We start from the raw sequence: 115,343 nt of genomic DNA on the forward strand, positions 1-115,343 counted from the left end.
GTCATTTTCTTTCACAAACAGAATCTCTCCTTTTACATTACTCTCGAAAAGTGTGGTCTCTACTTTTGAGTAATTCTTGTCGGTCAAGTCTTTATTTTGCTCAAATGAACCCCAATTGGGGGTAAGTGCTAAAAAATAACCGTTTTTGTTAACTTTTCTCTTCTCTAACTTTCCTTTTTCAACTTGGTTAAAAAGTTCTTTGGCTTCACTCAAATTCACTGTTTCATAGATCCCTTCATCAAGTGTAATTTCTGTTATTAGCCCCTCTTCACGCTAACAGGCACTTGTTACCGACAGTAACAAACCCGCAATTCCTAATAGTTTTAACTGTTTTTTCAACGACAAAAAAGTTTGAATTTCGGTAAATTTACTAAATATTTAAAAAAAACCAAATTTTCACCCAAAAAAAACTTTAAAACGGAAGTAATAACACACCAAACTCAAAACACAAGTCATAAAACACAAAACCTCCTAAAACGTTATTTTCAGGAGGTTTAACTATTAATATTTTAGAATTCTACAACTCTAAAGCTGCTTTTATGTTACCATTCATTAGGATTTCAACTGGATTTTCAAGAGCTTCTTTCACGGCTACTAAGAACCCTACCGATTCGCGTCCGTCAATGATTCGGTGATCATACGAAAGAGCTACATACATCACAGGAGCTACAACGATTTGTCCGTTTTTAACAACGGCTCTGTCCACCACGTTGTGCATTCCTAAAATTCCCGACTGAGGTGGATTGATTATTGGAGTAGATAACATTGATCCGAAAACGCCTCCGTTAGTAATCGTAAACGTCCCTCCAGTCATCTCATCTACAGTTATTTGCCCGTCACGAGCTCGTAATGCTAAGCGTTTTACTTCAGCCTCTACTCCTCGGAATGACAAGTTTTCAGCATTACGGATAACAGGCACCATCAGTCCTTTAGGTCCTGAAACGGCAATGGAAATATCACAGAAATCATACGTAACTTTCTCTTGTCCGTCAATCATTGAGTTTACATCAGGGAACATTTTCAACGCACGAACTACTGCCAAGGTGAAGAAAGACATAAACCCTAAATTCACATTATGCTTATCTTTAAAAGCATCTTTGTATTGGCTTCTAAGTTCGTAGATAGCCGTCATGTCCACTTCATTAAAGGTAGTAAGCATCGCAGTTTCATTTTTAGCACTCACCAAACGCTCGGCTACCTTACGGCGAAGCATCGACATTTTAGCTCTTGTTTCGGTTCGTAAACCTCCTGTAGGAGTTCCCATAGATGGTTTTGAAGCCTTAAGAGCATCTTCCTTAGTGATGCGTCCGTCTTTGCCTGTACCTTTCACAGATGAGGCAGGTATTTCTCTTTCTTGCAATATTTTACGAGCTGCTGGACTTGGTGCGTTAGTAGCGTATGTCGTTTTTTCAGCTACGGAAGCAGCCACTGGTTTAATTTCTTCTTTCTTTGGCTCCTCCTTTTTAGTTTCTGCTTTAGCAACTCCTTCGGTAGGCTTAGTAGCAGAGGTATCAATCAAACAGACTACCTGCCCTACTTTGACAGCGTCCCCTTCCTCTGCCTGAAGCGTAATAATACCACTGGCTTCGGCAGGAAGTTCAAGAGTAGCCTTATCCGAATCAACTTCAGCAATAGCTTGATCTTTAGATACATAATCTCCCGTTTTCACTAACCAACGTGCAATTTCAACTTCCGTTATGGACTCCCCCGGCGAGGGAACTTTCATCTCTAACATAGTATCTTAGTTTTAAGTATGTGTATATTAATTATTATTAAATAAATTCTTTATTTTTCCAAACAAACTGCTTGTTTCTGATTTTTGATAGATAATGTCTTGCATATCCGATTTTGAAAGTTCAACAATCATATAATGCCCGTCCAATTTCTCGATTTTTTCTTCTGGAAGTCGTTCCAAAAAGGTTTTAAAATCCATATCACCCATGACTTTATAACTATTAGGGTCGTCCTCATCACCTTCAATCGTTACTAATGAAATACGCCATCGACTGATATCCTCTTGGTTGAGTGAGATTTTGGTAATATCAATAAAGGGTGGATATTCATAGGGTAAAATGGTTGGTAAATCTTCCGTTAAAGCATACACACCAATAATACCTTCATTTTTATCTAAACTACTTTCATAGAATCGTTGTTTAGCAAAATAGGCATCCACATACTGATGAGCCTCCACCATTTCGCTGAAATACGTGGCCTTATCATCAGCAGACAGTAATCTGTCTATCATTTCTTCATTCAAGCACATTGGATAATTGACTCCAAAAATATATTGCCCCTCTCTTCCTTCATAGCATTGAATACCAAACTCAATGTCTCGTAAATAATCATACGTTATACTATCGGCTTGGTATGTAGTATCCTCTTCATCAACCACTTGCACTCCTAAATATCTTGCCAAATTTACTATAAATTCAAACGCACCTTGCCAATCAGCTTTGGTACTCGGAGTAAAAACCCGCACCTGATAACTATTTAATTCGGCTTGATAACAAACTTCAAATCCTCGTCCACTCACAAACTCTTCTCCCATCAACATACTTCCGTAATGATCAATAGGTGAGTTCATTACATCTAAAAAATGCTCCTCTTCATCATGAACATCGTACTGAATAAAAGTAGGTGGCTGGAGCGACAAAATCTCATTCGGACTCATCACTCGGGGTGCTTCTGTGTTTTTAATGTAAAAACTCCTACTCATGATTAACTATTTTTTATCCTCAATTCCTGATATCTTTCTGCACGATTGTAAAATTGTTTTTTTGATCTTTACCGATTTGGACGTAAGTTCAACTTAAAGTTTTTTGTAATCTTCCTGCAAGGTTAAGTACACAGGGAACAATTATTAACATTAAAATCGTACCTAAAAACATCCAAAATAGCATTTCCGCAACGGAAAAATCACTATACTCAAAAACGACATAAAAAGCGTAAAAACAATAAGGCAACGACAAAAACGATGTAATAATAGCAGGAATATACTTCCTATAAACTATCCATTGTCCTATATGAATGAACAAATGTACAAAAAAAGCTGAAAATACTACAAACCACCATTGATAAATACCCAAATACAACGAAATAAAACTCATCAAGGATACCAAAACAAAAATGACACACACTGCAAAGGCAAACGTAGAGGTTGATAGTAGAAACATTCCTCCTTTGTCGAATCTTTTTTCTATTCTAGGAAAACGTTTTGCCAACTCTTCCCTATTGTTTTTCAACCACGATTCAAAACCTATGATTTCTTCAAAATCATGTAGCATAAACACGACAGGAAATATCGCTACTATTTTATCTAAATCACTCATTTTGAAACAGAACCCTATCAAACTAACAAATTATAGGCTCTTGAAAATCTCGTTCTACACGAAATTTCACATAATGTTGCTGAAAAATTGCTTTCAACCTTTCGATACTTTCTGGTGTAATACCTGTCAAATCCAACCTACGTACTACGTCATCGTGGCGTGTAACTCTCAGCTCTTTTTCCAAAAATTCAACCGATTTAATATCTTCAAAAGAAAACGTTCGTGAGAAAACCAGCGTATTCAACTTTAAGGTAATTCCTCTTTTGTTCCACTCAACAGAATTTCTATAAAGAAAGGGAGTCAGATAATATAAGGAGAATCCCAAATATGCTGATACTCGTATGTACGGTCTCAGTATTGAATCTTCTAAAAAAAACATTTCAAGAAGAAGCATCACCATTGCGATACCTGAAAATACAAATAACCAAAAGCGAAAACTTCTCACATTACCAAAGTTAAAGAACTTTATTTCTTTCATAGTTCGAGTATTTTTAAACGAACATTTGAATATACGGTGGCATACAGTTTCCCAAATTTTGTAGGGATATGTGACATCCCTACAAAATATTAAAAATTCTTTTTCGCATCCGCTTTTCTGTCGAAAACCATTGCTATAGCTTCGGCATGGCGTTTTCTATCACGGGTATGGCTTCCCGATGCAGGAGCTGAATACACCGTATTCGACGCCAAACGCCATTGAATGAAATCAAAGAACATCAACATGTAACCGTAAGCTCCCATATTTTTAGGTTCTTCCTGAGCCCAAACGTAATCATCTGCATTTTTATATTTGCTCAAAATAGCTTTAATTTGCTCTACTGGTAGCGGGAACAATTGTTCTATACGGATTAATGCAACATCGTTTCTGCCCAACTTCTCACGCTCAGCATACAAGTCATAGTAGAAACGTCCTGAACAGAACACCACTGATTTTACGTTATTTACATCAGCTATTGGGTCGTCAATAACCTCTTGGAAATGTCCATTAGCTAAATCTTCAGCCTTTGAAACTACCTGTGGGTGACGTAACAAACTCTTAGGCGTAAACACCACCAACGGTTTTCTAAAATTCGTCTTCATCTGACGGCGTAACAAGTGGTAGAAATTCGCAGGGGTTGTACAGTTGGCTACATACATATTTTTGTCAGAACACAACTGCAAGTAACGTTCAATACGTGCAGAAGAATGCTCAGAACCTTGTCCTTCATACCCGTGAGGCAGTAACATAACCACACCATCTTGATTTTTCCATTTGTCCTCCGTACAACTAATGTATTGGTCAAGCATAATCTGAGCCCCATTGGAGAAATCTCCAAATTGAGCTTCCCAAATGGTTAAGGTGTTTGGACTTGCCAACGCATAGCCATACTCGAACCCTAAAACACCGTATTCGGACAACAAAGAGTTATAAATATGTAACGAACCTTTATTGAATTTATCGTGTTTTTTAAGTTCGTTGAGTAAAGTTATTTCTTCTTCCGTATCTTCCGTTTTGACTACAGCATGACGGTGCGAGAATGTTCCACGCTCCACATCTTGCCCCGTTAGACGAACGTCAAATCCTTCCGAAAGTAGAGTCGCGAATGCCAAATGCTCAGCTGTTCCCCAATCTATATTATCATTTGTATACGCTTCTTTTCTATCGGAAATAATTTTTGTGATTTTATTGATAAATTTCTTATCAGCAGGAAGTTCTGTTATAATTTTCGCTAACTCATCCAAATCTTTTCGGTCAAAAGAAGTATCGAATTTCTCTAACATTTTTTGGCGAGAAGCTATTTCAAATCCTTTCCATTCATCTTGCATAAAAGGTTTTATAACAGTCAGATTTTCCTTACGAGAATTTTCTAAATGCATGTCTAACACTGACTTATAGTCCATTTCAATTTGGGTTACAAAGTCATTGGTAATAACGCCCTCTTCAATAAGTTGTTTTGCATAAATATTTCTAGGATTGTCGTGTTTGCCGATAATTTTGTACAACTTAGGTTGGGTAAAACGAGGTTCATCTCCCTCATTATGACCATATTTACGGTATCCCAACAGGTCGATATACACATCACTACCAAATTGCATACGGAAATCCAACGCAAAGAGAAAAGCATGTACTACTGCCTCAGCGTCATCTGAATTTACGTGTAATACGGGTGAAGAAGAAACCTTCGCTATATCAGTACAATACGTCGTAGAACGAGAGTCTGTATAGTTGGTAGTAAACCCTACTTGGTTGTTAACCACTATATGTACTGTTCCTCCTGTTTTAAATCCGTCCAATTGGCACATTTGCATAATTTCATAAACAATCCCTTGTCCTGAAATCGCTGCATCTCCATGGATAGCGATTGGCAACACTTTACTGCGGTCTCCTGCTGTAAGTCTATCTTGTTTAGAACGTGCAATACCCTGAATAACAGCTCCTACAGTTTCCAAATGTGAAGGGTTATGAGCTAAATTTACGTTAATTTTTTTACCCGATTTGGTAACCAATTCCGAAGAAATCCCTAAGTGATATTTCACATCACCATCGAAATTATCTTCCATTTCATAGTCTTTTCCGTCAAATTCAGAGAAAATATCTTGCGGATTTTTATTGAAAATATTCGCCAACACATTCAAACGCCCACGGTGAGCCATTCCTAAAACCAGATGCTCCACTCCTTGCTCTGCAGCACTCTGAATCAGAAAATCCAATCCTGAAATTAGAGCATCGTTTCCTTCAAGAGAGAAACGTTTTTGCCCTACATATTTCGTATGTAAAAAGTTTTCAAAAGAAGTAGCTTCATTGAGTTTTTTCAAGATCTGTATTTTCTCTTCTTTTGAAAATTGGGTTTTATTGTTGTTACTGAATAGTCGAGTTTCAATCCATTTACGGATCTCAGGCTCACGGATGTAGGTGTACTCCACTCCAATGGAACGGCAATAAATATCGTTTAAAGCACTGATAATATTACGCAGAGAAGTAGGTTGCAGTCCAATCTCTTTAGCCGAATCAAAAGTAGTATCTAAGTCCGCATTTGACAGACCATAGTTTTCTATGTTCAAATTCGGAACATATGCCTCACGTTCGCGAATCGGATTTATCTTAGTGAACAAATGCCCATAGGTGCGATACGCATTGATAAGGTTCAGCACTTTGAACTCTTTTTGCAACTTTTCAGAAGCTACACTATTGCCTGTATCCACGCTTTGAGCCATCACCTGTACGGTTTGGTCATAGCTACCTCCATAGTTTTCCTGTGCAAAATCAAATCCCTGGAAAAAAGCTCTCCAACTGGGCTCTACTGCGTCCGGATTTTCAAGATATTTTTCGTATAATTCTCCAAAATAAGCCGTACTTGCGGCATTCAAAAAAGAATATTTGTCCATATAAAAAACGTTATTCGTAATAATGAAGTACAAAGATATAACTTACTTTCAAATTTCCGATTTTTTTTGATGACTTTTCAACAGATATTTTTTATGTTTTTTTTAGCAATTATTCAAAATTCTATATATCAACATGTTACAAAGACAGCGGTTCTTTATAAAAATTTCATTTTTTTGCTTTTTCAATTTCGTTTCATTTTGATTTTTTATAAGTAGACTAAAATTGATAAATTATTCGCAACAAGGCAAAACGTGGTAAAAGAATGTTTTTTTTCAGAGCCAAACAAATAAATATTTTGCAGTTTTTCAATATTTTTTTACCTTTACCGAATTATTTTGAAAAAACTATAAAAAATTGGCACGATCGATAGATATATTCAACAGAAGAAGACTGATAACTTCCTATTTTTCAGTAACTATAAGCATAACTTTAGTACTTTTTCTACTGGGATTATTGGGTTTTTTGTTATTAAGCACACAACGTTTAGCAAACTATTTTAGGGAACAAGTTTCTGTAACCATTTTTTTGAGTGATGATGCGAAAATGGCGGATATTGAGCAGTTACAACGTACTCTATCGGTAGCGGAATATGTAAAATCGCTTCAATTTATCTCGAAAGAAGAAGCCGCAGAAAGTTTTAGCGAAGAAATTGGTGAAGATTTCGTCACGTTCATTGGCGACAATCCTTTGCATAATTCGATTGACTTGAGTTTAAAAGCAGCTTTTGCTGAACCTGAAAAAATGAAGGAATTGGAGAAAGAACTGAGCCAACACTCTTTTGTTTCAGAAGTAGTATACGATAAATCGCTCATCACATTGATTCACGAAAACGTAAACCGCATAGGTCTTATTTTACTAATATTCAGCGGTTTGTTTACTTTTGTAGCAGTGCTTTTAATCAATTCATCCATCCGTTTATCAATATATTCAAAGCGGTTTATTATCAAAACTATGCAGTTAGTGGGAGCAACACGAGGTTTCATACGCCGACCGTTCATATGGACAAACGTTCGTTTGGGCATTTTGAGTGCTTTATTCGCCATGGGACTACTCTATGGGTGCTTACGATATATATACATTAAATTCCCTGAATTTCACATACTTGCCAACACAAATGACATGGTAATTGTCTTTACAAGTATATTTGCCATAGGAGTGTTAATCAGTTGGATAAGCACCTACTTTGCAGCACAACGCTTCTTGAACCTAAATACTAACGATTTGTACTATTAAAATATAAAAAATATGGAGGAAGAAAGAAAACATCATTCAGAACTTATTTTCGGGAGAAAAAACTATATCGTAATGGCTATTGGATTAGCAATCATTGCTTTAGGATTTATTTTAATGAGTGGAGGAGGTAGTAGCGACCCTAATGTGTTCGATGCTTCTATTTTTGATTCACAACGCATTCATGTAGCACCAACTTTGGTTTTAATCGGCTTTGCGGTTGAAATTTATGCTATTTTGTTAAATCCCAACAAGAAAAAGAATTAATGAGTGTCATCGAAGCCATAATCATCGCTATTATTGAAGGTTTAACGGAATATTTACCGATTTCATCAACCGCTCATATGGGTTTCACAGCCTCTCTTTTGGGAATGAACAGCGATGATGAATTTTTAAAAATGTTTCAAGTCTCTATACAATTTGGAGCTATTCTTTCGATTGTTGTGTTGTATTGGAAGAAATTTTTTGATTTTTCCAACCTTAATTTCTACATTAAACTTGGAAGTGCTGTAGTTCCAGCTTTGGTATTAGGATATCTTTTTGACGAGAAAATCGAAAGTGTTTTAGGAAATCAGCAAGTGATTTCAGCTGTATTAATTCTGGGAGGAATTGTGTTGATTTTTGTTGATCGATGGTTTAAAAATCCTGTGATTTTCGATGAAAAAGATATTTCTTTCAAAAAAGCCATCACCATAGGATTTTGGCAATGTTTGGCGATGATGCCAGGCACTTCACGGTCAGCGGCTTCCATCATTGGAGGCATGACCCAAAGGCTAAGTAGGAAAGCTGCAGCAGAATTTTCGTTTTTCTTGGCTGTACCCACGATGTTAGCCGTAACGGTCTATTCAGTATTTTTGAAAACTTGGGGCAAAAATACCGCAACCCCACAAAAAGGCTATGAAATGATATTGGCTACTGCTGAAAATACACAAGTTTTCCTATTGGGTAACCTCATCGCTTTTGTGGTTGCTTTAATCGCTGTAAAAACATTTATATCGGTTTTGACAAAATATGGGTTTAAATTTTGGGGATATTACCGCATTATCATCGGGATTGTTCTTTTTATTTATTTCACATATTATGGAAAATAATCCAATAACCTAATTTAAAGGTTATTAGAATAGCTTTCTCAATTAAAAAAGATTCTATTTTGTAACACAAAGAACACACATAGTTTTTGTCTTCAACAAAAAGTATGCACTGCCTAATCTAAAAAGAATTTAGAGTTTCGATAGATGTGTTTTTAATCGCAATTTGTAAATCAAATGACATTACTGAAATATATTTATTTTTTGGCAAAATCAACCAATCAGCATGGAGTGCATTCGCCTTTTGTTTACGATTTTATTACAAAATGCTTGTATTCAAGAAAAAAAATAGATGAAAAAGAATCCTATTCTGCAACAATAGAAGGAATTAATCCGAAACAATACAACTTACTACTGAAAAGTATGCGTTATTTCGGAGTAAAAACTGTCTTTGTGGATTCGGAAAATCTAAAAAATGCTATTTTAGGAGCAGGAATAGATGTTTCCGTAGACGTAAAACTAAAGGATAACCAAAAATACGATATTATTTTTTTACAAAATATATCACAACCTTCGAATATCACTTCACTATTGACGTATATGCACAACAATAGCGTTTTGATAATCAACAATTTGTACAAAAATACTCCTACATTGGCATGGCAAGAGTTTACATCGCATCCTCAGGTCACCGCTTGTATCAATATCTTTACACAAGGATACATTTTTATACGTAATGAACAAGGTAAGGAGTTTTTTTACATTAGAGTTTGAAAAATTATGGCAAGAGATGAACAATTAAAATCGCGTTGGGAACATATCTGTAGAGAATTATCCAAAACCTTTGGCAATGGAGAGGTTTTAGATGTCGATGATATCATATATCTTATTGGTTTACAAGAATTTGGGAATTTTCATCGCAAATTTAAAAAGGATGATAAAATCAACTTGATGCACATCGCTATCTGTAAGCTATTAGAACCATACGGCTACTACCGTTTTGATTTTGTTGACCCTGATGGTTGGCCTCACTATACATTGGTGGAAGAGTTACCTCCTTTAAAAGCTGGTGAACAGTCTATTCTTATGAAAGAAGCTATCGTACATTACTTTGAGAAAAATGAATTTTTCGATTAGTCAATATGGTTTTCTACAGTCTTATTTTTTTCAAAACCATCTAAAATTTGCTTATATTCCTCAAAGCGATGTTCTCGCACAGGTCTCACAAATGGCTCTGTGCGAAAATAGAGAAGTAGGCAGGGGCTAATATTTTTGTATTTTTCAACAAATTCATATTTAATTAATTCGCCGTTATTGATGCGTTGTTTAATTTTGTTGTGATAAGGATACATAAATTAGCGAATAAATACAGGTTCGTTGATGTTGGTAGTATGCTGTTGGCTAAAACGGTAGCCTTCATAGTCAAACCCTTTGAGTTCATCAAGAGTTTGTATATTATTCTTAATCAAATAACGAACCATTAGTCCACGTGCTTTCTTAGCGAAAAAGCTAATCATCTTTAACTCGTCGTTTTTCCAATCTTTGAAAATAGGAGTGATAAGTTGATTTTTAATTTGCTTATAATCAACTACTTTAAAATATTCATTACTTGCCAAATTAACAAATAATTCGTTAGAATCAAGTTCCTCATTCAAAAATACTGTCACAGATTCTTTCCAATAATCATATAAATTTTTAGCTCTCCCGATGCTTATTTTAGTTCCCATCTCCAAACGATAGGGCTGAATTAAATCCAGTGGTTTTAAAATGCCATACTGTCCGGAGAGAATACGCAAAGAGAACTGTAATCGCTCAACTTCTTTGCTATCAAGAGAATACACATCCAATCCATCATAAACATCTCCATCAAAAACATATACCGCCTGACGGGCATTTTCCAAAGAAAAAGGCAAGGAAAAAGCCTGATTACGCTCCCAATTTAAATTTGCTAACTTATCCGATATATGCATCAAATCAGCCAATTGTTTAGGTGATAATTCCTTCAAGGTGGCATTTACAGTAGCTATTTTCTCAGGAAAAACAGGTTGAGTGTGTTCCTTAGTTGGTATGTTTCTTTCAAAATTCAGAGATTTTGCTGGAGAAATAACGATTTTCATTGTACAGTATTAATATTTAAACACTCCATATTCACTATGGATAGTCAATTTTTTGCTATCCGATTTTTCTACACGCCCTACAATTTTGGCAGGTACTCCAAAACTTTCTGATATGGCAATCAAATCATTCGCAATTTCTTTTGGTACGTAGAGTTCCATACGGTGTCCACAGTTAAACACTTGATACATTTCCTTCCAATCAGTTTTTGATTCTTGTTGAATAAGTTTAAACAAGGGCGGAATTTCAAACAAATTATCTTTGATAATGTGTAAGTTATCTACAAAATGCAATATTTTAGTCTGAGCTCCTCCACTACAATGAACCATTCCGTGAATTTGTGAAACGTCATATTTTTCGAGTATTTTTTTTATGATAGGAGCATATGTTCTTGTTGGAGAAAGCACCAATTTTCCAGCATTGATAGGTGCGTCGTCCACAGTATCAGTAAGTTTTTTAGATCCTGAATACACTAAATCAGCTGGTACAGAAGCATCAAAACTTTCAGGATAATTAGTCGCTAAATACTTTGCAAATACATCGTGACGTGCCGAGGTTAGTCCGTTGCTTCCCATACCTCCATTGTACTCCTTTTCGTAAGATGCTTGTCCGAACGAGGCCAAACCAACGATAACATCTCCTTCTTTAATATTTGCATTATCAATCACTTGGCTTCGTTTCATACGAGCCACAACCGTTGAATCAACAATTACAGTACGTACCAAATCCCCTACATCGGCAGTTTCTCCTCCGGTTGAATGTATGGTAACTCCGTGAGCTTTCAATTCTTCAATAAGCTCCTCCGTTCCATTGATAATAGCAGAAATAACTTCTCCTGAAATTAGATTTTTATTACGCCCAATGGTTGAGGAAAGCATAATATCATTTACGGCTCCTACGCAAAGTAGGTCATCAATGTTCATTATCAGAGCATCTTGGGCAATGCCTTTCCATACGGAAAGATCACCTGTTTCTTTCCAGTAAAGATATGCCAACGATGATTTTGTCCCTGCTCCATCGGCATGCATCACCAAACAATAATCAGGATCATGAGTTAAAAAGTCAGGTACTATTTTGCAAAAAGCCTTTGGAAACAAGCCTTTATCAATGTTTTTTATAGCATTATGCACGTCACCTTTTGATGCAGAAACTCCTCGTTGAGCGTATCGTTTACTTACTTCCATACTGAAAAATTAATCTAAATTTGTAGAGTGCAAAACTACATTTTTTTTTTGCATAAACCAAGTATTTTGTACGGATTACTCTCCTTAGTTTACCTCCTTTAAAAACTCAGTAAATACGATCGAAGCCTCTTAGCAATCATCGTTAAGTAAAATGTTAGAAAAGACCACTATCCGAAGTATGCACGAAATCGAAAAATGAAAAGAAAATAATTTCTGAAAAACATCGTACAAATCAAAAAATATTCAATAATTTTGCGGACAAATTTCGTAATCGCTTTTAATAAAATGACTGCTAAAAGTAAAACTATCAAGTATCTAAAATCTTTCTACGTCAAAGATTATTTGATTATCGTCTTAGGCCTTACAATTTTCACGTTGGGAATCACAGGTTTCATACTCCCAAACAAAATCGTAACGGGTGGTTTATCAGGAGTTTCGGCTATGATTAAGTACGCAACGGGTATCGAAATGTGGATAACTAACTTGGTCATCAATACGGTTCTACTGGCAATTGCTTTCAAGGCCGTTAGTAAACAATATGTTTTAAGAACACTTATTGCCGTGGGGATTCTTTCCTTGATGCTTAGTTTTGGAGAGACCTACTTACAACCTTATTTTACAGCACATCCGCCAGTAGGCGAACCTTTTCTTTCGGCCATTGTAGGAGGTTTATTCTGTGGAACAGGGTTGGGATTATGCTTTTCAGTTAATGGAAGTACTGGAGGTACAGACATTATCGGAGCTTTGGTTACGAAATACTTCAATATTCGATTAGCGAGAATACTGCTAATAGTGGATATTTCAATTGTAATTTCATCCTATTTCATTCTGGGAGGCGATAGCAAAGCATTAGAGAGAACCATCTACGGATTGATTCTACTACCACTGATGTGGCAAATGGTAGAAATGGTGATCAACGGAGCCAGACAGTCAGTTCAACTATTCATATTTTCAAAACATTACGAAGAAATAGCTAACCACATTAACTCCGAAATCAAACGCGGATGTACGATAGTAGATGGTATTGGATGGTATTCCAAAACACCGATGAAGGTTATCATCGTGATTGCCCGACGCACCGAATCTACTTCGATTTTCCGTTTGGTAGGAAGTATCGACCCTGAGGCTTTCATTACAAAATCAAACGTTATGGGAGTTTATGGAAAAGGATTCGACAAATTGAAATAAAAATAGTTAGAAAGAGTATCTACTAAATATTAGATTTTCTAATTCACTGATTTATAAATAATTACCTATTATAAATTTTGAATAAAATCCTGATTTTCTCAGTAGGTGTTTAAATGTAATTACTCCTAATAGTAACGTTGAATACAAATAAAAGCAAAACAGACCTTTCCGCAGGTCTGTTTTGTTTTAGATTTTGGTAAAAAGAAAATACCTTTGAACTGAGGTTCAATATTTACGCCCGATTCATCAATTTAGCGACATATTTTCCGATGACATCGAACTCTAAGTTTACAATACTACCGATTTGAAGTTCTTTGAAAGTTGTGTGCTGTAATGTAAAGGGGATAATTGACACACTAAACTGATTTTCAATAGAATTTACAACAGTAAGACTTACGCCATCAACGGTGATTGATCCCTTTTCTATAGTAACATTTCCATTTTCGGACGAATAAGAAAAAGTGAAACGAGTGCTTCCATTTTCATCTTTAATACCAATACATTTGCCCGTTTGGTCAACGTGACCTTGCACAATATGTCCATCCAATCGAGCGTTGAGTAACATCCCACGTTCCAAATTCACCATGTCGCCTACTCGTAATTGACCTATGTTGGTTTTATTTAAAGTCTCCTGAATTGCTGTCACCTTATAGGTATCTCCTTGAATATCAACTACTGTTAAACATACGCCATTATGCGATACGCTCTGATCAATTTTTAATTCAGAGGTAAAGCGACTCTTTACATAGAGATGTAGGTTTGACTGTTCTTGCTCTATGTGGGTGATGGTTCCTAAATCTTCAATAATTCCTGTAAACATAACATTCTCATTTTAAAGACTCTACATATTGTTCAAAATCATTTGTAATTCGATTACAGATTTCTCAATACGCTTTACAATTTTGGAATCGGTAATGTCGCGCCTGAGTTCTGGTTGTTGAAACCAAGTGGTGTCAATTCCTGCCCGACAATGACTAATCTCCAACTGTCTGTTAATCTCAACAATAAAAAAATATTCTGAAGGAAAATAAGCATCTTTCACATCAAAAAACACGATAGATTTAGGCAAATAGAAGTCGCCATATTCGTGAGTTTGATGGATGCGGTCGTTATTCCAAACAACTGCATATTTGAATCCTTTTTCATTGCGTTTCCAAGGCAAAATGGATGTCTTTTGTGGCAATTCAAAAATGTGCATTCCGTCATCAGGAATGAACGTAGTTTTTGATAGTATGTAATCAAAAAGGGGTAATGTAATTTTTTCGTTTTTGAAAGGTTTACCATTGATTTTCCTATCTCTGTAATATACCCTTGGCATGATAAAATTCGATGTTTTAATGATTGGGCAAAGATAGGTAATATCTTTCGATTTTTGGAACGCTTTTCTTTTTTGTTAATATCTTTTTTTTGCATACCTTTGAGGCGGAAAATACAGTCCAAAAATCCTTTTTAACACAATTAATCGCAGCTAATTACCATTAAATGAGCTTAAATTTGAATCGAATTGCGTTTATAAATTGTAAGTAATCCGCCTTAAAATAGTTAAAACAGGATATTGAAAAAACACACACCTTTTATATGAAAAAAATCATCATTTTCGCTTCAGGTTCAGGAAGCAATGCTGAACAAATCACAGCTTATTTCAATGAAAAAAACACAGCAAAAGTGAGTTTAATACTATCTAACAACTTGAATGCTGGAGTATTGAATCGTGCTAAACGGTTAAAAATCCCTTCTTTGGTATTTGACCGTCAAGCATTTTACCATACGAATGTGGTGTTGGACATTTTGAAAAATGAAGCCCCTGACATCATTGTTCTGGCTGGTTTTTTATGGAAATTCCCTGAACATATCATCTCAGAATTTCCCGATAAAGTCGTAAACATACACCCGTCCTTATTACCGAAATACGGAGGCAAAGGAATGTACGGAAACTTTGTGCATCAGGCAGTTATCGACCATAAAGAAACGGAAAGTGGCATCACGATTCACTATGTAAATGAACATTATGACGAGGGAGCTATCATCTTTCAGGCAAAAACGGAAGTCCATACAGATGATACGGCAGAAACTTTGGCTCAAAAAATACATCTATTGGAATATGAATATTTTCCAAAAATCGTTGAGCAGTTATTGAAGTAAGGTTGTATTATAAAAAGTATGATGGTAGTTTTGATTGTCAGGCTGAGCGTAGTCGAAGCCTCGTAATTACAGGGCTTCGACTACGCTCAGCCTGACAGAAATATCCACTTTATTAAAAGTATCATACTTTTTACAACACTTCCTGAAGTAAAATAAAAACTCTGTGAGTTTCACGATGTATCAAAATCATAGGGTTTTGGTAAATTCAAAAGTAAGATAACGTAAAAAAATATAAACAATATAAAACAAATTATGAGTAATACAATCCCTTGGCAGGAACGTCCTGCTGGTTCTACTGACGTAATGTGGCGTTACAGTGAAAATCCAATTATCAATCGCTATGACATTCCAACATCGAACAGTATTTTTAACAGTGCCGTAGTTCCGTTCAAGGACGGATTTGCGGGTGTGTTTCGTTGTGATAACAAAGCTGTGCAAATGAACATTTTTGCAGGTTTCAGTAAAGACGGCATTCACTGGAAAATCAATCACGAACCTATTGAAATGAAAGCAGGAAACACAGATTTTCTACACTCCGAATACAAATACGACCCACGAGTAACTTTCATTGAAGATCGGTATTGGGTAACATGGTGCAATGGACATCACGGTCCAACAATTGGAATCGCCTACACTTTTGATTTCCAAGAATTTTTCATGTGTGAAAACGCTTTTTTACCATTTAACCGAAATGGTGTGCTGTTCCCTGAGAAAATCAATGGTAAGTACGCCATGCTGAGCCGTCCGAGCGACAATGGACACACTCCTTTTGGAGATATTTACATTAGCTACAGTCCTGATATGAAGTATTGGGGAGAACATCGTTGTGTGATGAAAGTATCTCCTTTTGTGGACAGTGCGTGGCAATGCACCAAAATTGGGGCAGGAGCTGTCCCTATTAAAACTTCTGAAGGTTGGTTGATGTTCTACCATGGAGTTATTAACACTTGCAATGGATTTCGCTACTCTATGGGGGCTGCGTTACTAGATTTGGAAAATCCGAGTGTGGTGAAATACAGAACAAAACCCTATTTATTGGCTCCTGCAACACTTTATGAAACTACAGGCGATGTGCCAAACGTGGTATTTCCTTGTGCCGCTTTGCATTCTCTTGAAGAAGATAAAGTTGCTGTGTACTACGGTGCAGCCGATACTGTGGTGGGAGTAGCTTTTGGTCGTATTTCCGAGATTATCAAATTTACGAAAGAAAATAGTCTATAGCAAAGAAATCGAAATATTTAATATTCAAAAAGAAGCTATCCGAAAAATTAAATTTTAGCGATTTACCAAAAAAAATAATACACTAAAAATCAATAGTTTATTTTTAAAATTTCGCTAAAAACAGACTTTTTCAGATAGCTTCTTCTTTTTTTATTTAGTTAATATTTGTTAACATTGTTTTTTTTTAATTTTTATTTCTACATTTGTGATGTACCACAATTATTCCCAAATATTTTCAAAAATAACAAAACTATACGTCCGAAAACTTAGCTGAATTACGAAATGTATTTTTCTCTACGTTTTCAGCAATCAAGTAAAAAAGGAATCGTCTATTCATCGTTTTTGTAAGATATTTTCACAAGGAAACTATAAATTACTAGAAAATGGACAATATATAGACATATTTTGAGCCTGATATAAATTCTTTAACACAAATAGCACTATTATGAAACATCTTTTTTACAGTTTATTTTTAATTTTGACAGTGTCGTGTAGCAAAAGTGACACAAGTGACTACGCTACAGAGTCCTCTGAAAGGGGAATTATTGGGAAATGGCGTTTGGTAGAAGTACATTCCAGTGATGGTACGCCTCAAGTGAATAAAGTTGATGTTAGTTCCGAAAATTACGTTGTAGTTTTCGATGCAAACGGAAATGTGGAATCTGTTGATTTTCCTTGCGTAGGGAAATATAACTTTGATTCTAATGCTTCAGGAAATTTAGGCAATAACCTTGTAGTAACATTCGATAAATGCAAATCAAACAAGAGTTTTTCGTATTCTATCAATGGATTGGCAAATGCGCGAATTTCGGATTATAATTACTTAATCCTAAACGTTGCAAACTGTGATGAACCTTGCACAAGAGTTTACAGAAGATTGAAATAATCCGATTTTGAAATCGATTTCACTGAGATAAAAATTCTCGAATTGATTGAGCCTCATACAGGATTTGCCTCATTGAACAAATTCGAAACATTAGTAATTATCACAGTAAATTCAAATATTATTTGGTATTAAATAGGATTTAAAAACAGAAAAGGCTGTCCGATAGTTTTAGGACAGCCTTTTGTTTTATTTTTACTTGTTGTTTACTTTGCAATACCGCTAATTTCGATATCAAAAATCAAATCACTATTGGGAGGAATGACACCTGGAGCTCCTGCTTCGCCATACGCCAAAGCCGAAGGAATAAACACACGTACTTTGTCTCCTACGTTCATCGTAAGCATAGCTTCTCTGAAACCTGGAATCAATCCAGCTGAGGTGTTGTAAGGCACCGGAAAAGGCTCATAACCTTTACCTCTTTCACGAGCAGGGTCATATTTTTGATATGCTTCTTCCACTGATTTAATATTGGAATCGAATAAAGTTCCATCAGTTAAATAACCTGCATAGCTAACCAAAACTTGTTCTGTGTTTTTAGGCTTTACCCCTTCTCCTTTTTTCAAACTAAAAACCTGAATACCTGAAGGATATTTCTTAGCTTCTGATTTTTGCTGAGCGATTTCAGTCAAGAATTGTGTTTTTAAAGCCTGTAAAGCTGCTTCTTTTTCTTTAGCTCTTTTTTCTAATGAAGAAAAATATTCCTCAATTGTGGCCTTTGCATCAAATTTTTTAGCATCTTTCCCATTGCGAATGAAAGTTATTTTATTGATTTTAACATCTTCTTTAGGTCTATCAGCCTGATGCGTTGGAACACTTGCGATAGTGTCTATCACCTCAAAACCTTGAACAGTTTCTCCAAAGACAGTGTGACGGCCGTCCAAATGTGGAGTTGGTACTTCGGTAATAAAAAACTGACTTCCATTAGTAGCTGGACCTGCATTTGCCATGGAAAGAATACCTTTTTTATCATGTTTTAAATGCTCAACAAACTCATCTTCAAAACGATATCCTGGGTCTCCCATACCTGTCCCTGTTGGATCTCCTCCTTGTAACATGAAATTTTTGATAACACGATGGAAAATCGTTCCGTTATAGTAAGGTTTATTTTTGTATTCCGCTTTTACAAAGCTGTTTGTTCCTTCTGCTAAACTCACGAAATTTGCTACCGTAACAGGAGTTTGGTCATAATGTAGTTTTATAACAATATCTCCCTTACTTGTTTGAATATTAGCAAATAACCCATCACCCAATTTGGAATTTTTCTGTGATTTACAACTGAAAAATGCCAAACTTGTAAAAAACAAAGTAATTAATTTCATTGTTTGCATATAATATAATTTTAAATTAATGTTCTGTATTTTTTGGAACTATTGTTTGATTTTGCTCCATTTTTTCTTTAGCCTTTTCGATTTTGAACACCTGAATTTTGGCTATAACAGGCTGATTACTTTCTATTTTATTTTTATCTCCTCGATAGCCATACGCGGTCTCAGAAGGGAAGAAAAACACTCCACTCTCTCCCTCTTTCAAAATCTTTAGAGCGGAACGTAACCCGAAAAAAAGCTCCTCTTTCTCAACATGATACGTGTATTCACCATCCTCTTTTTCTTGATAAATTTCGTTTCCTTCAAGATCTGAGATACTGTAATCGTAGGTTACAACATCACCAAATGATGCTGTATAGTCAGATTCTGGATTTTGATTGGTATAATAAAATTTAAAGCCGTGTTGTGAATCAACATAGGTGTTTAGCGTATCTTTTTTGATTATAGAATCAATGATAGCCTCTTCCGCTTGGAGCAACAATTTGTTTTTCTTTGCCGATTCTTTCAAAAAAGTGTTGGTCGTTTTCACGGATATGGGTCTTCGAGCTTGTTTTTCGCCACAAGACACTAAAAATACAACACATATTAAGGATACATAAATGTTACGCATAAATCTGGATTATTAATAACGCTTTTTGATAATTTCAGGCAACACTTCCTTGAAGAAAGCCACTGCTTCTTCAATACTTCCATTGTATTTTCCACCCGCGGCGTTCACATGCCCCCCTCCTTTGAAATATTTTCGAGCAAAAACATTCACATCATATTGGTTTTTCGAGCGAAATGACATCTTTACATAATCTTTTTCTTGAATGAATATTACCGCTAATTTGGTGTCTTTAATGGTTAATCCATAGTTTACGAATCCTTCGGTATCTCCTTTCTGAGCATCGTTTTGTGCTAACTCTTCAGCTGATAAAGTAATGTAAGCAGTGTCATAGTCTTTCAAATAAACCATATTTTTCAATGCTATGCTCAACAATTGCAATTTATTGTAAGAATTAGTGTCGAATACATTGTTATTTATCTGGCTATTATCGGCTCCTTTTTCAATAAGAAATGATGCTTTTTTGAACGTACTACTTGTTGTGGAGGCATATTTGAAATTACCTGTATCAGTCATCATTCCTGTGTAAAGACAGGTCGCAATGGTTTTATTGATAAGGTTTTGATCTCCCATAGCATCAATAAATGAATAGACCATTGAGCAAGTGGAACTTGCCTTAGGGTTGGAAAAAGCAATCTGTGCATAACCATCAGGCTCTTCATGATGGTCAATCATGACAAAGGTAGCTTTGGACGTTTCTAAAAGAGGAGTTAATGTATCCGCTCGTTTCAAAGAATTAAAATCTAATGTGAAAATGAGCTGTGATTTTTTGATTTGCTCCCTAGCTTTTTCGGGTTGATTATCATATATAAGAATAGTTTCCGCATCAGGTAACCATTTCAAATTACTCGGAAAATCATTTGGAGAAACAACTGTCACATCACAATTCTTTAATTTTAAATAGTGATACAACGCCAAACAACTTCCTATAGCATCTCCATCAGGATTTTTATGAGGGATGATACTTATTTTAGATTGCTTTTTAAGCAATAGTTTTGTGGACTCTATATCATGTATATTCATAGGGGACGAATGTACGACAATATTTTTAATTTTCGATATAGTTTATATTTTTTATAACGTTTATTTTGAAAGTAATAGGAGTGTGTTTTGTGTAATCAATGGGTAATTTAAGAGATGGAAAATACTATTTTCTTCTCTGAATTAACATTATAGCCAAATTAGAAACTAACACTTTATTTCCTTACGACCGAAAATGAGGTTTTCTAATGACTTATGGATTTTGTAAAATCTGGAATCTCAACAGGGATATTACCATTTTGTACCGAAAGTTCTGAAAGTTCCGTTATGCACGACCATAAGGCTCCATCGTAAACATTTTGATCCAACGGGAGCCCATTCTTGAGGCAATATACCAAACGATAGTCCATGATGATGTCCATTGGTTTTTGATCAGGAAGCAACTCTCTCAAATATGCTGTTTGCTTCACAAACGGATGTTCATTTTCTTGCATGTATAGCTCCATTTCATGGGTTGACAGCTGTGGCGTAGCTCTTTTATCAAAATATATTTGTGGCGTAGGATATTTCTGTACAAAACCATCAGTGCCACTTAGCAAAAAAATTCGTGAATAAGGACGTGGACTAGTAGCATCGTGTTGCAAAAGAATCGTTTTTCCTAAAGCTGTTTTTATGAGCGTCAAGTTCATGTCGCCTGTATACTGAACTTGTGCTTGTGGAGAATCCTTACCAAAGGTATTTTCAGCGTATCGTTGCATTCCAATAGCCAGTGAAGACATGGACACTAAACGCGTTAAATTATCTCCTCGCAAGATGTTCATCGCTTGGCAAATTGGTGCTATTCCATGTGTTGGATATGGATTTCCATTGTGAGTTTGGCTGTACTTCATTCGCCATTCCCCTCGAAGAGTATCGCGATCATTTTGTTGAAAATTCAAACGACGTAAATCGTGAATATACGCCCCTTCGCCGTGAACAATTTCCCCCAGTAGTCCTTTTTGAATCATCTGTAAGGTCATCAATTCAAAATTGTCATAACAAGTATTTTCAAGCATCATGCAATGTCGCTGAGTGGCTTCGGCTGTTTTTACAATTTTCCAACAATCGTCCACAGTCATGGCTAGAGGAACTTCAATGGCTACGTGTTTGCCTTGTTGCATGGCATAAACAGCCATTTCAGTATGCATCTCCCAAGGAGTAGAAATATACACCAAGTCAAGATTCGGTAGCTGACAAAGTTTTTTCCAATCTTCTTTTCCTGATAAAAAAACAGGAGCAACAGATTGTTTTTCAGTGATTTTTTTTGCTTTTTCGATATATTCGGGATAAATATCGCATATTGCCGAAATATGCACATCCAAGCACATATAACGTTTCAACGCCTCTACACCTCGAATGCCTACACCTATGAATCCGATTGAAAGATTTTCAATAGGAGCTACAGCTAAATTAAAAACACTTTTTGTCATTATTCCCCTTTTTTATATTATTATCGCTCATCCGCCATATCCACCTCTACACGTAAGTTATTGATGATAAACTCCTGTCTGTCAGGGGTATTTTTTCCCATATAAAAATCTAAAAGCTGATCAGTGTGGATGGTTTTATCCATCATTACAGGATCTAAACGAATATCCTCTCCTATGAAATGCTTAAATTCATCTGGAGAAATCTCTCCCAATCCTTTAAAGCGAGTAATTTCAGGTTTTCCTTTGATCTTTTTGATAGCGTTTTGCTTTTCTTCCTCGCTGTAGCAATATATCTTCTGTTGTTTATCTCTAACACGAAACAAAGGGGTTTGCAAAATATACACATGTCCTTCTTTGATAAGTTCGGGAAAAAATTGCAAGAAAAACGTTATTAAAAGCAAACGAATATGCATTCCATCCACATCAGCATCAGTGGCGATGACAATGTTATTATATCGTAAATCGTCGATTGAGTCTTCAATGTTCAAGGCCGCTTGCAGTAGGTTAAACTCTTCATTTTCATACACAATACGTTTGGTCATCCCATAAGTGTTCAACGGTTTTCCTTTCAAGCTAAACACGGCTTGTGTTTCCACATCCCTTGACTTGGTAATTGAGCCCGACGCTGAGTCTCCCTCCGTTATAAATAATGTTGTTTCTAAATTTCGTGAATTCTTTGAATCGGTCAAATGCACACGACAGTCCCGCAATTTTTTGTTGTGCAAACTTGCTTTTTTAGCATATTCCCGTGCCGTTTTTCGAATACCCGCCAACTCTTTGCGTTCACGCTCGGCTTGTTCGATTTTTTTCTTGATTTCTTCGGCTACTTCCAAATTTTTATGCAAAAAATCATCTAAATGCTTGCCTATAAAATCATTGATATATGCTCGAACTGAAGGCATTCCTTCACCCATTTCAGTTGAACCAAGCTTCGTTTTTGTCTGACTTTCAAACACAGGCTCCATAACTTTAATTGAAATGGCTGCAATTACGGACTTACGGATATCTGCTGCTTCATATGATTTGTTATAATAATCACGAAGCGTTTTCACGAAAGCCTCTCGAAATGCTGTTAAATGGGTTCCTCCTTGTGTTGTGTTTTGACCATTGACAAACGAATAATACTCCTCACTATACTGAGTGCGACTGTGAGTTATAGCAACCTCAATATCATCTCCTTTCAGATGGATAATTGGGTATAGAAAGTCCTCTTCATTATTATTATCATTCAATAAATCCTTGAGTCCATTTTCTGAATAAAACTTCTCTCCATTGAAGTGAATCGTCAGTCCTGGATTTAGATATACATAATTTTTGAGCATACGCGTAATATACTCATTCCTAAACTTATAGTTTTTAAAAATACTTTCATCGGGAATAAAAATCACGTTGGTTCCTCGCCGTTTGTTTGATTCCTCCACAGGGGACTCTTCAAGCAATATTCCTTTCTCAAAAATTGCAGATTTTGATTGGTTATCACGTACCGATTCCACTTTGAAATAAGTTGAAAGGGCGTTTACTGCCTTGGTTCCGACCCCATTCAACCCTACGGATTTTTTGAACGCTCGGGAATCATACTTTCCTCCCGTGTTCATTTTTGAAACTACATCCACTACTTTCCCCAACGGAATCCCACGGCCATAATCACGTACATCCACACGGTTATCGCTGATTTTCACTTCTATAGTTTTACCAGCTCCCATGACAAATTCGTCAATACAGTTATCTAAAACCTCTTTTAAGAGAATGTAGATTCCGTCATCGGAAGAGGAACCATCGCCTAATTTTCCGATATACATACCCGGACGCATACGGATATGCTCCCGCCAATCCAACGATTTAATATTGTCTTCCGTATATTGTATATTCTCCATAAGTGACAAAGTATTTCAAAAACTGTGTGCGAAGATACTAAAATTTACATTTGTTCGAAAATTTGAAAATTATTTTTTTTCAAATCTGACACCTCCTTACCCCTACTCCATTCCAAAACTGTGGATAATTTTTTGAATACCCTAACTATTTTTGATTGCTTATTTTGTAACTTTGTAGGCTAAAAACATTCAGACACTATGTACTTAATTTTCGATACGGAAACTACAGGTTTACCTAAACGTTGGGACGCTCCCTTTACAGATACCGACAACTGGCCACGTGCTGTGCAAATTGCATGGCAATTACACGACCGAATGGGAAATCTGGTGGAACATCAAGATTTTTTGATTGCTCCTGATGATTTTAACATTCCGTACGATGCTGAAATAGTTCACGGAATTTCCACAGAACTCGCTCAAAGTAAAGGAGTTCCAATTCAGGTTGTTTTTGAAAAATTCAACGATGCTCTGAAAAAATCTCAGTATGTAGTAGGGCAAAACATAGGCTTTGATATCAACATTATGGGGGCGGAATTTCTACGTTATGGGGTAGAAAGCCCATTGACCACAATGCCTATTTTGGATACGTGTACTGAAATTACTGCCGAACTATGCAAGATCCCTGGAGGACGAGGAGGGCGATTTAAATTACCTACCCTAACAGAATTACACGAATTTTTATTCGGAATCCCCTTTGCTGAAGCCCATAACGCGACGGCCGACGTGGAAGCCACCACACGCTGTTTCTTTGAGTTGATTCGCATCGAGCAAGGATTTTCAAAAGAGTTTATTACGCCAGAGTATGTTTCCGATTTTCAAAAACACAATCCTACTGAAATTCAACCTATTGGGCTTAAACACATCAATTTAAAAGAGGCCTCCGACAAAATCCGTCAATCTCAAAAAACTGAAGGTGGACTTACTGAGCAACAGATAGAAGCCAACATAGCTCTACTCGAAGATGCTCCTTTTGCCCATTTGCACAACCATACGCAATTCTCTGTTTTACAATCTACTACATCCATCTCTGATTTAGTAAAAAAAACCGCTCAAGAGAAAATGCCCGCCGTGGCTTTGACCGATAGCGGAAATATGATGGCTGCTTTTCATTTTGTAAAAGAAGTGGCAGGATATAACAAATCGGCAGAAGCTAAAAACAAACAGGCCATCGAAAATGGCGAACAACCCACTGAAATTACTATAAAACCAATTGTAGGTTGCGAATTTAATGTATGTGAAGACCATTTGGACAAATCACACCAAGATAATGGATATCAAATAGTTATACTCGCAAAAAACAAAAAAGGCTACCATAACTTAGCAAAAATGGCTTCCATAGCCTACACTCAAGGATATTACTATGTACCTCGAATTGATAAGAAAATCGTAGAACAATATAAGAGCGATTTGATGGTACTTTCGGGAGGAATGAACGGAGAGATCTCGTCCAAAGTACTGAATATCGGTCAAAAACAAGCTGAAGATGCTCTTTTGTGGTGGAAAGAACAATTTGGGGAAGATTTTTACATCGAAATCATGCGACATGGTCAGGAAGATGAAAATCGCGTAAACATAACGCTTATCGAACTCGCTAAAAAGCACCATGTAAAGCTCATTGCAACTAATAACACCTTCTATATCAACCAAAAAGATGCAAACGCACACGATATTTTGCTATGTGTAAAAGATAATGAAAAACAGGCAACTCCTATCGGTCGTGGGCGTGGTTATCGGTTTGGGATGCCTAATGAGGAGTATTATTACAAATCGACGGAGGAGATGAAAGCTTTATTTAAAGATTTACCCGAAGCGATTTTAAATATTTCCGAAGTTATCAGCAAGGTGGAACCCTACGGTTTGGGACGAGATGTTCTACTACCTAAATTCGATATTCCTGTTGAATTTACAGTGGAGGACGACCCCGATGGAAAGAAGGGAGAGAACAACTATTTGCGACATCTTACATACGTGGGTGCAGAAAAAAAATACAAACAAGGCATCACCGACGAAATTCGAGAACGCCTTGATTTTGAATTATCTATTATAGAAAAAACCGGATATCCAGGATATTTTCTTATTGTACAGGACTTCATTGCTGCTGCTCGGAATATGGGAGTATCGGTAGGGCCAGGACGTGGCTCGGCAGCAGGTTCTGCTGTAGCTTACTGCTTAGGAATTACCAACATGGATCCAATTGAATACGACCTCCTCTTTGAGCGTTTTCTGAATCCTGACCGTGTGAGTATGCCTGATATTGATATTGATTTTGAAGATTCGGGTCGCCAACTTGTAATTGACTATGTAATAAATAAATACGGGGCAAACCAAGTAGCTCGAATCATCACCTACGGAACGATGGCCGCTAAATCATCTATCAAAGATACGGCTCGTGTTTTAGCTGTTCCCATTGAAGAATCAAACCGATTGGCTGGTTTAGTACCCGATAAAATGCCTTCGCTCAAAAAGATTTTCAATGCCGATGATAAAACCTTGAAAGAAAAAATACGCTCCGAAGACTTCCCTAAGGTCAACGAACTTAAACAGTTGTTAGAAGGCGATGATTTGAGTAGCCAAACCATCCAACAGGCAAGAGTTTTAGAAGGTTCGGTACGTAATACGGGGGTTCATGCTTGTGGAGTTATCATCACCCCAGATGATATTACTAATTTTGTACCAATTTCATTAGCAAAAGATTCGGATTTATTCGTTACCCAATTCGATAACTCGGTAGTAGAGAGTGCAGGACTTCTGAAAATGGACTTTTTGGGGCTTAGTACACTCACCCTTATCAAAGATACAGTGGAAATCATTAAATTACGTCAAGGAATTGACCTTGATCCTGAGGAGTTTCCACTGGACGATAAAAAAACTTATGAACTTTTCCAACGAGGTGAAACCGTCGGTATTTTTCAATACGAGTCCCTTGGAATGCAAAAATACATGAAGGAGTTGAAGCCTACTGTTTTCGCTGATCTCATTGCGATGAATGCTCTCTATCGACCTGGCCCGTTGGAGTATATCCCGAGTTTCATTCGCCGAAAACATGGTACGGAACCTATTGTGTATGACCTTGAAGCTATGGAGGAATACCTTAAAGAAACGTACGGAATCACAGTGTATCAAGAGCAGGTAATGCTCCTTTCTCAGAAATTAGCAGGATTTACCAAAGGTGATGCAGACACTCTGCGTAAGGCAATGGGTAAAAAACAGAAGGACGTACTGGACAAGATGAAACCTAAATTCATCAGTCAGGCTGCCGAAAGAGGACATGACCCCGAAAAGTTAGAAAAAATTTGGAGAGATTGGGAAGCCTTTGCAAGTTACGCCTTTAACAAATCACATTCCACATGTTACGCTTGGATTGGCTATCAAACAGCTTTTTTGAAAGCTAACTACCCCGCAGAATTTATGGCGGCCGTACTATCCAATAACATGAATGATATCAAGCAAGTTACTTTCTTTTTAGAAGAATGCAAACGAATGGGAATCAAAGTTTTAAGCCCTGATGTAAACGAATCTTTCTATAAATTTACGGTAAACAAAAACGGAGATATTCGCTTTGGGTTAGGAGCTATTAAAGGAGTAGGAAGAAATGCCGTAGACACCATAGTGGAACATCGTAAAGAAGGAATGTACACATCTATTTTTGATGTAGCAAAACGCGTTGATTATAAAAATATCAATAAAAAAGCCTTTGAGAATATTGCACTTGCAGGAGGTTTTGATTCATTTACGAAAGTACATCGAGCTCAATACTTTCACGCCGAAGCTGATGGAATTCCTTTTTTGGAAAAAGCAATCCGTTTTGGAAGTAAGTACCAAGAAAGTAAGAATTCTGCTCAGATGAGTCTATTCGGAGGCAGTAGCGAAGTAGATGTCCCTGAACCCATAGTTCCCAACTGCGAAACATGGGGTAATTTGGAGCAACTACGCCGTGAAAAGGAAGTTATCGGGATTTATATTTCGGGGCACCCTTTGGATGAATTTAAACACGTTATTCGGCAATATTGCAACTTATCACTAAATCAACTATCTGATTTAAAACCTTTTGTAAACAGAGAAGTAAATGTTGCTGGAATGATTACGGACGTGAAACACAACACTGCTAAAAACGGAAAAGGTTGGGCTTCATTCATCATGGAAGACTATGATGGTGCGTATGAATTTCGTTTATTCAACGAAGATTATTTAAAATTCCGTAACTATTTGATCCCGTCGACATTTCTGTTTTGCAAATTCAAAGTAGAAGAAGGCTGGGTTAAAAAAGATACCAACGAACGGGGTGAACCACGCATAAAATTCATGGAAATGATTATGATGCAAGATGTTCTACAAAAGATGACAAAAAAAGTAGCTTTCGAATTTGGCGTAAATGATATTTCGGAACATACAGTTCATTTTTTTAAAGAGAATATAGCAAAATTTTCAGGAAACTGCCCTGTCATCTACAGGATAAAATCTGCCGAAGAAAAAATATCCATTAGCATGGACAATCCAAATCAAGGTGTACATATTTCGAACGATTTTTTAGATGCCTTAGACAAGGAAAAAATACGCTATCTACTAAACGAACGAGAACCTAAAAAACTCATCGACACCAAAGAAGATTCTAAAACGGTAGAAACTGAAGAGGAGGAAGAGATTCATGAATCATTAGTTGATGATAATGATTAAAGCGATAAAAAACATAACGAAACTTGTAAGAAAACAACCCTCAGTAGAATACCAGAAAGTAAAATGATTGTACTTATTAAGCATTATATAATTCTAATATGGGAAAAAAAATAACACACTAAATCCGTAAAACAAAGTAAAAAAGCTGGTATGGTGTCTCGTCCTGAAAAAAAATGATACAGGATTGAACAAATAAAAGGTTGTATCGTAATCCTTTAACTCACTCTGGTTTTACACACCCTTGCTATAATGCAAATACAGACATCAAAAAAACTTACTTGGGCTCCTAAGGCAGATGAACGCGAACGTATTGATTTGATTTATTACAAAGGAAAAGGAATTAAAGTATTAGAAGCCAAACTTTTTGGAACGGATAGTTCTGTTTGTCGGTCAAAGCCTATTAAAGATGATTTTCAGGATACAATTATAAAACCTTTGGGGATATATCCCAGCGACCATAAAGGAGTTTGGATGAAGTTCAAAATCACCCCTTCAAAAAAATCAAGAAGATAAAAAAAGTCATTATACTGTTTAGTAACAAAGGATTAAATCTTTAAAAGTTGAGGCAAACACACAAAATTTAAAATAATTTTCTGTGCTCAGCATATCTACAAAGACTAATAGTAGTTTGTCATAAATTCAATACCTCAATTAGCATATTTATTTCAGCTAATTGAGGTACCTACTAACTATGAAAACTAAACCTATCTTCTTGACTATATTTTATCAAATCCTGTGTATTTTCTTAACACTTCTGGGATAACTATACCATCTTCAGTTTGGTAATTTTCTAAAATTCCAGCCAATACTCGTGGCAAGGCCAAAGAACTTCCATTGAGGGTATGAGCCAATTTATTTTTGCCATCAGTATCTTTATACCGCAATTTTAATCGGTTGGATTGGAAGGTTTCAAAATTAGATACAGAACTGATTTCCAACCATTTTTGTTGTGCTGTGGAATACACCTCAAAATCATACGTCAATGCTGATGTGAAGCCCAAATCACCACCACAAAGACGTAAAATACGATATGGCAACTTCAATTCATTTAAAATTGATTTAACGTGTTCCACCATCATATCCAAGGCTTTATAGGAATTATCAGGGTGTTCTACACGCACAATTTCCACTTTATCGAACTGATGTAAACGATTCAATCCACGAACATGAGCTCCATAACTTCCTGCCTCGCGGCGGAAACAAGGCGTATAAGCTGTACAACATATAGGCAACTCATTTTCAGATACTAACACATCTCTGAAAAAATTTGTGACAGGCACTTCTGCCGTAGGGATAAGATACAAATCATCTAAACCAACGTGATACATCTGTCCTTCTTTATCAGGCAACTGCCCTGTACCGTATCCCGATGCTTCGTTCACCACATGAGGTACTTGAAACTCTTGGTAACCTGCTTCAGTATTCTTATCTAAGAAATAGGTAATCAACGCACGTTGCAGTTTTGCTCCCTTACCCTTATAGACTGGAAAACCAGCTCCAGTAATTTTCACACCCAATTCAAAGTCTATAATATCGTACTTTTTTGCTAATTCCCAATGTGGCAAAGCTTTATCTCCTAAGTTAGGTACTTCTCCCGCTTGAAAAACTACTTCATTATCAGTATCTGACACTCCAAAGGGCACCAGCTCATTTGGTATATTCGGAATGCGGTACAACAATACATTAAGATTTTCAGAAATTTCATTCAAAGCGTCCGATAAAGTTTTAGATTTATCTTTAAGTTCACCTGTTTTGGCTTTTAGTTCATTCGCTTTTTGGGTGTCTCCTGATTTGAATAAAATTCCGATTTCTTTTGAAATATTATTTGATTCTGCTAATACCTTATCTAATTCGGCTTGGGTTGCACGTCTTTTCTCATCTAAATTGATGATGTCATCAACTAAATGTAAGTCTTTGAAATTTCGCTTTTTAAGTCCGTTTAAAACAACGTCTTTGTTCTCCCTAACAAACGTAAGTTGTAACATATTTCGTATACTTTATATTTTAGATTATTGAACTCACAAAAATACAATAATATTTCACAAAGACAAAGAATAACCTCATTTTTCTAAAAAAATTAAGTCTTATGATTTATTAATCGAAAATCATTTCTAAATTTGCGTATTAAAATATTTGAAATGGAAAACAAAGAATTACAATTCAAAACAAATCTTAATTGCGGAGGATGTGTATCAAAAGTACAGAATGAGTTAGATAACGCTTTAGGGAAAGACCAATGGAGCGTTGATACTGATAATCCTGATAAAATTCTACGTGTGAACAGCGATGTTTCTGCTGAAAAGATTATTGAAATCGTAAAAAGTAAAGGATTTAACATTGAATTTTTGGAGTCATAATCCAAAAAAACATTGTTTTTTCACTGACAGACTTTTTTAGAGCGTTGATGTTTCCTGTTTCGGAAAACATCCAACGCTCTTTCATTAGTCTCCTAAGCATAAATATATCACAGGAGTAATATCATCCTCGTAACCTTCAATTTCAAAACCTTCAAAGAAGATATTGTCGCCAAGTTCTTTGTTTTGCAAACAGTTGTGGATATTCCAAAGCAGTTCCAATGCACCAAAAGAATTATTATCTCCTGATTGAAGTTCTGCAATGATTTCCGCTTGATAAAAACCGTTTTGCTCGTTGTACTGATTAAAAATATTGTCAATCGGCTCAACGAATTCCTCAAATGGTAATAAATCTTTCTCGCTTCTAACCCATGCCTCGTAAATAACTTTCACTTTAGATGTTTTGAACAGGGTTGTAAAGGGGTTAAAATAATCTAAATCTTGTTCGATGTACTCGTTATAAGCCCGAACATCATCCCAAAATTGCATCAGCCCCACGTAATTGATTTTATTGAATGCCCATGCTACGCCATCCAAGGCAGCATGATTTTCAGATGGGACAAAATTTTCGCATACGTTCAATCGATTTACATCTACCACTGGAGGATAAGGAATTGCTTTCGCTTCGAATCGTTCAATGAGAGCTTCTGCCATATTTTGCAATTTATAAAGCATCTCTTCCTCATAGAGCGGTACTAAAGTGAAGAATTGAACTTGGCGTCCAGTAGGAAGTGTTACTAAGGCATTACTACGGTCTTTAGTTTCGCTTCCTATGAGCATCAAACAAGTGAACGGAGTATCAGGCAAAGGTTCTCCTGTTGGAATAGTATGCCACCAATCTAAAAAAGTTTGTTGTTCAATAGGTAGCTGTGCTAAGGTTTTGAGCCATCTGATCGGCCAAAAATCTTTTTCATCATTTCCGTAAACATTCCAATCGGGAGGAAGGTTAATCATTAATTCGGCATTAGTACTCCCTTCATGATCTTGGGGAACGAGCATATCAAAGGCTCCCATTCCTCCTGTTATTAGGGTGTAGTAATTCCGTTCAGGCGTAGGCTTGATGATGTAAATATCACAGCGAATGTCAGATGAAATAAGTTCAGGGAATACATCATCAATTTGACCTATGTTTTCAGAAATATAATTCTTTAAAGTATCTAACTCATCTTCAGTGTAATAAACAGCAGAAAAGTCATCTGTGGTAGTAAACATTAGGGAATTGAATTTCTCATCATAGACAACAAATCCTTCTTCAATATTTTTAGTAGTGGTATAGAGCCACGACCAAATGTTGGGACTAACAGAATCTACGTAATAACTTTGGAGCTTATCCGAAAGGGAAACACTGATCAGCTGCCCAAAGTCTTCTTCATTGATGCTATCAAAATCAAAACACAAATATTCTTCGTTTCCTTGCTCATTATGTTGCATCAAAAACGGAATCCAACGTTGGCTAAACAATTGATTTTTGATAATGTCGTCATCAAAAAAATCATCGGACGAAAATGTTAAATCTTGCCAATTTTTCCCATAGTTGTTTACAACAAATGAGAGCCATCGCTTTTGTAGTTCTTCTACTTCTTGAATGGAAATAAAACGTTGTGCATTATTAAGGAAAAAAACATTGTTATCCGTTTGTCCATCAAAAGTTTTATAAAAATAACGTACGTCCTCAGGCAAATTAATGCCCATTCTTTGCTCAAAAGCATCCAATGTTGTATCTGAAGCTCCTTTGCCAAGTACAGAAACTAAAGCAGGTGCTTTTTCTTGAATAAGTGCTATGAACTTTTCGAACAGAAATTCAAATTTCAAAGCTCCTTGTGGAGCAACTTCAGTGGGTTTCAATCCTTTTTGTTCAGCAATTTTGAGAAATTCCAGTAAATCTTTTCCATTACCCTCAGAGGCATGTGAAAGATGTTCTTTCGCTTTCTCTATATTATCTAAAAAGAAATAGGCATAGCCAATGCGATAGTGCCATATTTGGGAAGGTATATCGTCTTTGACGTAGTTAAAGACACTCACAGCCTTTTGCAAGTAAGCACGATTCTCTTCAGAGGGCATCAGCCAATAAAAATTATTGTACGCACGGCCTAATTCACTTAAAACTTGCGATGTTTTTTGTTGTACAGGAAGGTTTTCAATAAATTCAATAATGGCGGATACTTTGTTGTCTTTATCCCACTTTTCTATCTTTGCTAAGATTTGTTTTTCAGTCATAAAAGTTATTTTACCAGAAAAATATATTCTAAGCGACAAAAGTAAATCAAAAAGATAGAACCCGAAAATATTTCAAATAAAACTATTGTGGTATTTTATAAAAGTAGTATCTTTGGCTCTTATAATATGATTTGATATAACCATGGAATATAATTTTGACGAAATCAACGACCGCAGTAAGAGCGATGCTCTCAAATTAGAAGCACTTCAACCACGTTGGGGAAGAACGGATTTATTAGCAATGTGGATTGCTGATATGGATTTTAAAACACCTCCTTTTATAGTGAACGCTTTGAAAAAACGGATGGAATGCGAAATTTTTGGATATACGGCTAAACCACAACAATGGTATGACGCTATTATCAATTGGCAACAAAAACGTTTTGGTTGGAATATCAGTCAAGAGATGATTTCTTTCACCCCGGGGGTTGTACCTGCCCTAGCAATGGTTGTACAGGCTTTTACGGAAAAAGGTGACAAAGTCTTGATTCAACAGCCTGTGTACTATCCATTTTCATTGGTAGTGGAGAACAACAGCAGAGTTTTGGTAAACAGTCCTTTGGAACTGATTGACGGTCAATACCAGATCAATTTTGATAGATTGGAAAAAGATATCAAAGGATGTAAGGTATTTCTATTCTGTCATCCTCACAATCCAGGAGGTCGAGTTTGGCGACGTGATGAGCTGGAACGTGTAGCAGACATTTGCCATAGAAACAATGTGGTACTGGTATCCGATGAAATTCATGCTGATTTAACTTTACCTCCGCATAAACATATCCCATTAGGTAGCGTAAGTGATCAAGCTCGTCAAATGAGTATTACGTTCGCATCACCCAGCAAGGCTTTCAATATGGCAGGATTTACAACCTCCTATGCCGTAATTCAAAATCCTGAATTGCGAGAGAAATTCCAAAGCTATGTAGAAGGAAACATGCTCGGCGACGGAAACGTATTTGCTTATCAAACGGTAATCGCTGCTTACACAGAAGGAGAGGAATGGTTAAACAAGCTATTGAAATATATTCAGAAAAACATTGACTTTGTAGTGGACTATGTGGAAAAGAACATTCCAAAAGTGAAATGTATCGTTCCAGAGGCTTCCTATCTGGTGTTTTTAGACTTCCGAGGGTTGGAAATCTGTCAAGAGAGTTTAGTTCATCTGTGTGTTGATGGAGCTAAATTGGCATTAAACGACGGAGCTATGTACGGCAAAGAAGGTGAAGGATTCATGCGTATTAATTTAGCTTGTCCTCAAAGCATTATTGCTCAAGCACTTCATCAGTTGAAAGATGCTATTGAAAAACAAGAAGAATGTGTTTAAAAAGTAGATCCACAATAATGTTCCACCTGATGTAAATTCCCTTGAGGGTGGAACGCTTTTTCTTGCTATCGTATGAAAATTTTGCACAATTTTCCTATTAGGAATAAGGTTAAGTTAATGGTAATTAAATTAATCCTTAGCTAAATTTTTACCCAGACTCCTTTTTTGAGAAAAGAAAAAATTTGTGTGAAGCCTAATGATTAATGTTTATAGAATGATAAAAAGTAAGATTTACACCTTTGTTCTGTTTTGTTTGTTGCCCTTGTGTAGTTACGCACAGGAAGATGAGGATGACGGAATGATTCAAAGTCCTTCCAAAGTGGATAAAAAAAATAGAGACTATGGAGTGAAATATTTGGAAGACCAATTTTATTTGGGACTAACATACAATATTCTAAGCTCAAAAGCATCAAGAGTAGTCCAACACGGTCTTTCCCATGGCATTCATACGGGTATCATGCGTGACATCCCGCTAAACGAACGTCGCAACGTAGGAATCGCCGTAGGGATGGGGTATGCCTATGATCTGGTATATAGTAACATTGTCGTTTTCAGCGAAAATGGTGTGCGAACCTATCAAATTCCCGACGGGATCAAGTCCTTGAATTTGAACAAAAATAACTTTTCATTACACACATTAGAGATTCCTCTGGAGTTCCGATGGCGAACCTCAACAGCGGAAGATCATAAGTTCTGGCGAATTTACACAGGAATGAAATTTGGTTATGTCCTAAAATCCAAAAGTTTTTACGAGCATAACGAGTTGAGTACTTCCTTCTCTAATCTCGAATTAAAAGGAAAATTTCACACAAAACTCTACGCTGCATTAGGCTACAACGCCGTAAACTTTTACGTGCAATACAGCTTGACTCCCCTGTTCAAAAATGTCAACACCATTGAAGGGACTTCCTTGAAAGCTAATATCCTTCAATTAGGAGTGATGTTCTATATTTTGTAAAAAGGTAAATTTAGAAAAGAATTTCACCTTTTAAAATTCAGTAAGAAAGTCTTAAATTAAGAAAATACACCTAATATGAAAATAATAGCCATGATACCAGCTCGTTACGGAGCAACACGTTTTCCAGGTAAACTCATGAAAGACTTGGGAGGAAAACCTGTAATTGTTCAAACTTTTGAAGCTGTACGTGCCACACAACTCTTTGAAGATGTGTACGTGGTAACCGACGATGACCGCATTGAACAGGCTATTATTGAAGTTGGTGGCAAAGTCATTCGTAGTAAAAGAGAATATCAGAGCGGAAGTGACCGATTAGCTGAGGCTTGTGAGTCTATGAATGTAGATGTAGTGGTAAACATTCAAGGAGACGAACCATTTACAGCTAAAAAAAACTTAGAGATGCTCATTGAGATTTTTAAAAAAGACACTGACAATCAAGTTGATGTAGCTACTTTAATGGAAGAGTTATATGATTTTGAAGATATAAAAAATCCAAACAACGTGAAGGTAGTTACAAACAACTCGGGAGATGCTCTCTATTTTTCGAGAGCTTGTATTCCTTTTCCTCGCGATGAAAAATCGTTAGGTAACTATTTTAAACATATTGGAATTTACGCATATCGCAAACCTGCATTGATACAATTTTCTCAATTGGAAGAATCAATGTTAGAAACTACAGAAAAATTAGAACAGCTCCGTTATTTAGAAAATGGATTTAAAATTCGTGTAGCCAAAACAGATATCCCTACCATTGGCATCGATACAGAAAGCGACTTGGAAAAAGCTCGAAAAATTTGGAATAGTTTATAAAAACAGAGAAGAAATATTAAATGAAGAAAGGTTACTTAACAGAATGTCAAGTAACCTTTTTTCAAGAAATTAACTATGGAATTTAATTGGGCATCATTCGTACGTAACGGATGTATCCCTTGCCTTCAACCTTGCTTTTCAAACTCTGCGAAGTAAGTTCAAACTCTACATCAGTAGCGTAATATTTTTGGTCTTCCACCGCAGTTTCAAAACGGATTTTGTAGCCTTTATCAATTTTATCATCCTCTATTTCAATCACTTTCACAGCTCGTTGTCCTCCACTAATAGTTTCTCCCGTGATAGCATCGATGGTCTCTCGTTTTCCATAGAACTTCCACCACTCCGGTAAATCACTATACCACTCTGGATCATCACCCAACACCTGCAAAGTCTTTTCATATTTACCCTCGGGATTCAACAAAGAAACCACAATATAAGCCCCTTCTCCATCGTAATTCGTAAGTTGAATCATACATTTATATTTAGAACTTGGTTGCTGTTTTGTGAATGAAAAAGTCACTAATACAAGTGCTAAAATCCCAATTAACTGTTTGATTTTCATAGTAAATTATTTTAAAAAATTAATATTCAATCCATTTAAGGCCTCATTTTCTTGTGCCAAATCATAAGCCGATTCACCAAAATCTGTGGTTACGGTTTTATCAGCCCCTTTTTCAAGTAAAAAGTTAATTATGTCCAAATTTTTAGCCGTCATAATAGCTTGATGCAATGGAGTAAGCCCTTCTTCATTTTTAGTATCAACGCTCACACTTGCTGAACTCGCCTTTTGTAACAAATCTAAATTCCCTTTCTGAACAGCTAAATGATAGATCGTATTACCATTAGCCTGAAGTTGAGCCATGTCCAATCCTTTTTCAAGCAAAATATCCCATTTTTTATTAAAATCTTCTTGGTTACGTGGACTATAGCCATCCACCAAATAGTAAACTAAGGAATTTCCTTTATCATCTTTCACATTCACATCAGCTCCCTTACCAATTAAAAAATCAACTACTTCAGCTGAATTTCGGTGAACAGCTAACGTCAAAGCTGACTGTTTATGATTGTTAACGGCATTGATATTTTGCGTTTTATCCGCCAAGAGGGTAACAATGGGGAGTACATTCGAAGAGGAAGCATTCATCAACGGACTTTGACCAGAAGCGTTTGTTTGATTCACATCATTTCCTTTTTCGATAAAATATGACAATACCCCTACATCTCTATGTCTGAACGAAAGTATGAATAGAGGTGTTAAACCTTCTTTATCTTTTTGATTTGGATTAATACCTAAACTTTCAACATACTTGAAAAAAGATATATCGTTTGATTTACCTCGTCCTCCTTCAGCAGCTGCAAAAGCTATGTTTTGTCCCTTTTTATTAACAGCCTTTACATCTATTTTCTTCTTAATCAGCTGATTGATAATATCTTGATTACCATAACGAGCCGCATAAAAAATAGAATTATCACCTTTATTATCAACATCTTTCAATGACAAACCTTTTTTGATAAAATAATCAACCTCTTTCAAATCTTTAAGGTGTGGAATCAGCAAGAGCAAAGCTGTGGCCCCATTTTCGTTTCTATCCTTAACATTGGCTCCATATTTTATAAGCATCTCGTAAAATTCAATGGATTTGTTTCCTCTGACAGCTGAAAACAAAAGTGGTGAATACAGATGAGAATCACGAACATCCGTTTTAGCTCCTTTGTCAAGCAAATATTTAGCTACATCCAAACGATTTTGGAATGCTGCCCAAAAAATGTAAGTACGCTTGTCATGAGTTAGTTTATCAACTTCATTGCCTTTGAGCGAAAGTAAATAAACGATAGTCTCAAACGAGGCTCCGTTATTTATAGCCAATGAAGTCGCATCATAAGCTCTTTCATTTAGAGCTACAGGGTCATTACCTTCAGCAATTTTTTGCTTTACCTGTTCCACTGAGGGCTTTGATTTCCAAAAATCCGCACTAAAAAAAACATTATTCTGTGCTGATATACAAGTTGTTATAAACACAAATAAAGATACAAGTTTTTTCTTCATATTAATTCTAATTAAAAACAATTGTGCAAATATAGCTATTTAGATTTAATTTAGATAACATAAAGTCACTTTTTTTAAAATATTTTCTGAATATCCAAATTGTTGGTATTTGCAAATTACCAACACAATTCATATCTTTGGCAAAACTTTTAAAATCTATGATAGCAGAAGCATCTTTAATGGGGTTTTTGAGAACCCTTCTGATTGTTTTACTTGTAATTTTAGGACTTCGGATTCTTATTAGGATTCTAATGCCTTTTGTGTTGCGTTATTTTTTTAAGAAAGTAGAAAAAAAGATATATAACCAATTTCAACAAACTCAAAATCAATATCAAAGGCAAACCGACAGTCGTCAAACCATTATGAATGACGATGCTCGGTCAAAAGAATCAACTTCGAGAAAGAAAAAAGTAGGAGAATATATTGATTTTGAAGAAATTAAATAATTTAGTTTCGAATCAGAAACATTGCGTCAACACAAAATTTTTGCGTATCAATTCTTCATCCATTCCTTTGTAGTATTCCTTTCGATTAAAATCCATTAAATAAATATATTTTATGTAACGACTCAATTGACGATAAACCAATGATTTATGGTTAAAATCTCCGATTACATACAACGGAATACGCTCGGAATCAATTCCTAATTGTTCGATACAGTAAAGCGTGTAAAATAAAAAATCTTCTGTGGTTTCGTAATAAAATCGATTGAAGTGATAAAGTTTTTTATCTTTAAATACTACAAAATAAAAGGAACTTTGTTCCGTATAGGCATACATAATTTGATAGGAATGCGAAGCATAATGCTTAAGCAACATACGCAAAAGAGAAGATGAAAAGTGGTTGTAGTCCACCATTCCATAGTGTTCAATTAAGATATTATTAATCAGAACATCAGGAACATAGACATTTACGATATCAATAGGAATAATTTTATCAACTTCGATAAATTTTTCTTTTAGCCCAGAGGTGTCAATGCTATATTTCAAATAATTAACAGCTTCTTTTTCGTCAGAAAAAAGAGCTTGTGGAATAAGGGTGTAAGCTGGTGTGTTATGTAACACTTTGATATTGTTAAAATCCTGCCTTAAATCTTCTTCGGATTGTAAAATAGTATAGACTTGTTTTTCAATTTCCTGATTACTTTTATTGAAATTTACAGAAAAATTGTAAATTGACTCAACGTAGTTCAACACAGGATTGAAAACACAAAAAGAAAGTCCATCCAAGTTAATTTGAATGGACAATTCTTTAAAATAAGGTTCTAATATATTATTTTCTTGCAGTTTTTGCATCGTATGAAGTTGGCCAGTTACCATTAATTGTGATATCGTCTAATGAACCTACTTTGATTAAATCACCCTTAACTTCTTCTACTGAATTTCTTGCTATTTCAACTTGAACATCATTATCATCTTGATCCCATAGAACTACTTTCTTAGGCACATACGCCTCAAAAACAGAGGCTTGAACCCCATTTCTATCCAACATAGCTGTATTCATTACGAATTGTTCTTCTTTGCTTTTAGCGTGTGGTACATAACGTAAATTCTTATAGCGATCAGAATTTTTGAACAAGGAATCTTTCACAGCTACATAACCTAAGGTATCAACAACAACACCTTGTTTCAACATGTCAATTTTATAGACTTTGTCGTATTCAACCCAACTTGTGTCACGCTGTGAAGTGATGGTGAATTTAGCTGTTTCGATAAATGAAGTCAATTCATCAAAATTAGCTGCATACTTTCCTTTAACAACTCGATGAGCTTCCTGTGCATCACGAATGTCTTTGAGTTTGCGGATTACTTCTGTGTAACGCTCTGTTTTAATTTTTTTAAACTGAATAGGACCTGTAACTGATTTGTAAATCATGAAGCAGAAAAATAGACCTACTGCCCAAAGTGCGATTTGTAAAACTTTTTTCATTTTTTAAAATATTATTTTATTCAAATTTCTTGACTGGTTAATGCAAAGCTACAATTTTTTTTTGTTATAAAAAGTTTTTTCGCAAAAAAAATTATATTTTTGAGGTCTATTTTTGACATGTATGGATAAAACAACTTTTTACAACGCCCTTTTAGAGGCTTTTAACCACTCCCCTACCCCTCTACAAAATATTGCTTTACAACAACTTAGTATTTTTTTACTTGACACAAAAACAAACAATAAACTTTTTTTACTAAAAGGTTTTGCGGGTACGGGAAAAACATCCATCACCAATAGTCTGATTCAAAATCTTCCAAAAATTAAACACAGAGCTGTGCTGTTAGCTCCCACAGGACGAGCAGCTAAAGTCATGTCTCATTTCGCAAAACAACAAGCATATACAATTCACAAACATATTTATTACCCCAAAAATCAAAACGGTAGTTTTTCTTATAATTTAAAACCTAATAAGTTCAAAAACACTTTATTCATTGTAGATGAGGCTTCAATGATTGCTGATAATGATGGGCAGTTTTTTGAGCGAAACTCTTTATTAGATGATCTGATGCTATACGTTTATTCGGGGGAAGGTTGTCGATTATTACTGATGGGAGATACAGCTCAGTTGCCTCCCGTAAATTCTCTGTATAGCCCTGCTTTAGATATCCGAAATTTAGAATCTCGCTACCAAAAGGATGTCTCGCATATTGAACTTACAGAAGTAGTCCGACAAGAAAAAAAGTCAGGAATTTTATACAACGCTACTAAGCTAAGAGAGTCGCTAAATCAAACTTTTTATAGCAATTTTGAGTTTCAAACCAAAGGTTTTAAGGACATCATCCGATTAAGAGAAAGTTCTGAAATTCAAGAAGCTATAGAAGACGCTTATAATGACTACGGAACAGAACATACCTCCATCATCGTGCGATCAAATAAACGTGCGGTACTGTACAATAAACAAATTCGAAAGGTAATTTTAGACAACGAGGATGAACTTACGGCAGGTGATTTACTGATGGTTGTCAAAAACAACTACTTTTGGTTAAAAGATTCATCGGAAGTCAGTTTTATTGCCAATGGTGACACTTTGGAAATACTTCGGATTTATGCCTTCCGTGAATATTACGGTTTTCGATTTGCTGAAGTCTCTGTACAACTGATTGATTATCCGAACCAACCTCCATTTGATACTGTCTTACTCTTAAACACTTTGGAATCGGAACAAGCCTCCCTTTCGCACCAAGATAGCCAACGCCTTTACGAGGAAGTACTATTAGACTATGAAGAGGAAACTTCTTCCTACAAAAAGTATCAAAAAGTGAAAGAAAACCCATATTTTAACGCCTTACAGGTGAAATTCTCATATGCAATTACCTGCCACAAAAGCCAAGGTGGACAGTGGGATATCATTTTTATCGAAAAACCATATCTACCTAATGGTGCCGATGAGGAATACTATCGTTGGTTGTACACAGCATTGACACGTTCCACTAAAAAAGTATATTTACTGAATTTTAAAGATGAGGATTTCAAATCATAACTAATTAACCGCATTTTGAATTATTTAAAGTCAAAAAAAAACGATTTTTTTGTCCTTAAAAATTCTCTATTTGAAAAAAAATATCGTTCTTTGCCTTAAATTACGCTGAAAGCAATAAAATTACATAGACTTATGAAAAAAATTACAAGTATTATTAAATTTTTAGTAGTACCTATGATTATGTTCATTGGGTGCGACAAACCTGAAACTCCGCAACAAGCAGAGGAAATTGACGAAAACGGAATCGTTTTATCTAACGATTTCTACATCAAAGCTAAAGTTGATGGAGAGTGGGTGGTTGTTAAAGGTGACCGATGCACCTACACAATTAACAAGGATGGTAGTATACAAATCGAATCCTATCGTTCGGGAAATGATGCTACTGATAAAACGTTCTCTTTTTCGATAAGTTCAACTACTTTAGGAAATCATAAATTTAGTGATGAAAAAAATGGAGGAACTGGTCTTTACATCGTAAACAAACAACAGTATCTTACCATAGATAACGGAAATGTTGAAATTACAAAATTAGACTCTTCCAAAAACATCATTGAAGGACGCTTTCAGATGAATGTGAAAAAAAATGGAATCGGGGATATGAAAAAAATCACGGAAGGCGTTTTTCGCTGTAAACAAAAATAATCTATACATAATTTTAGTATTATTTTTAAACTTATTTAATATCATAATTTTATTTTAAAATACATATACTTGTACTTATGGTAAAAAAAATATTTTTGACTTTATGTTTGTTAGCAACTATAAACATCCAAGCACAAATTAACAAACAGAAAGACAATCGATTAGAATGGTTTGAAAAAGCCAAATTAGGGATATTCATTCATTGGGGATACTACGGAGTGAATGGAATTACGGAGTCGTGGTCTATGTATCACAAACGGATTTCACACGCTGATTATTTAGCTCAAGGAAAGGAATTTACTGCTTCAAATTATAATCCTGATGCATGGTTAGACCTTTTTGAAAAAGTAGGTGCTAAATATGTAGTATTAACAACGAAACATCATGATGGTGTAGCTCTATGGGATACGAAATACAGCACATTGAGTACCATAAAACACGCTGCTGCCAAAAAGGATTTGCTCACACCTTTCGTGAAAGCCGTTCGTAAAAAGAACATGAAATTAGGACTTTACTATTCGTTATGCGATTGGTCACATCCTGATTATAAACCTGTTACTTTTGAGCGTATCAAAACTACAAATAAATTTTATCCACAAAAGGGACAACAAAAATTATCTCCATGGGAACGTTTTGTCAAATTCAACTTCGATCAATTAGAGGAACTAAACGCATACAAACCTGATCTTTATTGGTTTGATGGCGATTGGGAACATAAAGCTGAAGAATGGAAATCAGCTGAAATCAAACAAAGTTTATTGAAATCAAATCCACAAGTAATTGTCAATTCACGACTCAATGAATATGGAGACTACAAAACTCCTGAACAAGGAGTCCCTATCGTTCGTCCTGAAGGAGCGTGGGAATTTTGCATGACAATGAACGACAATTGGGGTTATTTCCCATCGGATACAAACTACAAACCGATTTCACAAATCGTACGTACATTTGTTGAAGTAATTTCCACAGGAGGAAATCTTCTATTGAACATCGGACCAAAACCAGATGGAAGCATCGCTCCCGAACAAGTTGAACGTTTGGAAGCTCTTGGCAAATGGATTCAAAAGCACAAAACTGCAGTATACGACTCCGAAGCAGGACTACCCTACGGGCATTTCTTTGGACCTACCATGCTTAGTCATGACCATAAAAAAATATACTTATGCTTGTTCGATGCACCTAAAAACTACATTCAGTTAAAAGGAATTCAAACTAAAATAAAATCTATTAAGGTTTTAGGAAGTGGAGAAAATCTTTCTTTTGAACGCAACGGAGGAGCTGCCTGGAACAATATCCCAGGAATATTACGAATTTCCGTACCTTCCGAAAATTCTCTTGATCCTTACGTAACTGTTTTAGAAGTAGAATTAGAGGATAAACTCGTTCTCTATCGGGGGCATGGAAACGCAGTGGAACTGAATATGTAGTAAAATATTCACAAACAATCTAACTTATTTTAAAAGTAAAAGAGGCTATTCCCAATATGTGGAATGGCCTTCTTGGTATCTATTTGATTTTTCAGCACATACATTTTCTTCTCTGCTTAACTAAATTTACGGAATCCATAGCAACTGACAAGTTTTTTTGTATATTTGCCCTTCACATATAAATGAATATTTACACTGATGAAAAACATACGCAATTTTTGCATTATCGCACACATCGACCACGGAAAAAGTACCCTTGCTGACCGACTTTTGGACTTTACCAAAACCGTTACCGAACGCGAAAAACAAGACCAACTCCTTGATAATATGGACTTAGAGCGTGAACGAGGGATTACCATCAAATCTCACGCTATCCAAATGGAATACGAATACAAGGGCGAAACTTATATTCTGAATCTTATCGACACCCCTGGTCACGTGGATTTCTCGTATGAAGTGTCGCGTTCTATCGCTGCGTGTGAGGGAGCTTTGCTGATTGTTGATGCTGCACAAAGTATTCAGGCTCAGACTATTTCCAACCTGTATCTGGCTCTGGAAAATGACTTGGAAATTATCCCTATCTTAAATAAAATAGACCTTCCTTCGGCAAATCCTGAGGAAGTGAAAGACGATATTGTTGATTTGCTTGGCTGTGACCCTGATGATATTATCCCTGCTTCTGGGAAAACAGGTTTGGGCGTGGAGCAAATCCTCGAAGCTATCATCGAACGCATTCCTGCCCCAAAAGGTGACCCCGAGGCTCCGTTACAAGCCCTGATTTTTGACTCGGTGTACAATCCGTTTCGTGGTGTGGAAACATATTTCCGTGTGATGAATGGAGAAATCCGTAAAGGTCAGAAAATCAAATTTATGTCTACCGGAAAAACGTATGATGCTGACGAAGTAGGGACGCTTAAACTCAATCAAGTAGCCAAGCAATCTGTAAAAACGGGCGATGTGGGTTACCTCATCACTGGAATAAAAGATGCTCGTGAGGTAAAGGTGGGTGATACGATTACTTCGGCAGTAAATGGCTGTTCTGAAATCATTGATGGATTTGAAGACGTAAAACCGATGGTATTTGCAGGAATTTATCCTGTTGATACTGAGGATTATGAAGAACTTCGAGCTTCGATGGAAAAACTGCAACTTAACGATGCTTCGCTCGTTTTCACTCCTGAAAGTTCGGCGGCATTGGGTTTTGGTTTCCGTTGTGGTTTCCTCGGAATGTTGCACTTGGAAATCATTCAGGAGCGATTGGAACGCGAGTTCGATATGACGGTAATTACTACCGTTCCGAACGTTAGTTATCTGGCGTACACTAAGAAAGACCCTGAAACGCCTATCGTAGTAAATAATCCGTCTGACCTTCCCGACCCATCGAAATTGGACCGAGTGGAAGAGCCTTACATCAAAGCATCGGTAATTACCAAAGCGGATTTTGTGGGGCAAGTGATGTCGCTTTGTATCGAAAAACGTGGGCAAATTACCAATCAGACGTACCTTACCCCCGAACGTGTGGAACTAAATTTTGATATGCCACTGGCGGAAATCGTGTTTGATTTTTACGACCGATTAAAAACAGTATCAAAAGGTTATGCTTCATTCGATTATTCACCTATCGGAATGAGAGCTTCTAATTTGGTAAAAGTCGATGTGCTGATTAACGCCAATTCGGTAGACGCCTTATCAGCTTTGATTCACGCCGATAATGCGTATAACATCGGGAAGAAAATGTGTGAAAAGCTCCGCGAACTGATTCCGCGTCAGCAGTTTGATATTCCGATTCAGGCAGCAATTGGGGCGAAAATCATCGCTCGTGAAACTATCAAAGCCCTCCGTAAAGACGTTACTGCCAAATGTTACGGTGGAGACATCTCGCGGAAACGTAAACTCCTTGAAAAACAGAAAAAAGGTAAAAAACGTATGCGCCAAATCGGAAACGTAGAAGTGCCACAAAGTGCCTTTATGGCAGTGTTGAAGCTGAATGATTAGCGGTGAGCCACCGCGGGCGAAAAAATATAGTTGAATGAGAAATTGGTTAAAAAATTCTATCGATTGGTTTTTTGATAAATCTAATTTTGCATTAGCCTTTTTAGGAGGTGCTTTTTCAATTATAGATATATCCGGACTTGATAATTGGACAATTGGAGAATCAAATTTCCCAATGGGAAAAATTCTTTATTGGTGTTCTTGTATTTTATTTATAATATCTTGTCTATTTTCTTTTTTCTATGGAAAAGAAATTAATCAATTGGAAAAAGAATTGATAATTAAGGGTAATAAGATAAACGATTTAGAAAATAAACTTACAGAAGAGGTTAGTAATTCCAATGACCTTTTTAATTCATATTTAAGATTATTAGTAAAGAATTTATCTTTTGAACATACGGAGAGAATAAGTGTCTATAAAGTTTATGATGATAAGTTTAAACTAATAGGAAGAACATCTGTTAATCCTATCTTAATGGAAAAAGGAAGAAATGAGTATCCCATAAAGGAAGGATTTATAGGAATAGGATGGCAACAAGGGGAATATTTTATAAAAGATTTACCCGATCCCAGTCTAAAAAAAGGAGAAAATTATTACAATGCTATAAAAAAGGTTTGCAATATAGATAAAGAAATCGTTGATAATATGAAAATGAAATCTCGCAATTTTTTTATTTATAGGATTAATGGATATGAAGGAAAACCAAAGGCTGTTTTAGTTTTTGAGAGTACCCTTCCAAATAAATTTGAAAAAGAATTTATCATTGAAAGGTTGGCAGGAGTCAAACAACCCTTGATAATGTTTATAGAAAAAAATAATGGGGTAATTTCAATTGAAAATAATATAGGGATATGAGTAATTTAGAGAAATTAGTTAGATATATTCTACTAAACTATCCTAATGTTTTAGAATTATCAAAGCCAAGATTAGTAAAATTAATCTACATTATAGATTGGCGATACACTATAGAGAATGGAAAACAATATACAAATATAAAGTGGATATACAATCACTATGGTCCTTATGTTAATGACGTTATTAACTTAATGAAGAGTAATCCTAATATATTCAAAGTAGAAACTTATCCTAATCCTTTCGGCGGAGGTAATACAGATAAATTTAGTTTAGTTGATAAAACAAAGATTGAATTAGATGAAAATATAAAAAGTATAGCAGATAGATTTATAGATTATACATATAAATTAACTTGGAGTGATTTTATAAATTTGGTTTATTCATCGTACCCTATAATAAACAATTTAAAATATTCCGAACTTAATTTAGAAAGTTTAGCAATAGAGTTTAATAAAAGAAATGGTTAAATGTATAATATTAAATAATCCAGTAACCCATTAATACCATATATTATGCCAGTAAAGTACAATGTCGTGGGACGCAAAAACCCACAAAAGCCCGAAGAGGCTCCGAAGTTTTATGCCAGTGCCAAAGCCGATGGCGAAATTACCCTAAAGGCAATCGCTAAAGAAATAGCAACGGGTTCGACTACCGTTTCGGATACCGACGTATTGGCAACGCTTAACGAACTTACAAAAGTGCTTATAAAACACCTCTCTAATGGAGAAATCGTCAAATTTGGTGATTTTGGAAGTTTCCAAATAACCATCACCAGCGAGGGCGTTGATGATGAAAAGAAATTTACCGCAGCCAACATCAAAGGAAACAAAATCCAGTTCCGCCCAGGTACTGACCTTAAAGAAATGCTTGCTACCGTAAAATACGAAAAGTACAAAAAATAAATCGCAATCCGTGAGAAACTTAAACAGGTACGCTTCCGCTGAAAAACGGGAGCGTACCTGTTGTTTGATAGGTACGTACCCATTGAACGACGGGTACGTATGTGTTAAATAACAAATGCGCATACACTAAGCTGAACGCATTAATCTCACGAACCTATAATATAGTTTTATTAATCTGTAGACCTTAAAACCTCTGTAATATTTGGCGGAAAATAACGGGAACTTTTCATCACTTTGCCATCTTCTCGGTAGATAGGTTTTCCGTCAGCGTCAAGTTTACTCATATTACTTCGGTGGATTTCACTAAAAATCTCGTCTATTTTGTATTGCATTCCGTGTTCGATGATGGTTCCACAAAGAATATAGAGCATATCCCCTAAAGCATCAGCTACTTCGACCATATCATTATTTCTGGCAGCTTCCAAATACTCTTGGTTTTCCTCTGCCATTAATTTAAATCGCAAGTTGATAGTTTCGGGGGTTAGCTCAGTGGTGGGTTGTTGTTTTACTCCCAATCCGAAGGCCGTATGAAACTCGGTTACGGCTTTTAATTTACTTTTCATATCCTTTTTTAGGCAACAAAAGTACATTTATTTTACTATTTTGAGCTACTTCATACCAAAAATATAAACACTTACTCCCTAAATTTTAATGGCGAGACATGGTACTTCCGTTTGAAAGCTGTGGAAAAATGTGACACATAATCATAGCCACAGGCTTCTGCAATCTCTGAAATACTCTTGTTCGTATCCAAAAGAAGTTGCTTAGCTAACTGCATCTTATGATCGAAAAGATATCCGAAAACGGTAGTACCAAATATCTCTTTAAATCCATATTTCAATTTATTTTCATTCAGACCTACACGACGAGAAAGCTCTGATAGGCTCAATGGAGCATGGAAATTATGCATTAAAAGATGACGCACTTCGTGTATTTTATCAATATCGGATTGGGTCTTGCAATGTTTTTTGGTTTTTATGTGCTGTCCCAAAAGTTGTTGCTGTAGAATAAAAAGCTCCAATATTTTGATTTCAGCATAAGTTTCACAAACATTTCCCATCAAATGACTTTGTTCTAACTGCTGAAGTATTGTATTCATCTGAGAAGTAAGCGGAAGTCCGTTTCTATCTGAAAGAATAAAATTTTTATCTCGTTGATACTGATTTAGAATGCTTTCAAATACTTCGGGATAAGTATTGGCAAGATGCAAAAAACGGTCGCTCGAAACGAAAAAACCAGAGAAAACAGTATGATCATTTTCCCTAAAGAGGTCATGCCCCTCCTCTTCCATATCGATAAATAAAACATTGAACATGCCTTGTTTCATGGTCAAATCAATTTTTTTCATTTTCATTTGCACACCGCTGTTGGACTGATTTAGAGCATAAAACCGAACAGATGGAACGGAAGCATTTCCATAAATTTGTGTAGATTCAGAAAAATGAGAATGCCATTTATAGATTGATATTTCCTTCATATTTTTTACATGAAGTTGTATGTTTCCTACTTCATTTTTCAATGAAAGATTAAAATTACCTTCATCTCTTCTTGATAAAACAACATCTTCTTCAACGATTTTATTAAAATCCATTTTTCTCATGGTAATTTCCTCCGTTAGATTAAAAAAAATATCCGTTAGATTAAACTGACAGGCAAAAATACAAACTAATTTTGCAGTCACAAATTTATTTAGAATAAAATTAAATAATCATATGTCAAAGCAATTTTTATCTGTTTTCATTTTTTTTATTTCTATTTTCATTACCTACTCACAAACTCAATTGGGCAATTTATCAGGTTTTGTATTCGACGAATCTACCAAAAAACCACTTCCTGCTACTGAGGTTTACTTCAGAGAATTTCAAAAAGGAGTGATTTCGGATAGTAAAGGATTTTTCCGGATAGAAAAAATTCCGCATGGAACGCATACCCTTATAGTATCTTACCTTGGTTATGAAACTCAAACAATAAAAATTTCCATTGAAGGAGATAAAACCATAAACGTAAGCCTGAAACCAGAGGTAGAATCTCTCAGTGAAGTGGTAGTAAAGGCTCAGAAAAATGAAGAACGTATCTTACGAAACAGTGCCATGACCGTTTCGGTGATTAATTCAAAACAATTTGAAGGTACAACAAGTTCTCTCAACGATGTATTAAACAAAACTGTAGGAGTTACCATTCGCAACACAGGAGGCGTAGGAAGTGCTTCTCGCATTTCAGTTCGAGGATTAGAGGGCAAACGTATCGGTGTTTTCTTGGACGATTCGCCCATAGGATTATTCTCTGATTATGTGTCGCTCTACGATGTGCCTATTGACCTCATTGAACGTGTTGAGATTTACAAAGGCATTGTTCCCGCTCGACTCGGAGGCTCCGCAATGGGAGGTGCTGTAAATATGATTACAAAGGAATATCCACCTTTATACTATGATGTAAGCTACGAAATAGCGTCATTTAATACACACAAAATTCAAATGATGGGTAAGAGTAATCTTAAAGATGCCGGAATAGAGTTCGGAGCATCAGCAAATTACACATATTCGGACAATGATTATGAAATGGATTTGCCCCATCACCGTGGACTTCGAGTAAAACGTGACCACGATCGACATCGCAAAATGCTCATTGGAGGAGGTTTCAAAGCAACCAAATGGTGGTTCGACGAAATATCAATAGAAGCGGTTACCATCCAAACTGACCAACAAATACAGGGTATTGAAACTAACATCAAACACGCTTTCAGCAAGACTAACATGTTCGCCTTCATCAATGGATTTGAAAAAGATAACTTCCTCATCGCAGGATTGGATTTTGATATGGATACAGCCATCAGTAGTGCAGAATTCAACCTGAATGACACTTCAATGATGAGGTACAACTGGGATGGAATGTCCTATCCTTCCAGCGGAGAAATAGGATTGTATGCTTCGGACTCTTATCGGAAAAACTTCGCATTAAACAATCGATTAAATCTCAATTACATAATCAGTGAAAATCAAAATATAAACTTCAACTCACAATTAAATCACATCAAAAATTCACCTTTTGACCCTGTAAAGGAGCAAATCATAGGATATAGAACCGATTTTGACAATAAAATGATTAGCTGGGTTGCAGGAATTTCTTATGATTTAAGCAGTCATAACAAAAAGTGGCTCAATTCTTTAACAGGAAAATATTACTATTATAAGAGCGATGCCAAACAGGCAGGTTTGTTAGGGCTTGGAGGCGTAAAAGACATTAACATTTCCGAAGGAAATTGGGGAATAAATAATGCCATACGATACAATTTTACAGATAATTTCATGATTAAAAGTTCCGTAGCCCATGACGTCCGCTTACCTTCGGACAATGAACTCTTGGGCGATGGATTTTTAACAGCTCCTGCCAGTAACCTATTGCCTGAGCGTGGAACAAATGCTAATATAGGATTACTATTTCACAAAAACACCTTAACAGACAAACGATTGGAAATAGAACTAACAGGTTTTTATTCTTATTTAACCAATATGATTCGATATACAGGAGGTCTGCTACAGTCTTTTTATGAGAATTTTGGTGAGATGCGTTCTTTTGGAGTAGAGTTTGATGCCAAAGCGGATATTTTCCCTTCTCTGTACGGATATGTGAATCTTACGTATCAAGATCTTCGAGACATGCGCGATTACGAACCAAATTCGTCCATTCCAAATGTAACTAAGGGTAAGCGAATGCCCAACATTCCTTATTTTTTGAATAATATGGGATTAGAATACCACAAGGAAAATCTCTTTGGCGGACAAAATCAAAACACCCGATTGATGTTAGATAGCTCTTTTATAGAAGGATATTGGTATGATTTTGAGGTAAGTAAGCATCAAGAACGTCGCGTACCTCGTAGTTTAACATTCAATTTTGGTATTGAACACGGATTCAGAAACGGAAAAATATTGCTTTCATTCCGAATGAATAATTTAACAAACGAAAAAGTAATTTCAGAGTTTAATCGTCCGCTTCCAGGGCGTAATTTTGGTCTTAAGTTGCGATATCGAATGTAGAATTTACAAAATATTGATATGAAAAAGTCGTGTTATAAAACTAAAATCAATGTACCATCTGATCAGAAATATAATTGGTAGTGTTATAAAAAGTATGATGGTAGTTCTGATTGTCAGGCTGAGCGTAGTCGAAGCCTCGTAATTACAGGGCTTCGACTACGCTCAGCCTGACAGAAATATCCACTTTATTAAAGATATCATACTTTTTACAACACTTCCATATAATTAATTAACCTATAAAAATGAAATACAATGAAAAAAAATGCAATGTTAGTTGCTTGTTTAGCAACATTTTTCGCAGTAAGTTGCGATAAAGAGAATGAAACCCCTGATATTATATCTGGCAAAGGAGAAATTTTGATAGAAGCTACGGTAGTAAATACTGACCAATCAGGAAGTGGCTACATTCAATTGTTGGACGATATTTCTCCAAAAACGGTAAACAATAAAAACGCCTTTCCAGTTGGTCCCAGCATTCCTCCATTCGTACATAAAAATTGGATATTTACCTTTCCAAACTTTTTTGGATCGGACGTTTCCGAATTGACAAAATTTGTTCGTGAAGATGGTGTTTTGAAAAAATCTGCAACCATGCCTTTACCTGGAAACTCACAAGCAACACACCTAACTGTCGTAAATGATACCAAGGCTTATTTAGGACTTACAGGCTTAGGTAAAATATTTATTTTCAACCCTACAACGATGGTAAAAACAGGTGAAATAGACCTAAACACCTATGGTGACCCGAATCCCGAGCCTTCGGGAATGATTGTTCGCGACAATTTACTCTTTGTAACCTTAGGACAATGGACAGCGGGTACTTGGTTTCCACAGGAGAAAGCTGTTGAAGTACTGATAATCAACACCCAAACAGATGCCATAGAAAAACATATCAAGGAAACAGCCTCAGGATTGTCCTTCCCGACCAATCCAGGTGACAGAATCTTGATGGACGAACATAAAAATATTTACCTCGTTTGTATTGGAGCTTTTGGTCAAGTAGATGGATTTGGAGGAGGATTTTTAAGAATCAAAGCCGGAGAAACTGATATTGACCCTACTTTCTCAATGAAATTTGATGACATTACAGTTGCTGATGCTCCTGGGAAAATTTCCTATTTCCTTCCCGCTCGATATATTAAAAACAACATAACCTACGGATATGTGGCTATTAAAGAATATACCCCAGACCAACAAATGAGTCCTTTAGCAGTTATGTATGCTCCTGTAAAAGTAGATTTAAGTAGCAAACAAGTAACTCTCATCAAAGGAATACCTGTTGCCAATGGTTATTCTACAGGAATGGGAATTTATAAAAACAATACATTTTTATTCGGTTCTATTAACCAAACCTCTAAGGGGTTTTACACTTACGACCTCTCTACGGGTAAAGTAAGTACTGAACCTATCATCAAAGTAGAAGGATTTCCTAAGTTTTTCTATTGGTTTGGAGAATAAATATCTTGCCCATGTACAAATAAAGTCTGTAAGGCTTAAGAATTTATACGTTTAGAATCATCGACAATTTCATAATTTTTTCACAGACATGAATATTTTCTATAAAACGTGTGGGAATTACAACATCGAAAAGCAACACTCTGACACCTTAAATATCCTTTTTCAGAAATGCAAACCGTTTCCGACTGTTTAAATAATTGAGATTGTCTTGATTATGGTAAGCTTCTCGCTCAAAAATGATGTTGTGGTATGCCTTTTGCCAATTTCGGTATTTGATATATTTAAAAAGAAAATCAAGTATGTACCACAGATAAAAGAAGACTACCAATAGTTCTTTTTGTTGTTGGAGGTGTATTTTTTCGTGATTCAAAAACTGTGGATCGTTTAAACACTCCTTTTTGGATACGAATACAAAAGAAAACAGAGTTATCCCTGAGTATCCTTTGGGAACAAGAAGACGATTAACAATGAATTTCATAGGCTTTATATAAAGAAGGCTATCGCAAAACCGATAGCCTTTTTGTATTTTTTACTCATTGTGTAAAAATTTCTTTTTTGCAGTGAGTTCCTCTTGAGTTTCCTTATTATCTTCATCTGGAACACAACAATCCACGGGACAAACTGCCGCACACTGTGGTTCTTCATGAAAACCAATACATTCGGTACATTTATCCACTACGATAAAATAGAAATCATCGCTCACGGGTTGTTGTACTTCATCCGCATCGACCTGCTTTCCGTTTGGCAAAACCACCCCTCCACTGAGTGCAGTTCCGTCACTGTAACGCCAATCATCAGCTCCTTCATAAATGGCATTATTGGGACATTCAGGCTCACAAGCTCCACAATTTATGCAATCCTCTGTAATCTTAATGGCCATAGATTTACCTATTAAATTCAAAAACTAGGGGCAAAGATACATATTTTCTATATCTCTCACGCTCATTTTTTGAAATTTAGAATGGTTTCAAATTGATTAAATATCTCGATTCATATCCCAATTTTCGAGATATTCGCCTACACGTTGCACAAACATACCTCCCAAAGCTCCATTGACAACCCGATGGTCATAGCTATGCGAAAGCATCATTTTATAACGAATACCTATCACATCTCCCTCGGGCGTTTCAATAACTGCAGGTGTTTTCCGAATAGCTCCAATTGCCAAAATTCCGACTTGAGGTTGGTTGATAATCGGTGTTCCGAAAACATTACCAAACGACCCGATATTGGTCACGGTATAGGTTCCGTCTTTGATTTCATCTGGCTTTAACTGATTGGCTCTTGCACGTTTTGCTAAATCATTGACTACTTTAGTCATTCCTCGTAAATTCAACTGATCAGCGTTTTTGATTACTGGAACAATGAGGTTTCCATCAGGCAATGCAGTAGCCATACCAATATTAATATTTTTTTTCTTAATAATGGTCGTCCCTTCTAATGAAATGTTCATCATCGGATAGTCTTTCAAAGCTTTAGCAACAGCCTCCATAAAGATAGGGGTAAACGTAAATTTCTCTCCTTCTTGGGCTTCAAATGCTTTTTTGACTTTATTACGCCAATTCCAGATACGCGTAACATCCACCTCTGTAAAACTCTGAACATGAGGTGAAGTTTGTTTACTATGTACCATATGCTCGGCGATGAGTTTGCCCATACGCGACATCTCAATGCGTTCGTCTCCTTTTTGGAAAGATGTCGCCTTTACCTCTGCTACCTTGTTTTGAGGCAACTCAGCAGACCTATTTACTGTTTGTTTCTCCCGATTTTCTAAGTAGGACAGCATATCGTTTTTAGTTACCCGATTATCTGCTCCTGTGCCTTTGATTTGATCAAGCTCTTGCAGTGAAATTCCTTCCTTTTGAGCGATACTTTTCACCAAAGGAGAATAAAATCTATCTGATTTTAAACCACTTACAACAACATCTGTTTTAGCCACATTCTGCTGTAATTGTTCAATTTCTTTTTCTATAACTTTAGCAGTGGTCTCAACCGTAGGTGTAGCAACAGCTTCTGCTGAAGCCTCCGTTTCGATGATTGCCATAACCTCACCAATTTTCACGACTTGGTCAACTTCAAAACGCAATTCAACGACTACTCCCGACACTTCCGAAGGCACTTCGGAATCGACTTTATCTGTAGCAACTTCCACAATTCCTTCATCGACCTCGACTGTATCTCCTACTTTTTTTAACCAATTCGTTACAATTGCCTCTGCAACACTCTCCCCCATTTGAGGTAGTTTTAATTCGTATTTAGCCATTTCTTGTTCTTTATTTAAAATTTAAAGATTCTTTTTTAATTTGTCGTTCAAAATATTTTTCACAAGTACCTCGACTTTCGAAAAAAAACAATCATAAAACCAAGGAGTTTAAAGAAGTAGCAAAGCCCAAATCCTATCTATTCACCTTCAAGAAATAACTTTTTCAAAAATAAATCGACTGACTCTCTACAATCCTTAATTTTTATCCTTTCAGAGCTAATTCGAACGGAATTCGTTGAGTTATACTTCGTCCCAAAGTAACCTCATCGGCATACTCCAACTCTCCCCCAACGGAAATTCCACGAGCTATAGTGGATATCACCACATCGTACTGTTCAATTTGTTTATAAATATAAAAATTTGTGGTATCACCTTCCATAGTGTTACTCAGTGCAAAAATAAGTTCTTTAATCTTACCCGACGCTACCTTTTCGACTAATGACTGAATGTGTAAACTTGACGGAGCTATGCCATCAATAGGAGAAATTTTCCCTCCCAAAACATGATATTGCCCAAAAAATTGCCCCGTATTTTCAATCGCAATCACATCTCTAAAATCTTCTACTACACATACAATACCGTTTTCCCTGCTCGAATTGTTACATATGTCACAGATTTCTACATCAGAAATATTATGGCATTTTTTACAGTACTGAATCTGTGTTCGCAAATTAATCAAAGCCGAAGCCAACATAACAGACTGTTCCTCAGGCTGTTTTAACAAATGTAAGGCCAATCTCAAAGCCGTTCGCTTTCCTATTGCAGGAAGTTGCGATATTTCATACACCGCATTTTCCAAAATTTTTGACGAAAATTCCATAGTGCAAAGATATGAAAAAAGTTTTGAGCTTTGTCTTTTCAAAAATATTTCTTACAAAAAAACATGCTATGTCATTTCTATGTAGTATCTTTGCACGTTCAAAAGTTTTATAGTGATATAAAGCCTTTGTAATACATTACGGTTTCGAACGCTTTCTGGTTCTAAAACATAAAATACATCATTAAATAAATAGAGAATTTATGGAAAAAAAATATTCCAGTAACAACACTAACTCACAACGTAGCAATAATTCTTACAAAAAGAGAGAATATTCAAACAACTCATTCCAAAAGAAAGAATATGGAAACTCGGAACGCTCTTCTGACAAACCTTACTACACTAAAAAGGAGTATGGATCATCGGAGCGTACTTACAACAAAAAAGAATACAATTCAGACCGAACTAAAACAAACAGCGGTTTCAAAAAATCGTACAATCCAAACTTCAAAGACACCTCCAACGAAGGTGGATACAAAAAATCCTACAATCCAAATTTCAAAAGAAACAACAGTTATAAGAAACCGTTTATCAAAAAAAATTACAACACCGAGATTGAACAACAGGACAACACTCCAGAAACTGGGGAGATACGCCTGAATAAATATATCGCCAATGCAGGAATCTGTTCTCGCCGAAATGCTGATATCTACATTGCTGCGGGAAATGTGGAGGTAAACGGACAGGTAATGACTACATTAGGATATCGTGTACAACCTACCGATGTAGTAAAATTCGACGGAAAAGTGATTTCTTCGGAAAAGAAAGAATACATTTTATTAAACAAACCAAAAGGATTTATCACCACTACAAGTGACGAAAAAGGTCGTAAAACTGTGATGGATTTAGTTGCCAATGCTACTACGGCTCGTATTCTGCCTGTTGGACGTTTGGACAGACCTACCACAGGACTTTTATTACTAACTAATGACGGTGATTTAGCAAAAAAATTAACCCATCCAACACATGGTGTACGAAAAATATATCACGTGGTTCTTGACCGTAAGTTAGACTACAAAGATTTTATAAAAATTGAAGAGGGAATTGAACTTGAGGATGGGTTTATTCAAGTAGATGAAATCAGCTATGTGAACGACAAACCTAAAAATGAAATAGGTGTTAAAATTCACAGCGGAAGAAACCGTATTGTCCGTCGTATTTTCGAACATCTGGGGTATGAAATTGAAAAATTAGACCGCGTTGTGTTCGCTGGACTTACTAAAAAAGACCTTCCTCGGGGACATTGGCGAAAATTGACTCAACAGGAAATTATTAATTTAAGAAATATAAAGTAAACATACTTATAAAAAAAATAAAACCCTCAATTTTTTATCATACCACTTTTGAAGTAATCATCAGATACTTAAACTTAAAAGACATTCAGTTTACAGTTTTGAGATATCTGGCATTCATAAAAATTTGAGGGTTCTCTCTATCTACGAAATCCACTAATTATCACCAAAGTCAGGTTTGCGTTTTTCAAAGAAAGCGAGTAAATTTTCCATTGAAGATTTATTGCTTGGTTTTATTTGATTGATAATCCATTCTCCTATATTAATTGAGGTAATCGGTAGGATTCTGAACCTGTTGGAAAGTTTTCAGAATAGAAAAACTACTTAATTTTGAATTAAATGTTTTAAAACAATATCTAAATATCTTTCATTAGAGGTCATTTCACTTTTTCTACTATTCCAACTTTTAAGTTTTTCTATGATGATCTCTTTTTCTTTTGTTTTTTCTTCTCTCATAATATAATCTACCGAAGAAAGTAATTCCAAAGCATAATCAGAATAAAATCCTTCCAGAAAATGCATGGTGTCATTAGCAATCTGCTTCAATTCTTCATTACCTTCAATGAATTTTTCCACTTCTTGAAATCCATCTCCAAGCAAATTGAGTGGTTCAAAAGGTTTTTTATTCATATCGCTATATCCCATGATATAGCTTCCGTTCAAGGCATTCAAAACAAAACGAACTTTTCCTGAATAAGGTCCATAAAAATAAGGAGTAAATTTCAATTTCAAATACTTTTCAGCTCCAAACTTTTGAAGGAAATAGCATACTTTCTCACTTGAAAATTCAGATACAAATTCTCCTTCTCGTACCAAATCGTGTAGTACATATAGTAGTAAAGCTCTACCTTGTGTCAGTTTCACCCTCTCATTTTTCAGTTGCTCTTTGATTTGGACAGAAGGTTCGTAGATGTAGATTTCCGTATCCAGATGAGAAAGTTTTCGTTCTATTATTTGCTTTACTTTATCCCAGTCCAATCCTCCATTTCCTGCCCCCAATGGCGGAATGGCAATACTCTTGATGTTCCTTTCCTTAATGATTTTTACCAAATCATCAAGTCCCCATTCTATATATTCATATTCAGAGGGCTTTTTCCAAGTGGTTTTGGTGGGAAAGTTGATGATAACTTTCTTACCAGAAGTAAGATTCTCATCTTCGGTTACAAACATTTTCCCCACTACCACACTTTTTTCTTTACAGGCTTTTTGATATTGCTTAAAGTTATTCGGGAAAGCATTTTTAAATTGGAGTGCAATACCTTTTCCCATTACCCCAACGGTATTCACCGTATTAATGAGTGCCTGTGCATCACTCTCTAATATGTTTCCTTCTAAATAAGTAATCATAGCTTTAATAATAATATTTATGAATAACTTTAATTTTTACCTCCTCTATACCAAAACTAATCAACTTTTGTTTAGCCACTTCATTATAACAACCAAAGCCGATAATAAAATCAGAAGCTATATCCGCTTTTACTAAAAATTCAGCCTCTTTTTTTCTTTTGATATCTAAATTTTCATCTCCACCCCAATCCCTTGCTTTGATGGCCTTCCAATCCAAAATAGTTTCAATTTTATTTAAAGCTGTTTTATCATACAAAACAGAAAATTTATCTGCAGCGTGTCCATCTGAAAAATATACTTCTGAATATTGGTCAGCCAATTTGTTCGGAATACAAACCAAATATACTATTTCTTCGGGATTTCTTTTAACAACATTATGAAATCCCCTTTGAATAATGTACAGCATAGGCATCCTCAACCAAAAGTAAAAAGGAATAAAATCTCCTAAACATATACGCTTTGCATCTCCATAGTCTAAAGTTCCATTAGTAACTTGAATAGTTTTACTCGCTCGAGTATCAATCAATGAATTATCTCCAATCGAAACATAGTTTACATTAGCATTAGGTGAATTTTTGTGCGTTATTCCATTTTGTAAAATATGAGGAATATTGTCTATATGTGTCATCCTAAATACTTTGATTTCAGATAAATTCATAGTTACTATTTTTAGTAAAATTATCAAATTATTTAACTAATCCACTGATTCTCCCCGAAGTCAGGTTTTCTTTTCTCTAAAAATGCGTTGCGTCCTTCTTTGGCTTCGTCGGTCATATAGGCAAGGCGGGTAGCTTCTCCTGCGAAAACTTGCTGACCAACCATTCCGTCATCGGTAAGGTTCATCGCAAATTTCAACATACGGATAGAAGTTGGCGATTTGGCAAGGATTTCTTGAGCCCAGTCATACGCTTCTTGTTCCAAACGAGCGTGAGGCACTACTTTATTGACCATTCCCATTTCAAACGCCTCTTGTGCGGAGTAATTTCGCCCTAAAAAGAAAATCTCACGAGCTTTTTTCTGTCCTACCATTTTTGCCAAATATGCCGAACCATAACCGCCGTCAAAGCTGGTAACATCGGCATCGGTTTGTTTGAAAATGGCGTGTTCTTTACTCGCTAAGGTAAGGTCGCACACTACGTGAAGCGAGTGTCCGCCACCTACTGCCCATCCGTTTACCGCCGCGATGACCACTTTGGGCATAAATCGGATAAGTCGCTGTACTTCCAATATATTGAGTCGGTGTCTGCCGTCTTCACCCACATAACCTTGATGTCCACGAGCCTTTTGGTCGCCACCGCTACAAAATGCGTGTCCGCCATCTTTTGGGCTAGGTCCCTCCCCCGTGAGGATTACCACGCCTACACTCGCATCTTCGTACACGTGATAGAAAGCATCGTAAAGCTCAGAAGTGGTTTTTGGGCGGAAAGCGTTACGTACTTCTGGTCGGTTAAAGGCGATTCTTGCCACGCCGTTACATTTTTTATAAGTAATATCTTCGTATTCTTTTACAGTTTGCCAATTCATATGTTATAATTAATAATTTACAATTAATTAAATGAACAATTTTATATAGTATAACTCTTAAAATTGTTCATTATTAGTTAATTCCCTTTTTTATAATCTGCTAAAAATTGAGCTAAACCACTATCAGTTAATGGATGTTTTAGTAGTCCCACAATTGCGGATAGCGGAGCTGTAATCACATCCGCACCTATTTTGGCACATTGCATAATATGCATCGTATGACGAACAGAAGCAGCTAAAATTTCAGTCTCAAATCCGTAATTATCATATATAAGTCGGATATCTTCAATCAGAGTAAGTCCATCGCTGGAAATATCGTCTAACCGCCCGATAAAAGGAGATACATACGTAGCTCCTGCTTTGGCTGCCAACAAAGCTTGTCCTGCCGAGAATACTAACGTACAATTAGTTTTAACTCCTCTGTCTGAAAAATATTTGATAGCTTTGATACCATCTTTAATCATTGGTATTTTCACCACTATTTGTGGATGCAACTCTGCCAAGGCCGTCCCCTCTTTGACAATACCCTCATAATCAGTAGCAATTACCTCTGCAGAAACATCTCCATCGACAATGTCACAAATATTTATATAATGCTTTAAAATGTTGTTTGTGCCTGTGATACCTTCCTTTGCCATTAATGAAGGATTGGTCGTTACTCCATCTAAAACTCCTAAATCTTGAGCTTCACGGATTTGATCTAAATTTGCTGTGTCAATAAAAAATTTCATAATATTGCTTATTTGAGTTCAAAGTTTAAGGTTACCTATTCCCTACAATTCATAATGTTTCATCAACATTCGCTCGTAGGTTTTACTTGGTAAAACACGTTTAAGTACAATGGAAAACTTTTGTAAGAAGTTACCTTGTTTATAATGTACGTTAGGGTGCTTGGTTTTTATAATTTTATATATTTTTTCTGCCATTTCAATGGGATTTCCTCCCGAATCTACATGCTTATTCATCAAATCTAAAGATTTTTGATATTTTTCTCTATAAGCAGAACCTTCTTTCACAGGCGCATGATAACGTCGAGAAGCAATATCAGTAGCGTAGTCTCCTGGTGCGATAGTTGTCACTTGGATTCCAAAATTTTTTAATTCCATTCGTAAACTTTCTGACATCAGCATTAAAGCTCCTTTACTTGCTGAATAGGCTCCCCGAAAGGGCAATCCCATATACCCTGCTATGGAAGTAACGTTGATAATCAATCCACTTTTTCGACTTCGCATTGTAGGAAGTACTTTTTGAATCAAGTAAATGGCTCCAAAAAAATTCGTAGCGAACACATTTTCAAGCTCTTCGGAAGGTAATTCTTCCACGGCTCCTGAAATTCCTACACCTGCATTATTGATCAGTATATCAACTTTACCTACTTCAGAGAGAATGCTTTGGATTGCCTTATCGACACTTTCTTTACAGCGTACATCCATAGGCAAAAGCCGAAAAGGTAGAGATTTACCTTCTACATTCCGAGCTGTTCCATAGACAGTAAATCCTTTTTCTTTAAGGAGTAACGCCGTTTCTTTGCCTATTCCCGAAGTTGCTCCGGTGATTAAAACTATTTTTCCGTTTTTCATTACTATTGTCTAATAGCCCTTACCTCTACTCTTCGAGGAGTGCGATTCGTTTCACCCTTTTTAATATGGCTGCTTTCGTTGGTTATATTCGATTTATCTCGCAGTATATCAAGAATATAATAATTTGAATATTCTCCTTTTTGAACATAATAATTTCCTTCAGCGTCTATCAGAACAAAACTCCCACAAGGATATTGTAACGGAAAGAATAAATCACGTAATGTTTTATTTTTATCCTCCAGCCAAGTGATTTTCTTTCCATAATCTTTGATTCCATCTCGTTCGTTGTAGACAAAAAACTGACTTACATCTTTCTTCTTTTGTATTTTTTTCAAATAATCTTTAATCAAAGCATAGTAGCTCGAATCTTCAGGAGAATCGTTACAAGGATCCTTCCCGTGATGATAATTTACTACAATAATGTTTTTCTCGGGAACGGATTGACCCGAAAATCCAGACAATTCGGTACGAATTACTGCTAACTGTTCAAGAGTTATTTTTCCTCTTTTAACTCGTTGAACCTGCACGTGCATTACTACTGAATCCAATTCATAAGTTAGGATATAGTGATTATTCGATTTTCTGTAGTCATTGAATTTCTTAGCTGAAATATATTCTAAATCATCGTTCAAATAAACATGCTTTTGCTGTGAAAATACAGGCAATGAAAACAAACACATTACGAAAATCAACCATTGTCTATTCATATCAATTTTTCTTATTATTCACTCCTGCAAATATAAAAATTAAATCCTTATTTTGTTTTTTTATTGCGGAAAAATCAGTTTCAACTGGACATACCTCGGCATATTTTTTTCTTTTTTTTCAGGTATGTTGTTTAAATTTGCCAACGATATTCCTAACAGACGAACTGAATCCTCTAAAGGTTGTTTATAGAGTAATTCTTTAGCATGATAAGATATATCCTCCTCTTTATCAACATAATGCAACAAGGTTTTACTACGGGTATTAATTGAAAAATTACCATACTTGATTTTTAGTGTTAGGGTTTTCCCCGCTATCTTTTTACGTTGTAACCGCTGACTTAATTCTTTAGCGATCACTGTTAGTTTTTCTTCCATAAACACCTCACTGGTAATGTTTTTCTCAAAGGTATGTTCAACGCCTAATGACTTTGGCAATCGATATGATTTAACTTCACTCAGGTGGATACCTCGTGCTAATTCATAGAAGTAAGTTCCTCTATTACCAAAATGAAGTTCTAAGAACTCTAAAGATTTTTCTCTCAAATCTTTACCCGTGAAAATTCCATTCAGATACATTTTTTCAGCTGTGACCTTTCCTATACCATGAAATTTTTTAATGTCCAAAACATCTAAAAAACCTTGCACTTCTTCCAAAGGTACCGTTTTTTGTCCATTAGGCTTGTTAAAATCACTGGCTATTTTGGCTACAAATTTATTGACGGAGACACCTGCTGAAGCGGTAAGTCCCGTGGTTTCGAAAATACGCTGACGAATTTCTTGAGCCAAAAAAGTTGCTGAAGGATTATTTTTTTTATTGTGAGTTACATCTAAGTAAGCCTCATCCAAGGATAGGGGTTCTACCAAATCGGTATATTCATAAAAAATAGAGCGAATTTGCATTGAAATTTCACGATAGCGCTCAAAACGTGGTGGCACAAAAATGAGCTGTGGACATAGTTTCTTTGCCTGAACTCCACTGATAGCACTTCGCACCCCGTATCTTCGTGCTTCATAACTGGCAGCTGCTACAACTCCTCGTTCCTTTTCGCCACCTACGGCTATGGGTTTCCCTCGCAACTGTGGAAAATCGAGCTGTTCCACCGAAGCATAAAAAGCGTCCATATCCACATGGATGATTTTTCGCAAAGGTATGTCTGTCAGAGATTCCATTTTATTTACCAAGCATTTCGGTATGCAAAAATATAAAACTTACCAAGTTCAAGCTATTTTTTCATTCTTTCGATTGTCGAATACTTTTGTTTTTAGATAAGCCTTTATGCCCGTTATAAAAATATTTGAGTTTATTAGTTATTTTGATATTCTACTTTTCCCTTAGGTTTAAAAAGAACCTTGGATTTCAAAATCGTTACATCTTCCAAACTTCAAACGTAAAAACGATACTGATACTTGGTTAGTTACGGGTGTGATTGTAGTAATTCATGTATTTTTTGTATATTACCCAGATTATAGCACGAGCCTTGATTTTTTTTTCCTGCATTTGTCCGTTAAATGTCGTATAGTCACTTTCAATCCACTCTTCTTCTTCCCTTAACACCGTAAAACGAAAATATTCTGTCTTTTTTTGATTTTTCCAGTACATTCACAAGAAAGACCCACTAAATTATACAAAGAAATTTTACAAAATCAAAAAAGCACGAATAGATAAAACGGTTGAATAAACAACATCTAGAGTAAATTATTTTTCTGAAAAATTCTCTATGATTTTATCCACAATCACCTGTGCCAATTTGGTCTTACTTTCAGCAGTCCAACCTGCAATATGAGGTGTAAGTATTACATTGTCAGCTTCTAATAAATATCTAAACGAAGCAGGGAGTTCATCAGTAAAGAAATCCTCAAAGGACGTTTTCTCGTACTCTAATACGTCTAGCCCCGCTCCTTTGATTTTGCCTGACTTTAAGGCTTCAACCAAATCATCAGTTACAACGCTTTTCCCTCGTGCAGTGTTCAATAACCAGAATGGTTTTTTGAACCTGTGGATGAAATCAGTATTCATCATTTTTGTTGTTAATGGGGTTTGCGGTGTGTGTAAACTCACCACATCCGATTGTTCAAAAAACTCATCCAAGGACACTTGTCGTGCGTTTTCATCGCCTACATTGGGTTTTATGTCATAACAAATCACTTGACAATCAAACCCTTTCAATTTTCGAGCAAACGATTTCCCCATATTCCCGTAACCAATAATGCCTACGGTTTTATAATCTAATTCCGACCCTCGATTTTCTTCACGTAGCCACACACCTCGCTCAATTTCACGATTGGATTTTTTAAACTTATTTAACAGCGCTAATAACATTCCGAGAGTGTGTTCGCCTACCGCATTACGATTTCCTTCAGGAGAGGATATTATCATAACTCCCTTTTGCTCAGCGTATTCACAATCAATATTTTCAAGACCTGCTCCCACTCTGGCAATAAATTTTAAGCGAGTTGCCTTATCCAAAAACAACTTATCAATTGCGAACCGACTGCGAAGGATGACACCATCATATTGGTCGATTTTGCTTTCGATTTGGGATTTTGAACTTTTATAATCTTCGTGATTTTCAAATCCATGAGCAGTAAGTTGCTCTATTATTAACGGATGATTCGTGTCAATATGGAGTATTCTCATTCTTTTTCTGTAAATAATCGTATTTTTTCTTCTTCCTTTTGTCTCATTTGCTGACTTTCCGATTCGGATTTGTCCTTATAGCCACATAAATGCAATATGCCGTGAGCCATGACTCGTAATAGCTCTTCCTTAAAAGAAACCTCAAAATCATTAGCATTATCACACACTCGTTCCACAGAGATATAAATATCTCCAGCAATTTGAAAATCTTCAGTATAGTCAAAAGTAATAATATCCGTTAAGGTATCGTGGTTAAGATATTGTACATTGATTTTATGTAACTGCTCATCGTTACAAAAAATGTAGTTTATATCGCCAATTTTATGATTTTCAGTATTACAAATCATCTTTACCCACGATTTTAGATCGTTTTTCTTGTACGGAAGCTTAAATTTTGTTTCGGAAAAAAAAGAAATCATATTTTTTTATTTAAATAAGCATTAGGCTACTATTTCCATAATTTCAGTAAACATTCGATATTTACCAGTAAAAAACAAAAAACAGCATAAATTGTTTTCTGACTTGGAAAATATTACTATTTCTACCTCATTACACATAAAAAAGAAGTATACTAAATATAAATAGAAGAATAATTTACCTTTTTTAAGTGTAAGTGGTTGAAAAATTAATCAAAATATTTCACCTGACCATGGGAATTCATCACTTGCAGTCACTTTAAACCATGTAGTCTCGATACCAAAATTACTCTAATGATTTTATTACCCTACAAAGCCTGACAAAAATGATTTTGACAATAGTTTTTTTATATATAACAACATTTAGGAGGCAAAGATAGTGTTTATTTAGAATAAAATAAATACCTTTGGCGGAATTATTTTTGTTATCTAATACAATCATTTTTGAACTCAATCGCAAAAAACATATTATGAAATCAATTGAACAAATACGCAGTGATTTTCCTATCCTGAACCGACTTGTAAATAACAAACCCTTGATATATTTCGACAATGGAGCCACCTCGCAAACTCCTAATCAAGTAATTAATACCATTGTAAATTACTACACTCAACTTAACGCCAATATCCACCGCGGGGTGCATACTCTCAGCCAGGAATCTACCGATGCCTACGAACAAGCTCGTGAAAAGTTGCGAAAACATTTCAATGCCAAAAAATCATGTGAAATCATTTTTACTTCGGGAACAACAGAGTCCATTAACTTGGTTGCCAACGGATACACTTCTCTTTTGAAATCAGGAGATGAAATCATAGTATCGGCATCAGAACATCATAGCAATATCGTGCCATGGCAGTTTGTTTGCGAACGCACCGGTGCTACACTGAAAGTTATTCCGATGAACGAACAGGGGATTTGGAATATGGAATCCTTTGATAACTTATTGACTTCCAGTACAAAACTTGTATGTGTACAACATGTTTCGAATGCTTTAGGAAATATACATCCCATTGCTGAAATCATTGAAAAGGCTCATCAAAGAGGAGCTAAGGTTTTGGTTGATGGTGCTCAATCCGCGCCTCATATCCAGCCTGATGTTCAATCACTTGATGTTGATTTTTATGCTGTTTCTGCTCATAAAATGTACGGGCCAACAGGGGTGGGTATACTTTATGGAAAAGAAGAATTGTTAAATACTATCCCTCCCTATCAAGGTGGAGGCGAAATGATAAAAGAAGTCCGTTTCGAAGGTTCAACATACGCTGATTTGCCCTATAAATTTGAAGCTGGAACGCCTAACATCTGTGGGGGTATTGCATTTGGAGCTGCAATTGATTACATACATGAATTAGGTATCGAAAATATAGCCAAACACGAACAAGCTCTGCTAAGATACGCTGTTGAAAAACTAAAAGAACTTGAAGATATTCAACTTTATGGGAATCCTGACTTGAGTAAACGAACTGCAGTTATATCGTTCAATTTCAAAGGAATACATCCGTATGATGTAGGAAGCATACTGGATAAATTGGGTATTGCAGTTCGCACAGGACACCATTGCACTCAGCCTATTATGGATTTCTTTTGCATTCCAGGAACAATTAGAGCCAGTTTTGCGGTTTACAATACCTTTGAAGAAATTGATACTTTTGTCGAGGCTTTAAAAAAAGCTCATATGATGCTAAGTTAAAGTATCAAATCTCTTCTGTTTCGGATATAATTGTGCAAAAGACCTAGTCGATTGAATTCTGATAATCAGATTTTTATAAAAACGCCAAAAAAAAATGAAGTAAAGTATAGATTTCGATTTAGCTACAGAATTCGCTGAAAAATCAACACATCTTTAAATGTTCCGTTAGAAAAAATCCAATCTTTTTTTATGCCATGAGAAACAAAACCAAGTTTTTCAAAAAGATGTATGCTTGGAATGTTGTCCACAGGGATATATGCAATTAATTGATGTAAATGAAGATTTACTTTACTGTAATTCAATAATTTAGCAAGAGCATATTCTCCTTTACCTTGGCGTTGGTATTTTTCTAAAATGGCGATTCCAACACAAGCTCGTTTGTTCTTAGGATCAAAATCATAGAGGTCAACACATCCAAAAGGCTCTCTATCAGAGGAAGAAATGACGTAACGAAACTGTTTCGCTTCATAAATGTCCTGTGTTGCATTTTGAATGTATTCTTTCAGAAGATACCGAGAAAAAGGCAATTGTGTTTGACTAACTTCCCATAAACTTTCTTGATTTTCAAGTTCATACAAAAAGTCAATATCTTCTGGTTCTAACGCCCGTAACAAACACAACTCGTCTGAAATACAATTCATCTTTTATGTATAAATTTAAACACTTTTTTCTCTTTTACGCTTGACGAAGCTTAACTTTAATTACATTTCTACTTTACCTTCAAAAACAAAAGTAGCCTGTCCAATCAGAAATACGTTTGTATATACTCCGTTTTCAACATCAAACGAAACTCTTAAATCTCCCCCAAGGGTTTGCAGGTGTATGTCTCTCTCCTTTGTTTTTTCTTGGTGATACATGGCAATTGCAACAGCCGTAGCACCCGTACCACAAGAGTAAGTCTCGTCTTCAACCCCCCGCTCGTAGGTGCGTACAGCAAATTTTTCATTTCCTAAAGGAGTTACAAAGTTGACATTAGCTCCACCTTTATCCTTGTACAATTGTCCATAGCGAATGGACGCTCCTTCTGATTTCACATCTATATTATTAACATTTTCAGCTAATTGAACGTGATGTGGCGAACCTGTATCTAAAAAAGTATATGAGTCTTCCTTTCGAATAACATCAACGTCTTTCATCTGCAATTTCACTTGATTTTCATTATTGATTTCGGCATAATGTTCCCCATCAATAGCAATAAAAATAGTTTTATTATCGATGATTTTCAATAATTTAGCAAATGCGACAATACATCGTCCTCCGTTGCCACACATCGTACTTTCTTTTCCATCTGAGTTGTAGTAAATCATGCGAAAATCGTATTTTTCATCATTTTCTAGCAGAATTAGTCCGTCTGCACCAATACCAAAGTGCCGATGACACAATGAGGCAACTAATGAAGTATTTTCCTTGGGAAAATCTGAATTACGATTATCAATCATCACAAAGTCATTGCCTGTACCTTGAAATTTATAAAAATGTATTATCATTTAATTTTTTAGCAAGAATATGATTTTTAAGAGAAATAATATAGAATTTGCAATACAAAGAAAGCAAATGGAGAGGCAAAAATAAGACTATCCAAACGGTCTAAAAGTCCGCCGTGTCCTGGAAGAATTCGACCGCTGTCTTTCACTTTAGCAACCCGTTTGAAACTTGATTCAACCAAATCACCAACAGTTCCAGTAGTAACTAACACAATAGCCAGCACAATCCAACTCCAAATCTCTTTATTACTGTAAATTGAAATTACATAGGCGGTTAGGATAGCTCCGATGAGTCCTCCTACGAATCCTTCAACTGTTTTTTTGGGAGATATCTTTTCAAACAACTTATGTTTCCCAAAGTTTTTCCCCGTTAAATAAGCAAAACTGTCACTTGCCCAAATGATACACAAAATACCAATCATTGTCAATTGAGCCTCACCGACGGAATATGATTTTATGCACTCGTGCTTGTATATTAATGGAATAAAAACACATCCTGCACCAATATACAACATACTAATAATCAACTTATGAGAGTAAGGAGCGTAGCATAGAGGAGTTTTTCCATAGAAGAGCATAATAGTCAAGTACACATTGGCTATAATAGTAAATAGCAACAGTATATAAATTGAGAAAACACTTACCTGCAAATGAATGAATAGCCACCAAAAAAATAAGAATATCAGATAGACGTGCAATCCTTGAAGTCGAATAAGTTTTTTAAATTCGTACATACATACTAATCCAAAAGACAAAAACAAGAAGTCAAAAGCCCCCTCATCTAACATGATTGCCGATAACAAAAAGAGTATGTAGATAATTCCTGTAGCAGTTCTTTTAAATAGTTCGTTCACAATGAGTTCCTTTTAAATTGGTAAATCTTCTAACAAGATGAGGTAGGTTTTCTTATAGCTTCCTCCATAATTCATTACATCATTTGCTGTTCTGTTTTCGTCAAAACTACGCAAAGTGACCAACCCTGTTGGTTTTTGTTTCGGATATTTCAAATTGATACCACGCATTCCCTCATCAATGCTTTTCACCATTTGGCTGGTTTTAGCCAAGACGATAAATATTTCAGGAAGTTCACTTGTTCTTCGCTGTCTCAACTGATTGGAAGAGAGCATTATACCTCCCATCGATGTGATTAAATATTCACAGGTTGTCAGATAGACATTCGCTGTTTCAACATCATCTGTGAAAAGTGATTGATGCTCTTCAAAAAAATCTACGAGTGACTCGTTTGGCGTACTGATTTTCACATATACACCTATTTCCATTAAAATATTTCTGAAAAAATGCTGTATTTCTAATTCTGAAGTGCAATAAATGAATTTACCCCCATTTTGGGTAAAGTTGATTGCAAATTGCTCATCTGCAGGTAGGTTATCTCCCGACAGTACATTAGTAGCTACAATCTTTTCCTCACCCAAATTCGGTTCACTACTGCGTTTACCAAATATTTTCTTTAAAAAATTCATCTAAACTTATTGTATTTCAGATGTTTATTATTATTACCCAAAACTCTACCGTCGTTATTTATTAAAAAACACGACACTTAATTTCTGTATGATAGAGTTAATAAAAATCTTTCTTTATTCTTTATACATAGAATGGGGTAAAGTTACAAAAAAAACTTGATTGTTTTCAAAATAACAATCAAGTTTTTATCATTTTTTTACGAATTAAATAATTTATGTTGTCAAAAGATTTGAGTCATCTACCTTCGTCTCTGTTTTTTCAGTTAATTCCTCTTCCTTTTCATAGGCTCTTTTTCCGAAAATATCTTCCAAATCTTCCTTGAAAATGACTTCTCTTTCGAGTAATAAGTTGGCCAAACTAGTTAGCTTATCTTTATTTTCTGAAAGAATTTGAATAGCTCTTTCATATTGATTTTCAATAATTTTTGAAATCTCTTCATCAATTACATGAGCCGTTTTTTCGCTGTATGGTTTGGTAAAACCGTATTCCGATTGCCCTGATGAATCATAATAGGTCAGATTTCCTACCTTATCGTTCAATCCATAGATGGTTACCATAGCTCGAGCTTGTTTGGTTACCTTTTCCAAATCACTCAGCGCTCCTGTTGAAATTTTGTCGAAAATTATCTTTTCGGCGGCACGTCCTCCCAAAGCTGCACACATTTCGTCTAAAATCTGTTCGGTTCTGATAATTTGTCGCTCTTCAGGTAAATACCAAGCGGCTCCTAACGACTGCCCTCGGGGAACGATAGTTACTTTAACTAAAGGAGCAGCATATTTCAACAACCAACTAACCGTAGCATGTCCTGCCTCGTGGAAAGCGATGGTTCTACGTTCTTCATCGGTAATCATTTTACTTTTTTTCTCTAGACCACCAACAATTCTATCAACAGCATCTAAGAAATCTTGTTTTCCCACAGCTGTTTTACCTTTACGAGCCGCAATCAAAGCTGCTTCGTTGCATACATTTGCAATGTCGGCACCTGAAAATCCTGGGGTTTGCTTAGCTAAAAAGTCTATCTCTAAGGTTTCAGCCTTCTTAATTGGACGTAGATGCACTTCAAAAATCTGCTTTCGCTCGTTTAAATTTGGTAAATCAACATAGATTTGTCGGTCAAAACGCCCTGCTCGCATCAATGCTTTATCTAAGATATCAGCTCGGTTCGTTGCTGCTAACACGATTACATTGGTATGCGTTCCAAAGCCATCCATCTCCGTTAGTAATTGATTTAGAGTGTTTTCTCTTTCATCATTTGCTCCTGTAAAATTGTTTTTCCCTCTGGCACGTCCAATAGCGTCAATTTCGTCAATAAAAATAATTGCAGGTGATTTTTCTTTGGCTTGTTTGAACAGGTCACGTACTCGTGAGGCTCCCACTCCTACAAACATCTCAACGAAATCAGACCCTGAAAGTGAAAAGAACGGCACTTGGGCTTCACCCGCTACGGCTTTTGCTAAAAGGGTCTTTCCCGTACCCGGAGGCCCTACCAATAAAGCACCCTTTGGAATTTTTCCTCCCAAAGAGGTGTATTTATCTGGATTTTTAAGGAAATCAACTATTTCTTGAACCTCTTCTTTAGCACCTTCCAAACCTGCTACATCTTGGAATGTTACGCGAACTTCTCTTTTTTCATCAAAAAGACGAGCCTTTGATTTTCCGATACTGAACAATTGTCCACCTCCACCGCCTCCGGCCATTCGTCGCATAAAAAAAATCCACAACCCTACGATAAGAATAAATGGTAATAGTGTAACTAAAAAATCAGAAAAAACGTTCTGTTGTGTTTTATTTTCACGAGTGGTTGTTAAATTGTTTTCTTGAACAATCTGGTCAAAACGGTTTTCAAAATTGCTCAAATCACCCAATTCAAAACGATATTGCGGACTTTCATTCTTTGCACTCGTTGTTTGTGATAGCATATTTCCTCTCGGACGTACATCCTTATGTTCTTCTTTTTTCAATGCTTCATCGGTCAAATAAACATTAGCTTCTTTACGATTGACGATGGTTATCTTTAAAACATCTCCGTTACGCAAAAAGTCTTCAAATTTCGCCTGTGGAATTTCTTTGGGTTGCATCCAAAAACTACCTCCCGAATAGAAATTGAATCCTAATAAAATCACTATAAGTAAGGCGTATACCCAATAGGCTGAAAATTTAGGTTTGTTTGTTTTGTTCTCTGCCATATTAATAGTTAGTTTCTATATTTAAAAATTTAGCATCTCCCCACAATCCTTCAATATCGTAATGCTCACGGATTCTTTTTTGGAAGATATGTACCACAACATCTACATAGTCAATCAATATCCATTCTGCATTCATCTCTCCTTCCACATGCCATGGTTTTACATGTCCCTCAGCTTGACTTACAACTCGTTGTACTGCTCCCGAAATAGCACTCACTTGGGTGTTTGAGGAACCGTTACATAAAACGAAATAATCGCAAACAGAGTTCTCTATTTCGCGTAAATCCATAATAGTAATGTCCGTTCCTTTTACTTTTTCAATACCTTCGATAATATTACTAATTAGTTGATTAGATGTAATCTCTTTATTCTGTGTCATTTATTTTTAATAATTTCTATTACTATGAAACGGCAAATATACTGTTTTTTCGGAGATAATCACTTAAAAAAAATATAAAATTTGAATTTCTGAAAAAACACAAAAGAAATTGTTACTTATCCTTAGCTATCAGATTAAGAATGGATAAACAAGAGTTTTTTTTGAAAATTGAATTTCAATAGCACTTAAATTTTGATTGAGTTATTACGGAATCACATGTTTACACAAGTAGAATTTAGCAAATACACATGTTAAAGTTTTGTTATTTTTTTAAACAGTTCAGGTGATATTTTTGACCGTTCGTGCAAAAAAAATACCGTTCACGTTTGAATTTTGACCGTTCGCGTAAATTTTAACATTTCTATTTTTATGCAATATTTGCTGTTTTAAAAGAAAAATTATTCCTTTGTAGTGTGAAAATAAAGATAAAATTAACTAAAACGAAGTAATAAAACTAACGTTTAGGTAATTGTAGTAAGTTTTGGATTAAGTATAAAATTAATAATGAATTATATATGAAAAATAAATTAAAATTTAGCTTTATTTTGTTAACAGCAATTTTAATAGTTGTAAGCTGTAAAAAGGATGATTCAAACACTTCTGAATTCTATGTAAAAGCACAAGTAGGAGGTGTGGAACACGAAGCTTCAGGTGAATATTGTTTTTTTATTGATACAGGCTTCGGAGTTACGATAACAGGAGGTGACAAATATGCTTTCATGATTCCTTCGATGGAAGTGGGTACATATAAATTTTCTGATAACATAGTATCTTTCGGAACTGTTTATATTGATGGAGTTTATGGAGGATATACGGATTCAACCGATGGAAGTTTAATTATCACAAAATACGACAAGGACGCAAAAGTGATTGAAGGAACTTTTCAGTTTGTTGGAACGAACGGAGATATTACAAAGAAAGTTACTAACGGTTCATTTCGTTGTAAACAACAAGATGTGTCAAAGTTAAAACCGTAGTTTTAAGCTAAAAAACAATAAGTCAAATACTTGAATTTTAAAAATGTTATAAATAAGTTGTTTAATTAAAAAAAAGAAGAAAATGAAAAAAGTTGCTTTAATTGTAGCCCTTGTTTTAGGGTTTGGAATGGTTGCTCAAGCACAAACTAAAATTGGTATCCACGGAGGGTTTGATGTAGAGGGAAAAAATCCCATAATCGGTGTGAATGCTGAGATTGGGATTATGGACAAACTCACGGTAGCTCCTGATGTAGGGTATCTTATGTTAGATAAAGTTGAGGGAGTAAATTCCCTTGGGTTAGAGTTCAATGCCAATGGTCATTACTACTTCTACGACAAAGATACTTTTAAGTTTTTTGGTTTAGCAGGGGTTGGATACAATTATTTTAAATCAAGTTCGGAAATCTTAGGAGTTAAATACGAGTTTAGTGGAGGGAATTTCGGAGTGAATGTTGGAGCAGGTATGTCTTACGCTTTATCCTCAAACTTGGATCTTTTCAGCACAGTGAAATACACCATTAGAACAGGGTCTTCTCTTGGAGTTCATGTAGGTCTTAGATATGCTTTTTAGTAAATTTCTCAACAAGTTCTTATAGTTAGACTAACATCTCTTTTCGGTTTTTTATCATTAAATAATAATACCTTAAGGAGATGTTTCTTAAGAAATTATGCTAAAAAGATTTAAAACACAATGTAATAAAAAAATGAAGCATATGAAAAATTATTTAAAATTTAGTTTTTTCCTACTGGCAGTAGTCATAGCTGTTGTGGGATGTAAAAAAGATGATTCTGACAACACGGGCGAGTCTGGAAGTTCTGATTATTACGTAAAAGCAGAAGTTGACGGTAAAAAACATGAAGTTACAGGAGCAACTTTTTGTTCCTATACAGTTTCTGCGGGAAAAATTAGCGTAAATGGAGTGAAAGGTAACGAATTTGTTTTTACACTTACAGCTCCTGCCAAAGAAGGTGTATTTAAATTTGGGGGAGAAGAATTAGCCTTGGGAGGCGTAACTTTTGGAAATGACAGATTTACTAGTTTGGCAGATGGAACAATAACCATCAAAAAATTCGATGAAAAAGCAAAGATAGTTGAAGGTACATTCGAATTTAACGCAAAAAGTGATGACGGTAGTGTAACCAAAAAAGTAACTAACGGTTCATTCCGATGTAAATCGTTGTTATAATTGATTTTTCTTTCATAGACAAGTCTTTATTGTTAGACTTTGATTTCCATCTCCTCATGATAACTGTTATCTGAGGAGATGTTTTTATGATGTTACACTTGAGGGTTGAATGTAGTTAATGTAACACCTTCAAAAAAAATTTGTTCAAAGCGAACCATTTACGTATATTTGCAACATTTGTAATTAAAAACTTCAAGTTATCAAAAGATTTCGTAAAATAGCGTTCCGAGTAATGTGGATAACCCTTTTATTTTTTGGGGTTCTATTACTTTTGTTGGCATTGCCAGTAACTCAAACGTTCATAGCCCAAAAGGTTGTTAACGGGCTTAACCAAGATTTTGATGTAGACATACAAATCGAGAAAATTCATCTGAAATACAATGGAGATGTAGCTGTTAAGGGGGTCTTGATTAAAGATTTTCGTGCTGATACACTTATTGCAACCAAACAGCTACAAACGTCGATTTTAAATGTTAGACAATGGATTAAAGGTGATTTGTACTTTGGTGATATTGAAGCAGATGATTTGGTTTTTCATATGAAAACCCACAAGGGAGATACTTTGTCAAATTTAGAGGTATTTGTATCAAAATTTGATTCAGGAGAACCCAGTTCAGGCGATTTTGTAATGAAGGCAAAAACCATACGGTTGAATGGGAGCCATTGCTATATTTCCGATGAAAATCAAGAAAATCCAATACTGTTCCAAGCTGAAAATCTCAATATGAAACTTAAGGATTTCCAGTTGTTAGGAGCTAATGTGTTCTTTGATATGGAACAAGGAAGTTTTATATTTGATAAATCATTGAAAGTTAGCGATCTACAAACTTCTTTTTTCTACACCGATACTTTGGTACAGGCTAAAGATATGATTCTCAAAACCGAAAAAACAACAGTTGAAGGTACATTGAAAATATATCCTCATGAAGGAGGCTTTGGTGATTTTGCTGATAAAGTGGTGTTAGATGTAGAACTTCCTAAAGCGACCATTTCTACTCGTGATTTGAATACTTTTTACGATGGATTTGGAGCAGGTAAATCATTAATAGTTAATGATTTACATTTTAAAGGAACTTTGAATAAATTTGTAATAGATCAAGGAAATATTACGTACCAGAATACGCTCATTGGAGGAAATTTATCCTTTGAAAACCTATTACGAGAAGATAAAAAAATCATTATTCAAGGCAGGGGAGTGAATTTCGAATCTATTTATAATGATTTGGCAACTCTGATGCCTGTGGAATTAGGACAAAATATACCTGTGGAATTGCAGAATTTAGGAATGTTTTCACTTACGGGAGATTTTGTATATGGCACTTCGCATCTGGATGCTAACCTAAGGATGACTTCGCAACGAGGAAATGCAACTTTTGAAGGAAAATTAAGCAACTTGGAGCAAACGGAAAATTTAGCATATGAAGGGCGAATTTCAACACAAGCATTTAACATAGGGGCTTTAATAAAGCAACGTATTTTAGGGGATTTGTCGGCTGATTTGGTAGTTCAAGGTAAAGGAACTGACTTTAAAACCATGGAAATGAATGCGTATGGAAAGATAAATTCTTTACGGTTTAATGGATATGACTATAAAAAAATTAATATTGAAGGAAAGTTAACCAAGCAATTGTTCAATGGTTTGCTAGTAGCTAATGACCCTAATTTGAATATGAAATTTGGAGGATTAGCTGATTTCTCATCTATAAAACCTACCTTTGATTTCAAAGCAGACATTCAAAAGGCGGATTTGTACCAGCTCAAGGTATCCGAAAGTGATACGATTTCAAAACTAAAAGGAAGGGTGCATATAGACATACAAGGAATTGAGGTTGATGACATTGTAGGGAAGGTTAGCTTTGAAAATGCAGTATATGAAAATTCGCATAATATTTTTACTTTCAATGATTTTGATATTACTTCTACCATTTATGATACAGGAGAGAAAGAAATCAAAATAAATTCAACTGATATTATTAGCGGAAGTATTCGTGGAAAGTACAAAATGGCGGAGATGAAAAAAATCATCCAAAATGCTTTGGGAAGCGTTTACATGCACTACAATCCATATAAAATTGATGAAAATCAGTATATAGACTTCAACTTTAGTATTTACAATAAAATCGTAGAAGTTTTTGTGCCAGAGTTGAAAATTGGAAGAAATACCACTCTCAAAGGAAAAATTGTTCCAGATGATGGAAGTTTTAAAATGCAACTGAAATCGCCTGAAATTAATGCCTTTGATTATCAAGCAGATGGATTGAAACTTACGGTAGATAACCAAAATACGCTCTATAATGCCTTTTTTGAAGTTGGAAAATTAGATTTAGGAATTTATGACATAAAGGATTTTAACCTCATTAGCCGTGTGGTCAATGATACTTTGTTCTTCCGTTCCGAATTTAACGGAGGTGAGTCAGAAAAAGACAATTATCAGTTAAATTTCTTCTATACCTTAAATGAGAAACAGGAATCGAGTATCGGATTTAAAAAGTCAGAAATCAATTTCAGAGGCAATCAATGGTTTATCAATCGCGAAAATGCTGAAGGAACAAACAAGGTGACTATCGACCGTAAAGCGGATACCATTAAGATTCATAATTTTAGAATCGCTCACCGTAACCAGCATGTTAATCTTAGTGGTGTGTTAACTGATGAATATAAACAACTACACACAGTGGCAAACAATGTATCGCTTGATAAGGTGTTGCCCGAACTTAAAGGATTAAATCTGCAAGGAACTCTCAACGGTCACTTGTCGCTGGTGCAAAAAGGAAAACTGTATTATCCATCATCGGATGTGTTTATCCGAAATTTTCGTTTGAACGGTTATGACTATGGAGATTTAGAAGCTAGTATTTTCGGAAATGCGGATCTTTCTGCTTTCAAACTCAATGCTCATTTTGTAAATGGAAAAACACAAGGTTTCCAAATGAATGGAGATATTAAGCTTGATTCTAACAAAGGTACTTTTGTAGATGTTGATGCCCATTTTAGACAGTTCAATTTAGCTCCTTTCAATCCGTTTTTGGAGGGTATTTTCTATGATCTACGAGGAAGTTTGGTGGGAGATATAAAAATTGAAGGAAGTATTGAAAATCCTACGATGAACGGAGAACTTGCTATTGAGAAGGGAGGAGTTGGAATTACATATCTGAATTTGAATGCTGATATCAACGATAAAGCAAAAATTTTTATTAGAAATCAAACTTTCGAAATTGATGATTGGACACTTACCGATACAGCACATAAAACCCAAGCGTTACTCAATGGTAGCATACGTCATAATAAGTTGTCGGACTGGTTTTTTGATTTGAACATCAAAACATTAGGTGATAAATTCTTAGTTTTAAACACAGGCTACACCGATGATGCTCTTTTCTACGGAACAGGATTCATTAACGGAAATGCATCCATTCGTGGAGCGTTAGATGAGTTAGTGATTTCGGTCAAAGCGGTTACCCAAGAGGGGACACAGTTTAAAATTCCATTGAGTGATATGGAAAGTGTAGGGGACGATTCTTTCATTACTTTTATTGAAAAAGAAAATCCGAAGGTGAAAAAAGAACGTGTTTTGGAGTCAGTTAAAGGGCTTGAACTACGTTTTGAAATGGACGTGTTACCATCAACTGAGGTTGAAATTATTTTAGATAAAAAAACGGGAAGTAACTTAGTGGGAACAGGTGCCGGAACCTTACTTATTGAAATCAATACTAATGGTAAGTTCAACATGTGGGGTGACTTTATTACCTATTCAGGATATTACAATTTTAAATTTGAAAATCTGATTGATAAACGATTTACCGTGCTTCCTGGAGGTTCAATTTCATGGAGTGGTGATCCGCTAAAAGCCGTGTTGCGAAATTTGAAAGCTGCCTATACTTTGAATGCCAATCCAGGAGTGTTGTTGGAATCTTCGCAATACAATCGAAAGATAGCTACTCAGGTCATTATCAGTCTCGAAGGAGAGTTGATGCAACCAGAACCCGTTTTTGACATTGCTTTCCCTGATAGTGGGCAAGGTTTGGTATCGGAACTTAATTATCGTTTGGAAGATAAGGACAGAAAACAACTACAAGCCTTTTCACTTTTAGCTCAAGGTTCCTTTATGAGTGAGCGGAATACGGATAATCGTTTGGTAGCCTATAACTTATTTGAAACAGCAGCGGGGCTTTTCAATCAGTTGCTGTCGGATGAGGACAATAAGCTAAATTTAGGTGTTTCTTACGAAGCAGGAATGGTTGATAGTTCTTCTGACATAACCAATGACGACCGATTAGGATTTACGATTTCTACACAAATTACTGATAGAGTTCTCTTTAACGGAAAAGTAGGTATTCCTGTTGGAGGGGTGAAACGCACTGCCGTAGCAGGAAATGGAGAAGTAATATTCCAACTGAACCCCCAAGGAAATTTGACAGCTAAGGTGTTTGTACGAGAAAATGAATGGCAAGAGTACTTGGTGGACAGAATTGGGTATGTTTACGGAACAGGTATTACCTATAATGTTGATTTTAATACGTTTAAAGAGTTGATAAATAAGGTTCTCGGAAGAAAAGAAGAGGAATAGAGCAAATAAGAAAAAAATCGTTTAGCTACAAAAACACAATAGTTCAAAAAATGAATAAAAATTTGAATCCAAATAAAGAAAACTATTCGGCTCAAGAGTTGGATATTGAACGAGCTTTACGTCCGTTGTCGTTTGACGATTTTGCGGGACAAGAAGCTATTTTGGAGAACCTTACTGTATTTGTAAAAGCAGCTAATATGCGAGGAGAGGCTCTTGATCATACTCTTTTTCACGGTCCTCCTGGCTTGGGAAAAACCACTTTGGCTCATATTTTAGCTAATGAGTTGGGTGTGGGCATCAAAATTACTTCAGGGCCTGTACTCGACAAACCAGGTGATTTGGCAGGACTTCTAACAAATTTACAAGAACGTGATGTGTTGTTCATTGACGAAATTCACCGATTGAGTCCCATAGTTGAGGAATACCTCTATTCCGCTATGGAGGATTACAAGATTGATATAATGATAGAATCAGGGCCTAATGCTCGAACAGTACAAATTAACTTGAACCCTTTTACTTTGGTAGGAGCAACCACACGTTCGGGATTACTTACCGCTCCGATGCGAGCTCGTTTTGGTATTCAAAGCCGATTGCAGTACTACACTACCGAACTACTTGCTGACATCGTCCAACGAAGTGCTTCGATTTTGAAAGTGCCCATTTCAACGGAAGCTGCTATTGAATTAGCAAGTCGAAGTAGAGGAACTCCACGTATTGCCAATGCGTTGTTGCGTCGAATCCGAGATTTTGCCCAAATCAAAGGTAACGGAAAAATTGATATGGAAATCACCCGCTTTGGATTAAAAGCTCTTAATGTTGATGTTCATGGTTTGGACGAAATGGATAATAAAATACTTGCTACTCTAATAGATAAGTTCAAAGGAGGGCCTGTAGGTATAACTACCTTAGCTACAGCTGTTTCGGAAAGTCCTGAAACTATCGAAGAGGTTTATGAACCATTCCTCATTCAAGAGGGATTCATCGTGAGAACACCTCGTGGTAGAGAGGTTACCGATTTGGCATATAAACATTTAGGTAAGGTAAATCCGAATGTACAAGGAAAATTATTTTAAATTATGAGAAAAATATGAAACTAACATACGTATATGTCTTTTTGGTTTTCTTGCTATCTTTTGAACTTATGGCTCAGGAAGATAAAACAAAAAACGAAGGAATTACCTTTAAATCAATGCGTTCTACCAAAAAGAAAGACAGTATTACTTTCACAGCAAACGACTATAAAATAATCAGCTATATGCGTGATACTATAGCCGTCGATACTACTTTATCCATAAAGAAATACTATAAAAGTAATGTTTGGCAGAAAGATATATTTGGAAAAATGCCTTTCTCAAATATGGCACAACCATATAATACAATGGTTTACGACCATATTCAGCAGGACTATCTTGCTTCTATGGGTGCTGAAGCTAAAAAACAACTTTATCTTACTACTGAAGATATAAAATATTATCTATTACCCACCCCTTTGACCGAACTTTCTTACCGTTCAGGAATGGAACAAGGACAGATGGCAAACGCTTTATTTTCAGTAAATTTAAAACCAAATATTAATGTTTTTATTGGATACAGAGGACTGCGTTCTTTGGGAAAATATCAGCAGATTTTGGTTAGCAATGGAAATCTCAGAATAGGAGGTTCCTACATATCTCCGAATAAGAAATATACTCTCTTTGCCCATTATGCAGGACATGATATTGAAAGTCAAGAAAATGGAGGGATTACTTCCTTGGAGCAGTTCGAATCTGCCGACAAGCAATTCAGGAATAGAGCTGTAATGGATGTGAATCTGTCGGAAGCTACCAATCTACGTGAAAGTAAACGTTATTTTTTTCAACAGGATTACGCTTTTTTACGCAATCGGGATTCGTTAGCTTCCTACAAGCAGATTCGTTTGCGTCATCGGTTTTTGTACGAAACCGAATACTACAAATTTAACCAAGCCTCAGCAAGTGAGTTTTTTGGAGAATCTTATGTGTCTGCTAATATCAACGACCGAATGCAGTTACAAAAGATGATTAACACCGTGGGTGCTGAACTTGAGTTGCCTTATCTGGGAAAAACATTCGTGTACGGGAATGCTTATTTCTATAATTATTTTTTCCGTAATGCTTTTTACAAATCGGGAGTACTGCAACGCTATCAAATTAAGGATACTGATCTAAGTTTAGCCATGCAATGGAATAAAAAAGTAGCTGGATTTGTAATTGATGCTGAAGGGGAACAGACATTTGTGGGTAAAATGACGGGAACCAAATTGCACGGAAAACTATCCTATAATTTTGATAAAAAAAATGGAATCACAGCTGGAATAAGCCTCCATTCGACAATGCCTAATTTCAATTTTTTATTGTACCAAAGTGATTATAAGAACTATAATTGGGATAATTACGGTTCTTTTGGCAAAGAAAATAGGCAAAGTTTGTACGGAGATTTAAAAACTCAATGGGGAAATGCTTCCGTAAGTATTTCAAACATAAATAATTATACTTTCTTTCAACTCCAACCTGCTCAGAGAGATGAACGGGAGCAATCGGTTCCTGTACAATATTCGGGGAATATACAATATCTGAAAGTCAAATTAGAAAAAGAATTCGCTTTTAGAAAATTCCGATTGGACAATACAGTTCTTTACCAGAATGTAGTTCAGAATGACTTAGTATTGAACGTTCCTAACTTTGTTACACGCAATGCCTTCTACTACGCTTCGGATTTATTTAATAAAGCGATGTACTTAGAAACAGGTTTGGGATTAAATTACTTCACGAAATATTATTCCAATCGTTACAACCCTCTTTTAGCAGAATTTGAAGTGCAAACCACTGAAAAAACGGGAGGTTTTCCAATGGTCGATTTCTTTTTGAATGCAAAAGTGCGAACCATGCGGATATACTTTATGATAGAACATTTCAATCCCTTTTTGATGGACAGAGTTTTTAAAAACCCACAGTATAATTACTATTCAGCACCACAGCAACCCTATCGTGATGTTATTTTACGTTTGGGAATTTCGTGGAATTTATTTTCGTAAATTACCTTTGGCATCATCTTTTGACAACAGAATTTTTTTTTAAAAAAATACACTCCTTTCCAACCTCTGGAAAGGAGATTTCGTTTATATGGATAGAAAAGCAAATGAACTTATGGCGAAAACCATCAATATAGCATTCGAACAGCGACATGTCATCGAACGTGCTAAGCAAAATGACCGTTTGGCTCAAAAACAACTCTATGACGCTTATGCTCCTACTTTATTGAGCATTTGCCGACTATACATCAAAGATGAACATTTTGCTGAAGATATTTTAGTAAAAGCCTTTTTTAAAATACTTACTCATTTACATGCCTACGAAGAAAAACAACACTTTTTTGCATGGATGCGAAAAATTATTGTAAATGAATGTATTGATTTTCAAAGGAGTAAAATTCAAAAAGTAACGTATTCCGAATGGGATGATTCTTTAGATTCTTTAGATGAATTAAGTAGCAACCATCAATTTGAAGAGGAATATATTCAATCATTTATCGATGAATTGCCTGTCGGATGTCGTCTTGTTTTCAACTTGTATGTATTTGAAGATTATGATCATAAACATATTTCCAACGAGTTAGGCATTTCTGTTGGAACATCAAAATCGCAATTGGCATATGCTAAAAAGTTATTGAAAGAAAAATTAAACAAAAAAACAATTCACAATGGAAAATCATCTGAAAAAAAATATAAAAGAAACTTTTAAGAACCGAACTATCACTCCCAAACGCGATCTGTGGAGTGAATTAGAACAACAGCTTGATCAACAACAGGCATCTACTATGCGAAAAACAAGATACTATGCCCTCGCAGGTTGTTTAACGATACTAATTGCCGTAGGATTATGGTTTATGAAACCATTTTCTGAAAATCAAATTATTGAAAATCAGATTGTTAAATCAGGGGTAAAGTCAGAGAATGAGATAAAAAATCAGCCAGAAAACCTGAAAGAAACATTTGATGTAATATCTCAAAAAGCTATTGTTATTCAAGATAGTAATTCCTCCAAAAAGACTAATTCTTCTATTAAAAATCAAAGAGATAAGGAATTAGATGCTTATATAGACGAGGTGTTGAGTGATGTGTCAGCAGATAAGATGATCGCACTGCTCAATCAAGATGTATCCTTTGAGAGTAAAGTAGATAGTATCTATCAGGCGATGAACTTTCAAAATATTTCTGCCGAAGAATTGCTGTTAATTGCCTCAACAGAAATAAATATTGACCAATACGTTGAATCAAAAATCAATGTCGACACAATGTTACAAGAGTCTGATAAAGAAACTTTTAAAGACCGTATAAAACAATTTTTCGACAAAGTTTCTACCGAATATGACAAATTGAAATACGCACTTTCTAATGATTAATCTAAAAAATATATACCAATGAAAAACACAATTTTAGTAACAATTACTCTTTTATGTTTAGGGAGTTTGAAAGCTCAAAAAAAAGAAAGTCAAGCTATTGAACAAGCAAAACAAGCCATAGACTCTGTTATTACGGCTGAGAAAAAACTGTTAAAACAAAAACTTGTTTTGATTGATGATATGGTGGACAAGAAAGAAGTGTCCAAAGATGAAGGCGAACGATTGCGAAGACAAATCGCCGAAGAAAGCCGTAGGAACATACAAACTAAAACAGCCTTAGAAAGGGAAAAACTCATTACTATTTTAAGATCTAAAACCATCGCAACGGATTCAATTGTAAACAGTGAAGCCTATATGAAAGCCCTTGCTAAATTAGATTCATTGATAGAAAAACCAGTGGAAGAAACCCAAAAAAAGGATACTCACGAAAAAATTGTGATAAACGATGAAATCTACTACATTAAAGCCTCTGGAGAAAGAGTAGAGAAAAGTCAAATTGTAAGAATATACAACCGTTACCGTACGTCCAAAGGAGGATTTAACTTTGCTTTGGGATTCCACACGCTAAATGGTAGTGAAAACTTTGGAGGGGATAAATTCAGAGTATGGGGGTCAAAATCGGTTGAGATTGGTTATTCTCGAAATGTTAGGGTGTTTAAAAACAGTAATTTACTTCATCTAAATTATGGTGTATCATGGGTGATGAACAAATTAAAAATGAAGAACAACGATTACTTTGTAGCCAATAGTGATGGTACAACCACCATCGAACCATTCCGAACTTCACTAAATAAATCAAAATTTAAAAACTTTTATTTGACTCTACCTGTAAATTTGGAAATTGACTTAACGCCAAGCTATGAGAAAAATGGGAAAACGTATTATCCCTATAAAAGGAACTTTCGTGCAGGAATAGGGGCATACGTAGGTGTACTTTTAAATTCCAAACAAGTGTTGTGCTACCAAGAAAATGGAGGAGTTCGTGATGTAAACAAAGGGAATTTCCATGTAAATGACTGGATATATGGAATTTCTGCTCACTTCGGTTACAGATCTTCCGTATTCTATGCCAAATATAATTTAGTTCCACTATTCCGAAACAATCCAGTGAAAGAATATCCATTATCCTTAGGCATACGTTTTGGTGGATAAAATTGTGCATATCATGTAATTTTCTCATCGAAGGAAGCGTTTTAATTCTTTTATATGTTTTCTTACAATAAAAAAATACATTTAATTTGCGAGATTCGAAAATAAGTTGCATATTTGCAACCCTAAATGAGAGGAGGTGTATAGACTATGTTAATAATACCAATTAAAGACGGAGAAAGCATTGATAAAGCTTTAAAACGCTATAAAAGAAAATTTGACAGAACAGGAGTTGTGCGTCAACTTCGTGAAAGACAACATTTTACAAAACCTTCTGTAAAAAGAAGAAGTCAATTGCAACGCGCTCAGTACATCCAACATTTGAAAGATCAAGAGGAAGTATAATGAAAAAAAAGCGTATGCTGTTGTAAAATATAAAAGCAATATAATCAATTGGTTATATTGCTTTTTTGTATTTCTCTATCCAATTTGAAATTAATCAATGGAACTCACTTTTTTATACGAAAACACCCCTTTCCCATCAGTTGAAAAAGCGGTAGAAGGCATAGTAGCCTTTGGAGGAAATCTGACCTGTAAACGACTACTCGAAGCCTATCGCAAAGGAATTTTCCCTTGGTATAGTGACGAAGATCCCATTCTATGGTGGTCACCCGATCCACGATTCGTACTTTTCCCAAAAGAGTTACATGTTTCTAAAAACATGAGAAAGTTACTAAAAAAGAAACCTTACAAAGTGACTTACAATCAACACTTTAAAGAAATCATCACTCAATGTGCCAGTATTTCACGTAAAGGTCAAGATAGCACATGGATTCATCCTGAAATAATTGAAGCCTACATCGAACTCCACCATCAAGGGTTTGCCTATTCGGTTGAAGTTTGGGAAAATGAGGAACTTGTTGGGGGACTTTATGGCATTAAATTGAACGGGATTTTTTGTGGAGAAAGTATGTTTAGCAAACGAAACAATGCTTCTCAGTATGGCTTCATTGTCTTCTTGCAAGAACATCCCGAAATTGAATTAGTCGATTGTCAAATTCACAGTGAATACTTGGAAAAAATGGGAGCTAAAGAAATTCCACGTGCTACTTTTTTAGACATTTTGTCCAAACTAATAGAACAACCATAATTTATAATTCATAATTAGGCATATTATTCCTATATTTGCCATCTGTTTTTTGTTACTATGGAAAAAAATTATAGAATGTTAGCCAAAACTTTTTTTGGTTTTGAAGATATTTTAGCTGATGAGCTTCGGAATTTAGGAGCTACAAACGTTGAAAAAGGAGTTCGTGTAGTATCTTTTGAAGGAGATAAAGGATTTATGTACAAAGCTAATTTGTGTTTGAGAACTGCCTTAAAAGTCTTGAAGCCAATTACTAAATTTTTTATCCGAACAGACAAAGACTACTATCAGAAACTGTATGATTTTCAATGGGACAGATATTTCTCTGTTAATCAAACGTTTGCTATTTCTGTTACCTTACAAACCGACATGTTCAATCATTCTCAATATGTTGGTCTACGAGCTAAAGATGCCATAGTAGATAGATTTCGTGAAAAAATAGGGAAACGCCCAAATGTAGACACATTACACCCTGATTTACAACTACATATACATATTCAAAAAAATGAAGTTACCGTTTCATTGGACAGTTCAGGGGCTTCGTTACACCATCGAGGTTATCGCTCGGCGACCAATATAGCCCCAATAAACGAGGTACTTGCCGCTGGAATTTTATTGTTGAGTGGTTGGCAAGGCCAATCTGATTTTCTGGATCCAATGTGCGGCAGTGGTACATTTTTAATTGAAGCAGCTATGATCGCCTGCAATATCCCTCCTAATATCCATCGTCGTGAATTCGCGTTTGAGAAATGGAACGACTATGATGCTGATTTGTTTGAAAAGATTTTCGACAGTAGCCTAAAAAAAACGAGAGAGTTCAATTACCAATTAGTTGGCTATGACAAAGCTCCATCGGCAGTGGCGAAAGCTAAGGAAAATCTAAAAAATGCGAATCTGTCGGATTATATCGAAATTCGTCAGAAAAATTTCTTTGAAACTGAAAAAGAAGATAAAAAGAGACCTTTATTTATAGCATTCAATCCTCCGTACAATGAACGGTTACATATTGATGTACAAAAATTTTATGAATCGATTGGGAACACGCTTAAAAACAAATATCCAAACACCGACGCTTGGTTCATCACTTCAAATTTAGAAGCATTAAAATTCGTAGGATTACGTCCATCCCGAAAAATAAAGCTTTTTAATGGGAAGTTAGAAAGCAAACTTCTCAATTACAAGATGTATGAAGGAAGTAAAAAGGCGAAATTCGACCTGTAGAGACACAGCTTTTGCGTCTCTACAGTTGATTTGTCTAACTATTAACTATTTTCTCTTGTCGATTGATTGACTCTTGATGGATGGCTTTGTATATTTTTGAGATAAATTCTTCACTCAATCCTCGTTGCTGTCCTTCGACAATCATCTTTCCTAAAATGGTGTACCAACGAGAGTTTTGGAGTACCGCTACGTTTTTCTCACGTTTTAACTTCCCAATACTGTCGGAAAAGGTCATACGTTTCTTGAGAAGGTCAAGCAGTTGATCGTCAATAACATCAATGTTTGATCGTAATTCGGTTAAGGTGTTTTGATAATCTTCTTCCGAGGTTGTTTTCTTGCGAACCTGCAATTGCTTAATGATTTCCGTTAGTTTTTTTGGGGTAACTTGCTGAGCCGCATCACTCCATGCTTGATCTGGAGAAATGTGTGTTTCAATCATCAACCCATCAAAGTTGAGATCTAAAGCAGTTTGCGATACATCAAAAATCATCTCACGATTCCCCGTAATATGCGAAGGGTCACAAAGTAACGGAAGATCAGGAAATTTGTTCTGCAATTCAATTGCTATTTGCCATTCTGGGATATTTCTGTATTTTGTTTTCTCGTACGTAGAAAACCCTCGATGGATAACACCTAAGTTCTTAACACCTGCGCGTTGCAAACGCTCTAAAGCTCCAATCCATAATGGTAAATCGGGATTCACTGGATTCTTAACTAAAATAATTTTATCCGTATTCCTTAACTCATCAGCAATTTCTTGAATAATAAAAGGACTTACGGTAGAACGAGCTCCTATCCAAAGCATATCAATATCATGCTCTAAGGCAAGTTTTACATGGTCTTTGTTGGCTACTTCAGTAGCTACTTTCATACCCGTTTCTTGCTTTACTCTTTGCAACCACTTCAAACCTAAAGCCCCAACTCCTTCAAACATGCCAGGACGTGTACGAGGTTTCCAAATACCTGCTCTAAAGAAAGATACTTTAGTGTTTTTCAATTCCCAAGCGATGCTTAGCACTTGCTCTTCAGTTTCAGCACTACAAGGTCCAGCAATCACCAACGGATGTGGTAACTGCAAATCATCCAACCATTTTCTGTTTTCTTCGGTTATGTTCATGTCAAGTTTTTTGTGTATAATTTCTATAAAATAAAGTAATCGCCAAATAAAGTTTGGAGACTCACAATATCAAAAGAATTTTTTATTTCAAAATCTTAAGGCACAAAGATAATTAAAAAAAGCATATATGTTTACAGTCCAAATCATTATTTTGCTAAAAATCACAATTTTTCTGGTTCTATTTGTTTTTTCGCATACATGTAAATTTATAGTACTTCTTAATAGTAAAGTTAGATGTTGACAAAGATATGTTATTGATGAACAATATTTTACCCTCCCAAAAAGATGTAGCTTAAAACTTTCAGAACCATAAAGTTGTTTTTCTTTTTAGAAATTTGTAACTTTGAGGCTTTAAAAAATATAATTATAATTCATTACATACGATGAAAACCATAGACAATTTTAATTTCAAAGACAAAAAAGCGTTGATCCGTGTGGATTTCAACGTGCCTTTAGACGAGAATTTTAAAGTAACTGATACAACGCGTATCGAGGCAGCAAAACCAACCATCGAAAAAATATTGAAAGATGGAGGTAGTGTAGTTTTAATGAGCCACTTAGGTCGTCCAAAAGGAGAAAGAAATGACAAATACTCACTCAGACATATTGTGGATGAAGTTTCTAAAGTATTAGGAAAATCTGTTCAATTTGTTGACGACTGTGTAGGTGAAAAAGTAGAAAAAGTGGTCGCAAGTCTTCCTGCTGGAAGTATTCTTTTGCTTGAAAACCTACGTTTCTATGCTGAAGAAGAAAAAGGAAACGAAGAGTTTTCTAGCAAATTGGCAAAATTGGGAGATATCTACGTAAACGACGCTTTTGGAACAGCACACCGAGCTCATGCATCGACCACAATCGTTGCAAAATTCTTTCCGAATAACAAATGCTTCGGATATTTATTAGCTAAAGAAATCGAAAGTATTGATAAAGTGATGAAATCAGGAGAAAAACCTGTAACTGCTATTTTAGGAGGTTCGAAAGTGTCTTCAAAAATAACCATCATCGAAAATATCTTGGATAAAGTAAACCACTTGATTATCGGTGGAGGTATGGCATATACATTCATTAAAGCACAAGGAGGTAAAGTAGGAAATTCTATATGCGAAGATGATAAATTGCAATTAGCATTAGATATTTTAGCAAAAGCGAAAAGCAAAGGAGTTGAAGTGCATCTACCCGTAGACGTGGTTGCAGCCGATGATTTCAGCAATGATGCTAAAACACAAGAAGTGGATATTACCAACATTCCTGACGGATGGCAAGGATTAGACGCAGGTACAAAAAGTTTAGCGAATTTTAAAGAGGTTATATTAAAGTCAAAAACAATCCTTTGGAATGGGCCAGTGGGAGTTTTCGAAATGCCTACATTTGCTAAAGGAACTATCGAAATAGGTAATTTCATTGATGAGGCTACCAAAAAAGGAGCTTTCTCACTTGTGGGAGGTGGAGATTCAGTAGCAGCTGTGAAACAATTTGGTTTTGAGAACAAAGTAAGCTATGTTTCTACAGGTGGAGGTGCCATGTTAGAAAGTCTTGAAGGGTTAGTACTTCCAGGAATTCAAGCAATTTACGAGTAATCTCACTAAATAAACATAAAAAGAAACGACAATTCCCTATATAAACTATAAGGGATTGTCGTTTCTGCATTGTACTCAGATAATATAAAAATCATTCTATGAAAACTTTCAGTAGGTAGATTGCATAAATAGTTACATATTTCATATCTTTGTCCACATAAATTTTGTATATAAATGAAACTAAGAACTGTTTTGAACCTCGGACTGATTTTATTAGTTCTCGCTTTTTTCGTAACTCCTTTGGGATATGAAAGTAAGATAATCTTACAACGGATATTTTCCAGCTCGGTTGAAGTTCTTCCTACCAATGAACAATATAAAATTGACTTTGATTGGAAATTAAAAGACCGAGATAATAAAGAGTTCAACTTTTCTCAGTCAGAAGGAAAGAAACCTTCCTTTGTTTATTTCTGGTCATCGTGGAGAGTTACCAGTGTTGCCGACTTATCTGGCATACAAAAGCTCTACAATGACTACAAAGAGAAAGTTGATTTCTATATAATTACTAATGAATTGCCTTCTCCGGTAGAAGAATTAATGTCCAAGAGAGGCTATAACTTTAAAGTGACTTATTTAATCATAGGTGAGAAAATGCCTTTTGATGCAGAAAAAATACCTTCGGGATATATCGTTGACAAACACGGAGTTGTCCGAGCAAAAAGCGAACGAATTGCAAATTGGAATAGTGATAAAGTTCGCAGTTTGTTAGATACCATTTCAAAGTAACTTTCAAAGAAATTCTAACTATTTTTCAACCACTTACGGATTAATAATAAGAAAATCTTATACCAACATACGTATAATTTAATTGTATATATGTTGGTATTTGAATTATATATGCTATTTTTGCCGACAAAACCTGATATATATCATATATTTAGCTTTTTTTAGAAAGTAATCAAAACATAAAACACAATGATTCAAGTATCTGAACAAGCAAAAAAGAAACTAATTTCCTTAATGGAAGATGATAATTTCGACCCTACAACCGATTTTGTACGTGTGGGCGTAAAAAGCGGTGGTTGTAGCGGACTTTCCTACGAACTCAAATTCGACAAAACTACTGACGCCGACGATAAAATATTCGAAAACAACGGAATACGCATTGCTGTAAACAAAAAAAGTTTTCTCTATTTGGTAGGTACAATCCTTGAATATTCAGGCGGACTTAACGGAAAAGGCTTTGTATTCAACAATCCCAACGCTAACAGAACTTGCGGCTGCGGAGAGAGTTTTTCGTTGTAAATATTTCAGGGTTCAAAGTTTAATGTTCAAGGTTTTGTCGGAAACTTTACACATTCAATCCTAAAAACACAATATGGCTACGATAAAAAGATTTGAAGACTTAGAAATTTGGCAATTGGCAAGAATACTTAGCAATGATATTTATCAAATCATCGAAAATTCAGCACTTAAAAGCAATTTTCGTTTAAGTAATCAAATTGATGGTGCATCTGGCTCAATAATGGATAATATCGCAGAAGGCTTTGAACGTAACGGGAATAAGGAATTTATACAATTTTTATCAATAGCGAAGGCTTCTTGTGGAGAGACAAGGTCGCAATTGTATCGAATTTTGGATAGAGGATTCATTTCTGAAGAACAATTTATCAAACTAAAAAATCAAACTGAAATTTTAAGCAAGAAAATAAATACATTTATCAATTATTTAATTAACAGCAATTTAAAAGGCATAAAATATAAGTAATTTTAAGGTTACATATTCAGAGTTCACTCTTTAAACCTTGAACTTTGAACCTCAGACCTTAAACTTAAAAACTAAAACTATGGCAAAATACACAGAAGACGATTTACGTGACGAACTACAAACCAAGGAATATGCCTATGGTTTTTATACCGATATCGAAGCCGAAACATTCCCAAAGGGGCTCAATGAGGAAATTGTAATTGCGATTTCCAAAAAGAAAAACGAGCCTGAATGGATGACCAATTGGCGTCTCGAAGCCTTCCGCATTTGGAAAGAAATGGAAGAACCCGAGTGGGCAAATGTAAAATACGAAAAACCAGATTTCCAAGACATTTCGTATTATTCCGCACCCAAGCAGAAACCTCAATACGAAAGTTTAGATGAAGTAGACCCAAAACTTCTTGAAACTTTTAACAAATTGGGTATTTCCATCGAAGAGCAGAAACGTTTAACAGGCGTTGCCCCTGTTGCGATGGACATCGTGATGGATTCCGTTTCGGTGGCGACAACTTTCAAAAAGACGTTAGCAGAAAAAGGAATCATATTCTGTTCTATCTCCGAAGCCATTCAAGAACACCCCGAATTGGTGAAAAAATACATCGGCTCTGTCGTACCTAAAACCGACAATTTCTATGCTGCCCTGAACTCGGCGGTATTTTCCGACGGCTCTTTCTGTTATGTTCCCAAAGGGGTGCGTTGTCCGATGGAACTTTCTACCTATTTCCGAATCAATCAGGCAGGTACAGGGCAGTTCGAGCGTACATTGGTAATTGCCGATGAAGGTAGCTACGTGTCTTATCTTGAAGGATGTACCGCTCCGCAACGTGACGAAAACCAATTACACGCTGCCGTAGTGGAGCTGATAGCTTTGGACAATGCCGAGATAAAATACTCAACCGTTCAGAATTGGTTCCCGGGGGATAAAGATGGTAAAGGAGGGGTTTTCAATTTTGTAACCAAACGCGGACTATGTGAAAAGAACGCTAAAATATCTTGGACACAGGTTGAGACAGGTTCCGCAGTGACGTGGAAATATCCATCGTGTGTGCTCAAAGGTGATAATTCGATTGGGGAATTTTACTCCATCGCCGTAACCAATCACTTCCAACAGGCGGATACAGGAACCAAAATGATTCACTTAGGGAAAAACACCCGTTCAACAATCATTTCAAAAGGGATTTCTGCCGGACAATCGCAGAATTCTTACCGAGGATTGGTGAAAGTTAGTCCGAACGCCGAGAATGCACGAAACTTCTCGCAATGTGATTCCCTCTTGATGGGCAACGAGTGCGGAGCTCATACCTTCCCATATATCGAAGCAAAAAACAAAACCGCTCAAATAGAACACGAAGCCACAACCTCCAAAATTGGGGAAGACCAAATTTTCTACTGCAACCAACGCGGTATCGACACGGAAAAAGCCATCGCCCTAATTGTAAACGGCTTCAGCAAGGAGGTTTTAAACAAACTCCCAATGGAATTTGCCGTAGAAGCTCAGAAATTATTAGAAATCTCTTTGGAAGGAAGCGTCGGATAGGTCGAGAGGCTCGACACCCAATAATCTTTTTCAAAAAGAAAGATGAAAAAGCCAAGTTTCAAGCTATTTTTCACAGAAAACAACCATAACAAGGCGTTAATACAGTAGGGGTGTATTGCAATACACCCTTACATCGTTTAAAATAATGTAATATAAAGCATTTCCCTATATAGATAAAGTGTATTTCATCAAAATATTTTGTTTTTCTATAAGGGATGAGACAAATCCCTAAAGGGATGGAACATTTTTTATCAGGGATAATGTATTTCCCTAAAGGGATGAGCAATATCCTTAATGGTACAAGGCATTTCCCTAAAGGGATGAACAATATCCTTAATGGTACAAGGCATTTCCCTAAAGGGATAGAGTGTTCCCCTAAAGGGATAGAGTGTTTCCCTAAGGGGATAGAGTGTTTCCCTAAGGGGATGAACAATATCCCTAAAGAGATGGACAATATCCCTAATAGTACAAGGCATTTCCTTGTAGAGGCGAAAGATATTTCGCCCGTATATTGTGTAGGACGATATGATATAAAATATTTCCCCGTAGGGGCAAAACATCTTTTGCCCTTACATTGTGCATAGTGATGTGATATGAGATGTTTCCCCGTAGGGGCGTATTGCAATACGCCCGTACATTATGTAAAGCGATTATGATATAAGATATTTCCCGTAGGGGCGTATTGCAATACGCCCGTACATTATGCAGGACAATATGATGTAAGATATTCCCCGTAGGGGCAAAACATCTTTTGTCCTTACATTGTGCATAGTGATGTGATATGAGATGTTTCCCCGTAGGGGCGTATTGCAATACGCCCGTACATTATGTAGAGCAATTATGATATAAGATATTTTGCCCGTACATTGTATAGAGCAATGTGATATAAGGTGTTTTTTAAGCAATATAGATATAAATTAACATCAGCAGAAATACAATCCACGTTACAAAAACAAAAACTGTTGATAAATACGTTCATAAAAAGCTGATAATAAGTAATATTTGGCTCGATATTTGCTTGTTTTTTAATAAAATAGCCCAAAAACTAATGGATAACAAAGGTGGAAGGCTTAAACGGAATATTAACCATTAAAATCGAATTATTATGGCAAGGAAATCGTATGCAGAAAACATCAAATCTGTAAAGTTAATGATTGACGGGCTTAGAAATCACAAGGATAATCTACCCGCAGGGATTGATGAGGCTTTTATCAATGAGTTGGAAGCCTTAAAAAACAAAGTCGAAACCCTAAACAGCGAACAAGAGAAGCTGAAAGCCGATTTAAAATCGAAAACTGAGGAGTTCGACAAGCAACTCAAGCTGCTTACCGACAAACAATCGGTTGCTCGGAAAAGAACCAAGATGGATTATCAGCAAAGTCAGTGGCGAGAATTTGGCATTGAGGATAAAAGATAAGTCCGCAAGGTGGTACAAAACAAAAAAATGTAGGGGCGGAAAACATTTCGCCCGTACATTGTGTATAGCAATGTGATATGAGGTGTTTTCCTGTAAGGGCGTATTGCAATACGCCCGTACATTATGTAGGGCAATGTGATATGAAATATTTCCCCGTAGGGGCAAAACATCTTTTGCCCTTACATTGTGCATAGTGATATGATATGAGATATTTTCCCGTAGGGGCATATTGCAATACGTCCGTACACAATATTTTCCAAACAAAGAAAGGTAACATCACACCTTAAATAAAACCAAAAATAACTGACATATAACTACTATTACAAACATAACGATTTATGAAACAAGCATTTTTATTCATCACACTTTGGGCTTTGGTAAGTACATCTTGCAGCAAAGCAGAACATACTGAACCCTCAAAAGAACAAGAAATCCCTAAGCCGGAGCAAGAAGCTCCAAAAGGAAATATATCCAAAGAGAAGGTCAAACAATTTTTCGTAGAACACCTATCGGGTAAAATGACGTCTTTTCAAGAAGGGAAAACCTTGTCGCTTACTGAAATAGCCCATACGCAACAAGAAATTTGGCAAAGTTGGAAAGAAGCAAACCAAAGTTTTTCTGAAGAGAAGTTAGGAGATTTAGCTCCTCTTACCAATGCTACTCAAGGCAATCGTTGGCAACTTCCTGTTAACTTGGAGGCAAATGCTACAATGCCTTTCTATTGGGCTTCCAAAGGCAATCAACCTGAAAAAGGGTATCCGCTTTTTGTGTATATGCACGGGTCGGGCGATAAACATCAGGAGTGGGCTAACGGAAAGATTCTTGCACAACGCTTTGAAGATGCTCCATCTGCCTATTTCATTCCGCAAATTCCCAATACGGGCGAACTATATCGTTGGTGGCAAAAGTCAAAACAATTTACTTGGGAGAAACTACTCCGATTGGCTTTTCTTTCAGGGAAAGTAGACGCTAATAGAGTGTATTTCTTCGGAATATCTGAAGGAGGTTACGGAAGTCAGCGATTAGCTTCTTTTTATGCTGATTATTTAGCGGGAGCAGGTCCGATGGCAGGAGGCGAACCACTCATAAACGCTCCGGTAGAAAACTGCCGAAATATTGCTTTTTCACTGCGAACAGGGGCAAACGATAATATGTTTCATCGAGATTTATTTACTCGATATGCTAAAGAAGAATTTGAAAAGTTTAAAGCCGAAGACCCTCAGGGATTTGTACATCACATTGAGTTGATTCCTAACAAAGGACACGGAATAGACTATCGCCCTACGACACCTTGGCTAAAGCAATATACACGTAATCCGCATCCGAAAAAAGTAGTTTGGGAGGATTTCCCGATGGACGGCATCTACCGAAAAGGATTTTATAACATTGCCATCAAAGAACGTGGAGCAGAACGTGTGCGTTACACGATGAACATCATTGATAACAAAGTAAGTATCAATGTTGATGAAGTTACTTATAAGGGAATTGAAAGAAGTCCTCGTTGGAACTTATTCACGAAATATCAAAAAACGCATATTCCTTTGCAGAAAGGAAAATTTGTTGTTTATTTGAACCAAAATTTGGTGGATTTCAGCAAAGAAGTTACTGTTGTAGTGAATAATAAACAAGTTTTTAAAGGAATGCTACAATCTGATGTTCAACACCTTGTCAATAGCTGTGCTACTTTCTTTGACCCTGAAAGAGTATTCCCTGCTGCAGTGGAAGTACACCTAAATTAAAATAGAAAATAAATTAAAAAATCAATATATAAAATGTTAGAGATAAAGAACTTACACGCCTCTGTAGAGGATAAAGAAATTTTAAAAGGCATCAACCTGAATGTAAAAGCAGGTGAGGTTCACGCCATTATGGGACCTAATGGAGCAGGAAAATCCACGCTTTCGGCAGTGATTTCGGGCAATGAAAACTTCGAAGTTACTGAGGGAGACATCATTTTGGAAGGAGAAAGCATTTTGGAAGACGCTCCCGAAGAAAGAGCCCATAAGGGAATATTTATGTCCTTTCAATATCCTGTGGAAATCCCCGGAATTTCCGTTACAAACTTCATAAAAACTGCGGTAAACGAAGCGAGAAAAGCTCGTGGTGAAGAGGAAATGCCTGCGGCTGAACTTCTAAAGAAAATCCGCGAGAAAGCTGAACTTTTGGAAATCAACAAAGATTTCTTATCTCGTTCGCTCAACGAAGGTTTTTCAGGGGGAGAAAAGAAACGTAACGAAATCTTCCAAATGGCAATGCTTGAGCCAAAAGTCGCAATATTGGACGAAACAGACTCCGGATTGGATATCGACGCTCTTCGTATCGTGGCAAACGGAGTAAACAAACTAAAAAGCCAAAACAATGCGGTAATTGTTATCACACACTATCAGCGTTTGTTGGAGTACATCGTTCCGGATTATGTTCACGTACTTGCCGATGGAAAAATCGTGAAGTCGGGCGGAAAAGAACTCGCTCTCGAACTTGAAGAAAAAGGCTATGATTGGCTAAAATAAAAACAAATCAAATAACAAAAGGTTTAAAGCGTTTGCTTTAAACCTTTTGTTATTTGATAACATATTCGAGCATTAAAACAAATTGATTTGAAGAAGTGTAATTTGAAGGGGGGCATTAAAGCGAAGTTTAAATTGATAAGTATAAAAATGTTTTTGTAATTTTGGCTTTTCTGAAGATGAATCAAAAAGAATAAAAAACGATTAAAAATAGTAATATGGCAAGGATATTAACAGGCATACAAAGCACAGGAACTCCTCACTTAGGAAATATTTAGATGTCAAGTATAAAACATCTCTATTAATTTCTACGACCTTTAAAACAATCAAACAAAACAAACAACTATGAAGAAGGTATATTTAATGATTTTGTTTTTAACTTCATTCTGCGGTTTTTCACAAACTGAAGAAGAGGTACGCAAAGAACTTGAGGAACTTTTTACCAATTGTAAAAATACAAATCCTAATGATATTCTTCCCTTTTATGTGGATAGAAAATTAGGACTTATGAATAAGAAAACGATGCAAACCCTCGTTAAGCCAATTCATACCAGTATTTACATTGAAAGTTTTTCTCCGATTAGAGGAAAAGTGATTTATAGTGCATTTGATGAGCATTATTACACATTTTCGGTAGATAAAAACTGGAAAATTTCAACTAAAGAAGAAATAAATTACAGTTGTGTTTTATATTCTCCTTCTTATAAGAAATCAAAATATGAATTTGTACCTTCAGATAAGTTATCAAAAGGGTTTCAGATAAAAAACAGAACTGTATTTTTCGCCAAAGAATATGAAAGTTGTAACTATTTTGGAGATAATGATGTTTTTAAGTATAAAGGAAAATACTATTTAATTGTATGTAAAAAAGTTGAAGATGGATATTTGTATGCTATCATAGACCAACAAGGCAATATTTCAGAGCATTTTAATTACAAACATTCGTGGATTGATGTAAACAAATATGCTTCCAATGAAAATGACGTTTGGCTTAAAGTTCAAGACTCGGCAATGAGTAAGAATAAAGTAATAGGCTTTATCAATATGTCAGGAGAAGAAAAATTGAAGAATCAAGTTCCTGATGATATTTCTGCCTTAACGGTAATTTTCGGCTACGGAATAGCCAAAAATATTAATAAAGAAAATTATGCTGTTGTGGATTTGGTAAAAATGGAATGGGTTATTCCTCCGCAAGAGAAATTGGTTTTCAGAGACTTAATTGTGGACACCGACAAGAAAGTTAATCGGCACGATATTAAAAATCGGGCAAAATATCGTATTCTGATAAGCACAGATAGCTATTCAAGAGATTTTTATATGGACTTCAGCGGAAAAAAATTCCTTCCGAAAGAGTTTGACAATCAAGAAGAAAACCTAACTCCAGAAATATTTGCCCAAAATAAGATAAAAGACTTCTTCAAAGACTACGATGCGAACTCCATTGGCAATATTTTGTATTTCCAACGAGGATTTGACACAGGATACATTGATGCAGAAACAATGGAAGAAATCGTTCCGCCTTCAGGCAGTCCAATCTTAATACAAGGGGAGCTTTCTACTCCAAAAATAAAAGGGAATTTCTATTCTCACAACGGATTTTTTGAGTTTGAATACCACCCTACAAGTGGCTTGGAACTGAAACCTTACAAAAAATATGCTTCTCTACATCCAATTGGTGACCTAAACATAGAGGAAGTAAAAACAGAGATAAAGACCATTTATGTTGAGGAAAAACCCAAAAAAGCAACTCCCAACAACAAGAATTTTGAATATGTTGATATTATTACTCATAACGGAAACACCTATGTTTTAGCTCGAAAGTTATCAAAAGAAAATTCTATGATGGGAATTGTTAATGCAAAAGACAAACCTTTGCCTTCTTTTGAGTTTGAATACGAAACGATTGAGCAAAATACGTTTGCAAAAGATAATATTTGGTTTCTGACCAAGAAAAAAGGAGAAGAATACAGCCATTTTACGAGTATTTCGGGTGATACAAAAACTCTGTTCATCAAGGAAATAAAGAAAAAACGATTAGGATACGCCATTGCAGAATCTATAAATAATACAATGGGAGTTATTGACCTTACCACAATGCAATGGGTTATCAAACCTCAAAAGCAGTTACATTTTTTAGATTTCAGACATACTTCAAAAGAAGAAATTGACACGCAAAACATTGAAAACAGAACAAAAGCAAGGCTATATATTCTCGTATATCAAGATGATTATCAATACTTCATTGATTTGAAAGGCAAAAAATATATTCCTGAAAAATATTTGAAGGAATAACTCTTAAAAATATACATATTATAAAATTCACAGCCGTCCGAAAGTTTTTTGAAAACGACATAAAAACCCTTGTCAACCCTTTATTTATAAGGGAAGACTTGTTTGTTGTGCGGAATTATCTCTGTCAAAGAGTGTGTTTTCAGGTGGTTTTTTTGCTTTTTTTACGATAGGTTTCAGTTCGTTGCAGACATAACTCAGCGTCAGATAGTGCATCAGACAGACCCTTATTTTCTCGTAAAAATTACTAAATGCCGTCTTTTTATCGCTATGAAATCGCTTTATCAACTCCAATAGAAGACGCAAATCAAAGCTACATAAACCTGTGATTTTACCGCATTTTCACTCGTGCCAAGAAAAGTTTTTATCTGTAAATTTTGCTTCATAGCCTTTTTTGAGGTCAAAACGATGATTTCATCTTTGAGGATGTCGTGGTCTTTTTCATCAGGCAATCCAAGTTGATCGTCCCAAACGGTGTGAATTTTGAGTCCGCCTTTAGCTGTCCGAATCAAGCGAAGCGTATCATGAACACCTTTGAAACAAATAAAATCTTGTGAATAAATTTTGCCCAGTTGAAAAGACTTAAACACAGGCTAATGGTAGTACTGTCAATGATTTTTATTTTGTGGTTTTGGATTTCATCGATGATATGACTTTGATGTTTGGCTTTTAAAGAGTGTTTGTAGTACTTTAAAAGACTGGAATACAAATCTTTAAATACTCCATAATGTCTTACTTTGTTTCCATCACTCATTGTTGATTTTGTGGGACTTTGTTTGAGTTGGAGATCGCTTAGGAAAGTGCTACTTACTGATAATCCGCAACTTATGTCGGATAGCGTATAGCATTTATTCAGCTGTCCGAAAGTTAGTGCCACCGATTGATCGCGAGTTTTATAGGCAGATTTTCCTTTATCGGACTGATGTTTAGCGATTTCCGCTCTTAAAATATGCGTAGGAATGAGATCTAAAATTTGTCTGATTACGGGTTTATTTGTATTTTTGCTTCGCCTGAAGAGTGCCATAATTAAAAAAAAATGGGGATTTTTCAAATATACGACATTCTCAGGCAACTTTTATTTTAAAAGTTTCGGATAGTTGTGTCTAAGCAACAAAAAAACAATTTTATTTTACCTTATTTCACAAAAAAATAATTACCTTTGCATTCGCTATGATTCGCAGAATAACAAGCATATTATTAACTATTTTCATCCTATTTTCAAATTCAGGATGGGGTTTTGATTTGCATTTTTGTCAAGAACAGCTGACCCACATTTCATTCAAATATATATACGCAACAGATAATGAGGACATATGTTCTTCTTTATCAAAAGATTGCTGTATTATCTATGATGATAATCTTTCATCAAGTGAAGAACTTCACGACGAATGTTGTGATGGCGATTTTTTCGAGTCATCGGATTATGACAACGGAAAAATTACCACAAAATCTTTTGAGTGGCATTTGTATCCATGTGTTTTAACACAAATATCAGTCGCTCAACCTCCATTTATAATAACCAAAAAAACAAAAAAAAGCATTCCTTCATTTTATGTAGATTCGAATGCTCCTCCTCTTTATGAGCTATATTGTCAGCTCGTATTTTATGCATAAATTTACTTTTTAGTATGATTGCGTCAAATTCATAAAACATTTTATCTCATTGATAATATGCTTTTTATTACTTCGTGTACATTTGATTATAATTTAAAAAGTAAAAAATACATAAAATACAAAATAATAATGAAAAAATATATATTTATGCTTTTAGGCATTTTGCCTATTGGCATTTTTTCCCAAGAGTATGTAAAAGGAAACGTTTTTGACCAAGAAAAACAGCCTATGACAGGGGTAAATGTTTATTGGGAAGGAACTTCCATAGGTGTTTCTACTAATGATGAAGGTGGATTTACAATAAAACGAACTGAAAAAACGAATGTATTAATCATTAGTTACATAGGATTTGAAACAGAACGATTAACCATAACTTCATCAACCCCTTTAGAGGTTATATTAAAAGCTGAAAACAATCTAGACGAAGTGGTTGTGACTCATAAAAGAGCCACCACTATTCGTGCTAAATATCAAATTGCTAATTTACAAACCATGAGTAGTGGTGAACTTTTAAAAGCTGCTTGTTGTAACCTTTCAGAAAGTTTTTCTACAAACCCTTCTATTGACGTAAATTTTTCAGATGCCGTAACAGGAAATAAGCAAATTAAAATGCTTGGACTTACAAGTCCTTATATCTTAATGGCAGAAGAAAACATACCCACGCTTAGGGGGGCTCTACAAGCCTATGGAATGTCGTTCGTTCCTGGTACTTGGATTGAAAGTATTCAAATTACCAAAGGAGCAGGAAGTGTTATCAATGGATATGAAAGCATCTCAGGACAAATTAATTACGAATTTTTGAAACCTGCAACTGATATTCCTTTCTTTTTGAATTTATACGGCTCACAGGACAGTCGATTCGAAATTAATGCTCATTTGAATCATAAAATTTCCCCTAAATTAAGTACCTCTATCTTAACTCATGGAAATATAACCCGCCAAAAAAATGACCATAATCATGATAGTTTTCTTGATATGCCAATAGGCAATCAAATCAATGTATTAAACAGATGGCAATATACTGATAATGAGAATGGTTGGGTAAGTTTCTTAAATCTGAACTACATGAAGGATGAGCGTCAAGCTGGGCAACTAAACTTTGACCCTTCAAAAGAAAAAAAATCTAAAAAAAATTGGGGAAGCGAAATTGATTCCGAAAAGCTAAGTGTTTCAAATAAAATAGGATACGTTTTCCCTGATGCTTCGTACAAAAGTTTCGGATTCCAAAATGCGTTCTTATCCCATCGTCAAAACTCGTATTTTGGTATGAATCAATATGATATACATCAAAAAAGTTGGTATTCAAATTTATTATACAATTCGATCATCAGCAATACGAAAAACAAATTTGCTACTGGTTTCAATATTGTTTACGATGATTTTTACGAATGGATTGACTCAAATTTTGAAGCAAATTACTCTCGAATTGATAAATCAATAGGTGTTTTTTTTGAATATACGTACGACAATTTGGATAATTTGAGTTTGGTAGCTGGAGTTCGTGCCGATAGTCATAACCATTTAGGAAATTTTATCACACCTCGATTCCATTTACGATATATCCCTTGGAATGAATCAACTTTGCGAATTTCGGCAGGAAGAGGAAAACGAATGGCTAATATTTTCGCTGAAAATCAACATCTTTTCATATCAAACAGAGATTTCAATATCATTCAAAAAAATGATAAAATATACGGTTTGAACCCTGAAATCGCTTGGAACTACGGAATTAGCTTTCTTCAAACTTTCCATATATTAAACCGCAAAGCAGAATTAGTAATTGATTGGTACGGCACTTCTTTTGAAAATCAAGTAGTTATCGATTTAGATAATTCTCCTCAGCAAGTTTGGTTTTATGATTTAGAAGGGAAAAGTTTCGCCAATTCATTTCAAGCGGAATTTAGTCTTTCTCCAATACAGAGATTAGATGTTAAAAGTGCGTACAAATATTACGATGTTAAAACGCAATACATTAAAAATCAAATGGAAAAACCGCTAACTCCAAAACATCGTTTCTTTGTGAATATTGGATATGAGACCGAAGAAAAGCATGAAAAAAATCATAGTAAATGGAAGTTTGACTTCACCTACAATTGGATAGGAAAACAACGACTTCCTTCTACAAAACAAAACCCAACACCTTATAGATTAGAAGATTACGCTCCTTCTTTCAGAATTTTTAATGCTCAAATAACCAAAGTTTTTTCACATAACTTCGAAATATATCTTGGAGGTGAAAACATAGGTAATTATAAACAAGATAACGGAATTTTAGCTGCTAAAGATCCTTTTGGCTCATTTTTTGATGCTACAATGCTGTATGCTCCAGCATTTGGCAGAATGATTTATGGAGGTTTACGCTTGAAAATCAGAAATTTTAAACACTAATTTAAATTTATACCCATTTATGAGAAATATTTTATTTTTAATCACGAGTTTACTCTGCTTAACTTTAGTAAACGCACAAGAAACGAAAGAAATCAACAAGAACAAAAAAGCAGAATTCCCTGTGGGTGGGAATTGCCAAATGTGTAAAAAACGTATTGAAAAAGCTGCTTATTCGGTTAAGGGGGTGAAAAGTGCAGATTGGAATGTAGATAGCGGGAACATGAAAATAGTTATTGATGAGCGTAAATGTTCTGTGGAAGATGTACAAAAAGCGATTGCTAAAATAGGGCATGATGCGGGTAAAATCAAAGCTGATGAAAAAACGTATGAAAAACTACATCATTGTTGCTTATACGAACGATTACCTGAATAATTCAGTAAAAAGTTCCATATAATAAAAATTTAAAAGTCTCGGGGTTTGAAGTAACCAAAAATATAGAATCAATTCCCGAGTACCTTTTTTATCATTGATAAAATCATCAGAGAAATGACCAATACATATATTTTAGCTATCGAATCTTCGTGTGATGATACCTCTGCAGCAGTTCTAAAAAATGATTGTGTACTCTCAAATGTTGTTGCTAATCAAGATGTTCACCGAAAGTATGGCGGTGTAGTTCCCGAATTAGCTTCTCGAGCACATTTGCAGAATATCGTACCTGTAGTAGACCGTGCGTTAAAAGAAGCCAGAATATCACAAAACGAATTATCAGCAATTGCATTCACACGAGGGCCAGGACTAATGGGATCACTATTAGTCGGCACTTCTTTTGCTAAATCCCTTTCAATGGGGCTCAACATTCCTCTTATTGAGGTGAACCATATGCAAGCTCATATTTTAGCTCATTTCATTGATGAGGGAACTAAAAAACCTGAATTTCCTTTTCTAGCGATGACTATCAGTGGTGGACATACGCAAATAGTCCGAGTTGATAGTTTTTTTTCTATGGAAGTCTTGGGTGAAACTTTAGATGATGCTGTAGGAGAGGCTTTTGATAAAACTGCTAAAATTTTAGGTCTCCCCTACCCTGGAGGACCTCTTATTGATAAATATGCAAAAGAAGGAAATCCGAAAGCCTTTTCTTTTCCAAAACCTCAAACAAATGAATTGAATTTCAGTTTTTCAGGATTAAAGACAGCTGTATTATATTTCGTCCAGAAACAGACAAAGGAAAACCCCAATTTTATTAAGGAAAACATGCCCGACATCTGTGCTTCGGTACAACATACCATTATCGACATACTAATGTCCAAGCTAAAAAAAGCAGTAAAACAGACTAATATAAAACAGATTGCCATCGGTGGCGGCGTGTCTGCCAATTCTGGTATCCGCGAAACATTACAATCTTTGGGAGAAAAACACGGCTGGAAAACCTACATTCCAAAATTTGAATACTGTACAGATAACGCTGCTATGATTGGCATTGTTGGATACCATAAGTATAGAGAAAAACTATTTACAAGCCAAGAAGTTACAGCAAAATCCCGCTGGGAACTTGGGAATGAGCATTGATTCTCAAAATATTCAACCAAATTGTGATTGAGGTTGACTAAAAAGAGGTGTGACGTCTACTTTTATTAGGAATATTATATTTACTCATTGAAAAGATTTATAAACAATTTCGCCAAAGTTATGATTCTTGAGAATCATAACTTTGGCAACAATTAGAATACATTTTCCAATTCAGTGATTGTTATTAGAAAAGAGTTCCTTATCTACATCTATAAGCATTTAGTGCTTCGATAATAATCTCACAACCAATTTCGATTTCTGCTTCAGTCAATGTCAATGGAGGCGACAGACGAACGGCTCTTCGCTCAAAAAGTAACCAATAGACTATCAGTCCTTTATCTTGACAATAGTTAACTACAAAATCAGCCATTTCAGCCGATTGCAAGATTATTGCTAACATCAATCCTCGCCCGTTAACACTTTCAATCAATGGGTGTTGTAAATATTTCCGAAATAGTTTTTCTTTCTCTACAGTTTGTGCCATAAGATCGGTAGTAAGCAACTCTTTTAAGGTAGCTAAGGAAGCAGCAGCTATGACGGGATTTCCTCCAAAGGTAGTAATATGTCCCAATTTTGGGCTGTGGGATAACAACTTCATCAACTCGTTGGACGCTACAAACGCTCCGACAGGCAATCCACTCGCCATTCCCTTACCGATGGCGATGATATCAGGTACGAAACCGTAGTTTTGGAATCCAAACAACGTCCCTGTACGCCCAAAACCTGGCTGAATTTCATCAATAATAAGCAATGCTCCTACCTCTTCACAGCGTCTTTTAACTTTTACTAAATAGTCATTTTGCGGTTCTATGAATCCTGCTCCTCCTTGAATACTTTCTAAAACAACTCCTGCTGTACGGTGAGTAATTTTCTGAATATCAGATTCATTATTAAATTCAATAAAATCCACATCAGGCAATAATGGACGAAAAGGTTGCTTACGCTCTTCGTACCCCATCAAACTCATGGAACCTTGGGTATTTCCATGATAGGCATTTTTAGCTGCTATAAGTTGGGTACGTCCCGTGGCTCGTTTGGCAAGTTTCACAGAGCCTTCGATGGCTTCCGTTCCAGAATTTACTAAATAAGTAGTATTCAAATTTTCAGGCAGATGCTCTGCTAACAATTTACAAAAATCTACAGCTGGTTTTTGAACATATTCACCATAAACCATCACATGCATATAGGTTTCGCACTGTTTTTGAATTGCTTCCACTACCTTTGGATGGCAATGTCCTAAAGTACAAGCCGAAACCCCTGCTACAAAATCTAAATATTTTTTACCGTCAGTGGTGAAAATATAGTTTCCCTTGGCATGTGAAACCTCCAACAACATCGGATAGGGCGATGTAGGAGCTTGATATTTTAAAAAATCTTCTTTTTGGGATAGGTTTGACATAAAAATTCTTATCAACGCACGAAAAGATTGGGAGAAAAACTTTCTTTACCTCCCAATCCTCTGAATTAATTTATTAATTACAAAAAATCAAATAAATGAATACCAATAGATTACTTCTGTGTTTTACGCAACCATTGGTTCATATCTACTTCTTTAAATATGATATTGCGTAAGTCGCTAATATCTACACGTGTCTGTTCCATTGTATCCCTATGGCGTAGAGTAACTGTATTATCCTCTTTAGTTTGATGATCAACCGTTACACAGAAAGGAGTCCCTGCGGCATCTTGACGGCGGTAACGACGACCTACGGCATCCTTCTCGTCATAGGCTACGTTGAAATCATATTTCAAATCATCAAAAATTTCACGGGCAATTTCAGGTAGTCCGTCTTTTTTCAACAAAGGCAAAATAGCTACTTTGGTAGGAGCTAATACAAAAGGCAAACGTAAAACGGTTCTGGTTTCGCCTCCTTCCAAAGTTTCTTCCTGCAAGGCATTTGAAAACACCGCTAAGAACAAACGATCAAGTCCCACGGACGTTTCTAATACATAAGGCACGTAGCTCTTATTTTCCTCTGGGTCGAAATATTGTAATTTTTTACCTGAATATTTTTCGTGATTACTTAAATCAAAATCAGTACGCGAGTGAATACCTTCTAATTCTTTGAATCCGAACGGAAACTTGAATTCAATATCGCAAGCCGCATCGGCATAGTGAGCCAATTTTTCATGATCGTGAAAACGATAATTTTCTTCCCCTAAACCTAATGATAAGTGCCAATTTAAACGCGTCTCTTTCCAATAGTCATACCATTGTTGTTGCGTTCCTGGTTTGATAAAAAACTGCATTTCCATTTGTTCAAACTCTCGCATACGGAAGATAAATTGCCGTGCAACTATCTCATTTCTAAATGCTTTACCCGTTTGAGCGATTCCAAAAGGAATTTTCATACGCCCTGTTTTTTGCACATTAGAAAAGTTTACAAAAATTCCCTGTGCTGTTTCAGGACGCAGATATAGATCCATTGCAGTGTCCGTGGTAGCACCTAATTTTGTTCCAAACATCAGGTTGAATTGCTTCACTTCTGTCCAATTTTTGCTTCCCGAAATAGGACACACGATTTCCAATTCTTCTATCAGGGATTTTACATCGGCTAAGTCTTCATTTTCAAGTGATTTTGCCAAACGCTTCAGAATACTATCCGCCTTTTCTTTATATTCAATAACTCGAGCATTAGTAGTGACAAATTGCTGTTTATCAAAAGATTCTCCAAAACGCTTTGCTGCCTTGGCTACTTCTTTTTCTATTTTATCTTCAATTTTTGCTACATAATCTTCGACCAACACATCAGCGCGATAACGTTTTTTAGAATCTTTGTTATCGATAAGAGGATCGTTAAATGCATCAACGTGTCCTGAGGCTTTCCAAGTGGTTGGATGCATAAAAATTGCTGCATCAATTCCTACTATGTTTTCGTGCATTTGCACCATTGCTTTCCACCAATACTCCCGTATGTTTTTCTTTAATTCCACTCCATTTTGAGCGTAATCATATACTGCACTGAGTCCATCATATATCTCACTTGATTGAAAAATATAGCCGTATTCCTTGGCGTGTGAAATAACTTGTTTAAATAATTCTTCTTGATTTGCCATTTGTCCTAATATATTATGGTGATAAAAAATATATTTTAACTGCAAACTTAGTAAATATATTTCAAAAATTATTATATTTGCCGTAGATAAAATAACAAAATATGTCTTTTTCAGGTTTACTATCTGTGATATTTCCTGAATACTGCTCAGGATGTGGTCAGGTTTTAGGACATGAGGAGACATTTCTGTGTATTTATTGTAGAGGAAAACTCATTGAAACACAATTACATTTGCACAAAGACAATAGATTGTTGGAACGGTTTTACGGTCAATGTGAGTTGTTTGGAGCTACCTCTTTGTTTTATTTCCATAAGGACAGTGTGGTTCAGCATTTGATTCACCAATTAAAATACCAAAAAAAGGAATCTATTGGAGGGTGGTTAGGCGAATGGTTAGGTGAGAAAATAAAAAACGTTCCTCATTTTCAAGAAATTGATGTAGTTATACCCGTTCCGTTGCATAAAAAAAAGTTAAAAATGCGAGGATACAATCAAGTAGCTCTTTTTGGACAAAAGTTGGCTCAAATTTTGAAGGCTAACTACGTAGATGATGTACTTATAAAAGTGAAAGCCAACACTACGCAAACAAAAAAAGACTTATGGAGTCGTTTCAAGAATAGTGAAAACATTTTCTCAGTACAAAATACTGAAAAAATTGAAAATTGCAAAATTTTATTAGTCGATGATTTAATCACTACGGGGGCTACTATCGAAAGTTGTTACACCCAATTGGTCAAGGCTAAAAATGTTAATATAGGAATTGCCTCAATGGCATACTCTCTGCTTGGGCACTGAATTAAAAAAAATAAACCTAAATAATAATATTATTAATTTAAAATTTTAGTATAAATGAAGAAAATCGTAAGAATCGCAACAGCTACATTGTTTATGTTTGCTATAACTAATGTTCAAGCTACAACTTTGGGTGAAGAAGTGAACGTGTCAATTGAAAAAACGACACAGGATCAGGATGGAGTTAAACAAGATAAAGAGAAAAAATCTTGTTGCAAAAGTGGAAAATCGAAAGATAAAGAATCTTGTTCCAAAGAGAAAAAATCTTGCTCTTCTAAAGAGAAAAAATCTTGCTCTTCTAAAGAGAAAAAATCTTGTTGTAAAAGCGGAGCAGCAAAAGACAAGGAGTCTTGCTCTAAAGAAAAAGAAGTAAAGTAATTATTTATTGAAATGTAATTTTTAAGAGGCCACCTTTTTGTAGTGTGGCTTTTTCTATACCTCAATAAAATAAAAGACAAAAAAGTATTTTATTTGAAAAATAATTGTATCTTTGCGCAAGATTAAATAAGTTAAACATGGAACTAAAAAACAAAACCATTGGAGAGATTGTAGCTGAGGACTTCCGGACAGCCGCTATTTTCAAAAAATACGGAATTGATTTTTGTTGCAAAGGCGGAAGAACTATTACAGAGGCCTGTGACAAAAAAGATTTAAATGAAAATCAACTCATCAATGACCTAAACACTATCACTAAAGAAAAAGATGATTCTTTAAAAGTAAATGATTGGTCTCTTGACCTTTTAACAGATTACATCGTCCGTAAACACCACAATTACGTTAGAGAGAAAACGCCTTACTTGTTGCAGTTTTTAGATAAACTTTGTCGAGTTCACGGCGGAAGACATCCTGAATTAATTGAAATAAACAAGCTATTCACAGAAAATACGTACGAATTAGAAAAACGTATGGAAAAAGAAGAGCAGGTTTTATTCCCTCTCATCGGAGAATTGACACATGACCAACAAAATAATCAAGCTTTTCTAAACCTAAATTTTGAAAAAATCACAAACACAATCTCAATAATAAAAGAAATGTTTACTACGGAGGCTCATCGTTTTGAATCAATTTCACAACTAACTGACAAGTATACACCTCCTATGGATGCTTGTAGTACTTATCGTGTAGCTTTTGCAATGCTCCAAGAGTTTGAGGAAAATTTACTCCAATCTATTCATTTAGAAAACAATATACTCTTTCCGAAAATAGTTGATTTAAAAACTCAACTAAATTAAGTTCAATATTAAATCTGTTTGAGTTTCAACACTCAAGCAGATTTATTTTGCTTAATTTAAGATTTTTACTCTTGAACATTACAAATTTTCCTTTCTATTCAATTCAAAACAGCATATAACTTTTACATTAGTAAGAACTTAATTTTTAACACTTTTCTTTTTACAGTATCGTCTATTCTCTTCTTTACAATAAGAAAAAAACTTTGTCAAAATCAAAAGATTTCAACAAAGTTTTTCTTTTCACCTATTGATATTCAATTACATATACGCTTCAATTGGAGCACATGAACAAATCAAATGACGGTCACCATGCGCTTCATTTACACGACGTACAGTAGGCCAGAATTTATTTTCTGCAATATACTCCAGAGGGAAAGCAGCTTTCTGACGGCTGTAAGGTAAATTCCAAGTATCGGCAGTAATCATTGACAAGGTGTGCGGTGCGTTTTTCAGCACATTAGCCTCATCTGTTGGTGTAGCCTCTTCAATCTCTCGACGAATAGAAATCATGGCACTGATGAAACGATCTAGTTCATTTTTACTTTCACTTTCAGTAGGTTCTACCATCAAGGTTCCTGCCACTGGGAAAGAAACCGTTGGAGCGTGGAATCCGTAGTCCATCAATCGTTTTGCAATATCAGTAGCTTCAATTCCGTTTTGTTTGAACGGACGACAGTCCAAAATCATTTCGTGGGCAGCACGTCCTTGCTCTCCCGTATAGAGGATTTCATAGTAATTTTTCAAATTTTCTTTCAAGTAGTTAGCATTCAAAATCGCATAACGTGTAGCGTTTGCTAATCCTTCTGCTCCTAGCATTTTGATATAAGCATACGAAATCAAACATACGTAAGCACTTCCATAAGGAGCTGATGAAACTGCTGTGATGGCTTCATTTCCTCCTGTTGAAACAATTGGATTCGTAGGCAAGAAAGGTGCTAAATGTTTGGCTACACAAATAGGTCCAACTCCTGGCCCTCCTCCTCCGTGAGGAATAGCGAATGTTTTGTGTAAGTTTAAGTGGCACACATCTGCTCCAATAGTTCCAGGGTTGGTAAGCCCCACTTGTGCATTCATGTTTGCTCCATCCAAATAAACCTGTCCTCCATTTTCATGGATAATATTAACAATTTCTACGATTGATGATTCAAACACTCCATGCGTTGAAGGATAAGTAATCATCACTGCAGCTAAATTATCTTTATGCTTTTCAGCTTTTTCTTTTAAATCAGCAACATCAATATTTCCGTGAGCATCCGTTTTAGTTACTACTACTTCCATACCTGCCATTACTGCTGATGCTGGATTGGTTCCGTGAGCCGATGAAGGTATTAAACAGATGTTACGATGTCCTTGTCCATTTGAGATATGATACTGACGGATGACCATTAATCCTGCGTATTCACCATTTGCTCCAGAGTTAGGTTGTAACGATGTAGCCTCGAAACCTGTGATGATGGACAAGGATTTTTCTAATTCCGTGAGCATTTCTTGATATCCAAGAGCTTGATTTTTAGGTACAAATGGATGTATGTTTGCCCACTGTCCCATACTCAAGGGCAACATTTCAGTAGCGGCATTCAGCTTCATCGTACAAGAACCTAATGAAATCATCGAGTGATTCAATGCTAAATCTTTACGCTCTAATTTCTTGATATAACGCATCATATCCGTTTCACTGTGGTATGAATTAAACACAGGAGCGGTTAAAAATTCTGAGGTACGCACTAAATCCGAAGGAATGGCGTTCGCTGTATCCAAAGTAGTTACTTCTTCTACTGATTTTCCAACTACTTCTGCAAAAACAGTAATGATTTGGTTCAACTCAGCAACTCCCGTAGCCTCATTAACAGAAATCAAAACAGTGTCTTGATTTGGATAAAAGAAATTTATTTCGTGTTTCTCCGCAATAGCTTTTACCTTTTGTGCATCTGCTTTGATAGAAATGGTGTCAAAAAATGTTTTTGTTGTAACAGTAACACCCAATTTTTCCAAACTGTTTTTCAATGTAACCGCCGTTTGGTGGATTCTTTCTGCAATAAACTGCAATCCTTTAGGACCATGGTAAACGGCATACATTCCTGCCATTACTGCTAATAACACTTGTGCTGTACAGATATTTGAAGTCGCTTTATCTCGCTTGATATGTTGCTCACGAGTTTGCAAAGCCATCCGCAACGCAGGGTTTCCATCTGCATCAATGGTAATCCCGATAATACGACCAGGTATTGAACGTTTATATTCTTCACGGGTAGCAAAATATCCTGCGTGAGGCCCCCCATATCCTAACGGAATACCGAAACGTTGGGATGTTCCAACTACAACGTCAGCACCAAATTTTGCAGGAGCTTCCAATAACACTAAACTCAACAAATCGGCTGCAACTACTACTTTAATTCCTAAATCGTGAGCTTTGTTTACGAAATCCGCATAGTTAAACACCTCACCATTATTAGTGGCAGGATACTGCACAATAGCACCAAAATAAGTGTCGTCCAATGTGATAGTTTCGTGATTTCCAACCACTAACTCAATTCCGAAAGGATTGGCACGTGTTTGTAAAACAGAAAGTGTTTGTGGCAACACTGTTTCTGAAACAAAAAATTTGTTAGCGTTATTCTTTTTTTGTTCACGTGAACGCAAATCAAACACCATTGCCATTGCCTCTGCTGCCGCAGTTCCCTCATCTAAAAGAGATGCATTAGCAATCTCCATGCCTGTTAATTCAATAACTACAGTTTGATAGTTCAACAAAGCCTCCAAACGACCCTGTGCAATTTCTGCTTGGTAAGGAGTATAAGCCGTGTACCAACCTGGATTTTCAAAAATATTTCGCTTGATCACAGAAGGAGTCAATGCTTCGTGATATCCCAAACCGATATACGATTTGAAGATTTTATTTTTTTGAGCTAATTCAGTAATATGTTGTAAGAAATGATGTTCGCTAATACCTTTTGGAAGATTTAAAGCAGATTTCAAGCGAATGTCTTTGGGAATTGTCTGATCAATAAGTTGATCTAAACTTGCAGCACCAATGGTTTGTAACATTTCAGCCGCGTCTTCTTTTGAGATACCGATGTGGCGTATGCTAAAATTTTCTGTATTCATAATTATAAATAAATCTTTTGAAATTAAGCACAAAGCTACGACTAAAAATATAATTTTGCAAGAAATAGGCAATGGATTTTAAGAGAAGAAAATGGTCATTAAGAAGAAAGAGAACCTGAAGACAAATGACTTTCAAATCAAAGAATAAAGTGCATACATGTGCTTGATCATATCATCGAATTTTGAAAAGAAAGACGATTTACATACACACACTATATGTCATAAATCAATGAAATTAGGAAAAGTCGAGGTAAAACACTGATCTCTTGTTCACTAATCAAATAATCAGACGTTGTTTTTTGATAGTTTACTTTGGTATCTAACAGATTGTGAATTTTAACTTCAACGCCCAAAGGAGATTTCTCTTTTCGATACAAAACGCTTACTTTTAAATCATTATATTGGTTTTTAGCATTCGTTTTTATGAGATTATGCCATTTGTAGGCAATATCAAGCGTACAATTTTTCACAGCACTGATTTTGGTTTCAATTTGTAAGGATTGCCTTTGAAAACTATCCGAAAAATTACTTTTAAATTGGTTAAATTGATGTGAATACCCTACGTTAAACTCGTAGTTTTTTAAGGATAACGTTTTGGTTATCAAACTTATTGATTGAACATTGTGAGAAATATTCGCTGATTTTGTATTTATATTACGATTGTAATAAAATCCTCTAAAAGAAGAGGAAATTAAAAATCGGAAAACGCTTATTTTTTTGTTTGCCACCAGATTGAAAAACCACATCTTTTCGGGAGTTTTCATCTGTATGGGACTATAAAACTGATTGACGTTTTGCTGAACCACGTCATAACTGATAGGGTTATTCTTTTGGGTGTAATTAAATAGTGATGTTAGAAAGTAATTTTTATATATATTTGATTTGTAATACATTAAATTAAAAATATGATACCCTTCATTACGCAATAAGCTATTCCCTTTGAAGAGCATATTAAAATCCTTCAAAGTGTAATGTTCCGTTAGATTATTGAAGCTGGGTAGTTCATTTGTGAGTTTATAGTTTCCTTCTACAGTTTCAGAGGAATTAAAATCATATTCAGAGTTTACCTCTGGTTCATAAGCCCATTTATTAAAAGACACATTTCCTATAAGTGACTTGTTTTCAAGTTGATAAAACCTTATTTTGTTTGAGAAACGATTTATCCATTTACCTATTTTTAGCTTATATTCAACATTGAAAAAACTATCATTTAACAAGTAATCAACAGAATTAGTGAACACAGATGAAGTAAAATCATTCGTACTCCCATTTGTAAGTGATTGGAAACTGTGCAATTGATGAGATGCTGTTGATAAGTTATTCCCAATCGAAAAGTAAACATGGTTTCGGTTGTCAATTATTCGATATTGTTTATATAACAGATTGAATAATTGATTATCAGTGCGTTCTATACTTGAAATATCATACGAATTATCTACTGAAATAGGCAGCAAATCATTCATCATTGGCTTATTAGAAAGCCATTGATTGTCAATATATTTTCGTTCAAAAGAGTGATTAACAACAAAGGTAGTTTTTAATTTTGCGTGATGAGACTGATGTCTTTCGAGATATTGTTTCAGATCAATATCAAACTTTTTTTGAGGGAAATATATGCTTTGTGATAAATTGTAGTAATTTGATAGCAAGTCACTTATGTCCTTACTCTCAGTGATATTACTATGGATGTTATATTTCCATTTTGTTCCAATTTTTGGAGTGAAATTCAACTCAAAATTGAACATAGCGAGATTATTTCTGAATTGTTTTTGTTGTTGCCTATTTTCTAAAATATTCGTTTCTAGATAATTATAAAAATAGTTTCTTTTTTCTTCAATAGTATTTTTATGTACAATGGCATATGCAGAGATATTAAATTTACTATTTAGAATGAAGTTTACGTTGAATGCATTCAGTAAAGATTCATTTTTTATTACATTGTTATTTTCGGTTGTGAATTCAACCAAA

The 115,343-nt window shown here is 35.6% G+C and carries 104 protein-coding genes and 1 pseudogene (2 of these 105 running past the window's edge); 56 read left to right on the forward strand and 49 right to left on the reverse strand.

Annotation, left to right across the window (positions count from 1 at the left end; genetic code table 11):
* From ACF3OB_RS02810 to ACF3OB_RS02835, 6 genes are all read right to left on the reverse strand, one after another.
* Positions 1-219, reverse strand: partial view of a SprT-like domain-containing protein gene (locus ACF3OB_RS02810; protein WP_392448257.1) — the beginning only. The gene continues 1,212 nt to the left of window position 1, outside the view; the window shows 219 of its 1,431 coding nt (coding positions 1-219); it begins with the start codon at positions 217-219; its stop codon lies off the left edge, out of view.
* 298 nt (positions 220-517) lie between these two features.
* A complete protein-coding gene (odhB, locus tag ACF3OB_RS02815) occupies positions 518-1,735 on the reverse strand; it encodes a 2-oxoglutarate dehydrogenase complex dihydrolipoyllysine-residue succinyltransferase (protein WP_095894209.1) in 1,218 nt (405 codons plus the stop codon).
* A gap of 27 nt (positions 1,736-1,762) precedes the next feature.
* On the reverse strand, positions 1,763-2,716 hold the full coding sequence (locus ACF3OB_RS02820) for a DUF4299 family protein (RefSeq protein ID WP_172914503.1): 954 nt from the start codon (positions 2,714-2,716) through the stop codon (positions 1,763-1,765).
* Between the two features lie 88 nt (positions 2,717-2,804).
* A complete protein-coding gene (locus ACF3OB_RS02825; RefSeq protein ID WP_042347560.1) occupies positions 2,805-3,329 on the reverse strand; it encodes an HXXEE domain-containing protein in 525 nt (174 codons plus the stop codon).
* A 22-nt stretch (positions 3,330-3,351) separates the two neighbouring features.
* Positions 3,352-3,807 (reverse strand): hypothetical protein, encoded by a 456-nt coding sequence (locus tag ACF3OB_RS02830; protein ID WP_172914502.1) that lies wholly within the window; start codon positions 3,805-3,807, stop codon positions 3,352-3,354.
* 89 nt (positions 3,808-3,896) lie between these two features.
* Positions 3,897-6,695, reverse strand: coding sequence for a 2-oxoglutarate dehydrogenase E1 component (locus ACF3OB_RS02835; protein WP_392448259.1), 2,799 nt, complete (start codon positions 6,693-6,695; stop codon positions 3,897-3,899).
* Between the two features lie 355 nt (positions 6,696-7,050).
* On the opposite strand from ACF3OB_RS02835, the gene ACF3OB_RS02840 reads away from it, so the two are divergent.
* The 5 genes from ACF3OB_RS02840 to ACF3OB_RS02860 all read left to right on the forward strand — a co-directional run bounded on the left by ACF3OB_RS02840 (position 7,051) and on the right by ACF3OB_RS02860 (position 10,091).
* On the forward strand, positions 7,051-7,929 hold the full coding sequence (locus tag ACF3OB_RS02840; protein ID WP_042007138.1) for a cell division protein FtsX: 879 nt from the start codon (positions 7,051-7,053) through the stop codon (positions 7,927-7,929).
* Positions 7,930-7,941: 12 nt separating this feature from the next.
* Complete coding sequence (locus ACF3OB_RS02845; RefSeq protein WP_042007140.1) at positions 7,942-8,193, forward strand: DUF3098 domain-containing protein; 252 nt, start codon at positions 7,942-7,944, stop codon at positions 8,191-8,193.
* Positions 8,193-9,017 carry an undecaprenyl-diphosphate phosphatase gene (locus tag ACF3OB_RS02850; protein WP_042344831.1) on the forward strand — a complete coding sequence of 275 codons (825 nt, stop codon included), beginning with the start codon at positions 8,193-8,195 and terminating at the stop codon, positions 9,015-9,017. The genes ACF3OB_RS02845 and ACF3OB_RS02850 overlap by 1 nt, the downstream gene beginning before the upstream one ends.
* Positions 9,018-9,191: 174 nt before the next feature.
* On the forward strand, positions 9,192-9,728 hold the full coding sequence (locus ACF3OB_RS02855) for a hypothetical protein (RefSeq protein ID WP_042007144.1): 537 nt from the start codon (positions 9,192-9,194) through the stop codon (positions 9,726-9,728).
* Between the two features lie 6 nt (positions 9,729-9,734).
* Positions 9,735-10,091, forward strand: coding sequence for a hypothetical protein (locus tag ACF3OB_RS02860; RefSeq protein WP_392448261.1), 357 nt, complete (start codon positions 9,735-9,737; stop codon positions 10,089-10,091).
* Here ACF3OB_RS02860 and ACF3OB_RS02865 read toward each other — a convergent pair.
* The 3 genes from ACF3OB_RS02865 to ACF3OB_RS02875 are packed head-to-tail and all read right to left on the reverse strand — an operon-like array spanning position 10,088 to position 12,253.
* Positions 10,088-10,306, reverse strand: a complete 219-nt coding sequence (locus ACF3OB_RS02865; protein ID WP_042007148.1) for a hypothetical protein — start codon at positions 10,304-10,306, stop codon at positions 10,088-10,090. The two genes, ACF3OB_RS02860 and ACF3OB_RS02865, sit on opposite strands and share 4 nt — an antisense overlap.
* Positions 10,307-10,309: 3 nt before the next feature.
* On the reverse strand, positions 10,310-11,071 hold the full coding sequence (yaaA, locus tag ACF3OB_RS02870) for a peroxide stress protein YaaA (RefSeq protein WP_392448263.1): 762 nt from the start codon (positions 11,069-11,071) through the stop codon (positions 10,310-10,312).
* A gap of 9 nt (positions 11,072-11,080) precedes the next feature.
* Positions 11,081-12,253, reverse strand: a complete 1,173-nt coding sequence (locus ACF3OB_RS02875) for an AIR synthase related protein (RefSeq protein WP_392448265.1) — start codon at positions 12,251-12,253, stop codon at positions 11,081-11,083.
* 285 nt (positions 12,254-12,538) lie between these two features.
* On the opposite strand from ACF3OB_RS02875, the gene ACF3OB_RS02880 reads away from it, so the two are divergent.
* On the forward strand, positions 12,539-13,441 hold the full coding sequence (locus ACF3OB_RS02880) for a YitT family protein (RefSeq protein ID WP_042344834.1): 903 nt from the start codon (positions 12,539-12,541) through the stop codon (positions 13,439-13,441).
* Positions 13,442-13,673: 232 nt separating this feature from the next.
* Here ACF3OB_RS02880 and ACF3OB_RS02885 read toward each other — a convergent pair whose 3' ends face one another.
* Together ACF3OB_RS02885 and ACF3OB_RS02890 are read right to left on the reverse strand one after the other, a co-directional pair.
* The gene (locus ACF3OB_RS02885; protein WP_172917867.1) at positions 13,674-14,261 is read right to left on the reverse strand and encodes a riboflavin synthase; all 588 of its coding nucleotides are present in this window, start codon (positions 14,259-14,261) and stop codon (positions 13,674-13,676) included.
* A gap of 21 nt (positions 14,262-14,282) precedes the next feature.
* Positions 14,283-14,759 (reverse strand): hypothetical protein, encoded by a 477-nt coding sequence (locus ACF3OB_RS02890; protein WP_042007159.1) that lies wholly within the window; start codon positions 14,757-14,759, stop codon positions 14,283-14,285.
* Between the two features lie 260 nt (positions 14,760-15,019).
* Between ACF3OB_RS02890 and ACF3OB_RS02895 the strand changes: the two genes are divergently transcribed.
* From ACF3OB_RS02895 to ACF3OB_RS02905, 3 genes are all read left to right on the forward strand, one after another.
* The gene (locus ACF3OB_RS02895) at positions 15,020-15,583 is read left to right on the forward strand and encodes a phosphoribosylglycinamide formyltransferase (RefSeq protein WP_212895855.1); all 564 of its coding nucleotides are present in this window, start codon (positions 15,020-15,022) and stop codon (positions 15,581-15,583) included.
* A gap of 252 nt (positions 15,584-15,835) precedes the next feature.
* Positions 15,836-16,804, forward strand: coding sequence for a glycoside hydrolase family 130 protein (locus ACF3OB_RS02900; RefSeq protein ID WP_042007163.1), 969 nt, complete (start codon positions 15,836-15,838; stop codon positions 16,802-16,804).
* A gap of 445 nt (positions 16,805-17,249) precedes the next feature.
* Positions 17,250-17,690 (forward strand): hypothetical protein, encoded by a 441-nt coding sequence (locus tag ACF3OB_RS02905; protein WP_095912474.1) that lies wholly within the window; start codon positions 17,250-17,252, stop codon positions 17,688-17,690.
* Between the two features lie 203 nt (positions 17,691-17,893).
* Here ACF3OB_RS02905 and ACF3OB_RS02910 read toward each other — a convergent pair whose 3' ends face one another.
* From ACF3OB_RS02910 to ACF3OB_RS02930, 5 genes are all read right to left on the reverse strand, one after another.
* Entirely contained in the window at positions 17,894-19,018 is a 1,125-nt protein-coding gene (locus tag ACF3OB_RS02910) for a peptidylprolyl isomerase (RefSeq protein ID WP_095912473.1), read from the reverse strand.
* 16 nt (positions 19,019-19,034) lie between these two features.
* Complete coding sequence (gene gldI, locus ACF3OB_RS02915; protein ID WP_095894198.1) at positions 19,035-19,625, reverse strand: gliding motility-associated peptidyl-prolyl isomerase GldI; 591 nt, start codon at positions 19,623-19,625, stop codon at positions 19,035-19,037.
* Positions 19,626-19,637: 12 nt separating this feature from the next.
* On the reverse strand, positions 19,638-20,645 hold the full coding sequence (locus ACF3OB_RS02920) for a bifunctional oligoribonuclease/PAP phosphatase NrnA (protein ID WP_172917869.1): 1,008 nt from the start codon (positions 20,643-20,645) through the stop codon (positions 19,638-19,640).
* Between the two features lie 203 nt (positions 20,646-20,848).
* Positions 20,849-22,072: a Gfo/Idh/MocA family protein gene (locus tag ACF3OB_RS02925; protein WP_042007174.1), complete on the reverse strand. Its 1,224-nt coding sequence runs from the start codon at positions 22,070-22,072 to the stop codon at positions 20,849-20,851.
* A 20-nt stretch (positions 22,073-22,092) separates the two neighbouring features.
* Positions 22,093-23,946, reverse strand: a complete 1,854-nt coding sequence (locus tag ACF3OB_RS02930) for a DNA topoisomerase IV subunit B (protein ID WP_392448268.1) — start codon at positions 23,944-23,946, stop codon at positions 22,093-22,095.
* A gap of 198 nt (positions 23,947-24,144) precedes the next feature.
* On the opposite strand from ACF3OB_RS02930, the gene dnaE reads away from it, so the two are divergent.
* Together dnaE and ACF3OB_RS02940 are read left to right on the forward strand one after the other, a co-directional pair.
* A complete protein-coding gene (dnaE, locus tag ACF3OB_RS02935; RefSeq protein WP_392448270.1) occupies positions 24,145-28,620 on the forward strand; it encodes a DNA polymerase III subunit alpha in 4,476 nt (1,491 codons plus the stop codon).
* A 249-nt stretch (positions 28,621-28,869) separates the two neighbouring features.
* Complete coding sequence (locus ACF3OB_RS02940) at positions 28,870-29,133, forward strand: hypothetical protein (RefSeq protein WP_172917871.1); 264 nt, start codon at positions 28,870-28,872, stop codon at positions 29,131-29,133.
* Positions 29,134-29,336: 203 nt separating this feature from the next.
* On the opposite strand, the gene serS is transcribed toward ACF3OB_RS02940, so the two are convergent.
* Positions 29,337-30,605, reverse strand: a complete 1,269-nt coding sequence (gene serS, locus ACF3OB_RS02945; RefSeq protein WP_042009947.1) for a serine--tRNA ligase — start codon at positions 30,603-30,605, stop codon at positions 29,337-29,339.
* Positions 30,606-30,758: 153 nt separating this feature from the next.
* Here serS and ACF3OB_RS02950 point away from each other — a divergent pair, with 153 nt between their 5' ends.
* Positions 30,759-30,977, forward strand: coding sequence for a heavy-metal-associated domain-containing protein (locus tag ACF3OB_RS02950; RefSeq protein ID WP_042009945.1), 219 nt, complete (start codon positions 30,759-30,761; stop codon positions 30,975-30,977).
* 84 nt (positions 30,978-31,061) lie between these two features.
* Here ACF3OB_RS02950 and ACF3OB_RS02955 read toward each other — a convergent pair whose 3' ends face one another.
* Positions 31,062-33,191: a suppressor of fused domain protein gene (locus ACF3OB_RS02955; RefSeq protein WP_392448272.1), complete on the reverse strand. Its 2,130-nt coding sequence runs from the start codon at positions 33,189-33,191 to the stop codon at positions 31,062-31,064.
* 142 nt (positions 33,192-33,333) lie between these two features.
* On the opposite strand from ACF3OB_RS02955, the gene ACF3OB_RS02960 reads away from it, so the two are divergent.
* The 3 genes from ACF3OB_RS02960 (at position 33,334) to kdsB (ending at position 36,283) form a co-directional block, all read left to right on the forward strand.
* The gene (locus ACF3OB_RS02960; protein WP_172917205.1) at positions 33,334-34,515 is read left to right on the forward strand and encodes a MalY/PatB family protein; all 1,182 of its coding nucleotides are present in this window, start codon (positions 33,334-33,336) and stop codon (positions 34,513-34,515) included.
* Positions 34,516-34,729: 214 nt separating this feature from the next.
* Complete coding sequence (locus ACF3OB_RS02965) at positions 34,730-35,473, forward strand: porin family protein (protein ID WP_042009937.1); 744 nt, start codon at positions 34,730-34,732, stop codon at positions 35,471-35,473.
* A gap of 75 nt (positions 35,474-35,548) precedes the next feature.
* Entirely contained in the window at positions 35,549-36,283 is a 735-nt protein-coding gene (kdsB, locus tag ACF3OB_RS02970) for a 3-deoxy-manno-octulosonate cytidylyltransferase (RefSeq protein ID WP_042344157.1), read from the forward strand.
* Positions 36,284-36,365: 82 nt separating this feature from the next.
* Here the strand turns inward: kdsB and ACF3OB_RS02975 are convergent, their stop codons facing one another.
* Positions 36,366-36,845, reverse strand: a complete 480-nt coding sequence (locus ACF3OB_RS02975) for a DUF2271 domain-containing protein (protein ID WP_042009932.1) — start codon at positions 36,843-36,845, stop codon at positions 36,366-36,368.
* Between the two features lie 6 nt (positions 36,846-36,851).
* A complete protein-coding gene (locus ACF3OB_RS02980; protein WP_392448275.1) occupies positions 36,852-38,330 on the reverse strand; it encodes an ankyrin repeat domain-containing protein in 1,479 nt (492 codons plus the stop codon).
* Between the two features lie 158 nt (positions 38,331-38,488).
* On the opposite strand from ACF3OB_RS02980, the gene ACF3OB_RS02985 reads away from it, so the two are divergent.
* Positions 38,489-38,776 carry a DUF4834 family protein gene (locus ACF3OB_RS02985; protein ID WP_042009962.1) on the forward strand — a complete coding sequence of 96 codons (288 nt, stop codon included), beginning with the start codon at positions 38,489-38,491 and terminating at the stop codon, positions 38,774-38,776.
* Positions 38,777-38,788: 12 nt separating this feature from the next.
* Here the strand turns inward: ACF3OB_RS02985 and ACF3OB_RS02990 are convergent, their stop codons facing one another.
* Together ACF3OB_RS02990 and ACF3OB_RS02995 are read right to left on the reverse strand one after the other, a co-directional pair.
* Positions 38,789-39,625: a DUF3822 family protein gene (locus ACF3OB_RS02990; protein ID WP_082023482.1), complete on the reverse strand. Its 837-nt coding sequence runs from the start codon at positions 39,623-39,625 to the stop codon at positions 38,789-38,791.
* Positions 39,603-40,259: a hypothetical protein gene (locus ACF3OB_RS02995; protein ID WP_042344160.1), complete on the reverse strand. Its 657-nt coding sequence runs from the start codon at positions 40,257-40,259 to the stop codon at positions 39,603-39,605. The genes ACF3OB_RS02990 and ACF3OB_RS02995 overlap by 23 nt, the downstream gene beginning before the upstream one ends.
* A gap of 121 nt (positions 40,260-40,380) precedes the next feature.
* On the opposite strand from ACF3OB_RS02995, the gene ACF3OB_RS03000 reads away from it, so the two are divergent.
* From ACF3OB_RS03000 to ACF3OB_RS03030, 7 genes are all read left to right on the forward strand, one after another.
* Complete coding sequence (locus ACF3OB_RS03000) at positions 40,381-41,799, forward strand: ATP-dependent RecD-like DNA helicase (protein WP_042009925.1); 1,419 nt, start codon at positions 40,381-40,383, stop codon at positions 41,797-41,799.
* A 132-nt stretch (positions 41,800-41,931) separates the two neighbouring features.
* Complete coding sequence (locus ACF3OB_RS03005; protein WP_392419363.1) at positions 41,932-42,441, forward strand: DUF6252 family protein; 510 nt, start codon at positions 41,932-41,934, stop codon at positions 42,439-42,441.
* A 77-nt stretch (positions 42,442-42,518) separates the two neighbouring features.
* A complete protein-coding gene (locus tag ACF3OB_RS03010; protein ID WP_392448277.1) occupies positions 42,519-43,868 on the forward strand; it encodes an alpha-L-fucosidase in 1,350 nt (449 codons plus the stop codon).
* Between the two features lie 198 nt (positions 43,869-44,066).
* On the forward strand, positions 44,067-45,863 hold the full coding sequence (gene lepA, locus ACF3OB_RS03015) for a translation elongation factor 4 (RefSeq protein WP_042347393.1): 1,797 nt from the start codon (positions 44,067-44,069) through the stop codon (positions 45,861-45,863).
* Between the two features lie 34 nt (positions 45,864-45,897).
* Positions 45,898-46,716 (forward strand): hypothetical protein, encoded by an 819-nt coding sequence (locus ACF3OB_RS03020; protein ID WP_392448279.1) that lies wholly within the window; start codon positions 45,898-45,900, stop codon positions 46,714-46,716.
* Positions 46,713-47,183, forward strand: coding sequence for a Panacea domain-containing protein (locus tag ACF3OB_RS03025; protein WP_392448281.1), 471 nt, complete (start codon positions 46,713-46,715; stop codon positions 47,181-47,183). The genes ACF3OB_RS03020 and ACF3OB_RS03025 overlap by 4 nt, the downstream gene beginning before the upstream one ends.
* 45 nt (positions 47,184-47,228) lie before the next feature.
* Positions 47,229-47,618: an HU family DNA-binding protein gene (locus tag ACF3OB_RS03030; RefSeq protein WP_041986250.1), complete on the forward strand. Its 390-nt coding sequence runs from the start codon at positions 47,229-47,231 to the stop codon at positions 47,616-47,618.
* A 170-nt stretch (positions 47,619-47,788) separates the two neighbouring features.
* Here ACF3OB_RS03030 and ACF3OB_RS03035 read toward each other — a convergent pair whose 3' ends face one another.
* Positions 47,789-48,181 (reverse strand): hypothetical protein, encoded by a 393-nt coding sequence (locus tag ACF3OB_RS03035; protein WP_392448283.1) that lies wholly within the window; start codon positions 48,179-48,181, stop codon positions 47,789-47,791.
* 71 nt (positions 48,182-48,252) lie between these two features.
* The gene (locus ACF3OB_RS03040) at positions 48,253-49,209 is read right to left on the reverse strand and encodes an AraC family transcriptional regulator (RefSeq protein ID WP_157909135.1); all 957 of its coding nucleotides are present in this window, start codon (positions 49,207-49,209) and stop codon (positions 48,253-48,255) included.
* Positions 49,210-49,330: 121 nt separating this feature from the next.
* Here ACF3OB_RS03040 and ACF3OB_RS03045 point away from each other — a divergent pair, with 121 nt between their 5' ends.
* A complete protein-coding gene (locus tag ACF3OB_RS03045; protein ID WP_392448285.1) occupies positions 49,331-51,655 on the forward strand; it encodes a TonB-dependent receptor in 2,325 nt (774 codons plus the stop codon).
* Positions 51,656-51,907: 252 nt separating this feature from the next.
* Positions 51,908-53,113, forward strand: a complete 1,206-nt coding sequence (locus tag ACF3OB_RS03050; protein ID WP_042347382.1) for a hypothetical protein — start codon at positions 51,908-51,910, stop codon at positions 53,111-53,113.
* Between the two features lie 148 nt (positions 53,114-53,261).
* Here the strand turns inward: ACF3OB_RS03050 and ACF3OB_RS03055 are convergent, their stop codons facing one another.
* From ACF3OB_RS03055 to recR, 4 genes are all read right to left on the reverse strand, one after another.
* Positions 53,262-53,591, reverse strand: a complete 330-nt coding sequence (locus ACF3OB_RS03055) for a hypothetical protein (protein WP_172919953.1) — start codon at positions 53,589-53,591, stop codon at positions 53,262-53,264.
* Between the two features lie 51 nt (positions 53,592-53,642).
* A complete protein-coding gene (locus ACF3OB_RS03060) occupies positions 53,643-53,993 on the reverse strand; it encodes a 4Fe-4S binding protein (RefSeq protein WP_042009903.1) in 351 nt (116 codons plus the stop codon).
* A 96-nt stretch (positions 53,994-54,089) separates the two neighbouring features.
* Positions 54,090-55,376, reverse strand: coding sequence for a dihydrolipoamide acetyltransferase family protein (locus ACF3OB_RS03065; RefSeq protein ID WP_172915024.1), 1,287 nt, complete (start codon positions 55,374-55,376; stop codon positions 54,090-54,092).
* Between the two features lie 202 nt (positions 55,377-55,578).
* Entirely contained in the window at positions 55,579-56,196 is a 618-nt protein-coding gene (gene recR, locus ACF3OB_RS03070; RefSeq protein ID WP_392448286.1) for a recombination mediator RecR, read from the reverse strand.
* 200 nt (positions 56,197-56,396) lie between these two features.
* On the opposite strand from recR, the gene ACF3OB_RS03075 reads away from it, so the two are divergent.
* A complete protein-coding gene (locus ACF3OB_RS03075) occupies positions 56,397-57,488 on the forward strand; it encodes a pseudouridine synthase (protein WP_392448289.1) in 1,092 nt (363 codons plus the stop codon).
* A 321-nt stretch (positions 57,489-57,809) separates the two neighbouring features.
* On the opposite strand, the gene ACF3OB_RS03080 is transcribed toward ACF3OB_RS03075, so the two are convergent.
* The 9 genes from ACF3OB_RS03080 to ybeY all read right to left on the reverse strand — a co-directional run bounded on the left by ACF3OB_RS03080 (position 57,810) and on the right by ybeY (position 65,700).
* Positions 57,810-58,832 (reverse strand): macro domain-containing protein, encoded by a 1,023-nt coding sequence (locus ACF3OB_RS03080; RefSeq protein WP_002663838.1) that lies wholly within the window; start codon positions 58,830-58,832, stop codon positions 57,810-57,812.
* Between the two features lie 4 nt (positions 58,833-58,836).
* Positions 58,837-59,490, reverse strand: a complete 654-nt coding sequence (locus ACF3OB_RS03085; protein ID WP_392448291.1) for a DUF4433 domain-containing protein — start codon at positions 59,488-59,490, stop codon at positions 58,837-58,839.
* Positions 59,491-59,522: 32 nt separating this feature from the next.
* Complete coding sequence (locus ACF3OB_RS03090; protein ID WP_172914637.1) at positions 59,523-60,356, reverse strand: 1,4-dihydroxy-2-naphthoyl-CoA synthase; 834 nt, start codon at positions 60,354-60,356, stop codon at positions 59,523-59,525.
* A gap of 77 nt (positions 60,357-60,433) precedes the next feature.
* Positions 60,434-61,087: a fructose-6-phosphate aldolase gene (gene fsa, locus ACF3OB_RS03095; RefSeq protein ID WP_042344174.1), complete on the reverse strand. Its 654-nt coding sequence runs from the start codon at positions 61,085-61,087 to the stop codon at positions 60,434-60,436.
* A 42-nt stretch (positions 61,088-61,129) separates the two neighbouring features.
* Positions 61,130-61,936 carry an SDR family oxidoreductase gene (locus ACF3OB_RS03100; protein WP_095894175.1) on the reverse strand — a complete coding sequence of 269 codons (807 nt, stop codon included), beginning with the start codon at positions 61,934-61,936 and terminating at the stop codon, positions 61,130-61,132.
* 2 nt (positions 61,937-61,938) lie between these two features.
* Positions 61,939-62,643 carry a hypothetical protein gene (locus ACF3OB_RS03105; RefSeq protein ID WP_172914636.1) on the reverse strand — a complete coding sequence of 235 codons (705 nt, stop codon included), beginning with the start codon at positions 62,641-62,643 and terminating at the stop codon, positions 61,939-61,941.
* A 60-nt stretch (positions 62,644-62,703) separates the two neighbouring features.
* Positions 62,704-63,813, reverse strand: coding sequence for a DNA polymerase IV (gene dinB / locus ACF3OB_RS03110; protein ID WP_392448294.1), 1,110 nt, complete (start codon positions 63,811-63,813; stop codon positions 62,704-62,706).
* Between the two features lie 526 nt (positions 63,814-64,339).
* On the reverse strand, positions 64,340-65,281 hold the full coding sequence (locus ACF3OB_RS03115) for a 2-hydroxyacid dehydrogenase (RefSeq protein WP_042344180.1): 942 nt from the start codon (positions 65,279-65,281) through the stop codon (positions 64,340-64,342).
* The gene (gene ybeY / locus ACF3OB_RS03120) at positions 65,278-65,700 is read right to left on the reverse strand and encodes an rRNA maturation RNase YbeY (protein ID WP_042344181.1); all 423 of its coding nucleotides are present in this window, start codon (positions 65,698-65,700) and stop codon (positions 65,278-65,280) included. Before ybeY ends, ACF3OB_RS03115 begins: the two co-directional genes overlap by 4 nt.
* Positions 65,701-66,167: 467 nt before the next feature.
* Here ybeY and ACF3OB_RS03125 point away from each other — a divergent pair, with 467 nt between their 5' ends.
* Complete coding sequence (locus ACF3OB_RS03125; RefSeq protein WP_392448296.1) at positions 66,168-67,388, forward strand: aminotransferase class V-fold PLP-dependent enzyme; 1,221 nt, start codon at positions 66,168-66,170, stop codon at positions 67,386-67,388.
* A 122-nt stretch (positions 67,389-67,510) separates the two neighbouring features.
* On the opposite strand, the gene ACF3OB_RS03130 is transcribed toward ACF3OB_RS03125, so the two are convergent.
* The 6 genes from ACF3OB_RS03130 to rsfS form a co-directional block, all read right to left on the reverse strand.
* Entirely contained in the window at positions 67,511-68,008 is a 498-nt protein-coding gene (locus ACF3OB_RS03130; protein WP_095894509.1) for a GNAT family N-acetyltransferase, read from the reverse strand.
* Between the two features lie 81 nt (positions 68,009-68,089).
* Positions 68,090-68,872: a diaminopimelate epimerase gene (gene dapF, locus ACF3OB_RS03135; RefSeq protein WP_172919958.1), complete on the reverse strand. Its 783-nt coding sequence runs from the start codon at positions 68,870-68,872 to the stop codon at positions 68,090-68,092.
* 29 nt (positions 68,873-68,901) lie between these two features.
* Positions 68,902-69,726, reverse strand: a complete 825-nt coding sequence (locus ACF3OB_RS03140; protein WP_392448298.1) for a phosphatidate cytidylyltransferase — start codon at positions 69,724-69,726, stop codon at positions 68,902-68,904.
* Positions 69,727-69,738: 12 nt separating this feature from the next.
* The gene (locus ACF3OB_RS03145) at positions 69,739-70,353 is read right to left on the reverse strand and encodes an LUD domain-containing protein (RefSeq protein ID WP_042009864.1); all 615 of its coding nucleotides are present in this window, start codon (positions 70,351-70,353) and stop codon (positions 69,739-69,741) included.
* A gap of 213 nt (positions 70,354-70,566) precedes the next feature.
* A complete protein-coding gene (ftsH, locus tag ACF3OB_RS03150; protein WP_172917886.1) occupies positions 70,567-72,540 on the reverse strand; it encodes an ATP-dependent zinc metalloprotease FtsH in 1,974 nt (657 codons plus the stop codon).
* A 1-nt stretch (position 72,541) separates the two neighbouring features.
* The gene (gene rsfS / locus ACF3OB_RS03155) at positions 72,542-72,919 is read right to left on the reverse strand and encodes a ribosome silencing factor (protein ID WP_042343896.1); all 378 of its coding nucleotides are present in this window, start codon (positions 72,917-72,919) and stop codon (positions 72,542-72,544) included.
* Between the two features lie 515 nt (positions 72,920-73,434).
* Between rsfS and ACF3OB_RS03160 the strand changes: the two genes are divergently transcribed.
* From ACF3OB_RS03160 to ACF3OB_RS03215, 12 genes are all read left to right on the forward strand, one after another.
* Complete coding sequence (locus ACF3OB_RS03160) at positions 73,435-73,896, forward strand: DUF6252 family protein (RefSeq protein WP_042343897.1); 462 nt, start codon at positions 73,435-73,437, stop codon at positions 73,894-73,896.
* Positions 73,897-73,978: 82 nt separating this feature from the next.
* Entirely contained in the window at positions 73,979-74,467 is a 489-nt protein-coding gene (locus tag ACF3OB_RS03165; RefSeq protein WP_042343898.1) for an outer membrane protein, read from the forward strand.
* A gap of 142 nt (positions 74,468-74,609) precedes the next feature.
* On the forward strand, positions 74,610-75,083 hold the full coding sequence (locus tag ACF3OB_RS03170) for a DUF6252 family protein (protein WP_147362903.1): 474 nt from the start codon (positions 74,610-74,612) through the stop codon (positions 75,081-75,083).
* Between the two features lie 232 nt (positions 75,084-75,315).
* A complete protein-coding gene (locus tag ACF3OB_RS03175) occupies positions 75,316-79,650 on the forward strand; it encodes a translocation/assembly module TamB domain-containing protein (RefSeq protein ID WP_392448300.1) in 4,335 nt (1,444 codons plus the stop codon).
* Positions 79,651-79,700: 50 nt separating this feature from the next.
* The gene (gene ruvB, locus ACF3OB_RS03180; RefSeq protein ID WP_392448303.1) at positions 79,701-80,723 is read left to right on the forward strand and encodes a Holliday junction branch migration DNA helicase RuvB; all 1,023 of its coding nucleotides are present in this window, start codon (positions 79,701-79,703) and stop codon (positions 80,721-80,723) included.
* Positions 80,724-80,737: 14 nt separating this feature from the next.
* Positions 80,738-82,702, forward strand: coding sequence for a putative porin (locus ACF3OB_RS03185; protein ID WP_042343902.1), 1,965 nt, complete (start codon positions 80,738-80,740; stop codon positions 82,700-82,702).
* 112 nt (positions 82,703-82,814) lie between these two features.
* Positions 82,815-83,408 (forward strand): RNA polymerase sigma factor, encoded by a 594-nt coding sequence (locus ACF3OB_RS03190; protein ID WP_042347423.1) that lies wholly within the window; start codon positions 82,815-82,817, stop codon positions 83,406-83,408.
* The gene (locus tag ACF3OB_RS03195) at positions 83,368-84,069 is read left to right on the forward strand and encodes a hypothetical protein (RefSeq protein WP_392448305.1); all 702 of its coding nucleotides are present in this window, start codon (positions 83,368-83,370) and stop codon (positions 84,067-84,069) included. The genes ACF3OB_RS03190 and ACF3OB_RS03195 overlap by 41 nt, the downstream gene beginning before the upstream one ends.
* 18 nt (positions 84,070-84,087) lie before the next feature.
* Positions 84,088-85,221 (forward strand): hypothetical protein, encoded by a 1,134-nt coding sequence (locus ACF3OB_RS03200; protein ID WP_392448307.1) that lies wholly within the window; start codon positions 84,088-84,090, stop codon positions 85,219-85,221.
* A 147-nt stretch (positions 85,222-85,368) separates the two neighbouring features.
* A complete protein-coding gene (gene rpsU, locus ACF3OB_RS03205; RefSeq protein ID WP_042007653.1) occupies positions 85,369-85,563 on the forward strand; it encodes a 30S ribosomal protein S21 in 195 nt (64 codons plus the stop codon).
* 97 nt (positions 85,564-85,660) lie between these two features.
* Complete coding sequence (gene aat / locus ACF3OB_RS03210; protein WP_119651967.1) at positions 85,661-86,308, forward strand: leucyl/phenylalanyl-tRNA--protein transferase; 648 nt, start codon at positions 85,661-85,663, stop codon at positions 86,306-86,308.
* Between the two features lie 57 nt (positions 86,309-86,365).
* Positions 86,366-87,526 (forward strand): class I SAM-dependent RNA methyltransferase, encoded by a 1,161-nt coding sequence (locus ACF3OB_RS03215; RefSeq protein WP_392448309.1) that lies wholly within the window; start codon positions 86,366-86,368, stop codon positions 87,524-87,526.
* A 34-nt stretch (positions 87,527-87,560) separates the two neighbouring features.
* On the opposite strand, the gene ACF3OB_RS03220 is transcribed toward ACF3OB_RS03215, so the two are convergent.
* Positions 87,561-88,643: a bifunctional 3-deoxy-7-phosphoheptulonate synthase/chorismate mutase type II gene (locus tag ACF3OB_RS03220; RefSeq protein ID WP_042007646.1), complete on the reverse strand. Its 1,083-nt coding sequence runs from the start codon at positions 88,641-88,643 to the stop codon at positions 87,561-87,563.
* A 383-nt stretch (positions 88,644-89,026) separates the two neighbouring features.
* Between ACF3OB_RS03220 and ACF3OB_RS03225 the strand changes: the two genes are divergently transcribed.
* The 10 genes from ACF3OB_RS03225 to ACF3OB_RS03270 all read left to right on the forward strand — a co-directional run bounded on the left by ACF3OB_RS03225 (position 89,027) and on the right by ACF3OB_RS03270 (position 99,678).
* Positions 89,027-90,217, forward strand: coding sequence for a phosphoglycerate kinase (locus tag ACF3OB_RS03225; RefSeq protein ID WP_042343907.1), 1,191 nt, complete (start codon positions 89,027-89,029; stop codon positions 90,215-90,217).
* A 174-nt stretch (positions 90,218-90,391) separates the two neighbouring features.
* Positions 90,392-90,943 (forward strand): TlpA family protein disulfide reductase, encoded by a 552-nt coding sequence (locus tag ACF3OB_RS03230; RefSeq protein WP_392448311.1) that lies wholly within the window; start codon positions 90,392-90,394, stop codon positions 90,941-90,943.
* A gap of 189 nt (positions 90,944-91,132) precedes the next feature.
* Entirely contained in the window at positions 91,133-91,462 is a 330-nt protein-coding gene (locus ACF3OB_RS03235) for a HesB/IscA family protein (RefSeq protein WP_041986634.1), read from the forward strand.
* 73 nt (positions 91,463-91,535) lie between these two features.
* Positions 91,536-91,925 carry a four helix bundle protein gene (locus ACF3OB_RS03240; protein ID WP_392448315.1) on the forward strand — a complete coding sequence of 130 codons (390 nt, stop codon included), beginning with the start codon at positions 91,536-91,538 and terminating at the stop codon, positions 91,923-91,925.
* Positions 91,926-92,004: 79 nt separating this feature from the next.
* A complete protein-coding gene (gene sufB / locus ACF3OB_RS03245; protein WP_041986640.1) occupies positions 92,005-93,462 on the forward strand; it encodes a Fe-S cluster assembly protein SufB in 1,458 nt (485 codons plus the stop codon).
* Positions 93,463-93,698: 236 nt separating this feature from the next.
* Positions 93,699-94,046, forward strand: a complete 348-nt coding sequence (locus tag ACF3OB_RS03250) for a hypothetical protein (protein ID WP_232745178.1) — start codon at positions 93,699-93,701, stop codon at positions 94,044-94,046.
* A gap of 521 nt (positions 94,047-94,567) precedes the next feature.
* Positions 94,568-94,879: a membrane-binding protein gene (locus tag ACF3OB_RS03255; RefSeq protein WP_095912428.1), complete on the forward strand. Its 312-nt coding sequence runs from the start codon at positions 94,568-94,570 to the stop codon at positions 94,877-94,879.
* A gap of 338 nt (positions 94,880-95,217) precedes the next feature.
* Positions 95,218-96,618 (forward strand): hypothetical protein, encoded by a 1,401-nt coding sequence (locus ACF3OB_RS03260; RefSeq protein WP_392448319.1) that lies wholly within the window; start codon positions 95,218-95,220, stop codon positions 96,616-96,618.
* Positions 96,619-96,651: 33 nt separating this feature from the next.
* Positions 96,652-97,389: a Fe-S cluster assembly ATPase SufC gene (gene sufC, locus ACF3OB_RS03265; RefSeq protein WP_013998035.1), complete on the forward strand. Its 738-nt coding sequence runs from the start codon at positions 96,652-96,654 to the stop codon at positions 97,387-97,389.
* Positions 97,390-97,731: 342 nt separating this feature from the next.
* Entirely contained in the window at positions 97,732-99,678 is a 1,947-nt protein-coding gene (locus ACF3OB_RS03270) for a hypothetical protein (protein WP_392448321.1), read from the forward strand.
* 84 nt (positions 99,679-99,762) lie between these two features.
* Here the strand turns inward: ACF3OB_RS03270 and ACF3OB_RS03275 are convergent.
* Positions 99,763-100,699: pseudogene (locus ACF3OB_RS03275) on the reverse strand (DUF4372 domain-containing protein).
* A 146-nt stretch (positions 100,700-100,845) separates the two neighbouring features.
* Between ACF3OB_RS03275 and ACF3OB_RS03280 the strand changes: the two are divergent.
* The 4 genes from ACF3OB_RS03280 to tsaD all read left to right on the forward strand — a co-directional run bounded on the left by ACF3OB_RS03280 (position 100,846) and on the right by tsaD (position 105,190).
* Positions 100,846-101,289, forward strand: a complete 444-nt coding sequence (locus tag ACF3OB_RS03280; protein ID WP_392448323.1) for an HYC_CC_PP family protein — start codon at positions 100,846-100,848, stop codon at positions 101,287-101,289.
* A gap of 126 nt (positions 101,290-101,415) precedes the next feature.
* Positions 101,416-103,677, forward strand: a complete 2,262-nt coding sequence (locus ACF3OB_RS03285) for a carboxypeptidase-like regulatory domain-containing protein (RefSeq protein ID WP_392448747.1) — start codon at positions 101,416-101,418, stop codon at positions 103,675-103,677.
* Positions 103,678-103,696: 19 nt separating this feature from the next.
* The gene (locus ACF3OB_RS03290; protein ID WP_042007504.1) at positions 103,697-104,050 is read left to right on the forward strand and encodes a heavy-metal-associated domain-containing protein; all 354 of its coding nucleotides are present in this window, start codon (positions 103,697-103,699) and stop codon (positions 104,048-104,050) included.
* A 114-nt stretch (positions 104,051-104,164) separates the two neighbouring features.
* Complete coding sequence (tsaD, locus tag ACF3OB_RS03295) at positions 104,165-105,190, forward strand: tRNA (adenosine(37)-N6)-threonylcarbamoyltransferase complex transferase subunit TsaD (protein WP_119651978.1); 1,026 nt, start codon at positions 104,165-104,167, stop codon at positions 105,188-105,190.
* Between the two features lie 199 nt (positions 105,191-105,389).
* Here the strand turns inward: tsaD and ACF3OB_RS03300 are convergent, their stop codons facing one another.
* Entirely contained in the window at positions 105,390-106,589 is a 1,200-nt protein-coding gene (locus tag ACF3OB_RS03300; RefSeq protein ID WP_392448324.1) for an aspartate aminotransferase family protein, read from the reverse strand.
* 110 nt (positions 106,590-106,699) lie between these two features.
* Positions 106,700-108,247: a glycine--tRNA ligase gene (locus ACF3OB_RS03305; protein ID WP_042347789.1), complete on the reverse strand. Its 1,548-nt coding sequence runs from the start codon at positions 108,245-108,247 to the stop codon at positions 106,700-106,702.
* A gap of 101 nt (positions 108,248-108,348) precedes the next feature.
* Between ACF3OB_RS03305 and ACF3OB_RS03310 the strand changes: the two genes are divergently transcribed.
* The 3 genes from ACF3OB_RS03310 to ric all read left to right on the forward strand — a co-directional run bounded on the left by ACF3OB_RS03310 (position 108,349) and on the right by ric (position 110,270).
* Positions 108,349-109,041: a ComF family protein gene (locus tag ACF3OB_RS03310; protein ID WP_392448326.1), complete on the forward strand. Its 693-nt coding sequence runs from the start codon at positions 108,349-108,351 to the stop codon at positions 109,039-109,041.
* Positions 109,042-109,095: 54 nt separating this feature from the next.
* The gene (locus tag ACF3OB_RS03315; RefSeq protein ID WP_198540562.1) at positions 109,096-109,416 is read left to right on the forward strand and encodes a hypothetical protein; all 321 of its coding nucleotides are present in this window, start codon (positions 109,096-109,098) and stop codon (positions 109,414-109,416) included.
* A gap of 137 nt (positions 109,417-109,553) precedes the next feature.
* The gene (ric, locus tag ACF3OB_RS03320) at positions 109,554-110,270 is read left to right on the forward strand and encodes an iron-sulfur cluster repair di-iron protein (RefSeq protein WP_392448328.1); all 717 of its coding nucleotides are present in this window, start codon (positions 109,554-109,556) and stop codon (positions 110,268-110,270) included.
* Between the two features lie 258 nt (positions 110,271-110,528).
* On the opposite strand, the gene gcvP is transcribed toward ric, so the two are convergent.
* Both gcvP and ACF3OB_RS03330 read right to left on the reverse strand, forming a co-directional pair.
* The gene (gcvP, locus tag ACF3OB_RS03325) at positions 110,529-113,375 is read right to left on the reverse strand and encodes an aminomethyl-transferring glycine dehydrogenase (protein ID WP_042343522.1); all 2,847 of its coding nucleotides are present in this window, start codon (positions 113,373-113,375) and stop codon (positions 110,529-110,531) included.
* A gap of 212 nt (positions 113,376-113,587) precedes the next feature.
* Positions 113,588-115,343, reverse strand: the 3' portion of a protein-coding gene (locus ACF3OB_RS03330; protein ID WP_392448331.1) for a carboxypeptidase regulatory-like domain-containing protein. It continues 845 nt past the right edge of the window; only the last 1,756 of its 2,601 coding nucleotides appear in the window; its start codon lies beyond the right edge, outside the window; its stop codon occupies positions 113,588-113,590.

The organism is Capnocytophaga canis (genome assembly GCF_043187445.1).
In the GTDB taxonomy this organism is placed as follows: domain Bacteria; phylum Bacteroidota; class Bacteroidia; order Flavobacteriales; family Flavobacteriaceae; genus Capnocytophaga; species Capnocytophaga canis.

Bases quoted from the DNA above. Each gene is read 5' to 3' on its own strand.
- odhB (WP_095894209.1), bottom strand. From the start codon at position 1,735: ATGTTAGAGATGAAAGTTCCCTCGCCGGGGGAGTCCATAACGGAAGTT.
- ACF3OB_RS02820 (WP_172914503.1), bottom strand. From the start codon at position 2,716: ATGAGTAGGAGTTTTTACATTAAAAACACAGAAGCACCCCGAGTGATG.
- ACF3OB_RS02825 (WP_042347560.1), bottom strand. From the start codon at position 3,329: ATGAGTGATTTAGATAAAATAGTAGCGATATTTCCTGTCGTGTTTATG.
- ACF3OB_RS02830 (WP_172914502.1), bottom strand. From the start codon at position 3,807: ATGAAAGAAATAAAGTTCTTTAACTTTGGTAATGTGAGAAGTTTTCGC.
- ACF3OB_RS02835 (WP_392448259.1), bottom strand. From the start codon at position 6,695: ATGGACAAATATTCTTTTTTGAATGCCGCAAGTACGGCTTATTTTGGA.
- ACF3OB_RS02845 (WP_042007140.1), top strand. From the start codon at position 7,942: ATGGAGGAAGAAAGAAAACATCATTCAGAACTTATTTTCGGGAGAAAA.
- ACF3OB_RS02850 (WP_042344831.1), top strand. From the start codon at position 8,193: ATGAGTGTCATCGAAGCCATAATCATCGCTATTATTGAAGGTTTAACG.
- ACF3OB_RS02855 (WP_042007144.1), top strand. From the start codon at position 9,192: ATGACATTACTGAAATATATTTATTTTTTGGCAAAATCAACCAATCAG.
- ACF3OB_RS02860 (WP_392448261.1), top strand. From the start codon at position 9,735: ATGGCAAGAGATGAACAATTAAAATCGCGTTGGGAACATATCTGTAGA.
- ACF3OB_RS02865 (WP_042007148.1), bottom strand. From the start codon at position 10,306: ATGTATCCTTATCACAACAAAATTAAACAACGCATCAATAACGGCGAA.
- yaaA (WP_392448263.1), bottom strand. From the start codon at position 11,071: ATGAAAATCGTTATTTCTCCAGCAAAATCTCTGAATTTTGAAAGAAAC.
- ACF3OB_RS02875 (WP_392448265.1), bottom strand. From the start codon at position 12,253: ATGGAAGTAAGTAAACGATACGCTCAACGAGGAGTTTCTGCATCAAAA.
- ACF3OB_RS02880 (WP_042344834.1), top strand. From the start codon at position 12,539: ATGACTGCTAAAAGTAAAACTATCAAGTATCTAAAATCTTTCTACGTC.
- ACF3OB_RS02885 (WP_172917867.1), bottom strand. From the start codon at position 14,261: ATGTTTACAGGAATTATTGAAGATTTAGGAACCATCACCCACATAGAG.
- ACF3OB_RS02890 (WP_042007159.1), bottom strand. From the start codon at position 14,759: ATGCCAAGGGTATATTACAGAGATAGGAAAATCAATGGTAAACCTTTC.
- ACF3OB_RS02895 (WP_212895855.1), top strand. From the start codon at position 15,020: ATGAAAAAAATCATCATTTTCGCTTCAGGTTCAGGAAGCAATGCTGAA.
- ACF3OB_RS02900 (WP_042007163.1), top strand. From the start codon at position 15,836: ATGAGTAATACAATCCCTTGGCAGGAACGTCCTGCTGGTTCTACTGAC.
- ACF3OB_RS02905 (WP_095912474.1), top strand. From the start codon at position 17,250: ATGAAACATCTTTTTTACAGTTTATTTTTAATTTTGACAGTGTCGTGT.
- ACF3OB_RS02910 (WP_095912473.1), bottom strand. From the start codon at position 19,018: ATGCAAACAATGAAATTAATTACTTTGTTTTTTACAAGTTTGGCATTT.
- gldI (WP_095894198.1), bottom strand. From the start codon at position 19,625: ATGCGTAACATTTATGTATCCTTAATATGTGTTGTATTTTTAGTGTCT.
- ACF3OB_RS02920 (WP_172917869.1), bottom strand. From the start codon at position 20,645: ATGAATATACATGATATAGAGTCCACAAAACTATTGCTTAAAAAGCAA.
- ACF3OB_RS02925 (WP_042007174.1), bottom strand. From the start codon at position 22,072: ATGACAAAAAGTGTTTTTAATTTAGCTGTAGCTCCTATTGAAAATCTT.
- ACF3OB_RS02930 (WP_392448268.1), bottom strand. From the start codon at position 23,946: ATGGAGAATATACAATATACGGAAGACAATATTAAATCGTTGGATTGG.
- dnaE (WP_392448270.1), top strand. From the start codon at position 24,145: ATGTACTTAATTTTCGATACGGAAACTACAGGTTTACCTAAACGTTGG.
- ACF3OB_RS02940 (WP_172917871.1), top strand. From the start codon at position 28,870: ATGCAAATACAGACATCAAAAAAACTTACTTGGGCTCCTAAGGCAGAT.
- serS (WP_042009947.1), bottom strand. From the start codon at position 30,605: ATGTTACAACTTACGTTTGTTAGGGAGAACAAAGACGTTGTTTTAAAC.
- ACF3OB_RS02950 (WP_042009945.1), top strand. From the start codon at position 30,759: ATGGAAAACAAAGAATTACAATTCAAAACAAATCTTAATTGCGGAGGA.
- ACF3OB_RS02955 (WP_392448272.1), bottom strand. From the start codon at position 33,191: ATGACTGAAAAACAAATCTTAGCAAAGATAGAAAAGTGGGATAAAGAC.
- ACF3OB_RS02960 (WP_172917205.1), top strand. From the start codon at position 33,334: ATGGAATATAATTTTGACGAAATCAACGACCGCAGTAAGAGCGATGCT.
- ACF3OB_RS02965 (WP_042009937.1), top strand. From the start codon at position 34,730: ATGATAAAAAGTAAGATTTACACCTTTGTTCTGTTTTGTTTGTTGCCC.
- kdsB (WP_042344157.1), top strand. From the start codon at position 35,549: ATGAAAATAATAGCCATGATACCAGCTCGTTACGGAGCAACACGTTTT.
- ACF3OB_RS02975 (WP_042009932.1), bottom strand. From the start codon at position 36,845: ATGAAAATCAAACAGTTAATTGGGATTTTAGCACTTGTATTAGTGACT.
- ACF3OB_RS02980 (WP_392448275.1), bottom strand. From the start codon at position 38,330: ATGAAGAAAAAACTTGTATCTTTATTTGTGTTTATAACAACTTGTATA.
- ACF3OB_RS02985 (WP_042009962.1), top strand. From the start codon at position 38,489: ATGATAGCAGAAGCATCTTTAATGGGGTTTTTGAGAACCCTTCTGATT.
- ACF3OB_RS02990 (WP_082023482.1), bottom strand. From the start codon at position 39,625: ATGCAAAAACTGCAAGAAAATAATATATTAGAACCTTATTTTAAAGAA.
- ACF3OB_RS02995 (WP_042344160.1), bottom strand. From the start codon at position 40,259: ATGAAAAAAGTTTTACAAATCGCACTTTGGGCAGTAGGTCTATTTTTC.
- ACF3OB_RS03000 (WP_042009925.1), top strand. From the start codon at position 40,381: ATGGATAAAACAACTTTTTACAACGCCCTTTTAGAGGCTTTTAACCAC.
- ACF3OB_RS03005 (WP_392419363.1), top strand. From the start codon at position 41,932: ATGAAAAAAATTACAAGTATTATTAAATTTTTAGTAGTACCTATGATT.
- ACF3OB_RS03010 (WP_392448277.1), top strand. From the start codon at position 42,519: ATGGTAAAAAAAATATTTTTGACTTTATGTTTGTTAGCAACTATAAAC.
- lepA (WP_042347393.1), top strand. From the start codon at position 44,067: ATGAAAAACATACGCAATTTTTGCATTATCGCACACATCGACCACGGA.
- ACF3OB_RS03020 (WP_392448279.1), top strand. From the start codon at position 45,898: ATGAGAAATTGGTTAAAAAATTCTATCGATTGGTTTTTTGATAAATCT.
- ACF3OB_RS03025 (WP_392448281.1), top strand. From the start codon at position 46,713: ATGAGTAATTTAGAGAAATTAGTTAGATATATTCTACTAAACTATCCT.
- ACF3OB_RS03030 (WP_041986250.1), top strand. From the start codon at position 47,229: ATGCCAGTAAAGTACAATGTCGTGGGACGCAAAAACCCACAAAAGCCC.
- ACF3OB_RS03035 (WP_392448283.1), bottom strand. From the start codon at position 48,181: ATGAAAAGTAAATTAAAAGCCGTAACCGAGTTTCATACGGCCTTCGGA.
- ACF3OB_RS03040 (WP_157909135.1), bottom strand. From the start codon at position 49,209: ATGGATTTTAATAAAATCGTTGAAGAAGATGTTGTTTTATCAAGAAGA.
- ACF3OB_RS03045 (WP_392448285.1), top strand. From the start codon at position 49,331: ATGTCAAAGCAATTTTTATCTGTTTTCATTTTTTTTATTTCTATTTTC.
- ACF3OB_RS03050 (WP_042347382.1), top strand. From the start codon at position 51,908: ATGAAAAAAAATGCAATGTTAGTTGCTTGTTTAGCAACATTTTTCGCA.
- ACF3OB_RS03055 (WP_172919953.1), bottom strand. From the start codon at position 53,591: ATGAAATTCATTGTTAATCGTCTTCTTGTTCCCAAAGGATACTCAGGG.
- ACF3OB_RS03060 (WP_042009903.1), bottom strand. From the start codon at position 53,993: ATGGCCATTAAGATTACAGAGGATTGCATAAATTGTGGAGCTTGTGAG.
- ACF3OB_RS03065 (WP_172915024.1), bottom strand. From the start codon at position 55,376: ATGGCTAAATACGAATTAAAACTACCTCAAATGGGGGAGAGTGTTGCA.
- recR (WP_392448286.1), bottom strand. From the start codon at position 56,196: ATGGAATTTTCGTCAAAAATTTTGGAAAATGCGGTGTATGAAATATCG.
- ACF3OB_RS03075 (WP_392448289.1), top strand. From the start codon at position 56,397: ATGGAAAAAAAATATTCCAGTAACAACACTAACTCACAACGTAGCAAT.
- ACF3OB_RS03080 (WP_002663838.1), bottom strand. From the start codon at position 58,832: ATGATTACTTATTTAGAAGGAAACATATTAGAGAGTGATGCACAGGCA.
- ACF3OB_RS03085 (WP_392448291.1), bottom strand. From the start codon at position 59,490: ATGAATTTATCTGAAATCAAAGTATTTAGGATGACACATATAGACAAT.
- ACF3OB_RS03090 (WP_172914637.1), bottom strand. From the start codon at position 60,356: ATGAATTGGCAAACTGTAAAAGAATACGAAGATATTACTTATAAAAAA.
- fsa (WP_042344174.1), bottom strand. From the start codon at position 61,087: ATGAAATTTTTTATTGACACAGCAAATTTAGATCAAATCCGTGAAGCT.
- ACF3OB_RS03100 (WP_095894175.1), bottom strand. From the start codon at position 61,936: ATGAAAAACGGAAAAATAGTTTTAATCACCGGAGCAACTTCGGGAATA.
- ACF3OB_RS03105 (WP_172914636.1), bottom strand. From the start codon at position 62,643: ATGAATAGACAATGGTTGATTTTCGTAATGTGTTTGTTTTCATTGCCT.
- dinB (WP_392448294.1), bottom strand. From the start codon at position 63,813: ATGGAATCTCTGACAGACATACCTTTGCGAAAAATCATCCATGTGGAT.
- ACF3OB_RS03115 (WP_042344180.1), bottom strand. From the start codon at position 65,281: ATGAGAATACTCCATATTGACACGAATCATCCGTTAATAATAGAGCAA.
- ybeY (WP_042344181.1), bottom strand. From the start codon at position 65,700: ATGATTTCTTTTTTTTCCGAAACAAAATTTAAGCTTCCGTACAAGAAA.
- ACF3OB_RS03125 (WP_392448296.1), top strand. From the start codon at position 66,168: ATGAAATCAATTGAACAAATACGCAGTGATTTTCCTATCCTGAACCGA.
- ACF3OB_RS03145 (WP_042009864.1), bottom strand. From the start codon at position 70,353: ATGAATTTTTTAAAGAAAATATTTGGTAAACGCAGTAGTGAACCGAAT.
- ftsH (WP_172917886.1), bottom strand. From the start codon at position 72,540: ATGGCAGAGAACAAAACAAACAAACCTAAATTTTCAGCCTATTGGGTA.
- rsfS (WP_042343896.1), bottom strand. From the start codon at position 72,919: ATGACACAGAATAAAGAGATTACATCTAATCAACTAATTAGTAATATT.
- ACF3OB_RS03160 (WP_042343897.1), top strand. From the start codon at position 73,435: ATGAAAAATAAATTAAAATTTAGCTTTATTTTGTTAACAGCAATTTTA.
- ACF3OB_RS03165 (WP_042343898.1), top strand. From the start codon at position 73,979: ATGAAAAAAGTTGCTTTAATTGTAGCCCTTGTTTTAGGGTTTGGAATG.
- ACF3OB_RS03170 (WP_147362903.1), top strand. From the start codon at position 74,610: ATGAAAAATTATTTAAAATTTAGTTTTTTCCTACTGGCAGTAGTCATA.
- ACF3OB_RS03175 (WP_392448300.1), top strand. From the start codon at position 75,316: ATGTGGATAACCCTTTTATTTTTTGGGGTTCTATTACTTTTGTTGGCA.
- ruvB (WP_392448303.1), top strand. From the start codon at position 79,701: ATGAATAAAAATTTGAATCCAAATAAAGAAAACTATTCGGCTCAAGAG.
- ACF3OB_RS03185 (WP_042343902.1), top strand. From the start codon at position 80,738: ATGAAACTAACATACGTATATGTCTTTTTGGTTTTCTTGCTATCTTTT.
- ACF3OB_RS03190 (WP_042347423.1), top strand. From the start codon at position 82,815: ATGGCGAAAACCATCAATATAGCATTCGAACAGCGACATGTCATCGAA.
- ACF3OB_RS03195 (WP_392448305.1), top strand. From the start codon at position 83,368: ATGGAAAATCATCTGAAAAAAAATATAAAAGAAACTTTTAAGAACCGA.
- ACF3OB_RS03200 (WP_392448307.1), top strand. From the start codon at position 84,088: ATGAAAAACACAATTTTAGTAACAATTACTCTTTTATGTTTAGGGAGT.
- rpsU (WP_042007653.1), top strand. From the start codon at position 85,369: ATGTTAATAATACCAATTAAAGACGGAGAAAGCATTGATAAAGCTTTA.
- aat (WP_119651967.1), top strand. From the start codon at position 85,661: ATGGAACTCACTTTTTTATACGAAAACACCCCTTTCCCATCAGTTGAA.
- ACF3OB_RS03215 (WP_392448309.1), top strand. From the start codon at position 86,366: ATGGAAAAAAATTATAGAATGTTAGCCAAAACTTTTTTTGGTTTTGAA.
- ACF3OB_RS03220 (WP_042007646.1), bottom strand. From the start codon at position 88,643: ATGAACATAACCGAAGAAAACAGAAAATGGTTGGATGATTTGCAGTTA.
- ACF3OB_RS03225 (WP_042343907.1), top strand. From the start codon at position 89,027: ATGAAAACCATAGACAATTTTAATTTCAAAGACAAAAAAGCGTTGATC.
- ACF3OB_RS03230 (WP_392448311.1), top strand. From the start codon at position 90,392: ATGAAACTAAGAACTGTTTTGAACCTCGGACTGATTTTATTAGTTCTC.
- ACF3OB_RS03235 (WP_041986634.1), top strand. From the start codon at position 91,133: ATGATTCAAGTATCTGAACAAGCAAAAAAGAAACTAATTTCCTTAATG.
- ACF3OB_RS03240 (WP_392448315.1), top strand. From the start codon at position 91,536: ATGGCTACGATAAAAAGATTTGAAGACTTAGAAATTTGGCAATTGGCA.
- sufB (WP_041986640.1), top strand. From the start codon at position 92,005: ATGGCAAAATACACAGAAGACGATTTACGTGACGAACTACAAACCAAG.
- ACF3OB_RS03250 (WP_232745178.1), top strand. From the start codon at position 93,699: ATGGAACATTTTTTATCAGGGATAATGTATTTCCCTAAAGGGATGAGC.
- ACF3OB_RS03255 (WP_095912428.1), top strand. From the start codon at position 94,568: ATGGCAAGGAAATCGTATGCAGAAAACATCAAATCTGTAAAGTTAATG.
- ACF3OB_RS03260 (WP_392448319.1), top strand. From the start codon at position 95,218: ATGAAACAAGCATTTTTATTCATCACACTTTGGGCTTTGGTAAGTACA.
- sufC (WP_013998035.1), top strand. From the start codon at position 96,652: ATGTTAGAGATAAAGAACTTACACGCCTCTGTAGAGGATAAAGAAATT.
- ACF3OB_RS03270 (WP_392448321.1), top strand. From the start codon at position 97,732: ATGAAGAAGGTATATTTAATGATTTTGTTTTTAACTTCATTCTGCGGT.
- ACF3OB_RS03280 (WP_392448323.1), top strand. From the start codon at position 100,846: ATGATTCGCAGAATAACAAGCATATTATTAACTATTTTCATCCTATTT.
- ACF3OB_RS03290 (WP_042007504.1), top strand. From the start codon at position 103,697: ATGAGAAATATTTTATTTTTAATCACGAGTTTACTCTGCTTAACTTTA.
- tsaD (WP_119651978.1), top strand. From the start codon at position 104,165: ATGACCAATACATATATTTTAGCTATCGAATCTTCGTGTGATGATACC.
- ACF3OB_RS03300 (WP_392448324.1), bottom strand. From the start codon at position 106,589: ATGTCAAACCTATCCCAAAAAGAAGATTTTTTAAAATATCAAGCTCCT.
- ACF3OB_RS03305 (WP_042347789.1), bottom strand. From the start codon at position 108,247: ATGGCAAATCAAGAAGAATTATTTAAACAAGTTATTTCACACGCCAAG.
- ACF3OB_RS03310 (WP_392448326.1), top strand. From the start codon at position 108,349: ATGTCTTTTTCAGGTTTACTATCTGTGATATTTCCTGAATACTGCTCA.
- ACF3OB_RS03315 (WP_198540562.1), top strand. From the start codon at position 109,096: ATGAAGAAAATCGTAAGAATCGCAACAGCTACATTGTTTATGTTTGCT.
- ric (WP_392448328.1), top strand. From the start codon at position 109,554: ATGGAACTAAAAAACAAAACCATTGGAGAGATTGTAGCTGAGGACTTC.
- gcvP (WP_042343522.1), bottom strand. From the start codon at position 113,375: ATGAATACAGAAAATTTTAGCATACGCCACATCGGTATCTCAAAAGAA.